The organism is uncultured Microbacterium sp. (assembly GCF_963524805.1).
Taxonomy (GTDB): Bacteria; Actinomycetota; Actinomycetes; order Actinomycetales; family Microbacteriaceae; genus Microbacterium.
Genome location: NZ_CAURGG010000002.1, coordinates 340,281 through 449,743, shown reverse-complemented (window position 1 = coordinate 449,743; position 109,463 = coordinate 340,281). Strand labels below are relative to the sequence as shown.

Here is a 109,463-nt window from a genome sequence, read left to right as displayed (position 1 = left end):
TCACTGTTGCGTTTGCCGTCGCGACCGGTGAGCTGTTGGACACGGGTGGTGCCGCGCCGGCCGGGATGGCAACCCCCACTAGTCCCACTGTCAGGGCGGCGACTGCGCCCCAGGACCACATTTTCGACGTTCGTATAGTTGATCGCATCGCACGCACCATCCCTGAATGGTCGGCGCGTGGTTCCCCCAGGAAACGCTTCTGCGCGATCCGGCTCTACGGCGGACGCTACTCCCCCACGAGCGCGCCGCACAAGCAAGGCCGCCCCGACCGAGGGACCTACTTTGCGATGTCCTTTCCATTGACGTTTCGCCCGCGATGCGCGTTGAATTCGTCCCTTCGCACCGAGGGTCATTGCCCCGCCGGCGGCCGAGTCCTACCCTGTGTGCCATGGGGAACGAGGAGCCCGATGGAACGGTCCGGGAGGACGAGTCAATAGGGTTAGCGATTTCAGGGGGCGGTCTGCGAGCGACGCTCTTCTCGCTGGGCGTCGTCTTGTACCTGTCAAACTCGGGCGCCAATAAACGGATACGGCTAATCAGCTCGGTGTCCGGTGGGTCTATTACAAACGCGATTCTCGCCCTACTCGGAGACTTCAGCAAAGCGTCGCCCGAGCGAGTCAAGACGGTGATTGGGCGCGCCGCACGAAGGATCGCGAACGAAGGAACGTTCTTCCTTCCTGGACGTGCGTTCTGGATCGGCCTCAGCGTCTCTTACTTCGTCGCCATTGCTATCCTTCTCGCCCTACCCATGTTCGATGAGATGTCCACTCGCGAGCGCTGGTCGCTTGTCCAGTCGTCCTGGTGGTTGCCGCCGGTGATCGTCGCGGCATTCGTTCTATATATGTTGGGCGTCTTCATGCTGGGCCGGAAGGGCTCGCAAATAACTGCGTACAGCAGCTTCTTGGTCGAAGTCTTCAAGGATGACAAGGCACCCCGAAAACAACGGAACGCCCGGGCGAAGGAAATTCGACAGATGCGACTCTCGAGCCTCCCAGACCATGACATCCAGCACGTCTTTTGTGCAACAGAGTTGGTTTCAGGACGGCCGTTCTACATGTCGGCGCGGAGGCTCACGTCCCCGGCGTTCGGAAGCTGCGAGGCAAACATCCCTCTCAACCAGGCGATTTACGCGTCTGCCGCCTTCCCCGGGGTCTTCCCACCACTGCGGCTCGGAACAAGGAAGTTGGGCCTGCGTGGCGGAGAGGAGCCGATCCGCCCAGGCACACTCGTGCTAGCGGACGGTGGCGTGTACAACAACCTGGGGACGGACTGGTTCGAGGACTCAACGCGACCGCTGAGCATGATTCACGACTTCGGCGAGACGGTCCCTGTTTCACAGAAGATCATTGTGAACGCGTCGGCGCCGCGGCGCATCAAGCGCATCTTCGGGTGGTGGCCCGCCAGTAACTTGCAGAGCCTTATGCGGATATTTGGCGTGATGTACGAGAACACTGTGACGCCAAGGCTCGACGCGCTGAGAACTGCTGCCGACGAGGGTCACGTCGCGGTCGTCGATATCGCGTTCTCAACGGGATCGATGGCGCGTGCAATGTGCGGCTCGCCTGATGCTGGCACCAAGGGCCGCGCCAAGGCGCTGGCGCATCGTCTAGGGGAAAGCAGTCTCTCCGGTTACCTGGACAAGATCGCTGTGGGATCGTCGGGAACACGAACCAAGCTGAGCCGTATTGGCGAGCCGGCTACGGTTCAACTGCTTATTCACGGCTATATGAGCGCTCTGGTCGTCTGTCACGCGAAGTTGGGCACACCCGCAACTGAGATACCTGACCGAGGCTGGTTCGAGGACCTCGTGCGTCCCCCGCGCGATAATGTGTTGGTCGACTCCGCAGCGCCCCCGGAAGTGCAGCCTGCCGAACAACTCCCGCTTCAATCTCCTCCAAAGGAGTCTGCCGTGCACGATGAGGATGGAGCGGCCGAACCGGGCGAGCTAGTGCAACGGGCGTAGGCGCGATAGCCGCACCTAGGCCTGTGCGCCCTGCCCTCGCCGGGTGACCGCGTTGCCACACGACCACGCTACGACGCCCTCCCGTCGCTTCCCACTCGACGACGACGACACGATCGTTCCACCCAGCGGCTACGGCAGGGATCTCCGTAGGGGGCGCATCACGCAAGTGATCCAGGCCCAGATCTCGGGCGGTCGTGTGCGTTGCCATTCGATGGGTTGCGGCCCGTACGCCTGCTGCGGCAACGTGCACGGCGCGAGGTGCGCGGTTGCCTGCCGGATGCGTTGGTCGTTCAGCGCGTCGTATGTGGTCTCGTAGCGGCGGTTCTTGGTCAACTGTCCGGGTTCCCCTTCCCCGGCCGAGAGCGTCAGCATAGATCGAATCGACGACGTTCGACGACCCTTAGCAACCGACTCCAACGGAACGGCGTCCGCCGAAGGGAAGACATAGAGCGCACCAGTTCGCCACATACCATTTAGGCGCGGGGATTCCCCAGATCCCCCAGTGTCACCCGTCTTCGGCTGGCGTCGCGGTCAGATGTTCGCGCGACACCCCTTGGATGGAAGAGCGGCCCCGGTCCTCGGATCGGGGCCGCTGTCTTCCCCAGCGGGTGGATGCATCTCCCAAGCTAGGCCCATCGGCGCGCCTTCGCTACGTGTCCGTCGGTGGCGGATTTCGAGCGTGTGAAATCTTCCTGATATCCCAGGCCTGAAGCCCGATCGGCGTTGGGTCAATCCCTAGTCTGTGATTACACCCGCCGTCGACTCCGCGCCTTGACACCCTCCCTTGCCCGGGTGAGACCTGACGCTGAGTCGGGTTCGGTGCGGTGGGTTCAGGTCCTCCGAGGCCCCGGTCCCCAAGCCTGTCTCGGAGGACCGCCACGGCAACCGCAAGGTCTTGGCTTGGGCGGACCTGGTGATTATGGTTTGGGCATGGGCACGCTGTATTACAGCGAGACGCCGATCCACATCGAGGATCGTGCTCTCGCGCATCTCAAGGTCGTGATCTCCACGAAGCTCCGCCGGGCCGAGAGCTTCACTCTTTCCTGGGTTCACCCGGCCGACCAGGAGCGTGGTCGCAGTACCATCTGGCTGCACACGACGATTCCGCTCCGTTTCGTTTTCGACGACTCCGAGCCGCCAGAACTGAATGCCCGGTGGATCGCAGACCTAGCAAGGTCTGCAAACTCGTCCGGAGGAATCATGCTCGTTGCCGAGCAGATCGAATCAGCTCCCGACGTCGACTCGCAGACCGAAGCCACCATGCACCTGGCAGGCAAGCTGACCGTCGAGGACCTCAGCGTCGACAAGCTGACAGTCGCAGGGATCGAGCTCACATCGGACCTTCCCGGCGCTACCGACCAGGCGCTTGAGGACGCCAGCTAAAGATTCCGCCCACGTGCGACTCAGGTCACCTGCGGACCCCCGACACTCGTATCGAAGTTCCGCATGAAAAGGAGCTCGCACGTGTCACACCGGTAGCCGGCCTCGAAGTCGCGGAGCACCGTCCCGCAGTGGGGACATTTGGGCTGCTCGAACAGTTCGAACTCATCCACGCTGACAAGTTACGCCCAATGCGTGTGCAAAGGACACGGTGTTGGCAGTCACGACACTGCCGCGGGCGGAGCGCCACTCCCACTCTTGGATCGTCGCTGGCCAAATGCCGCCATAGCCGACAGCACGCCAGCGACCGCGGCGACAGCTCCCGTAATCGCCCCAGTGATCGACACGACAATGCCTACGCTCGCGGAGGGGTCTGCCGGCGGCGGAGCGGTTGAGTCCATCACCAGCCTGCCCCGGTCATTGATCTGCGCCTCGAGATCCGCGATCTCATCCTGGTCGGCTTCGAGTCGGAGAGCCATGTATTTGATCTGATCGCGCTGCTCATCAATGAGGTCCTCTACCCAGGTGAGGTCGGCATCTGGGTGCACCTCCTCGTAAGCGCGTAAGAACTCGATCGCGTTTCTCGCCGTGTCCACCTCCGGTGCCCCGAGGCTCCCCTCACCGCCCGGATCCACGAGCGCGGGTGGTGCATCCGTGGGAAGTACGTTGAAGGGGTCCGACCCGGTGGGCGCTGGCGCCGACGATTGCGGTTCGTTGAGGAGGCCGGTGATGCTTACGAGGACGATCGCGGATACCGCGAAAAGCGCAAGTCCACCACCTATGAGCACGCGTCGGATCACTCGACCACGCGCGGTGTTCGATGCAGGCCCGCCCCCGCGGTTCCCCATCTCACGAGTTTGCTGCCTCCGACAGACGGTTGCAAGGTGCCCTGACCGGACGATACAAGCGCATCAGATCAACCGACAATGACCTGACAGCCTAGAGCGCGTGGACGATCTACCCTGCCGTGAGCAACCCGGTGCTCGGAGCGCTGGACCGCCGTCCGGGACGTGAAGGGCGGGTACGAGTGCACGAACCGCGGTCTGCTGTACCTCCCGAGTCAGTTCTCAGCGACGGACCCCGCGCGGGTCGTCCGGCAGGGACTCGACCCATCGCTTTAGTTCGTCTGCGGGGATGAGGATGATCGGCCGCGAGCCTGCATACCGTGCTGCCATGTAGTTGTTCCGAATCTGTGCACGTATGAACGCGACACCCAGACCCGTGGCGCGCGCGGCCTCATCGACCGTGTACGCGAGCTTCGCCGGCTCCATGAAGGCGAAGTGGTTCGCGACTTCCTCGCGGATGACACGGCGAATCATCGCCTCCGTGATCACGTAGACGGGGACTTTTTCATCTTCCATGCGCCGATGGTCTCACGCGATTTTGCAACACGATGACGAGCAATCGATATCGCCCAGATATTGCCCGGCCTCCCACAGAATGCACAAAAACCCCGGTTTTCCGGGAGTTTCAGTGTGCGCGATACTTGGATCGAACCAGTGACCTCCCTGACGCAATGTCTTGACACAGCGTGAACAGCGTCGTTCGCCGATCAGTGAGCGGTCCCTTTGCGAGACAATTGCCCACGATCCGGAGTCGAGTAGCCGTTGAGGGATCGATTACGGCACGCTGTAGCGATGGCCGTTCCTTTGGACTAAAGGGATAGTCCGGCAGCGGCCTCAGCGACGAGCGGCGCGGATCTTCCCAAGGATCCGCATCAACTGGGGGACGACGAGATAGACGGCGATCGGGACCACGATGAGGGAGAGGATGAGCGCATGCAGGACCGGGTTCCAGTCTTCGGCGAAAGGGGCGATCGCGAAGGACGCGAGTGTGACCAGCGGGAAGATGGCGATCCAGGTGATCACGGCTCTGACATGCACGGACGGCGGCTGTGGCACCGAAGAAGGGATGCGGCTGGGCGTTGCGGAGCGAGACATAGTAGGTGTCCTTTTGGTAAGAGTGGTAGCGCGGGCGGGCCGCTTTGTGCGTCGAGGTCTTGTTGGAGAAGCCGTTCGGGGACCCGGCCGTGTCAGCCGCCGCCCGCGCCGATGGCGATGACCAGGATCCCGAAGGTGAGTGCAACGCTGACGGGAGTCTGCACCATGCGTTCTCGTCGGCTTTGGGATGCGAGGTTGGCCATGACGCTGAAGGCGGAGTAACCGAAGAGTATCCAGGTGGCGATCACTACTGGTGGGAAGTCACCGCCTGGGAGGATGTTGCTGCGGCTTGCGAGCAGCAATGCGAAACCTGCGTACAGCGGGATGGCGACGAGAGCAGCGAGCCGCAACCGAGGTGGCAGTACGCGTTCCTTGCCGCCCCACGCATACCGGCCGATCGGCGCCCCGCGAAGCAGAAGAATCTGCATCGTTGTCAGGGCCATCAAGATCGTGATGGTGAGGATGAGTGCCGCAGTGGCCATCGGTCTACTTCGCTTTCATTTGGTGATCGTGGGCCGCGCGTCAGCAAGCCATTCAGTACGTCGCTGCCGCGCATGCTGTCAGGGTGAGGGCGTCGCCTAGAGCTGCCGGGCATCAGGGTGCACGGGCCCGGCCGATCCAGGTCGCACAGGACATCGCGTGTGCGACCTGGGATCGCCGCAGCCGGATTACCGGCGTCGCCAGAGCCGTCGGGCAGCGTAGGGGATGGCGCCGAAGGCTGCCGCGAGGAGCACGGCGGTGGCCAGGAGGGCGGGCGCCCGCCACCGGTCTGGGGTGGAGGTGTCGCTGAGGGTGACCCGGTCGAGGGGATATTCGAGCATTTTGCCGACCGAGACGGCCACTCCCGGACCGGTGCTGCGGGCGAGCTGCTCGATGGCGGCGTCGAACCCCCCGAACCCTCGGTGTCCGGTGAGGCTGCCAGCGACGAGTGTGTCGCTGTCGGTGTCGGTGCCGGTCACGCCGGTGAGGATCGTGAGGCCGTGGCGGGTGTGGACGGTTCCGGTGGCGGAGACCGCGTTTGTGGTGGCCGCTTGGGAGTAGGTGTACACCTCGAACAGTGCGGCGGCGTCGATCTCCCCCACACCGTCGTTGAGTTCGACGGTGTAGTTCGGGCGAGACCAGGGCAACGTCGTGTTGAGGAGAACTTCAGCATCTTCGGTGCCGAACGACCTGGCGGGCATCTGTGTGGGGGCATCGAGGGACCATCCGGGGTGGCCGACCTGGGTGCCTACGCGGGTCGCCTCGGCAGCCCCAGCCATATCTGCGATCACCTTGAGCGTTCCCGGGATCCCGGAGGTTACGCCGCCCGTGGTGGTGATCCGCCCGTCCTGCACGTATCGCTCACCGCGGACCCAGGTCACAGCTGGGCGGGATTCCTCGAGGGCGCTGATTCGGGACCAGTGCGAGGTCGCGGTGCTGCCGTCGAGGATTCCGGAGGCGGCCAGCAGTCGGGATCCCGTGCAGATGCTGAGCACCCGGGCGCCGGCGCTGTACTGCGCGGTGATGAACGCGCGGGCGGCCTGCTCTTCCGGCCCGTCGGGGAGGTTCACCCCGGGAACGACGATCAGATCCGGGGCGGGTGTGGCCCCGGATTCGACGTCCGCGAAAGTGTAGTCCGGCGCGACCGCCAAGCCGCCGTCCAGGGCCGCGGGCTGAAGTGAGTCGGAGACGGTGTAAACGCTGAAGGCGGGCGAGCTGGTCAGCACCTCGTAGGGAGCTAAAGCGTCGGCGGTGTCCGTTCCGGACTGCCCCAGCACCACGGCGACGGTGAAGGTGCCGGGAAGGGCTGGTGTGTCGCGGTGCTGCGCGTTGGCCAGAGCCGTTTGGGGCGGTGTGAGGGGCGGCGCTGAGGACGGCTGGCCGGATTGGATGATGCCGGCGGCGAGGATCGCTGCGAAGGTGACGACGGCGATGATGCCCGAGAGGGCGATCATGCCGATGCGATGGAAGATGCGGGCCATGAGGTTTCTCCAAGTGGGGTGGTGAGATGAGGGGGTGCGGTCACCGGGACGGTGCTGCATTGGTTTCGGTTCGGCGACGGGCAACGCCTGCGGCGATCGTTCGTGCGACGCGCTCGTTGCTCCGGTAGCGTCCGAACGCGATCACGATCGCCGTGAGAGCGGCGGTCGTGAACAGCCACAACCACCGCATGTCGGCACTGCGTTGGGGACGCATCTGGTCTCGATTCGTCGTCGTTTGGGTGGGACGTCTTCACGGTATGGACGGATCCGCGCAGCCGCCTAGGACACCGTCTTGACGATCTCGGCCACGTGTCCGGATTCGTCAAGACGGTGTCCTAGGTGATCCCGTGTGGGGCTCCTACCGTGAGGGCAAGTCCACGAACATGCCGTGCTCTTCACGCCGCGGCCCCAAGGAACGGAGCCTGTTGTGACTACCATTTCGACCCTCACCGCCACCTCTGCCGCAGCGGAGCATGGGCACAACTTGGCAGGAGGCCGCGCTCCCGCGCGGCGCGGACGGATCGGACTGGTCGTCCTGGGTTCGCTGGCCGCCGGGCTCGCCTCTGCCGCTCTCCTGGTCGCCGCCCCGTTCGGGCCGGCGACCCAGAGCGCCGTGACCGGGTCGGTGCTGTGCGGGTTTGCTCTCGGCTGGGCGATACTCGCGCTGCTCTCGGTACGGTTCACCGACCAGCCCCAGCGGTGGGCGTTGGTACCGGCGCTGCTGATGGGTGCCAGCGGTGTGTTCCTGGTCTTATTCGGCGCCGCACTGCCGGTGCTGAATTGGATCTGGCCGCCGGTGATGCTCGCGTGCTCGATCTGGATGATCGTCCAGGTGCACCGGACCCTCCCCGGCTCGCGCAGCCGCTGGGTGCTCTACCCCGTGAGCGTGCTGCTTGGCCTTGCCTCGGTGGGAGGCGGCTACCAGAGCATCGGTGAGGCAGCGGACGCGCAGGCGAAGCCAATGGCGGGACAGCTGATCGATGTCGGCGATCACCGCCTGCACCTGTCCTGCACGGGCTACGGCAGCCCCACCGTCGTGGTGGAAGCAGGCGGTGGCGAGATGGCAGCCGACCTTCAGCTCATCTCCGAAGCCGTCTCCAGCGACACGCGTGTGTGCGTCTATGACCGTGCCGGGCGCGGCCGGAGCGAGTCCGCGCAGACTTCCCCCCACGGCATCCAGATTGCGATCGACTTGCATGCGCTGCTGCAGCGGGCACATGTCCCCGGACCGTACGTGCTGGCGGGCCATTCGTTCGGGGGGCTCTACGTGCAGACATACGCCGCCCGCTACCCCAGTGAGGTCGCAGGTATGGTGCTGATCGACTCCACCGCACCCAACGCTTCCGCGCCGGACTACACGGCCCGCCCCTACGTCCTCGAGCGTGCCTTCGCACTGGTCTCAACCTCAGCCCAGCTCGGACTCGGCCACCTGCTCGGCGGTACCGCCCGCGACCTGCGCAGCACGATCGACGAGTACGCCGACGCCGGCGACGCGGTCAAGTCCGCAGCATCCCTCACGGACCTCGGCGACAAGCCCCTATTCGTCCTCACCGCGCGTATCGGAAACGATGCCGCATGGTTCGTCGCCCAGGATCACATGGCCACCCTGTCGACCAACAGTGTTCACCGCGTCGTGGAAGATGCCAGCCACCAATCGTTGGTCTCCGAACTGGACGGGGCCGATGCCACCGCGGAAGCGATTCTCTCTGTGGTCGCTTCCGTTCGCAGCGGGGAGCCTCTGGTTAAGTGATCTGGAAGGCGATGCGACCGTTTGCCAGGGGTGCGTCCACCGTCACGCCGATCCGAAGTGGTGCCGGTGCTCGCCGGGCGTCGTGTTGAGTCGTCGCCGGAACGCTCGGTTCATCGTCTCCGGGGTCCCGAACCCGCAGGCCCGTGCAATCTCTTCTACCCCCAGGAGCGTGGTCTCCAGAAGGCGGCACGCCGCCTCCATCCGCACCGCCTCCACATGTTCCGCCGGCGTGATTCCGACCTCGGATCTGAAGACGCGGCTGAACTGCCTATCCGACAGGTGCGTGCGCAATGCCATCGCGGGGATGGACAGATCAGCGGCGAGATTGTCGGGGATCCACTCCAGCAGGTCGCGGATAGGTTCGTCGTTCGCAGACTGGGCGGCGAGCACCGCTGAGAACTGCGCCTGCCCGCCCGACCGGCGGAGATACACGACAAGGCGCCGGGCGACGGTCGCGGCAGCTTTGCGGCCGTAGTCGTCCGCGACCAGGGCGAGCGCCAGGTCTATCCCTGCGGTGACACCGGCCGAGGTCCAGACGTTCCCGTCCTGCACGTAGATGGCGTCCGGCTCGACCGAGATATCCGGGTAGTCCCGTTCCAGGTCCGCGCACTCCGCCCAATGCGTGGTGGCACGTCGCCCGGCCAGGAGTCCCGCTGCGGCGAGAAGGAACGCGCCTGAGCAGACGGACGTGACCCGCCGTGACTGCGCGGCGAGCCGTTGAATGTTCTCGATCAGCCTCGCATCGGCGGCCGCCTCATTCATGTCTCGGCCGCCGGAGACCACGAGCGTGTCGATCCGGCCGGTGACCTGTTCGATCGGTTCGGTGGCGAACGCGAGCCCGCTCGTGGAGAGGACCGACCCACCATCCGTGCTGACCAGTTCAGTCGCATACCGGGGTATCCGCAGAAACCGTGAGGCGGTGGAAAACACCTCGAGAGGGCCGGTGATATCGAGGATCTGTGCAGAGGGGAATCCGACGATCACAATACGTGGTTCGCTCACGGTTCTTCCTCGGTGTCCGAGCTCGTCAAGAGCTTGTCCTCGGTCGGACAACGAACGAACCATAGCGTGAGGCTACGCCCCGGAATACCAATCCAGCACACGCCAGTGACCGCAACCGTCCGACCGCCCCCGAGCCGCGAACTATTGAACGCACGCTAGCAGTGCCGTTCTCGGATCGATGAGCGGTCCCTCTGCGAGTCGAATGCCGACGACCTTGCGACCGCTGTCCGCTAAGGGATCCACATCAACACTGTCGAGATGGGCGCGAAATCCAGGTCGAGCCGGCCGTGATTCGGCGCCTCTTCGACCGCGCGCAGATCCCTTCAGTCGGCATTCGTCGTGCCGGGGTCTCGGCGGATCCGTAGGCGCTTGGCCGCCTTCTTCGCCTTGGCCTTGCTTGCGTTCGGGTGATTCAGCCGCGGCTTCCTGCCGCCCCCCTTGCGCGGCTCTTCGACAGGCTCGTCGTGCGGATCATCGTGGGGACGGTCATCGCGTGGATCCACCCAGGCATCGTCGCGGTTCGGGTCTTCCTTCGGTGCCACTTCGATGCTCCATTTCAGCTCTCGAGTGCCGCGGCCGGCGCCATACGTCGCTTTCGCGTGGAATGTGTACGTGCCGTCCACCCGGAACAGGCCGCTCAGCACTACTCCGAAGCGGCCCGGGCTTTCCAAAGTGCCGGTGTCTTCCGGGCGTTGGCCGAGGATGACGTCGGAATCGATTGTCTTCACGAGATCCCCGACTGCAGTTTCAAGATCGACGAGGGTTGCCTCGTACGAGCCGCGGTGATCACCCGCGATCCAGTCTGGCGGCTGAGGCGGAGTCGACGCGAAGGTGTCGGCGAGCGACCCGTCGGGTTCCGTGATGGTGAGGACCACCTCGCCGTCCACTGGCTCGCCGTTGGCGTCGATGAGCGCGACCACGGGGTTGACGACATCGCCGATCCGGTAGTCGCCCGCGAGCGTGCGGTTGACGATCCGCGCCCCACCGGTCGCGATGACGCTCGCGAAGAAGTCCACCTCGATATCGGGGTCGAGCTTCCGGTCGAACTGCGAGTGATCCTCACGGTAGACCAGCAGGCGCCAGATCCCCACGGGATCCACCACGTTCCGCAGATCCAGCCGCCCGAATATCCATTGCCCGCTGGCATCGGTTTCGAGCAGCGGGTCGCTGACGCCGATCACTTCGCCGCTTGGTGCGGTCAGTGTAAAACCGAGCTGCGACGAGCCCTGCTCCCAGCCGACGACGACCGTTATCTCGGTTTCTTCGAGGACTGAGAACTCGATCGGGTCTGACTCTCGCTGGCCGCTGCGCAGCACGTAGTCGGGATCCTTCAGTGTCCCGCTCTCGAAGATGTCACCGAAAGCGAGCGCGAAGAACTTCCGCAGCTGGAGCCCGTTCCCAGCGTGGGTGTACAGGCCGCCGTGCTGCTGCACGAGTCGACTAAGCGTCGGTCCGTCCAGTTGAGCCGGTGAGCCGAATCCGATCGCGTGCACTGTCGTCGGCGCGAGGCCCGCGCTTACTGTCTGGATGTCCGGCTTCACATTCTGTTGGCCGTCGGTGAGCAGCAGAATCGCGGTGGGTGTCGTCTCAGCCGACAGCATTCCGCGTCCCTTCTGCAGACCTTGCCCGATGGCGGTGTTCCCGCCGGCCACGAGCGCCCCGATCTTCCCGCCCGAGTACGGCGCGCCGCCCACCAGCTGGTTCTTGGCTCCGCCGTTCACGTCGCGCATCGAGAAGTCCTCTGGCGACGTGACTGCCGTGCTGAAGGAGACCATTCCGATGCGGTTGCCGCTGTTGGATCGGACGAGCTGAACGAACAGGGAAGCCGCATCCCGCGCCTCTTGCAGCTTCGTGCGGGTGCCATGCAGCGCCGGCTGGCTCATACTGCCCGATCGGTCCATCACCAAGACCACACTGCGCTCGAGGGGAGTCGGCGGAGTTGCGATGTCGTCGAGAATCGACAGGCTCGAGCAGTACGCCAGGTTGCCGGCGGATCCGTTGCTCAGTGTGCCGAGAAACCTCCCCTGCATATCGAAGAGGCCGGAGCCGGAGCTGCCACCGCTGACGTCGAGTGACACGTAGATGTTTCGGGCCGGACCATCGGCGACCACTGACTTGACCGTCGCTTCCCAGCCTAGATTCGCGTCCGGCGAGATCTTTTTGACTGCACCGTTGGGGTGATGGATGCCGAACACCTTTTCGCCGACGGCGGGAAGTGTGTTGCGCACCTGGACGACGGGGGCCTGAATGCCGCCTTGTGGCACGGCGAGCTGAAGCAGTACGTAATCGAGCCTCTTTACGGCATCGTTCCAGCGGTAGTTTCGGTAGCCGACCACCTTGTGGAACACCGGCGCGTAGCCTGCGGGCCGGGCGCCCGTGGCGCTCGTCTCATAGTCGAAGGTCACGGAGGCGCTCTCGATCTCGGCCGTGAGGTCTTCGATGCAGTGTCCGGCCATGATCGCAAGGTCAGGTCCGATGAGCGTGACAGAGCAGGTGGACAGGCCCATGTGGCCGCCGTGCGAATGCAAGGAGACGATCATTCCCACGGAGGGCGCGACTTGCCGCCCGATGTGACCGGCCGGCATGGCTTCGACGTTCGCCCACCAAGGTGGCGTGTGAGCGAACCAGTAGGGGTCGTACTTCGGCTCGGCGTACACGCCCGCAGCGGTCAGCTTTCGCAGGAACGGGTCGGAATTCGACATGCTGCTCGGGTCCTGGGTGCCGGCCAGCGCCTCACCCACACCAATCATGTCGACCACTGCGCCGGATCCCGCGCCCCCGCCCGAAATGACACGTATGCGCACCTTCCCGCCGGGCCCGCCGGCTGCGGGAATGTCGATTGGGCGCGTCCAGAACCGGGTGTTCGAACCCGCGGTGAACACGTCCGTGTCATAGCCCAGATCCACCTCAATGCGGTCGCCGCCTGGCAGGTTCGCACTTGCGAAGTGCAGCAGCACATAGCGGGGACCACCGTTCGCCGGAGGGATCGTGATGTCGTGCGTCCATGTGCCCCCGGCACCGGGTTGGCCACTGCGTGGACCCACAGCGATGTTGGTGGGGTGGATCGTGCCGGTGTTGTGACTCATGAGCGTCTCCTCAAACCTGCGGATGAATGGAAGGAGTGCGCGAAAGCCATCGCTGATACAGCGCGCGACGGACACGCATTTGCCTGGTACTCAAGCGGGACGATTGTCAGCCATGACGGGGACGAGTAGGCGTCCACGGATTGTCGTTCGACGGAGGCTCAGCGAGACGATTGCGACCGATGGGTCCACCCTCGCTCGGTAAGGGATCCGAAGGCGGATCGGGCGAAGACGCGGGACGTTGAGTCCGTTGCTCGGCTAGCGTCGATTCATGGCTGATGCGCAAGATCTGCGATCTATTGCTCGCGACGCGTACACCTTCGGATACGCCATGATCGAGAACTACCGCACCCTGTATGAACAGGCCGTCGACGCCGAAGATCCGCGCTTCACCGGCGGGTTCGGGCAGTACCGGCACTACTCGGAGCCGTTCACTCCCGCCAATACCGACATCGTCACGCCGAACAACGACACTCCCTACTCGTGGGGGTGGTTCGATCTGCGGGCCGAGCCCTGGGTTATCGAGGTTCCGTCGATCGACCGGTTCTACATCCTCCCCTTCCATGACCTCTACACGGTGTACGCCGGCTACGTGAGTGCCGCCACCACCGGGACCGGCCCCGGCAGGCACCTGCTTGCCGGACCGTCGTGGACCGGTGGCATACCCGACGGTTTCGACGGCGTCATCACCGCTTCCACGGACTTCGTCGGATGCTTGGGCCGCACCGCATTCACCGACGGCGACGTCGACGGACTCCGCCGCATCCAGCAGTCATACACGGCCGTCCCCCTGTCGGAACATCAAGGCACCCCCGCACCTGCCGCCGAACCGCTTGCGTGGCCAGATTGGAATGAGGCCGCCGCGACCGACATCCGCTTCTACGACTACCTCGATCACCTCCTGCAGTTCGCACCGCCCCTCCCCGAAGACCAGGACATCCGCGACCGCCTCGCCTCCATCGGCATCGACGGACGCGGCACGTTCCGCACGAGCGAACTGGATAACGACACCCGGGTGGCCTTCGAGCAAGGACTCGCCGACGGCATCGCACACCTCGAGGACGTCGCTGCCCACACCGCCAGCTCTACCGGGCTGTTCGGCACCCGAGACGAGATGGCCGGGGCGTACGACAACCGCAACGTCGGTGCGAAGAAGGGCCTTTACGGGCTGCCGCCCGCGATCGCCTGGTACGGCGGCTGGCTCGTCGACTCCGCCGGCAACCACATCACCGGCGCCACCGACTACACCATCACCTTCACCGTCGACCAACTCCCCAAAGCGCGCTTCTTCTGGTCCGCGACGCTCTACACCCTCCCCGAACGGCTGCTGAGCGCGAACGAGCTTGACCGGTACTCCATCGGCGACCGCACGCCTGGCATCCACTACGACGACGACGACGGCTCACTCACCCTCTACGTCCAAAACGAAAGACCGGCCGATCCGGACCGGGCAGCCAACTGGCTCCCCTCACCAAGCGGACCATTCACCGTGATCATCCGCGCCTACGGGGGCGACGCTGCGATCGCCGAGGGCCACTACCAGCTGCCGCCCATCACTCCACTGACGCCACGAACCCAGCACGACTCCAGGATCGATTGACGCCCGCTCTGCGAGACGACTGTCAACGATCGCGGGACCAGTGTTCGTTGAGGGATCCAGTGAGAGCGCGATGGCGGCATCGCCCTATGGCGAGGGTCGGTACCGACCGGTGTTCCTCAGCCACTCGTCATAGGTGGGTGCGCCCACCTTCTCGGCGTCGCGTTCTGTCGCTTCACGCCAGTGTTGCAGCGCCTGCATGGCCAGATCCACGTAATCGCGGGCATACTCCGTCCATTGCGAGTCGAAGTCGGTTGGCTCCATGTGTTCACGCACTTCAATTAGTTCGAAAACCGCAACCCCACCCAATGCTTCCCCACACGCAGCACGAATGCTTCTTCGCAGATGCAGCAATCGGCGCGGTAGCACTGGGGCTGCTGCGTTCAGTGAGTCGTAGGTGTCACCCAGCACCCGTTCCCATTCACGTCCCGTCCAACGAGGATCACTCTTGTGGAGCGCGCCTCGTAGTGCGTGGCACGCCGCGATGGCCGAGTCAGCCAGCTCCTGGCGGCGGGTCCGCCTTGCGTCGCTCTCGGCGTTTCGCTGCCCGAGCCGCCCACTGAGGTAGGCGCCGACCCCGGCTGCTAGGACTGTTGCCACGGGGGCAATGTACGTCGAGTAGTCGGTCATGGCAGGAGTCTGGCGGACAGCGCCGACAAACCTCGGCGCCACGGTGGCAGATCGATCGCCCGCATGGGCTCCTAATCGTGCACTGCCCGGACATGGATCCATCGTGCGACTCGGCAGCCGGAGCATCGTTGCTACTACCGGGCGTCACCAGAATTCGGTACAAATGGGTCTGCCGGCCAGGACTTTGGGGCTGCAGCGTTGGAGAGCGTCCGACGAGAGGGATCCTCATGTCATCTGTCGGTCTTGCGCACCGCGATAAGACAGTGTCGCGTGTCGCGCCGCGACGCCGCGAGAATGCCGCGACGTTGCGAAAGCCCGCAACGGCTGAGAATGCACATGACCGCTCTGTCCGAGTGATCGCACTCGTCGCTGCCGTCGCCCTGCTTGCGGGATGCGCGGCCACTCCCCCCGCGCCAGCGGGCGCCGGCTCGCCGAACGTCGCCGAATCGCCTGCTGACGATCCCGCCTACACCGTTGTGGTATTCGGCGACTCCTGGGGCTACGGCGCGCACTGCGGCGACTGCACACCCTGGCCGAAGCTTTTGGAGGCGGGCTACGAGAGCGAGTATGGCGTCAACGTGGACGTGGTCGATCTTGTCGAGAATGGCGGGAACACTGATTCGCTCCTCGCGGAGTTCCGCAATGATGCGCGCTACCGTGAGGCCATCGCAGGCGCCGACGTCGTGATCATCAACCAGGGGGTCAATGACTTTGACCAGTTCGGCGACGTGTTCCAGAGCTACGCCGCGGGAACATGCGGAGGCGCAGACGGGATGGGGTGCCTCAGCGCGCTGACCGAACACTGGCGGCAGAATCTCGATGGATTCGCCACCGAAGTCGAGTGGTTGCGTGAAGGTCAGCCGACAGCGCTGCGCCTCGTGGGGGTGAGCAACGAGTTCTATACCGACCCCGGGCTCGGATTCCTCGGCAAGGATATGGGCACGAAGACCTTCGCCAGTTTCAATAGCGTGTCGTGCGAGGTCGCCGCTGCCCATGGTGGGCAGTGCGTGGACCTGCGACCGGTGCTCAACGGACCTGCCGGAGACGAGCCAGCAGATCCGAACACGCAGGAGGCAATGCAGGCGGTCGCCGACGCGATCGTTGCCGTGGGGCTTGCCGAGTTGGAACGCTAGCCCGCAGCATCCCTCGTCGTCGCTCGAATGTCTCCGAGTGGCGGGGGTTCGGAAGCTGAGAACCGGACGCGGCTGACGGCGCCTGCGGCACGATCGCCGACCACAGCGCGCCCGCTGGGATGTCTGAATCGCGATCAACTACGCTCCGGTGCGTCCCAGAGATGCCGAGCGGTTCATCCCTCGCTGCCACCCCGCAAGGCTGCTCGCTCTGGCACACGGGTCGGCGTCGCACCGGGAGAGGCGACGCCGATCATCCCGTCGGGCCGACAAGGGCGCCAGCGTGCGGCAAGACCACGACCGCTCGTCACCACCAGGAGACCGAAACCCGGCCGGCGAGAGTTCGCTCGAAAGGGCTCGCTCATCGGGCGATTGATCGGCCGCTGCAGCAAGACCCGCCCGCTGAGGGATCCGGCACTCGGAAGAGATCCGAGCGCCCGCGCGGCGAGATGCCTGGTGGGGGCCGCCGAGGTCGGCATCGGTGTCGTCTGTGGCATGGTGGCGAGTCTTCTTCTCGTCCCCTGAGCGACCCGTTTGAATGCGCCGGAAGCGCTCTACAGGGTTCGCAACGGGTGGCGTGACAGCTACTGGGAACCGCGCTACCCGAAGCGTCGCTACTGGCGCCGATCGCCCACCCGCGATGACCAGAGAGAATGTCAAGGATCGTGCACGTGTGAACGTCTGCCCTAGCGACTAGGTTTCGGCCATGGATGTCGAGGCGGATGAGATGGTTGTTGCTCTTGCGCGGGTCGAATGGTCGAGCGCCGCAGACGCCGAGCCCGCCAAGGCGTGGAACGACCTACAGCAGCTCGCGGCGAGAACCGATGACGACCCGATCGCAGCAAAGGCCATCTCGATTCTCGCCGCGGTGATCGGCATGATGCTGGACGGTTCCGATTGGGACATGCCGTACAAGCCTCTGATGCAGATCGACGATCGGCGGACACACGTTCCCACTGATTTCACTCCGATCGAGTTGCTCTTCCTCGAGAGGCTCATCCCGACGCTGCCGCCGAGCCAGTTCTCGGCACGGCTCGCAGATGTCCTGCATGTTCGAGCGACCATTAAGGACGAGCGCTACCGGTGGGCGAAGGAAGCGGTAAGTCGCTGGACCACCGCCGGATTCACGCGTGACCTCAGCCGAAGCGAACAAGAGGACTGGCAGCGCGCCGCCGACATCGCCGCGCGATTCCACATGGATGCCGAGAAGGATGCGCTGATCGACCTTGGCCTTGACACCTTTCGTGCGGGTGACTCCTCCACAGCGTTGGCGATGGCGCGCACTATGCGCGCAGCCCGGTACTTTCCGGACGCCGACGAAGTCGCCAGCCGCCTCCAATCCCTTGGAACCGAGACTCCCGACGGCCACTTTCAGAGGCAGCTGTACGAGGAGTCGATTCGATGGACGAGAGGTGACAACGAACCCGCCCGGTCCGCGCGACAGACGATGATCGGAGACTCCTGGTGGCGTGACGCAGAAACCCGCCGGTCGGACTCGCACATGGTTGCTCGGGACTTCTTCGGGAACGCATTCAGCGCCTACCGAGCAATCTCCAGCCGTCACAGATCGGAGCACGTGCTCGGCAGGCTTGCGGCGCTCCCCGCACTGATCCGAGTCGAGGGGGACGCAGCGCTGAGCGAGATGGCAGCCATCGAGGGCGATCCGATCGACCTCACCGGGATCACGGAGTCCGCGCGCCGCATCGCGCAGATCGAGAGTGTGCTGGACGCACTTGCGGCATGGCTCGCTCACGCTCCCCTAGAGAGCTTCGCAACCGCGCGCGAGGACGCTCAGAAACAGATGGCGGAGCACCCGCTCCTCCATATGTTCACGAGAACGACGGTCGATCGCGACGGGCGCACGATTCACCGGTCGGAGGGAACCGGAGAACGGATGGGCGTTCCCGATGACGAATGGTCTGAGATGATCCGGTCGTTCGAGCTGAAAAGCTCCCTGCTGGTTTCGGGTTACATCTGGCCTGCACTTCGCGAGTTCAGCACGCGTCAGCGACTCACGCTCGGAGACTTCGAGGTGATCGTATCTGCGTCGCCGTTCATCCCAGATGAAGTCCGTGGCCTGTACGCCCGTGGGCTCTTCCACGGTTACTACGAGCGGTTCGCAGAGTCGATCTTCCTTCTCGCTCCAGCGACCGAAGCCTGTGTCCGCGCCGCACTTCAACGCGGCGGAGTAGAAACCAGAACCATCCGGCAGGACGACACAGAAATCGAGCCAGGTCTGAGCGCACTCATGGAGCTCCCCGGGGCGGACGAGGTTCTTGGGATGGACCTCGCCTGGAACATTCGGGCGCTGTACTGCGGCCCGCTCGGGTCGAACCTGCGGAACCGGGTCGCGCACGGTCTGATTTCTTCGGACGAAGCGAACAGCGTCGCGATGCTCAACGCATGGTGGATGGCGTTTCGCCTCGCCTACATTCCCTATTACAACGCGCGGCAGCAAGGTGCGGACACAGCAGAACGCTCCGCTGCAAACACGGTCGAGAACGAGACTTCAGAGAGTCCGCCGCCCAACTGACTATTCGCTGCTGGGTTCCGTGCGACGCGGGAACGGGCTCACCCAATGGCCAGCCCTCCGGTAGCCGAAAAGTGCGCCGTCCTGTACACCGACGCCACGAAGCTGAACCAGCCTGAGAAACCTCTCGGCGCTATAAGTCGCCGGGTAATCACCGAATGGTCAGCCGCAACGGGCCGAGATCTCGATACCCCGGCCTAGGCCTGAACCCATCTCGCCCGATCACTGAGCGAACCTCCTGCGAGACGATCGTCGCCGACCTGCTCCCCGCCGCCCGCTAAGGGATGCTCTAACGCTCGCGTGGCGCCGGGCTCTCCTCGGCGACTCGGCGCTCCAAGCCCTCGAGCAGCAACTCCAGCCCGTAGTCGAACTCATCCCCGAATGCGTATCCGGCATCGCCAAACAGCTCGGCTCGCGAGCGCGCAATGTGCGGATACAGCTCCGCCGACGCCGCAACCTGGGAGGCGAATGCTTCCTCGGCGCCCTCGCCAGGTTCGAACGGCAGGGTCGTCTCGGTCAACGCGAAGCCATACACGTAGGCATCGATCGCCGAGAAGGCATGTGTTGCGAGCGCGGCGCTGAAGCCCTCGGCCATCAGGACGCCCAGCAGCCGGTCGTGGTGCTGTAGCAGCGCCGGCCCCGGGTTGGTGCGCACCATCATCCCGAGCGCCCAGGGGTGAGCGGTGAGAATCGAGCGCGCAGACCGTGCCCGGCGGGTGAGCCCCTCACGCCAGGTATCGCCGACCTCGGGCAGCTCGATCATCTCGAACACCCAGTCGACGAGGTCGTCGAGCAGCGCCTCCTTGTTGGGAACGTGATGGTAGAGCGACATCGCCTCAACGCCGAGCACCTTCGCGACACTGCGCATGCTGACGGCGTCGACACCTGCCCGGTCGGCCACGGCGCCGGCCCCGGCGATCACCCTTTCCCTGCTCAGTGGTGTGCGCCGCGTCATCGTCCTATCCTTGCGCACTTACACCCGTAAGGCTACGGTGGACATAGAGCCTTACAGCTGTAAGTCGCAACCCACACGAAGCAAGCCAAGGAGCATTTGATGAGAACACGTCAATCCCACACCGCACGCGAGAACCGGCCTTTTGAGAGCCCGTTGAAAGATCGGGGGATGCCGGTGCAGGCCCAGCTTGCGGCAGCCTGGACAAGCCTCATGTTCCTCGTCATCTACATCGACTACTTTCACCTCTACCAGCCCGGCGAGATCGACGAAATCCGCGGTGGCGTCATCTTCGCGTTCGATATCAGCGGGACGTTGATGAGCATCTTCTTCGCAGTCATCGCGATCCCGGCCCTCATGGTGATGCTCTCGATCACGCTGCCCGCTCGTGTGAACCGCGCTACGAACCTCGTCGTGGCGTCGCTGTACATCCCCGTCATGGTGTTCAACGCGGCGGGGGCGACCTGGGACTACGCCTTCTATTACGCCCTCACCATCGGAGTGGAGGTGCTGATCCTCGCTTTCATCCTGCGCGCCGCCGGGACCTGGTCACGCCGCATGGCGTCGGCGGCGACTACGGCGACCAGCCTCGACAGCGAGCCACGCCGCACGCCAGAGCCGGCGTGACTATTCACCCCCCGCCAGACCATCCTTCGCTCGCGCCACCACGGGCAGGGGCACCTGTCTCGGCGTTCGCTGGTTGAAACTCCAGTCAGCGATTGCTCTGCGTGACTGACTTCACAACCAAGAGGGAAGGCTGTATCTTCCGGGCTAGGAAGGCATCCTCGCGGTGCCTGCCGTTTCTCAGCGGCTGAACCTCCAGTTAGGTCGACATGACTCCTGGTGTGCCGTCTAATGACGATGCCTCGGCCGTCGGTCGTTCGACCGCGGACCCTCCGGACCAGTCCACGTGCATCGAGTTAGCACGGCGGATGGGGGCGTCGATGCTGATTTCATCGAGGCATGGCGAATGATCTGGTCTTCTCATCCGAGGAGTCGGCGATGGACGTCGACCGTGTACACCGCTGGCTCTCGGAGGAGTCATACTGGGCGCGCGGTCGAACCCGAGAAGCTCACGACGCGGCGATGGCCGGCTCCCGCAACTACGGCGTTTTCGACGGCGACGGTGGACCGCAGCTCGGCTACGCACGAGCCATCACCGACGGCGCGACGTTCGCTTGGATCGCTGATGTCTTCGTCGCACCGGAAGCCCGAGGTCGTGGAGTCGGTTCGCGCATCATGCAAGGAATCATCGACGACCTCGAACCACTCGGCCTGAAGCGGACAGCTCTCTTCACCGAAGACGCACACAGCCTCTACGAGAAGTTTGGGTTCCAGCGACTCACCGACCCTGAGTCGTGGATGCTCCGCTGGGGCCGCGGCTATGAACCGAGTCGCGAATAGATTACCGAGGATCAAGACCAAGTGGACTCGAACGGTAACTCGCCGCTCCCGCTCAGGGATCCCTCAGGGGCGCTTCGGTCCAGGTTCAGCCGTCAAGCCGTCAAGGAAGTAGTCGAGCTGGCGATGGGCAATCTCTTGCTCGGCGGCAGGATCAAGTCCGATTGCCAGTGGTCGGCAGAACCGAATGGTGGCCAGCGAGATATCTGTTGCCGTGACACCGTCGTCTATCGCTCCGTCGCGACGCGCCATATCTATCAGCCGATTGAGCATGTCCTGGGCAGCAGCTCGCTGAGAGGGCCAACCAGCACTGTCTAGCGAAGCGTGAACGACGTTCACCACTCCCAGACCGGCATCGACAGCGCCGTGCATGTAGCCGCGCAGCGCGTCAACGCCCGTCGCAGCCTCGGACAGGACAACCTCACCAGCGCGGATAGTCCGGTCGAGTACGTCGACAACCACTGCGTGCAGAAGGCTCTGCAGGTCGGGAAAGTGTCGGTAGAGCGTGCCGATACCCACGCCGGCACGTCGAGCGACGGCATCTCGTGTGGGTTCACCACCCAAGATAAGGATCTCCTCTATCGCTGCGTCCAGCAGCTTGCGCTGACTTCGTTGAGCGTCAGCTCGCTTCACGAGAACAGCACCTCTTTCGTCCACCATATACGGAGTATAATCCTCCGTATACAGATTGCGAGGATGTGCATGGGATCAGTAGATGGTGCGACCGACTCAGGGCCGATCGCTGAGGCGATTGCGAGGTCGATGAACGCAGCGTCCAGACCCGTCACGTTCGAGTCCTTCGACCACATCAAGGGGCCTTTCTTTCATGGGACGGCGGCCCTTCTCCGGCCCGGGGAGTTCCTGACTGCTGGGTTTCGGTCGAACTACAGGCCGGACATCGTGATGAACCACGTGTATTTCACAGCGCTCATCAGTGGCGCTGGACTCGCTGCTGAACTGGCAGTCGAGCTACTGGGGGGAACTGGCGTGCCTCGCGTCTACGAGGTCGTGCCGACTGGCGCGTTCGAGGATGACCCGAACGTGACCGACAAGAAGTTCCCGGGAAACCCCACGCAGTCCTACCGAACTATGGAGCCTCTCCGGATCGTGAACGAGGTCGACGACTGGGTCAGGCTCACGCCCGAGCAATTGCAGGGATGGCGCGACCGACTCATCGCAAAGCCGCCACACGACCGCGGGGAGGTCCTCAACTAGCGCTTTCTGGCTGCTCGTGACCGGCGAGCCCGCATCCGGTCTTGATCGATGCGCTGGTGAAGCGTTCGCGATAACCCGTTGGGCATTGCGGAATCTTGGACTCATCTTGGAGTCCGTCAGCAAGAGTGAGGGCATGGCAGACAAGAACCACTCGGAGCGATGACAGCGAGACAACGCCCCGCGACGCCGCGGGGATGTCAAGCCGATGCACATCGGAGGCTGGTGGAGCAGAATCGGCGCAGCTGCACCGACCGCCACTGCGCACCCGACGCACCGAGGTCCCGCCAGGACCTTCGCCTCTGACTTCGCCTCGACAGCGCACGTCAACTTAGTCAACGTAACCCGCGGCCGGGCACACCCCTCGCCCGAGAGTAAGGCACACCCATGGACTGGCTTTTCAACGGACTTCCGATCCACGTACTGCTGGTGCACTTCGTGGTGATCGTTGTTCCTCTCGCTGCCCTCTGTCTCGTTCTGTCGATGTTCTGGCCGGCCGCCCGCAGACGACTCGGCATCGTCACTCCCCTGCTGGCGCTCGCCGCCCTCATCAGCGTCCCCCTCACCACTCAAGCCGGTGAGGCACTCGAAGAACAGGTCGAGGAGACCGCGCTGACCGAAATCCACACCAAGATGGGCGAGGACCTGCTGCCATGGGCCATCGCCACGTTCGTCGTGGCCGTCCTCGTATGGGGCTGGTTCCGCTACTTCACCGGCGATGGCCGATACGCGAAACGGATCGACTCACGTCCGGTACGCCTGACCATCACGATCGTCCTCGCGCTCGCGGTCGTCGTCGTCGCGATCGGATCCGTCTACACCGTCATCGTCATCGGAGAGTCCGGTGCCAAGTCCGTTTGGGACTCCCGCATCGGCTGACCCGCCCCCGATCTGCGACTTGACCATCGGCGGGGTAGAGGCTCAGACCCATGGAGAGAGCATCTTGAGCGCCACGGCTCTTTAGAGCGACCACTCCTCCTTGTGAAACTTCAACCGGCAACAGCGTCTCACGCAGAAGCAAGCCCGAAATGCTCAAGCTCAGCCTGGTCCCGCATCCGGGAACGGGTCAGGAACCGCATCCCGGTCGGCCCCTCGACCGAGAAGCCCGCGCCGCGGCCTGCCACGACGTCGATCGTGAGGTGCGTGTACTTCCAGTATTCGAACTGCGACTCGGACATGTAGATCTCGACTAAGTCGTCGAGTCCGACGTTCATCGAGCCGAGGAGGACATCGCTCGGGCCGGTGGTGAACATGCCGATCGGGTAGCACATCGGGGCGCTGCCGTCACAGCATCCACCCGACTGATGGAACATCAAGGCGCCGTGCTTCGTGGTGAGGTCGCGGACGAGGGATGCTGCGGCATCCGTCACCGCAACCCGCTGGTGCACCTGCGTCGAAACCATGCCGATTGCTCCTCTCTCTGTTGACCGCGAGACGGGATAGGCGCCACGAGCCGTGACCTTCGCGGTCCGTCTCGCGGCTCCCATCAGGGCTCGCGCGGGCGGGCGCCCGTGGGGGAAGGGCGCCCGCCGCTTGCGGGTTTAGAAGAACCCCATCGCGCCTTCGGCGTACGAGACCAGCAGATTCTTGGTCTGCTGATAGTGGTCGAGCATCTTGAGGTGGTTCTCACGGCCGATGCCGGACTGCTTGTAGCCGCCGAACGCCGCGTGCGCGGGGTACTGGTGGTATGTGTTGGTCCAGACCCGGCCCGCCTCGATCGCGCGGCCGGCACGGTAGGCCGTGTCGCCCGAGCGGCTCCACACGCCCGCGCCGAGGCCATAAAGCGTGTCGTTGGCGATGTCGATCGCGTGGTCGAAGTCGTCGAACGACGTGACCGAGACCACCGGTCCGAAGATCTCTTCCTGGAAGATGCGCATGTCGTTCGTGCCCTCGAACACAGTGGGCTGCACGTAGAAGCCCTCGCTGAGGTCGCCGCCGAGGTCGACGCGCTCGCCGCCCGTGAGCAGCTTCGCGCCGCCCGCCTTGCCGATGTCGATGTAGCTGAGGATCTTCTCGAGCTGGTCGTTGGAGGCCTGCGCCCCCAGCATGGTGGCCGGGTCGAGCGGGTTTCCCTGCACAATCTTGCCGACACGGTCGAGGCCGTCGCCAAGAAACTGATCGTAGATCGAACGCTGGATGAGCGCCCGCGAGGGGCACGTGCACACCTCTCCGCCGTTGAGCGCGAAGAAGGTGAAGCCTTCGAGGGCCTTGTCGTAGTAAGCGTCGTCGGAGCGGGCGACATCTTCGAAGAAGATGTTGGCGCTCTTGCCGCCTAGCTCGAGCGTGACCGGGATGAGGTTCTGCGACGCGTACTGCATGATCAGGCGGCCCGTGGTCGTCTCGCCGGTGAACGCGATCTTGCGGATGCGCTTGTGCTGCGCGAGCGGTGCACCCGCCTCGATGCCGAAGCCGTTGACGATGTTGACCACACCGGCCGGCAGCAGGTCGCCGATGATCTCGAACAGGAACAGGATGCTGGCCGGGGTCTGCTCGGCCGGCTTCAGCACGACGCAGTTCCCCGCTGCCAGCGCCGGGGCGAGCTTCCACGTGGCCATCAAAATCGGGAAGTTCCACGGGATGATCTGTCCGACCACTCCGAGTGGCTCGTTGAAGTGGTACGCGACGGTGTCTTCGTCGATCTGGCTGAGCGATCCCTCCTGGGCGCGCAGAACGCCGGCGAAGTAGCGGAAGTGGTCGACGACGAGCGGAATGTCGGCGGCCAGCGTCTCCCGCACGGGCTTGCCGTTGTCCCACGTCTCGGCGACGGCGATCTTCTCGAGGTTCTGCTCGATGCGATCGGCGATCTTGTTCAGGATGTTCGCGCGCTCGGCGGGGGTGGTGCGCTTCCACGACTCGAACGCCTTCCAGGCCACATCAACTGCCCGGTCGATGTCTTCGACCGTGCCGCGGCCGACCTCTGTGAACGGCTTGCCGTTGACCGGCGAGATGTTCTCGAAGTACTCGCCCTTGATCGGCTCGACGAACTCACCGCCGATGTAGTGGCCATAGCGGGGGCGGTACTCGGCGACGGCGCCTCGCGCACCGGGGTTCGCGTAGACGCTGGATACGCCTTCTTCGACGATAGTCATCGTGTCTCCTCTGTCTTCTTCGACGGATCGGGGTCCGCGACGGCGGGGTCGCGGTGTTGGTCCGACGCTAGGTCGAGGCACGTTGCATGACGTTGCACGAGTCGCGGGAGGAGGTGCTCCAGGCGCGGGATGACGGGTTCGGCATGAGAAGGTGGGCCATCTCAGCGCCGCAGGCACCTTCTCGGCTTCAGATCAGGCGGAGGCTTCGAGGCGCTCGATGCGTGAGACCAGCGCGGCGCGCTTGGGAGAGCGCGCCGGGAGCATCTTGAGGCAGAGTCGCAGCAGCTCCTCGTCTTCGGCGCCGGCATCCGTCTCGGCGAAGGTCATCAGAACGTCGGCGCTCGCTTCGGCGATGAGCGCCTCGCGCAGGGCGGTGCGGACCGTGTCGCGCAGCTGCTCCACGCCGGGAGCCGTCGAGTCGGGGAGCACGTCACCCCGATACGCCGCAAGCGCGACACGATGGGCGCCGCGATCAAGCAGCGACAGCACCTGCTGCGCATCGGTCTCGAGCTCGGCTGCGAGCCGGTACGGACGCGACTCGGGGACGAGCGCCGGTGCGACCTTCTCGAGCACCTTGCGCAGGCGCACCATCTCGGCGCGCAGAGTCACGGTCTTCACGGCATCCGCATCGCCGTAGACGAGCTCGCCGAGCTGCTCGGCCGACACCCCCTGCCGGTGCGTAGCGAGCATGAGCAGCAGCTCGGCATGGCGCTGACCGAGCTCGGAGACCGTCTCGGACCCTTCGCGTGCGACCTCGAGCAGCGCGCGGTCGCGGCCGAGCACCCGCAGGGTGATTCGGTCGGCGGGTGTCTTCACGGGGCCGCGATTCGCCGGACGACGGCTGGCCGGCTTCTCGGCGCGTGCGCGCAGCCGGGCGACCAGAAGCTCTCCCTCGATCGCGCGCGCGGTCGCATCGACGAGCAGCTGAGCCTGGGGCGTGATCACCTCGTCGCCGCCGGTGACGTCGATGACACCGAGGATGCGGCGCGATTCGGGATCGTGCACGGGCACGGCCGTGCACGACCACGGCTGCACCAGGCGGTTGAAGTGCTCCGCACCGCGGATCTGCACCGACCGGTCCAGCGCCAGCGAGGTGCCGGGGGCGGAGGTGCCGACCGCGCCCTCGGACCAGTTCGCGCCCGCGATGAAGCCCATGTCGCCGGTGAGGTTGCGGATGTGGTGGTCACCCTCGACCCAGAGCAGGCGACCGGCTGCATCTCCGACGGCGACGACGACACCGGACTTGGCCGCCTCGCCGGGCAGCAGCAGCGCCCGAATCATATCCATCACGCTCGCGAGCGGATGGGCACGGCGGTACTCATCGAGTTCGACGCTCACGAGGTCGAGCGGCGGCAGCGCCTCGGCTCCCACCAGGTTGGCCAGGGAGCGGCGCCACGACTCCTGCACCAGCGGGCGGACATCGCGCATGCGGCGGTCGACGTCGTTGCCGGCCACCAGCTCTTCGTGCGCGCGCTCGATCAGCAGGCGGGAGGTCTGCGGCGAGACCTCGCGCCGAGGCGACCACGGCGATGACATGCAGCTCCGATCGGCGTCGGTGAGCGTGACCTCAGTGTAAAGGCGGGAACGGCGCACCTTGCGGGCCTGACAGGACACTGGACTTTCACTTCGCCCGACGTTGCAGCTCGTTCACTTCCACGGGTTCCGTTCGCAATGCCGAAGAGGAAACCGTTCGTGCGCCGTCAACGGCAGACCGATCAGGTGTTCTCATCGGCTGGGAAGCGGCGATGCTATCGTCGGCGCTACCCATCGCGGCGCGGATGCCGCGACCTCCCTCTGGAAGCAGGTCGTACCTGGGCGAATCATCTGGCACGATCACCGACGAGCAGCTCGTGGCTCAAGCCGTCGGCGAGCTGGGCAGGCGCACGCGCTTTCCGGTGGCCTTCGGCGGTCTCGAGCGAGGCGGCGCCGTGCACGTGAGCGCCGTCGTAGGGTCCCGCACGCGAAGCCTCGACGGTCTCGTCGTCGAGGCTTGCCGGGGACTCGGCGGCCGTTCCCTCGTCGAGAAGCGACCGCGGCTGGCCATGGACTACGGCTCCTCACCGAATATCACGCACGACTACGATCGCGCGGTGCTCGGCGAGGGCATCACTACGCTCTTGGCCGTTCCGGTGATGATCCGCGGCAACGCGCGCGGGCTGCTGTACGTTGGTTCCCGGTCGCAGCGCCCGATCGGAGATCCGGTCACCCGGGCCGCTTTCGACGTGGCCGGCGATCTGGCGACCGAGCTTCACGTGCGCGAGGAGGTGCAGCGGCGCCTTTCCAGCGCACCGCCCTCGTCCACGCTCGCACCCTCCGCCCGCGAGCAAGTGCGCGCGAGTTACGCCGAGCTGCGCAGCATCGCTGCCTCAATCGAAGACGTTGCGATCCGTGACCGGCTGGCGGCGGTGGAGGAAGGGCTCGCTGAACTGGCGCGGAACGGCGAGACGACCGAACGAACGGGCGTGCATCTTTCACCGCGCGAACGCGACGTCCTGGCTTGCGCGGCGCTGGGAGCCACCAACGCCGAGATCGCCACCACCCTGTCGCTCAAGGAGTTCACGGTCAAGTCGTATCTGCAGGCGGCAATGGGCAAGCTCGACGCATCCACAAGGCAGTCCGCCGTCGTGAGAGCCCGCCGCGCGGGTCTGCTGCCGTAGTCCTGAAGACCTTGCCCCGTGTGCCCACGCACTTACCCGCCCGTTCGGCCGCATCGAGCGCCATCGCGCGCAACTTCACCACGGCGGGAGCGCGCTGGTCCATCGTCGCGGCGATGAGACCCGACTACAAGCGGACTGGTGGATCCCTGAGCCGATGGTGATCAGGCTGGGGAGAACAGTGTCAGGCGCGCGATGCCGAAGCCGATTCCCTGAGTTCGTGCTGTGAGGCCCGCTTCCTTTGCTGGCGCCACGGCTGAGTTGAGGGATGCCCACGGGTCGTAGATGACGGCCTGTCCTCCGGGGCGAAGGATGCGGGCGATCTCGGAGATGCCTGCGGCGGCGTCTGGCCAGTGATGCATGCTCGCGGTGGAAACGACCACGTCGACGCTGCCGCGGAGATGAGGCGGATCGGCGACATCTGCGACGGTGAATGAAACGCGCGAAGCATCAGCTGTCTGGGCTGCGTCGGCGAGCTGCCGCGCGCGGGTGATCATCTCTTCGGAGAGATCGATCCCTTCCACGCGAATCCCGCGGAAGGCATCGGCGATCAGGATCGGCAATCGTCCGGGCCCGGTTCCCACGTCGACGATCAACGCATCGTGGCTGAGTCCGATGACGCCCAGATCTGCGACCACGCGGCGGTACAGCCGTCCGGCGATGCGGGAGGCGACGGCGTCGTAGAGCACCGGGTGCCGAGCAAGTCCGCCCATATCGGGTCCACCGTGATGGCTGATGAGACTGCGGATCCGTGGACCATGTCGCTCCTATAGTTGTATCGGACAACTAATGAGAGGCTAGGTCAGAAAGTTGCATGACGCAACCATGAGGACGCCTGACGACGAGCTGGGCCGGATCGTGCGGCGCCTCTTGCGGACGATGCACGTCCTGGACGGGCACGATTACGGCGGAGTTCGCGTGACCCTTTCCGAAGTCATGGCGCTCGGCGAGCTGGATGCCGATCAACCACTCACTCAACGCGAACTGGGCGACCGTCTCGGCTTGGACAAGAGCACGATCAGCCGACTGGTCGGTGCCATGGAGAGTCGGGGCTGGCTGGCTCGGGAGCGTGACCCGCGAAATCGCCGTTTCGCGATCGTCAGCCTGACAGAAGCAGGATCCGCCACGGCCGAGCGCGTCGCCGGACATGTCGCCGGCATGCATGTCCAATTGCTCGGCGCTTTGACCGAAGACGAGCGGCGGGGGCTGATCGCGGGCCTGTCGGGCATCGCACGCGTCATCGACCACACCAGCGGAGCCGAGGAGCAGTAGTCCCCGCCGGCAGGCGCAGTGTCAGTGGGAAACTTGAAGCATGCTCCGGACAGCCCTCTCCAACCGCGGCGTGCAAGCGGCACTGCTGGCGGCGTTGCTGTTCGGCGCAGGTACGCCGCTGGCGAAGCTCCTGCTGGGCGGCGACGTCAGTCCCTGGCTCTTGGCGGGGCTGCTGTACTGCGGCTCCGGGATCGGGTTGGGCATTCTGCGTCTGATCCGCCGCGCCGCGCGCGTCCGACTCCAAGCCAAGGAAGTCCTCCCGCTGGGAGGCGCGATCCTCAGCGGCGGCATCGTCGCTCCCGTCCTGCTCATGGTCGGGCTCTCCACCATGCCCGCCTCAGGCGCGTCGCTCCTGCTGAACGCCGAAGGCGTGTTCACCGCAATGCTGGCCTGGTTCCTGTTCCGGGAGAACGTCGATCGTCGCATCGCTCTGGGACTGATCGCGATCGTCGCCGGCGCGGTCTTGCTCAGCATCCCCACCGGCGCAGAACTGGGCAGCCGGTGGCCGGCCCTGGCAGTCCTGGGAGCGTGCTTCTGCTGGGGACTCGACAATAACCTCACCCGCAAGATCGCGCTCAACGACGCAACCTGGCTGGCTGCCGTCAAGGGACTGGTCGCCGGCCCGGTGAACTTGATCCTCGCGCTCGCCCTCGGCGCCACCCTCCCGACCATCGGCATCATCGCGGCCGCCTCGGCGATCGGATTCTTCGCCTACGGCGTGAGCCTGGCCCTCTTCATTGTCGGCATGCGTCACGTGGGAACTGCCCGTGCCGGGGCATACTTCTCGGTCGCACCGTTCTTCGGAGCGCTCCTGGCGATCGCGCTCGGTGACCCCGTGACTTGGCAGCTCATCGTCGCCGGAGCCCTGATGGCACTCGGCGTCTGGCTGCACCTCACAGAACACCACGCCCACTCACACACACACCAACCCGTCGCGCACGACCACTGGCACACTCATGACGACCAGCACCACGAGCACGATCACGCGGAGCCTGTTCCCGCCGGCACCCGGCACAAGCACGAACACGTGCACGAACAGCTGACCCACACCCACGAGCACTACCCCGACGCACACCACCGCCACACCCACTAGGAACACCTGATGCCCCCAGGACCGAAGTCTGCTGCGCTCGCCGCGTCGATTTCGTCGTGCTCACCCAAGGGCCGGCGTCGACCGAGCACCGGGGCCCGCTGACGGATTGTTGTCGAGGCGAGCGCTCCTCGCTCGCGGATCGATGCTGGTGCGCGATCCCCCATCAACGGAACACAGCCGAGCGCGAATCGAACAGCGAGGCGAGCGGCGGGTGAGCGCAGAACTCACCCCGTACTGTCCGATGTGCCCGGCCCGGCGGGCACACTCCTTCCCCCGCCACCGTGAGGATGCTTGTCCCAGGCAACCGCCGATGGTCCGCTGACGATGTCTACTCGTACCTGAGTGAGTCGACGGGGTCCGCGCGTGCCGCGCGTGCGGCGGGAAGGGTTCCGGCGAGGAACGCGATCGCCATGACGACCACGATGATGATGACAATGGCGATGGGGTCGAACGCGATCAGTGTCAGGCCGGGGAGGTCGGCTAGGAGCGACCCTGATAGCGCGGAGCTGATGGCGGAGCCGGCGAGCATCGCGATGACGACGCCGATCGCGCTCCCGAGGAAGCCGATGAAGGCAGCCTCGATGCTGAAGAGGCTGAAGACGCGCCCGTTGCCCATGCCCATGGCCTTCATCAGGCCGATCTCGCGTGTGCGCTCCTGGACCGACATGAACAGCGTGTTGACGATGCCGAAGCTCGCGGCGAGCAGCGCGATGATCGCGAAGGCGTTGAGAACGAGCACGATCCCGTCGATCACAGTCTTGAACATCCCCAGCTGGTCGGCGACGGTCGACCCCGTGTACCCCTCATCCGCCAGGCGGTCCTTGAGAGCGCTGATCTCATCGTCGGTGGCATCCGGGTCGAAGAACACGCTCGCCCGGGCGTAGCGCTGCACGTCGTCGGCGGGCACTCCGATGTTCTGCGTGTCGAAGAGCTGATCGCTCAGTGCCGTGTTCGGCACGAGGCTCGCCCCGGTCGGCGACGCCAGGCCCTCTTCGGCGATGCCGACGACGGTCGCCTCGACGAGGTGCTGGGTGCGCTCGGCATCCGTGACCGCGATGGTGACGGTCTGTCCGATTGCGCTCTCGCTGTCGCCGAGTTCCATCGGCTCCACAAACGAGACGGGCAGCACGAGCTGCGGCTCAGTCGCGCTGTCGTCGGGTTCGGTGCCCGACTCCAGCGCGATCGTCTGCCCCGCGATCAGACTCCCGACGCCGATCACGTACTTGCTTCCGTCGCCCGCCTGGATGTAATCGGGAGAGATCGAGCGCGTCGGCACGACGTCGGTGACGCCGTCGATGCCTGCCAAGGCGTCGATGTCCGTGGGAGTGAGCGCCACGACCGTCGACCCGGGAGGGCCGGGATGGCCGCTCGCGACGGCATCCGGGTCGTATTCCACCGGCCCGTCGGCGGCGACGCCGGTCGCGCTCTCCTGAGTCTTCGTGACGGTCATCACGTCGGAGGCGCCGATGGAGGTGACCGTGTCGTCGATGTAGGCATTGATCCCGGTGCCGAGGCCACTCGTGAGGGTGAGGGTGAACGCCCCGACGAAGATGGCGAGGATCGTCAGGATCGTGCGTGTCTTGGAACGGAACGTGTTGGAGACGGCAGAGCCGATCAGGTCGATGGTTCTCATGCGGCCACCGCCGCGGAGTCCTCGACCAGCAGGCCGTCGCGGATGAAGAGGCGGCGGTCGCAGCGGGCGGCGAGGTCTTCGTCGTGGGTCACCACGATGAGGGTGATTCCGTTCTCGCGGTTGAGGTCGAAGAGGATGTCTTCGACGATCGCGCCGGTGGTGGTGTCGAGGTTGCCGGTGGGCTCGTCCGCGAAGATGATGCGCGGGTTGTTCACCAGCGCCCGGGCGATGACGGTGCGCTGCTTCTGCCCACCAGAGAGATTCACGGCCTTGTTCTTGGCCTTGTCGTCGAGCTCCAGCTGCTCCAGCGCGGCGATGCCGCGGCGCTTGCGCTCCGAGCGGCCGACGCCCGCGATCTTGAGCGGAAGAATCACGTTCTCGAGCACGGACGAGTTGCCCGTGAGGAAGAACTGCTGGAACACGAAGCCGAAAGTCTTGTTCCGTGTCCGATTGAGACGCCCCCCGCGCAAGGTCGCCGTGTCGACTCCTTCGAGTTCGACCGTGCCGGATGTCGGCGCGTCGAGCAGGGCGAGCACGTGCATCAGCGTGGACTTGCCCGACCCGCTCTTTCCGACGATCGCGATGCTCTCGCCCTCGCGGATGTCGAAGGTCACGCCCTTCAGCGCATCGAAGCGGTTCTGGCCTCGGCCGTAGGACTTGTGCACGTCTCGGACCGAGATGATCGGCGTTGTCATGGGGCTCCTGGTTTGCGGTTCTGCGAGCGGACCTCCAGCCTCGTCGAACATGCAGGGCGGGGCGTCATCCCGTGGTGGACACTTCGACTACTGCGGGCGCGGTACACGGGATGCCGCGCGCGCAGGATGCCGGTCCGCCGCAGCGCCCGGCACACTGGACGAATGACGCGCGTCCAAGAGCGGAGCCTGCACCTGGGCAGCCGGCACTCGCGCGTGCTTCCGTGGATCGGCGACACCATCGCGGCGGTGTTCATCATCGGATCCGCGTTCGTGCCGTTCCCCGACACTCAGTTCCGGCCTGCCGATGTGCTCACGCTGGCGCTTGTGATCGCCCCCGCACTCATCCTTCCGCTGCGGCGGCGGTGGCCCCTCTCCGTGCTCGCGGCCTGCGTGGCGCTGTATGCCCTCGCCGCGTTCACGGGAACGCTGTGGCCGGGCATCATCCTCGCGATCGCGATCGCCATGTTCGGGGTCGGGAATCGGAAGCCTCGCCGGACGACACTGATCACCGTGCTCGCCACGATCGGCGCGGTCATCCTGATCAATCTGCTCGCCGCGCTCGGCAGCGTGCTCGACCCGCGCGTGTTCGCCGTCGCTATCACGCTTGCATTCGCGGCCGCCGCCGGCGACGGCACGCGTTCCCGGCACGAGTACATCGCAGCGATCACCGAGCGGGCCGAGCGCGCCGAGCAGACGCGGGAGTCAGAGGCGCGGAGGCGAGTATCCGAAGAGCGGCTGCGCATCGCGCGGGATCTGCACGATGCCGTGGCTCATCAGATCGCGGTGATCAGTCTGAACGCCGGTGTGGCGTCCTCCGCGATCGAGACCCGGCCGGCGGCGGCTCAGGAGGCTGTCCGCACAATCCGCACCGCGGCGCGGACGGTGCTCGGCGAGATCAGCGCGCTTCTCGACGTGCTCAGAACCGAAGACGACGCGCTGCCAGGAACCTCACCCCAACCGGGGCTCGATCGCCTGGATGATCTCGTCGAGCAGTTCGCGGACGCGGGCCTCACCGTGACTGTTCGCACCGAGGGTGACCCGTCAGCGGTCGGTGGCGTGACGAGCGTGATCGCCTACCGGGTGATTCAAGAAGCACTGACGAACGCCCACAAGCACGGCGCGGAATCCCGCGCCCACGTGCTGGTCGCCGTCGAAACCGACCTGCTGCGAATCGTCGTGACCAATCCGGTCACGACGGCTGAGGCACCCACGAATCGCAATCCATCGACAGCCGATGACCCAACCGGCTCGCACCTCGGCCTGCTCGGTCTTCGCGAGCGCGTTGCGGCCATTCGCGGGCACGTCGAAGCCGGCCTCGCGGCGGGCGGATGGCGCCTTGCCGCAACGTTGCCGAGCACCAGGGAGGGCGACCGATGACAACCGTGCTCGTCGTCGATGATCAAGCGCTGATCAGGCAGGCCGTCTCCGACATTCTGTCCCATGCCGTGGGCATCACCGTCGTGGACGAAGCGGTCGACGGTGCTGAGGCGGTCGCCGCTGCGCGCCGCCTGCGACCCGACGTCGTCGTGATGGACATCAGGATGCCGCGCCTGGACGGTATCGCGGCAACGAAGGAGATCTGCGCCGATCCCTCCCTCATCGATACGAAGGTGCTGATTCTCACCACCTTCGAAGAAGACGAGTACATCGTCGCCGCACTCCGGGCGGGCGCAAGCGGCTTCATCGGCAAAGGCTCGGAACCCGAAGAGATCGTGCATGCGGTGCGCGCGGTGAACGCGGGAGATGCGCTGCTGTCGCCGATCGCCACGCGGAGCCTCATCACCAGGTACGTGACTCCGGCCCCGGCCTCAGCAGGGGGTGCCCGGCCGATCCCCCCGGCGCTCGAACTGCTCACCGACCGGGAGCGGGAGGTGCTTCTTCTCGTCGCCCGAGGCCGATCCAATCAGGAGATCGCGAGCGACTTGCACATCTCCCCGCATACGGCGAAGACCCACGTGAACCGCGTCATGACCAAGGTCTATGCACACGACCGGGCCCAACTCGTCATCCTCGCTTATGAGAGCGGGCTCCTCGAACCTGGCTCCTGACGAACACTTTGCGCCGGGCAATCCACAGCCAGCGTCGATGATCCTCGAACATCTGCCGGGTAGGAACGGCCTTCCGGTGCAGCGCGCGCCGATAGGCGCGCTCACAGATCATCGCCACCGTGAGGCGCCGTCGGCACGCAGGAGGTCAGACTCGGGCGCGCGCGAGGACCAGTCTTCGCTCGGTCATGATGGGGGGATGCCACGGCCCGCGCTGATCGCCATCTCACACGGCACCTCCTCCCCACATGGGCAAGCGGCCGTTGCTGCGCTGGTCGACGCCGTTGCGGTCGCACTTCCCTCGGTGCACGTGAGGCTCGGTCACGTCGACGTCCAGCAGCCCGACGTCGCGGCATCCCTCGCCGCGCTGGATCCCGCTGAGCCCGCCGTCATCGTCCCGCTGCTGCTCTCGGCGGGCTACCACGTGCGCGTCGACCTGCGCGAACAGTCCGCCGGACACGCCGGTATCGCGATTTCCCCCGCCCTCGGTCCGGACCCGAGACTGGTGGAGGTCCTGGCCGCACGGCTCGCCGCAGTGGATCCCTCACCTGAGGATGCCATCGTGTTGGCGGTCGCCGGCTCGAGCGATGACCGCGCCAACGAGGACTGCCGCGCAACGGCACGGATGCTGGCGGAGCGCCTCGCCCGAGACGTGTCCGTCGGATTCCTCGCGGCCGCCGAGCCCCGCCTCGCGCAAGCCCTGGAGGCGGCACGGGCCGACGGCCGGCGCGCAGTGGTGGCGAACTATCTGCTGGCACCCGGGTATTTCCACGATCTGGCGGTGCGCTTGGCCGGTGAGAGCCCCGTGGCGCGTCCACTCCTGGATGACGACCCGCCCGCGCCGGGCCTTGTCGAGCTCGTGATCGACCGCTACCGGTCACGCGCAGGCAGTCGCGGCGCGGAGTCAACTCGGTGACGCCATATGACGCCCGGTAACGCCGCTTGACACTCCTGTTCAGCGTCGGAGGCGCCCGCGCCTAGCTTCGCAAGGTGGGCCGAGCAGCGCCCATGTCGGGGATGCCCGGCAATCGGGAGGCCATCGTGACGATCAGCGACACCGGGCAGGACAGTTCCGCAGACCGCGCGGCGCGTATCGCGGCGGAGGGCGCTCGCGCACGCGCACCCCGGACCACGTCCAAGCCGAACGGGCAGTGGAAGATCGACGGCACGGCTCCGCTCAACGGCAATGAGGAGTGGAAGCAGGTCGATGACGGCCTGAGCGTCCGTGGCCGCATCGAGGACATCTACTCCAAGGGCGGATTCGCTTCGATCGACCCGACCGACCTGCACGGACGCTTCCGGGTATGGGGGCTGTACACCCAGCGCAAGCCCGGCATCGACGGCGGCCGCACCGCAACCCTCGAGCCGCACGAGCTGGAGGACGAGTACTTCATGCTGCGGGTCCGCATCGACGGCGGGCAGCTGACCACCGAGCAGCTTCGCGTGATCGCCGGCATCTCGAGCGAGTTCGGGCGCGGCACCGCCGACCTGACCGACCGGCAGAACATCCAGCTGCACTGGATCCGCGTCGAGGACGTACCCGAGATCTGGCGTCGGCTGGAGGCGGTGGGCCTCGGTACGACCGAAGCATGCGGTGACGTGCCCCGCGTGGTGCTCGGTTCCCCGGTCGCCGGCATCTCGGTCGACGAGCTCATCGACCCGACGCCCCAGATCGATGAGATCACGAGCCGCTTCATCGGCGACGCATCGCTGGCGAACCTGCCCCGAAAATTCAAGACGGCGATCACCGGCCACCCGAGCCAGGATGTCGTCCACGAGATCAACGACGTGGCCTTCGTCGCGCTGGATCACCCCCAGCTCGGCATCGGCTACGACCTGTGGGTCGGTGGCGGCCTGTCCACGGCGCCCCGCCTGGGCGAGCGGCTGGGCGTGTTCGTGGCAGCCGAGCGGGTGGCCGACGTCTGGCACGGGGTGGCGCAGATCTTCCGCGACTACGGCTACCGGCGTCTGCGCAACAAGGCGCGCCTGAAGTTCCTGCTCGCAGAATGGGGTCCCGAGAAGTTCCGCCAGGTGCTGCAGGACGAGTACCTCGGCTACGAGCTGCCCGACGGGCCGCCCGCGCCGAAGCCGCTCGCTCACGGCGACCACGTCGGCGTGCACCGTCAGAAGGACGGTCGCTTCTACGTCGGCGCCACCCCGATCGTCGGCCGAGTCTCCGGGCCGAACCTGGCGGAGCTCGCCGATCTGGTCGAGGCGCACGGATCCACCCGCCTGCGCACGACGCCGCACCAGAAGATCGTGATCCTCGACATCCCGCAGGACCGCGTCGAGTCGCTGATCGCAGGCCTCGACCGACTCGGGCTGTCCGCACGGCCGAGTCTCATCCGGCGCGGAACGATCGCCTGCACCGGCATCGAGTTCTGCAAGCTCGCGATCGTCGAGACCAAGGCCTACGCGACCGACGCCGTGCTCGCGCTCGAACAGCGTCTCGAAGGCATCGAACTGCCGCATCCGATCTCGCTGCACGTGAACGGCTGCCCGAACTCGTGCGCCCGCATCCAGACGGCCGACATCGGCCTCAAGGGTCAGCTCGTCACGATCGACGGCGAGCAGGTGCCCGGCTACCAGGTGCACCTCGGCGGTGGCCTGGCGAACGCGAATCGCGAAGAGGCGGAGCTCGGCCGCACGGTCCGAGGCCTCAAGGTGCCTGCCGACGGAATCGCCGACTACACCGAGCGGGTCGTGCGGCGGTTCCTCGAAGACCGGGATGCCGCGACCGACGAGACCTTCGCCCAGTGGGCGCACCGCGCCGAAGGGGAGCAGCTCGTATGACCGGGTGCGAGGTCAAGGCGTGGCGCTCTCAGGACAAATCGGTGGTTGAGGCGTTCCCGGATCATACAAGCGTCACTTCATCCTGCATTCGCCACGCCTGGGAGGTATTGCGATGACCGTCTCACTCGCACCGCGCGCGCTCACGCGCCGCTCGCACGACGAGCTGCGGGAGCTGGCCGAGGCCGGCAACGTCGAGCTCGGCAGCCTCACCGATCATGAGGCGTCACCGGCGGAGGTCGTGGCGTGGGTCGCCGCGAACTTCGGGGCGGATGCCGCGGCCGTGGCCTGCTCGATGGCCGACGCCGCGCTTCCTCACCTGGTCGCCGAGCAGCTGCCCGGGGTCGATGTGCTCTTCCTCGACACCGGCTACCACTTCGCGGAGACCCGCTTCACACGGGACGAAGTCGGCCGGGCGCTGGATGTGCGGATCGTCGACGTGCTCCCGGCGCAGACCGTGGCCGAGCAGGACGCCGAATTCGGGGCCGCGCTGTACTCGCGGGATCCGGGACTGTGCTGCGCGCGCCGCAAGGTCGAGCCACTCCAGGATGCCCTGGGCGGCTACGAAGTGTGGTTCACGGGTGTGCGCCGCGAAGAGGCCCCGACCCGGGCCCTCACGCCCCTGATCGCCTGGGATGAGCGCAACGGACTGGTCAAGGTCAACCCGGTCGCCGCGTGGAGCTTCGATGACCTGCTGGACTACGCCGGCCTTCACCAGGTTCCCGTCAACCTTCTCGTGAGCAACGGCTACCCCTCGATCGGCTGCGAGCCGTGCACCGCGCGGGTCGAGCCGGGCGCGGACCCCCGCTCGGGCCGCTGGGCGGGCCTGTCGAAGACCGAATGCGGGCTGCACCTGTGACCGCGCTCGCCACTCGGCTCGACACCCTCGACGTGCTCGAGGCGGAAGCCATCCACATCATCCGCGAGGTCGTGGCGGAGTTCGAGCGCCCCGTGCTGCTGTTCTCCGGCGGCAAGGACTCGGTCGTCGTGCTGCACCTGGCTGCGAAGGCGTTCTTCCCGGGCCGCGTCCCCTTCCCGGTGCTCCACGTCGACACCGGCCACAACTTCCCCGAGGTTCTCGCCTTCCGCGACGAGACGGTCGCGCGCCTGGGCGTGCGGCTCGAGGTCGCCTCGGTGCAGGACTACATCGACGACGGCCGGCTTCAGGAGCGCTCCGACGGCACGCGGAACCCGCTGCAGACACTGCCGCTGCTCGAGGCCATCGCGGCGGGCAAGCATGACGCCGTCTTCGGAGGCGCTCGTCGCGACGAGGACAAGGCGCGCGCGAAGGAGCGGATCATCTCGCTGCGCGACGAGTTCGGGCAGTGGGATCCGCGCAACCAGCGCCCCGAACTGTGGAGCCTGTACAACGGCCGGCACACTCCCGGCCAGCACGTGCGCGCCTTCCCGATCTCGAACTGGACCGAGCTCGACGTCTGGCGGTACCTCGAGCGCGAGCAGATCCCGCTCCCGCCGCTGTACTTCGCGCACGAGCGCGACGTGTATGCGCGCGACGGAATGTGGCGCGCGGTCGGCGAGTTCTCCCCCGCCCTCCCCGGCGAGACCATCGAGCGCCGGGTCGTCCGCTACCGCACCGTCGGCGACATGAGCTGCACCGGCGCCGTCGAATCGGATGCCGCCGACCTGACGTCCGTCGTGGCCGAGATCGCGCGCTCCACCCTTACCGAGCGCGGCGCCACGCGCGCCGACGACCGCATCTCGGAGGCTGCGATGGAAGACCGCAAGAAGGACGGGTACTTCTGATGTCTGATATCGATACGCGGGCTTCGCTCGCTCCTCGATCACCGGAGACCGTCACCGGGCTCGAAGGCTCCACCCTGTTCCGCTTCGCGACCGCAGGCTCCGTCGACGACGGCAAGTCGACGCTGGTCGGACGGCTGCTGCACGACTCGAAGGCGATCCTCGCCGACCAGCTCGAACAGGTCGCGCGCACCTCTGCCGAGCGCGGCTTCGCGCACGGCGCGTTCGATTTCGCCCTGCTGACCGACGGTCTGCGTGCCGAGCGCGAGCAGGGCATCACGATCGATGTCGCGTACCGCTACTTCTCCACCGGCAACCGCAGCTTCATCCTCGCCGACTGCCCCGGCCACGTGCAGTACACGCGCAACATGGTCACCGGTGCCACGACCGCCGACGCGGTGATCGTGCTGATCGACGGGCGCAAGGGCGTGCTCGAGCAGACGCGACGCCACCTCGCGGTGATCGCGCTCCTTCGCGTTCCGCACGTGATCATCGCGGTCAACAAGATCGACCTGCTGGACTACTCGCAGGACGCCTTCGTGCGCGTGTCCGCGCAGGTCGAAGCCGTGACCGCCGAGCTGGGCATCGACGACGTCCACGTCGTCCCCGTCTCGGCGCTCCTCGGCGACAACATCGTCGACCGCTCCGCTCACACGCCCTGGTACGGCGGTCCGTCTCTGCTCGAGCTGCTCGAAGCCCTCCCGACCCAGGATGAGCTCGTGTCTCGATACGCTCCTTCGTCGCTACTCGACAACCGGGCCCTCGACGCCTTCCGCCTTCCCGTGCAGCTCGTGCTGCGCCCCCAGGGCGGGCTGTCACCCCAGGTCGCCGAGGCGGACGCGGAGGCCCTGCGGGACTTCCGCGCATCGGCCGGTCGCATCGCGTCAGGCACCGTGCGCGTCGGCGATCCGGTGCAGATCTTCCCGTCCGGCATCCGCACCACCGTGTCGGGACTTGCGGTGGGCGGCGTCAGCGTCGACCGCGCGGCCGCCCCCCAGTCGGTGTCGGTGCAGCTTGCCGATGACGTGGATGCCGCCCGCGGTGCCGTGATCGTCGCCGCGGACACCCTGCCGACGGGTCGGCGCGGAGTCGAGGCCGAGCTCTTCCAACTCGACGCGCGCCCGCTCCTGACGGGGGCGCGCGTGCTCGTGAAGCACGGCACGGCCACCGTGCAGGCCGTGATCGCGCAGATCGAGTCACGTTACGACCTCGACGCGCTCACGCATGAACCCGCCGACGCGCTCGCGGCCAACGACATCGGCCGTGCGCGCCTGCGTCTGGCCGCCGACCTTCCTCTCGAGCTGTACAGCGCGAACCGCGCGGGCGGCTCGTTCCTGGTCATCCACCCGTCCGACGGCGCCACACTGGCCGCCGGCATCGTGCGCGGCTGATTCGTCGCGCACATCCATCACCAGAACTGCCGACTGAAGGAGGCGAAACCGTGAACAGAATCCGCACCGCGACGACGATCACCACCCTGGGACTACTGGTGGGCATGATGGCCGGTTGTGCCGGCGCAGCCGCCGAGCCGGCGAGCCAGCCCTCCGATGCCGGCGGGTCGGATGCCGCCCCCTCGATCGGCGAGCTCCACCTCGGCTACTTCGCCAACGTGACCCACGCCCCGGCGCTCGTCGGGCTCGAGGAGGGCCTGTTCGCCGACGCGCTGCCCGGAGTCGACATCACCACCCAGGTGTTCAACGCCGGCCCGGCGGCGATCGAGGCGCTGACCGCCGGCGCGATCGACGCGACCTATATCGGACCGAACCCGTCGATCAACACGTTCATCCAGTCCGGCGGGGAATCCGCGCGGGTGATTGCCGGCGCCACCACCGGCGGGGCGGCGCTCGTTGTGCGCGACGGCATCGACGACGCGTCCGACCTGGAGGGCACGACACTCGCCACGCCGCAGCTCGGCAACACGCAGGACGTGGCGCTGCGCACCTACCTGGCCGACGAGGGGTTCGAGACCTCCACGACGGGCGGTGGCGACGTCACCATCACGCCGACCGAGAACGCGCAGACCCTGCAGCTGTTCCAGGACGGTCAGATCGACGGCGCCTGGCTTCCCGAGCCGTGGGTGTCGCGCCTGGTGATCGACGCCGGCGCGCACGTGCTCGTCGACGAGGCGGACCTGTGGGACGACGGCGAGTTCCCGACGACCGTGCTGCTGGTGCGTGCCGACTTCCTGGACGAGCACCCGGATGTGGTCGAGGGACTGCTGCGCGGCCACGTTGCAGCCGTCGAGTGGCTCGCCGACAACCCGGAAGACGCGGCCGATGTGATCAACGGTGCGATCGAGAAGGAGACCGGCAAGCCGCTCTCGGATGAGGTGATTCAACGCTCGCTCGAGCACGTGACCTTCTCGGCCGACCCGCACGCGGACACCTTCGAGACGCTCGTGGAGAACGGCCTGGCCGCCGGCACGCAGAAGGAAGGGTCGATCGAGGGTCTGTTCGACCTGACCCTGCTCAACGGCATCCTCACCGCCGACGACCTCGACAGCGTCTCGGCCGCAGGGCTCGGCGAGGACTGACATGGCATCGCCCGCCCGCACTCCCGGTGTCACGAAAGTGATACCGGGAGTGCGCGTACCCAATCTGCTCGGGCCGAGCTTCGACGAAAGCGCGCCGGTTCGGCCGCCCGTCGCGTCCCCGCCGCCCGCGGTGCGCATCGAGGGCGTGCAGAAGCGCTTCGGAGCCGGACCGCTCGTGCTCGACGGGATCGATCTCACGATCGCTCCCGGCGAGTTCGTGTGCCTGCTCGGCGCATCCGGATGCGGCAAGTCCACGCTGCTGAACCTCATCGCCGGTCTCGACACGGCCAGTTCCGGTCGCATCGAAGTCCCGGCCGAGGGCTCGGCGGTGATGTTCCAGGAGTCGGCGCTCATGCCCTGGTTGAGCGCGCGACGCAACGTCGAGCTCGCGCTGCGTCTGCGGGGCGTTCCCCGGCGTGAGCGCAGGGCGAAGGCGCTCGCCCTGCTCGATACGGTCAACCTCGCGGATGCCGCGGAGAAGCGACCGCATGAGCTGTCCGGCGGCATGCGCCAGAGAGTCGCCCTGGCCCGCGCGCTCGCGCAGGACCGGCCGGTGCTGCTGATGGACGAGCCGTTCGCGGCGCTCGATGCCATCACCCGCGACCTGCTGCACGAGGAACTGGAGCGGGTCTGGCGTGCGACCGGGCGCACGATCGTCTTCGTCACACACAACGTGCGCGAGGCCGCGCGGCTCGGACAGCGCGTCGTGCTGCTCTCGAGCCGACCCGGGCGAGTGGCCCAGGAGTGGCGCATCGCCCAGACGGTCGGGCGCCGCATCGAGTCCCCCGAGGTCGCCGCCCTGTCGGTGGAGATCACCGACCAGCTGCGCACCGAGATCCGCCGCAATGCCGGTCAGAACGATGCGGGTAGGAACGATGCAGGGAGAAGCAATGCCGCCTGAGGTCACCACAATCGACGCGGCAGCGGCATCCGGGCAGTCCGAAGACCGCCGCCGTCTCGAGGCCGGCCTCGACCGGCTGCAGACCGACCAGGAGCACCGGCCCAGCCGGTGGCGCGCCTTCTGGACGAGCGTCGTCCCTCCGGTGCTGTTCGTGCTGTTCCTGCTCCTGGTCTGGCAGTTGTACATCATGCTCGCCGACCCCCGGCCGGACCGTGCGCCGAGCCCTGCTGCTGTCTTCGCCGCGCTGGCCGAAGGATGGGAGAGCGGCCGCGTGCAGCTGGCCGTCTCCACCAGCCTCGAGCGCGGAATCGTCGGCTTCCTCATCGCGATCGTCGTCGGCACGCCGATCGGCCTGCTGCTGGCCGAGGTGAGCGTGCTCCGCCGCGCCATCGGACCGGTCATCTCGGGACTCCAGGTGCTGCCGTCCGTGGCCTGGGTGCCCGCCGCGATCATCTGGTTCGGACTCACCGACGCGACCGTCTACTTCGTGATCCTGATGGGGGCGATCCCGTCGATCGTGAACGGACTGATCGCCGGGGTCGAGCAGGTTCCGCCGCAGCTGCGTCGCGTCGGCCAGGTGCTCGGAGCGAATCGCTGGCAGCTGGCGACGGCAGTCATCCTTCCGGCTGCCCTCCCCGGCTACATCGCCGGTCTCAAGCAGGGCTGGGCCTTCTCGTGGCGGTCTCTGATGGCCGCAGAGATCATCGCGACCGGAGGTTCGATCGGCTTCGGCCTCGGCTCGATGCTGCAGCAGTCGCGTGAGCTGGCCGACCTCGCCGGCGTGCTCGCCACGATCCTGCTGATCCTGTTCATCGGCATCCTGATCGAACTGCTCTTCTTCGGCCCGCTCGAGCGACGCGTTCTGCGCGGCCGGGGCCTTCTGCTCTCCGGGGGTTCCCGATGACCCGATCTGTGCTGCACGGCTCCGTCACGCTCGTCGGAGCCGGGCCCGGCGACGCCGGCCTGCTCACCCTCAAGGGGCTGCGGGCCCTCGAGTGCGCCGACGTCATCGTCGCCGACCGGCTGGGCGCGCGCGGCGTGCTCGACGGGCTCGCCGCGGAAGGCATCATCCTGCGGGCCGAGGTCGTCGACGTCGGCAAACTCCCCGGCCACCACGCTGTGCCGCAGGACGCCATCAACGCCCTGCTCGTGCACCTCGCCCGCGAGGGCAAGCAGGTCGTGCGGCTCAAGGGCGGAGACCCCTACGTGTTCGGGCGTGGCGGCGAGGAGGTGGAGTTCTGCCGGGCGGCCGGCGTCGTCGTCGAGATCGTGCCCGGCATCACGAGCGCGATCTCGGTGCCCGCGATCGCCGGCATCCCCCTCACGCACCGCGGGCTGGCCACCGCATTCACGGTCGTCACCGGACATGACCAGATCGCGGAACTCAGCGGCGCACGCGATCACACCGTCGTGCTGCTGATGGGTGTGGGCACCCTCGCCCACTCGGCGATCATCCTCGCCGGCGGCGCCCGCGGTGCGGACTGCCCCGTCGCGGTGGTCGAAGACGGCTTCGGCCCGCGCCAGCGCGTGACCGTGGGCACGCTGGCCACGATCGCCGCGCAGGCCGCCGAGCGCGGCATCCGCTCCCCCGCCGTCGTTGTGGTCGGAGACGTCGTCCGCCTCAGCCCCTACGCACCCGCCGAGCTCGCCGTCAGCGCGCTCGACGTCTCCGAAGAACTCTCTGCTCGGCTCGCCGCGCAGCACACCTCCCGAAAGGCCCTCCCCCAGTGACGAACCCCCTCAACATCCGCGTCGCGATCGTCGGAGCCGGTCCCGCCGGCATCTACGCGGGCAACATCCTCGCTAACTCCGTGCGAGAAGCGGGCGGAACTGTCGCGATCGACCTCTTCGACTCCCTGCCCGCGCCGTACGGACTCATCCGCTACGGCGTCGCGCCGGACCACCCCCGCATCAAGGGCATCGTCACTTCGCTGCACGAGATGCTGGATGCCGGCAGCATCCGCTTCCTCGGAAACGTCGAGGCCGGCCGCGACATCGCGATCGACGAACTTCAGGAGCGCTACGACGCGGTGATCCTCGCGACGGGCGCGATTCGGGATGCGGCGCTCGACATCCCGGGAATCGACCTTCCCGGCTCCTACGGTGCCGCCGACTTCGTGGCCTGGTTCGACGGCCACCCCGATGTGCCGGTCGAGTGGCCGCTGGATGCCGCGGAGGTCGCTGTGATCGGCAACGGCAACGTCGCTCTCGACGTGGCGCGCGTGCTCGCGAAGCATGCCGTCGACCTGCGCTCGACCGAGGTTCCCGACAACGTGCTGGCCGGCCTCGAGGCCTCGGCCGTCACCGACGTGCACGTGTTCGGACGCCGGGGGCCGCTCGAGGTCAAGTTCACACCGATCGAGCTGCGCGAACTCGGTGAGGTGCCCGATGTCGACATCGTGCTGGCCGACGAGGACTTCGCCGAGCTCGAGCTTGCTGCCGGCTCCAGCAACCAGCTCAAAGTGATCCTGCGCACCTTCCAGGCCTGGCGCTCGCGCCCCGCGACCGGTGCGAGCCGCCGGCTGCACCTCCACTTCTGGCACGCCCCCGTCGCGGTGCTCGGCGACGAGCGCGTCGAAGCGGTCCGCTTCGAACGCACCGCGGTGGATGCCGAGGGCGTGGTCCGCGGCACCGGCGAGCTGCGTGACATCCCGGTGCAGGCCGTCTACCGAGCCGTCGGCTACTACGGCACGCCGGTTGTCGGCGCCCCGTTCGATACCGCGCGAGGCGTGATCCCCAACGTGGAGGGCCGCATCGTCGACGGTGCGGCACCCGTCGCTGGCCTCTACGCGACCGGCTGGATCAAGCGGGGGCCAGTCGGCCTGATCGGCCACACCAAATCCGACGCGATGGAGACCGTCGCCCATCTCGTGGCCGACGCGACGACGGGGCTGCTTCCCGCGCCCGCGTTGGCAGGCGACTTGGTCGAGCTGCTCGAGCAGCGTGAGGTCGCGTACACGACGTGGGATGGCTGGCTCGCCCTCGACGCGCACGAGCGCCGGCTCGGGGAATCGCACCGGCACACCCGCGAGCGCGTCAAGGTCGTCCCCCGCGACGAGCAGGTCGACATCTCGCGGGCCGCGTCGCTCGCGCTGTCGTGACCTACGTCATCGCGCTGCCCTGCGTCGACGTCAAGGACCGGGCGTGCATCGACGAGTGCCCGGTCGACTGCATCTACGAGGGTGAGCGCTCGCTCTACATCCATCCCGAGGAGTGCGTCGACTGCGGAGCGTGCGAGCCGGTCTGCCCGGTCGAGGCGATCTACTACGAAGACGACGTGCCCGACGAGTGGCAGGACTACTACACCGCGAACGTGGAATTCTTCGACGACATCGGCTCGCCCGGCGGCGCGGCGAAGGTCGCTGCCTTTCCGAAAGATCACCCCCTGATCGCGGCTCTGCCGGCTCAGGCATCCCGCCATGACTGACGCCGAAGTCGTCGATGCGCTCATTCTCGGCGGAGGGCCGGCCGGGCTCTCTGCGGCGCTGAACCTCGCCCGGGCGCGCGCGACCGTGGTGGTCGTGGACTCCGGCCGGCCGCGCAATGCGGCCACACTGCGCTCGCACGGCTTCATCACCAGGGACGGCATCTCGCCGCTCGAGCTGCGCAAGCTCGCCCGGGAGGAGGTCACCCGCTACCCCACGGTGCGGATGCTCGACCGTGCGAAGGCGACGATGCTCTCTGAGGTCATGGGCCCAGACGGCGCGCGCTTCGTCGCGACGCTGGAGGGCGGCCGGCCCGGCGGCGCCTCGACGATCGCGGCCAGTTCCGTGCTGATTGCGACCGGCATCCGCGAGACGCTTCCCGCCGTCCCGAACCTGCGCAGCTTCTACGGGATGACCCTGTTCAGCTGCGCCGCCTGCGACGCCTGGGAGCTGCAGGACCGACGGCTGGCGCTGATCGGCGAGACTCCGGACCTCCCTTCTCGCGCACGGCTCATCGCCCGGTGGACGAACGACCTGACGGTCTTCACCAACGCATCCGAGGTCATCGACACCGCCGAAGAGGCGGAGCTCGCGGCATCCGGCATCAACGTCGAACGCCGGCGCATCGAGGATCTCGAGGGAGACCGCGGGGCGATCACCGCGGTGCGCCTGTCGGACGGCACTCGCATCAGCATCGAGGGAGGGTTCGTCCGTCCCCGGTGGGAACCCGCACTGGACTTCGTGGACCGTCTCCCGGTGAACCGGGACTCGGAGGGCCACCTGCTCGTCGATCGGTCGGGGCGCACCTCTCTCGCCGGGCTGTACGGCGCAGGGGATGCCGCGGCTCCCGGTCCGCAGCAGCTCATCGTGGCCGCAGGGCAGGGCGCGCGCGCAGCCGCCGTCATCATCCACGACATGGTCGGGGTCCGCACGGCTCATTGATCGGAGAGGGGTCCCGACCGGCCCTCTTCGTCTGCACGCCCAGCCGTTAGGGTGGACACCGATCGGCCGGGGCGAAGCCGGTCCAAGGGAGCAGTCTGTTCATGTCATACACCGTGGATTTCATCAACGTCTCGACGGTGGGCGTGGAGTCCTCCCCCGTCGCCGATGCTCTTGCCGGTCTGCGGGCGAATGAGGCCCGCTACTTCAAGAACAAGTACGACCACACCTTCACGGTAGACCCGGCCGGCGATGCGGACGCGGCCAAGGTGGTCGAGTGGGTGCATCGGATCCTCAGGGAGGAGCGGGGAATCGAGATCGCCTCACCCGCGCTCGAGGCGACGGCCTTCCAGGTCGAGAACATCCGGATGGCCTACGTCTTCTATGAGAGCGGCCTGTCGATCAACGTGATGTACACGGTCGATGACGGCGGCAAGCGAGCCGTCGGCTTCAAACTGTCAGATGGGATGCCGGTTCCCGAAGAGCTCTCCGCGTTCAAGTTCGCCCGGCAGCGATCGAAGCTGGCGGGAACGATCCGCGGGTCGTACTTCGTGATCAAGAACGAGTATTGAAGTCGACGGTCCCTGATCGAAACGGATGCGAAAAAGCTCGTCGTCAGCGCGCGGGTAGGGATCGGCTAACGAGGCTCTGGTTCACGCCCGAGCGCCTTCCACGCCGCCACTCGAACTCGCTCGACGGGATCCTCGGTGAGTCCGTCGACGATTCCGACAGGATCCGACAATTGGTACCGGGCGATCACCTTCAATGACATCTCCCGTACCCGCCACGAGCCATCCCGCACCCCGTTGAGGACGATCAATCCGCGCGCGGGAGGGCCGATATGCAGGAGCCCTCGCGCACCCCAGACCCGAGACCAATAGTCGGGCCACCCCACCGTGCCGCCAAGCCAGGCGATGTCGGGAAACTGCGGATCAGAATCGCTGGCAGCTCCACTGAGAAGCTCTTCGCACCAGTGCACGACATGCTCGCGGCCGAACAGATCCACCGCACTCGCAGCGAGGACGTTGGGTCGCGCGCCACTGGCCGGCAACTGCCCCATGAAAGGAGATTATCCGCCAGGAAAGGAACTTGCCCATGACGGCACCAAGGGCAGATCTGATCTCCTCCACTCAGCGACCTCCGGCCTTCTTGCGGTTCCGCTTGACCTTCTCACTGTGTCAGGGTCGATCGTGGTCTCCATCATTTACACCATCGGAGAGTTCGCAGCGTACGGGCGCGTGAGCGCGCGAATGCTGCGGCACTACGACGCCATCGGGCTGCTCAAGCCCGCTCTGGTCGACCCGTCCACCGGATACCGGCGCTACGATTCCTCGCAGCTGTCGGACCTCCTCCGCATCGTCGACCTCCGCGGATTCGGGTGCTCGCTGGACGATGCCGCCGAGGTCCTCTCGTCAGGCGATCGGGACGCCGCTACTCGCGCGATCCTGGCCCGCCGACGCGAGGAGCTCACGAATTCGATCGCCGCAGATGCCGCGCGTGTCGCCCGGATCGATGCGCGACTCTCCCGTCCGGAAGGAGCTCTCACCGTGAGCGGAATCATTTACACCTCCCTGCCCGCCGTCACCGTCTACGCGACAAGCGAGATCGCGCCCGGGAGCGGGCCCGAGAACGTCTCGCCCGTCGTCGATCGCATCCTGCCCCCGCTCCTTCGCGCGCTGCAGGAATCGGGTGTCGACTTCAGGGAGCCAGGCGTCTTCTGGTACGAACCGGTCAACGGCAGTGACGACATGCGGGTCTGGGTTTCCTGGGTAGCCGGTGGCGATCCCGTTGAGAACCCGGCATGGGAGGTCGTCACACTCCCCGCGGTCCCGCACGCCGCCGTCTTCGACTACCGCGGCGACATGCCGGGAATCGGCGACGCCTGGCACGAGTTCATGACAAGCCTCGCTCAAGATGGGGTGACGATGGCCGGCGCAGGACGCGAGGTTTACCTGGAGTCAGAACCGCTGCCGCAGTCGCAGTGGCTCACCCAACTCCAACAGCCGATCCTCGGCATCCCCGCAACCTAGCGGAAAGTCTCGCGGCTCGCTTGGAATGTCTGCAGCAGCGCGGTTGCTTCAACAGGTGTGGACAACGACGTCATTGAGGCCCTGCACCGAAGTCAGCTCATCGACCTGACGACGACCGGTCGTCGTAGCGGGCTACCACGCCGCATTGAGATCTTCCTGCACGATCAGGATGGCGTCCTGTTCATCACCGGGATGCCGCGTCGAGACCGGACACGGGACTGGATACACAACATCACCGCAGACCCCCACGTCATCGTGCATTTGAAGAAGGACATCGAGGCCGACGTTGCTGCCACGGCGCGGGTGATCACCGATCCCCGCGAAGCACGGCCGCTCATCGAGGCCGCCGCCCGTCGATGGCGCAGAGACGATGTCGAGGACATGATCGCGCACAGTCCGCTCATCGTGCTGACTGCGGCTGCGGCGCCCGCCGCCTGACGGCATCCCGAGTCACTGGCCCCGCGCGGAGCGCGCAATGTGAACGATGTGCTCGCACAAGAGCCCCGTGCGCGTGTCGCCGTTCTCCGATGCGGTTCACGCGATAGCTAGCGTGGAGCTTTCACCCGCCATAGCATGCAGGCATGCGCATGCAGCGGCTTCTGGCGGTGGTGTTGCTCGGCGCAATCGCAGCCTCGGCCGGTTGCACCGCGACGGCGCAGGACACCTCGGAGCGCTCCGCGCCGGCCGCCACCAGCGGAGTGTGTCCGGAGGGGACGAGCGAGGCCGACGGGCTGTGTGTCGCGGAAGGGGCCGAGGCCGAAGATGCCGCCGATCTGGTGCGGTCGCTGTTCGAGTCGGCCTCGCTGGGGGCCGTCATCATTGGAGTGTGGCGCGCAGGCGAACCGGTGCTGGTCGGTGCGCTCGGCGAGACCCTGACCGGTGTGCCTGCGACAGTCGACATGCACCATCGCACCGGCAACATCGGGCACTCGATGGTCGAGACGGTGCTGCTGCAGCAGGTTGAGAAGGGCACGCTCGCACTCGAGGACCCGCTGTCCAACTATTTTCCCGATCTGCCCTCAGCCGACCAGATCACACTCGACATGCTCGCGCACAGCACCTCCGGATATGCGCAGTACACCGCCGTGCCGGAATTCCAGAGCACGTTCTATGAGGATCCGTTCGCCAGGCTGGCCATCGACGACGTGATCGCGTACGGCACCGACGGCGGTCCCCAGTATCCCCCCGGCACGGACTGGAACTTCTCGGACACCAATATCCTCATCCTCGCTCGGGTGCTCGAAAAGGCGACGGGAAAGCCGATGGCGGACCTGGTTCAGGACGGCGTCTTCGATCACCTCGGCATGGAGAACTCCACATCCCCCGCGACCGCGGACCTTCCGGACCCGGTGCTCCACGCGTACACCGGCGAGCGGGACGTATGGGAGGAGGCCACCTTCTGGAACCCGTCGTGGACCTCATTCGCCGGCGGGTGGGGTTCCACCCAGGATGATCTGCGTGCCCTCATCGAGGCTGTCGGCACCGGGCAACTCGTGTCCGAGGAGAGCCACAAGATGCAACTGGCACCCTCGAGCGTCGGTCTCGGCACGAACACGGCCGACCGCTATTACGGCATGGGCATCTCGATCGTCAACGACTGGCTCCTCACGGCCCCCGGGTTGCAGGGCTATCACGCCTCGATCGGCTACTTGCCCGATCAGAAGCTCACAGTGGTCATCTACTTCACGACCACGCCCGAGTTCGACCCCACGACCCGCAGCACCCTGATCTTCGAGCCGCTCAGCGCGATCCTCGCACCTGAGAACGCGGTCGACCTCGGCTGACCGGCGCCGTTCCTTGACGGAATCGGACTTCCGCTCGCCCGCTCGGCAATTCGTGACGCGAAGACACGTCACGTGGCGAGCGCGCCGATGCAGCATGGTGGAGTGGTGAAGATGATCCACATCTCCGGCGGCGTGCTCCGCATGGGGTCCTCGGAGTTCTATGCCGAGGAGGGTCCCGTGCATGAACGGGTCGTCGAGCCGTTCATGCTCGACGCTCATCCCGTGACGAATGCTCAGTTCGCCGAGTTCATCCAGGCAACCCGCTATGTCACGGTCGCCGAGCAGGAACTGGATCCGACGGACTTCCCCGGCGCAGACCCGCGCGACCTCGTACCCGGCGCCCTCGTGTTCACGGGCACGGTCGGCCCCGTGGATCTGAACGACTGGCGGCAGTGGTGGCGCTGGCAACCCGGCGCCCGCTGGAACGAGCCGTCCGGGCGGGGGTCAACAGTGGACGACATCTCAGAGCATCCGGTGGTCCAGGTGAGTTTTCACGACGCCAGCGCGTATGCGGCCTGGGCCGGCAAGCGTCTTCCCACCGAGGCCGAGTGGGAGTGGGCGGCCCGCGGAAGGCTCACTGGCGCCCGGTTCGCCTGGGGCGACGAGCAGAATCCCCACGGGGAAATCCTGGCGAACACGTGGCAGGGTGCCTTCCCCTACCGCAACGCGGGAGCCGCGGGCTGGAGAGGCACGTCCCCGGTCGGCTCGTTTCCTCCGAATGGGTACGGGCTGGTGGACATGATCGGCAACGTCTGGGAGTGGACGAGCGACTTCTACGCACCACGTCACAGTCTGCCGGGTCAGGTACCGCTGGACGCCGGCACCCGGACGAACCTGCTTGCTGCCCGCAGCGCAGAGCCGGGCTCGCGCACCCCACGTCGCGTGCTGAAGGGCGGCTCTCACCTGTGCGCGCCGGAATACTGCCTCCGTTACCGTCCCGCCGCCCGGAGCGCGCAGGCCGAGGACACGGCCATGACGCACATCGGTTTCCGATGCGCGCGCGACGCAACAGGCGCCGCACTGTGACCACGGTGGTGTTGCGGTGCGCGTGACGACTCACACGCTTGTCTTGATCACTGCCTCGCCATGGCGATCCGCATGCGTTCCTCCGGATCGATCAGGTGATCGTGGTCGTCCTCGCCCGTGTCGATTTGCACCCAGTGGATCTTGCCCGTGAATCGGCTGCTCTGCCGCGTGTAGTCCGGGCTGACCGCAGTGCCGGATTCGTAGCCCACGTCCGTGGTCTCGTCCGCCGAGAAGACCATGGGCTGAGTCGCCCCGACACGTCCACTGCCGATCGCGTTGCCGTCGTAATAGAGCGTGACGTCGCCCCCCTTTGCAAGGCCCCCGCCGTCGTAGGCGAACTCCATCCTCACCTGATGAGGACCGGGCTCGATGACCGCGTCGGCGACGGTGTCGAACGAGTGGATGCCGAGCACGTTGTAGACGAAGTGAGCGCGTCCTGCCGAGAAGTACACGCTCCAGCCGCCGAACCGGCCGCCCTGAGCGATGATCACGCCTTCAGCGCCTTTCTCCGGAACATCGATTTCGGCGGTGACGGAGAACGACTTGTTCTTGATGCTGACGACACTGCTTTCCGAGAGGCGGCCCATCCCACCGAACAGCAGCTGCGAGTCACCGTGGATGAGGGTGGGTCGGCCGGCCATCTCCGGATTGAGTCGCTCACCTGTGCGATCGTCGATCGGCAGCACGTTGTATTTCACCGCTTCGATGAGCCAGAGCCTCTGCAGCTCGTGCAACTTCTCTGGTTGGGCAGCGGCCAGGTCTTTCGCCTGGCTGTAGTCGGTGCGTCCGTCGTAGAGCTCCCAGACATCGTCATCGAGGGCGGGCACAGTGCCGCCGACCATCTGCCATGGCGTGCGGTGCTTGGTGACTGCACTCAGCCCCTGGAAGTACACGCCTCGGTTGCCGAACATCTCGAAGTACTGCAGGTCGTGGCGCTCCGGCGCGTCGGGCTGGTCGAAGGTGTAGAGCAAGCTGGTGCCTTCGATCGGCGACTGTTGCACGCCATTGACCATGGTTGGCTGCGGCAGCCCGGCGGCCTCGAGGATCGTAGGCGCGACGTCGATGCAGTGCGTGAACTGCGTGCGCAGTCCGCCTTTTTCCTCGATGCCCTTCGGCCAGTGCACGATCGAGCCGTTTCGGGTTCCGCCCCAGTGCGAGGCGACCTGCTTGGTCCATTGGAACGGAGAGTTCATCGCCCACGCCCAGCCCACGGCATAGTGGTTGTACGAACTGGGCGAGCCGAGCTCGTCCAGCTTCGAGGCGAGGAACTCGGGTGTTTCCAGAGCCGCCATGCCGTTGAAGTTCGCCATCTCGTTGAAGGCGCCGTTCAGTGTGCCCTCAGCCGAAGCGCCGTTGTCTCCGATGATGTAGAAGATCAGGGTGTTCTCGAGCACGCCGAGATCATCGATGGCGTCGATCACCCGGCCGACATGGAAGTCGGTGTGCTCCAGAAAGCCTGCGTACACCTCCATCTGACGCTCCAGTACGGGCTTCAGTTCGGCGGGCATATCGTCCCATGACGGGATGACCTCGTGTCGGGCGGTCAGTTCTGTATCAGGCGGGATGACCCCGAGCTCCTTCTGCCGGTCGAAGGTGCGCTCGCGTTGTACGTCCCAGCCGTCGGCGAACTTGCCCTTGTATTTGTCCGCCCATTCCTTGGGCACGTGGTGAGGGGCGTGTGTCGCGCCCGGTGCGAAGTAGACGAAGAACGGCTTCTCCGGCATCGGCGCCTTCTGCGTGCGGATCCAGCCGACCGCCCGATCGGCGAGATCCTCGGTGAGGTGGTACCCCTCCTCCGCCGTGGCCGGGGGCTCCACAGGGGTGGTTCCCTCGTACAGGGCGGGTTCGTACTGGTTGTTCTCACCTCCGATGAAGCCGTAGAACGTTTCGAAGCCGCCGCCGCCTGACGGCCACGCGTCGAAGGGACCCATCGGTGAGGACTGCCAGACCGGCACCTCGTGACACTTCCCGAACTGGGCGGTCGAGTACCCGTTCAGTTTGAGGGTCATCGCCAGCGGCGCCTTGGTGTTGGGCCGTAGTGAGCTGTTCCCCGGGGCAGAGGTCGCCGTCTCAGTGATGCTGCCCATTCCTACCGAGTGGTGGTTGCGACCTGTGAGCATCGCCTGGCGCGTCGGGGCGCAACAGCGCCGTGGTGTGGAAGCGGTTGTACTTGAGGCCACCGGCGGCAAGCCGCTCGGCGTTCGGCGTCTGACAAGGACCGCCGAAGGCACTCGATGCGCCGAAGCCGACATCATCCAACAGCACGATCAGAACGTTCGGCGCACCCTCGGGCGGAAGCAGCGGGCTGATGGGCGGATAGGCCGTCGCCGGGTCTTTCGCGTCATATGTCGTCAGCCCCGGCTGCTGGATGTCGGGAATCGGGAGCATGCCTCGTGCGTGGCGATCTATGGTCATGACAGCTCCTTCGGACGGTATCGGGTGTCTCTAGTGGCACGGTAGCCACCGGCCGACGTGCGCGCGTCACCCCCAGCGCGTGAGAAGTGGGACGCCTCGCGCAGGGGAGCCGTGGGCGACATTCGGCCGGTGCCGGGCCGACTGTCGGCCGACAAGAACGTCGAGTCGACGGCCAGCACGGCCTTGCCGACATGGGACGGCGGTGGGAGCCTGGCCTGGTGCGCGTGCTGTGTGCGACGACGGGCAACGACGGACACTTCGGGCCGCTGTTGCCGTTCGCGCGAGCGTTTGCAGCGGCGGGACATGAGGTCCGGGTGGCTGCTCCTGCGTCGTACGCCGGCGCGGTGGAGCGGGCGGGATTCGTGCACGAACCGTTCGCCGATGGACCCCGCGAGTTGGTCCGAGTCGTGATGGGCAAATTGCCGACCATGGCGTTCGCGGAGGCCGACGACGTCGTCATCCGTGAAGTGTTCGCTCGAATCGACGCGCAGGCGGCGCTCCCCTCCGTCACGGCGACCGTCCTGCGTTGGCATCCAGATCTGATCCTCCGCGAGACCGCTGAGCTCGCCTCACTCGTCGCGGCCGAGCGGGCAGACGTGCCGCACGTGCACGTCTGCATCGGCATGCACGAGATGCTGCCCCTCTTCGCGGGAGCGATCGGCGATCCACTGGAGGAACTCGGTCAGCTGGCCGGCCTTGTCGAGGGCCGGGCGAGCTCCGCCCTTGCGGCCGAGCCCGTTCTCAGCCTTGTGCCCGAGATCCTGGACTTCGCTGCTGGGCAGGAGCCGTCGGGAAGCGGTCACTTCCTCCGGTTCCACGAGCCTCGGCCGGCCGCCAGCGCTCAACGCCTCCCCGACTGGGGCGACCCGCAGGCCCCGCTGGTCTATGTCACGTTCGGTTCGGTCACCGGATCCCTCCCCCCGTTCACCGGCGTGTTCCGGCGCGCACTGGATGCCTTGGCCGACGTCGAGGCGCGCGTGCTGCTGACGGTGGGGCGGAAGATCGACCCGGCCGGGTTCGGACCGTTACCGTTCAACGCCCACGTGGAGCAGTGGTGGCCCCAGGATGCCGTGCTCAGCCAGGCCGCGGCGATGCTCGGGCACGGTGGCTTCGGGACGACCATGGGCGCCCTCGCCGCTGGAGTCGCCCAGGTGGTTGTGCCACTCTTCACCTCTGATCAGGTCGTCAATGGCGCCCACGTCGCGGCGGCGGATGCCGGACTCACTGTCGAGCCGGGCCCATCGTCGGTGGAGCGCGCCGCAGCAGAGCTACCTCGCCTGCTCGCGGATCCGACCTACACGGCGTCGGCCCGCCGCATGGCCGCAGCGATCGCCGACCTGCCGTCGACCGCCGAAGCCGTCCCGATACTGTCCAGCTTGGTCGGCTGACATCCGCCCAACTCAGCGACTGTCGATCGCTCGGTGCGTTACGTCCGGGAACGGGATGGTCGGCGGGCAAGGACGAGTCCTCCCCGCGTGCCAGCCGGTGCAGGCTTTGACGCGTCGAGGCTCAGCGTCCTCCCGTATCGCTTCTGAAGTGCGGCGATCGACACGTGCTCGGCCGTCCAGCCGTGTTCGGTCAGGACGGTGGCGGGATCCGGCGGGTCCGCCCGAGCAAGCACTTCGGTCATCGGCAGGCCGCTCATCCGGCTAAAGGTCTCGAGCCGCTCGCGGGCCTGCGGCGAGTTCTCGATCGCCGTGGCTCGTTCGATGACCGCATGCGATCCGGGGGCGGACAGTGCGGTCAGGTCGTCCAGGAGCGCCGACTGATCCGCCGCACTCAGGTACGGCAGCAGTCCTTCCAGAACCCAGGTCGTCGGCGCGTCCGGCCGGAATCCATTCGCGACGATCCGCGATGCCCACGGAGCGGTCACATCGGCCGCGATCGGAATTCGGGTGCAGGATGCAACCTCCCCTTCCATCACGCTGCTCACGAAATCGATGATCTCGGGAGTGTCGAGTTCGAAGACCGCGGTGCCGACCGGCCAGTCCAGCCGCCAGGCGCGGGTATCGAGCCCGCTGCCGAGGATGACCACCTGACGCAGGCCCGCTGCGGCGACTTGGTCGTCAATGAACCGGGTGCGAAGACCCACGTACAGGGACCCGATCAGCAGCGACTGCTCAAGCGGCTCGACACTCAGCGGGTCGTCCGGCCATCGTTCCGGGAAGGCGAACTGAACGCCTGCACGCTCGACGAGAGCCGCCGCCCACGGGTCACGGACCAGGGCATCAGGCCTGCTCGACTCCAGCGCGCGGCCAGCAGCCACCGCAACCGCCGTCGACGCGACACCATCCATTGCGACCTCCACGACTCAGTGTGCCGCGCCGCCCTCGTCCGCATCGGTGTGTTCGCCGACCGCGGAGCCCACTCCTCCCCCAGTGGCGCCAGCTGGCACGAGCCGCCTCGCAAAACCCGTCGACGGAGCATGTCGGTCGGCGTACTGTGACCCTCAAGAGTCGGGAGTGGCAGTGAAGATGCGACGCGGTCAGCACGTGATCAGCGAAGACGAGCAGATCGGGCGATATGCCTATGCACTCGGCAATGTCCCCGCGAGCATCGCCGACAGGGCCTACGCCGCAGCCTTCGCTCAGCTTTCGATGGCGCAGCGGCAAGGGATCCTGGACCAGCTGCGCGCACAATTGCTGATCGAAAGGCAGATGACCGCGTCGGACGATCCCGAGGCGTTCGCCGTGCTGATGCGCGATCTGTATGCGCGCGAGGCCCTGGTCCGCGTCGGCGGTATCGGTGCCTTCGCGGCGGAGTTCGCAGCGAGCGCTCCGATCGTGGCGTATTTCACGAGCGGCGCCGGGTCGGTGACGGTGGACCACCAGCCGCTGTGGGTGCAGCAGCTCGCGGGCCACGAGACCGCCCCCATCGACGCAGGACAAAGGGACCACCACCCGCCGAACTTCCTCGCGTGGTGATACCGAGTAGTGCGCGATCGATGGCGTGCAGGTTGTGCGGTGAGGCCGAGGTGGTCGTCCTCACGGCAGCGGTCTCTCTTGCGAAAATCGGCTAGCTGACAGCAGGTTCGATGGCAGCTCCAGTGCCGGAACGGTCAGCCAGACGAGGGCGCCAAGGAGTTTGGGGGCGTCTTCCCACAGAGGCTGGCCGTGAACAGTCTGATCGATGACCACGGAGACACCGAGGAGAAGGAGGCCCAGAATGAACGCTCGGCCCCCTGACGACAGGTTCTGCACGCGGAATCGCGACAGGCGGTCCTCCGGTCGCATCATGACAGACGGCCGGAAAGCGTTCACCAGAAGCAGGACCCCGATGCCGCCGTAGATGAGGTAGAAGCCCTGCTCCGGCAAGCCGAGCGCAGGTCCGACCCCGTCGTGGATCAGCAGAGCGTCGTCGAGCGCGAAAAGGATGTTCAGAATGGCGAACCCGAGCAGCCACCGACGCCGTGGGCGCCACAGAACGGCGGCCAACACAGCCATGGAGGCCGCTGAGGCCCACATCATCATGTTCAGCAGCGCAAGCCCTCCGGCCAGCAGCGGCAGTACGGCGCCGGCCTCGGCGGACAGTGCCATGAGGTCGCGGCTGTAGAGGCCGAAGGGCTGCCGATTCAACGCGGCCAGGAGACTTGTGCCGGTCACCAACAGCAGACCGAGCAGCAGAGCCGCCGGGACAAGCATGCTGCCGGTGCCCGGCCGTCGAGTAGATGAACGGTGGCTCCGCGCGTCCCATATTGTCGCCATGTCATCTCTCCTTCCGTCATTTCCGCTGCGAGTACTGGATGCTGACCCGGCACGTCGCTCCAAAGGCACGCTAAGCACGATGCCCGAGACAGACGACCCCTTGTAAATCGAGCTGAAGGGGCGTACGGAGGGCAGCGAAAGTTCTTCCCGCTCTGGACCGCGACGTAGCGATTGCAGGTGGTCCCGGACACAACCGCGTGGCGCTACCCCGTGGCGAACTCCAGCAATCCCTCGGCCTCCAGGCGTCTGAGCGACGCGTGAATGTCTGTGGAGGTGGGCCACGAGATCCCGACCAGGCGTTCCGAGTACACGTCCACAACACAACCAACGGTTGCGAGCGTCTCCGTCGGTGATCGCCACGCGTCGCCGCCCTTCGCAAACCACAGCCGCGCGCTGTCGTAGCCCCCGCGCTCCACGACCTCGGTCACAGCGAGCGCCCCTTCGCCCGAGGCGATCGCTCGGACGGTGTCGCCAAATGCGACACCGGAGAAGAGCACAGGGCATCCACACACCGAGAACGTGTCGTCCGAGAGCCTCGATGCGGGCAGCGCTTCCCACGTCGTCGGAGCTTCAGGGAAGTCCCGGGCTGGAGGGACGGTGAACCAGACGGTGGCTTCGGCAGCTTTCGCCTCCGCAGCCGGCACAAGGCGCGTCCCGTTCCAGACACACGCCAACGAGGGATGCTCGCGAAACTCGGTCACGCCGGAACGCTAACAGCACGACAGAGATCACGAGCTCCAATGGTTATCAGCCCGACTTGTCGTTCGTTTCCTCGGCGACGGCGGTCAGCTCGAGGATTCGCGCCTCGAGCGCACGGAGGAGTGGGTCGCGTCTGGCCGTCTTCAGCAGCTCGCTGATGTAGGACTGCGCAAGTCCTGTCGCTACAAGGCCGGCGTAGCCGCTGTCTTCGATTTCGATGACGAGGTGACTGACTGCGTCGATGTCATCGGCGACCATCGCGCGAAGAAGTCGTGTCGCGAGAAGATCTGGTCCGTCCATGTCGGTTCGCTCCCTTCGGTGTGGAATTCTAGGAATCGATCTCGCATCGCTCAAGGGTGGCTCGCCCCCGAGAAGCGGGGGGGGTGCCACATCGGGATCGCGCTTGAGAAAGCGATCGCACGCTGGCGCATCTGGGGATCGTGATGAGGGAGTCGTCGCAAGTCCGCCTCTTGAAACGCTCTTCCCGCGGGTGGCCCTGAGTTTTACACTCGCGGCATGACAGTCCAGCTCTTCGCCGGCATCCCGGTCACGGACCTTGACGCGGCCATCGATTGGTACCGTCGGCTGCTCGGACAAGACGTTTCGTTCCGTCCCGAGGAGTCTGAAGCCGTGTGGCAACTGGATGACGCCGCCTTCCTCTACGTGAAGGCGGGCCGCGATGTCGCCGGCGGTGCGCTGGTCGCGATCACCGCCGACGACCTCGACACCTTCCTAGAAGATGCCGCAGGCGAAGGCATCACCCCCGCCGACATCGAGCGTTATGACGAGGGCACCCGGAAGGCCGTCTTCTTCGACCCGGACGGCAATGAGCTGGGAGTCATCTCGCTGCCGGATACAGCGACTTCCCGTGGCGCGTGATGGCGTCACCACAAACGCTGAGCGAGAGCGATCGCCAGATCGTCGCGTGGTGGGCGGCGGACTGTGCCGAACGGGTTCTCGGGATATTCGAGTCTGAGTCGCCGACCGACTCGCGGCCGCGTGATGCGATCGCCCGCAGCCGGGCATTCGCGCGTGGCGAGCTCGACGCCGAGGGTGAGATCCTTCGCCGCTTCATCGCGGGGCGCGCTGCGCGAGAAGTTACGACACCGGCGGCCATTGCGGCGGCGCGCGCAGCCGCGCAAGCCGCCGGCGTGGCGCACATGGGCGCCCACGCCCTCGGTGCCGCCGCATACGCTGCAAAGGCGGCGGGCTTGTCGAGACCTGATCAGGTCGACGCAGCCCGCGACGAGCTCCGCTGGCAGCTCAACCGGCTGACGCCGGAGGCAAAGGCAGCGCTGCGACGACTGCCGCTCCTCGGTGACGACACGACCGGTCCGCTCGGACCCGGTCTTCTCAGTCGAGGCGTCCTCGCCGCCAACATCCGCGAAATCCAAGCGGGTCTGAAGTGATCGAGCCTCGCCGCGCAATCGCCGGATGGGTCTGAGCGGATAACGTCAAAGGATGCCTCCAATGGGTCAGGACTCCGCATGGCGGCCCGTCTTCGCCGCACTTTCCAACCCGGTCACGCGGCAGGTCTACGCCTCCATCGTGTTGGGCCAGACGGAGAATGGGCCCGCTGTCAGTTCCTCACGCCATCGCCACGCGGTTCTTTCCCTGCTGGAGTGCGGCCTCATTGAAGAACAAGGCGGCAGGTACGTCGCGAGCGAGACTTTCACCGAAGTTCTTCGAACCGCACCTCGAGCTGTCCGGCGGCTCGGAGTGGATCGATTTCTGACGGCCGAGGGCCGGATAGATCGCTACCCCGCAAAGCCCGGCGATCGTGCTGCTCTCCTCCGACACGTCATCGCCGGCTCACTCCAGCCCGGCGAGGTCGTCACAGAAGCCGAGCTCAACAACCGTCTCGCGCAATTTGCCGACGATGTGGCGACGCTGCGGCGCTACCTCGTCGACCACCAGTTGGTCGAACGTCGCGCTGACGGCACCCAATACACTCTCCCGTAGTTCCTTTCTCCAGTGGCCGTTCGCCGAGATCGGCGGCCTAGGCGCGATTGGTTATCAGGAGGTCGAGCAGGCCTCGGATCTCCTGTTGGGGGCCGCAGGCGATGATCCAGTCGTCGCGGGCCGCTTTGGTGCCGCAGCCGTCGACGCGCTGGCGGAGCTGGCGCAGGAGCGAGCGCGACGTGAAGGGCGGACCGATCTTCGGTGTGCGCTCGATGAGGTCGAGCTGGACGAGGAATGCTGTGCGCAGGTCCGGCGCGCGGAAGGCGCCGACGGGAATGGCGTTGACCGCCTGCTGGATGAACTCCACGTCCTCGCCGTCGATGAGACCGTCACCATCGGTGTCAGGATCGAGCGGATCGGTGCCGTAGCGCACCTCGACCCCGTCGAGCAGCTTGTCGTCGTCGGAATCAGCATCAAGCGGGTTCGTGTGGTGGACGTTCACTTCGTCGCCGTCCCGCAGGCCGTCGTCGTCGGAATCAGCATCCAGTGGGTTCGTGTGGTGAACGTTGACCTCGTCACCATCCGACAGGCCGTCATCGTCGGTATCGGCATCCAATGGGTCCGTCTGGTGAACGGTGACCTCATTGCCATCGGAGAGGCCATCATCATCGGTATCGGCATCCAACGGGTCCGTCTGGTGAACGGTGACCTCATTGCCATCGGAGAGGCCATCATCATCGGTATCGGCATCCAACGGGTCGGTGTGGTGGACGGTGACCTCTTTGCCCTCGGAGAGGCCGTCATCATCGGTATCCGCATCAAGTGGGTCCGTGTGGTGAACGTCGCGCTCCTCGCAGTCGGACAGGCCGTCGGCATCGGTGTCGCTGGCCACCGCCGAGACCTTGAAGGAGGCGTTGAGGTTGCCGGATTCGCCCGACGGCGATGCGCCGTTGGCCCCCGAAGCCGCGCCCACGGAACGGCTCACGCCGGCATAGGCATCGTCATCGTCATCACCGTCGTCGTCGAATACCCCGGGAACGCCGTCGCTGCTGTCGCCGTCGTCATCGTCGTCCCAGCCCTCGACGGCCACGTTGATCACATCGTCGGGTTGAACGCACATGGTCACCGGCGCGGGCAGGTTGCCGGCGGCGACGACGTAATCCTCGTCCACGTCGGCGATGCGCGGCGACTGGCTGATGGCGGTGCGCTGCAGGTTGCCGGTCCACATGATCAAGCGAAGATTGGACTCGGCGTCGCTGAAATCGTCCTCGTCCTCCGTGATTTCGATCTTCGTCGCCGAAACGGTCACCTCGATCGGGCCCGAGGGCGTCGTCCCTGAGGGCGGTGCGCACGGGGTGCCGGCGGGGTTGGGGTTGGCGCCGTTGGCCACCCACAGCCCGAAAGCCGTACTGGGGCCGGAGTCGCCGTACTCGTCGTCGAGCAGGTGCAGCAGCCGGCACCACTCGTGGGTCGTCTGCTGCACCGCGAGCGCCCGAGCGGCCGGGTAACCGGTGCGGCCGGGGCGATCCTTATTGAGGTCGCCGTGACTGATCGTGATGCCGTCGAGGCAGTTGTCGTCGGTGGTGAGATCGTTGATTCCCGTTACCAGCGCCCGCAGAGGTGTACCGGTGTTCGTCGTGATCGACGGGACGAGCCCATTGGGGCTGGCCGACCACCCTGCAGGCAGCGCCTCACCCTCACCGACCACGATGTCGTCGACCAGCACAGAGAAGTCACTCGGCGCCCGCCATCCCGCCACGCCCGAGTCGTAGAGGTCCGTGCGACCCAGCTCTACCCAGTTGGAGTGGGAGTAGAAGTCTTGTGCGGCGTGCAGCAGCTGGCCGAACTCGTCGGCCGCGTCGAGGGGTGCCGGATCGGCGGGATTGAACTCGGCCAGTACTCCCCCGGCGCCGGCCGTGCTGTCGTCGAAGTACTGCGGGTTGATGTTATCGGCCGCAGTCTCACGGAATCGGCAATTGTCGAAGTGATCGGTTGCCTCGGTCAGTCCCGTTGTGTCGACGAAGGCGTGCTCGTCATTCATCTCGTCAAGGGCACCGTTGTTGAGGAAACTCAACCCCGTCGAGGTGATTCCCTCGTGGCCGTCGCCATCCGCAGCGCACGAATTGATCAAGACCTCGGACGAACAGAAGGCAGCAGCCGGGGCCGCCGTCCCGACTGTGACCACCGCCATTGTCACCGTGGACACCGTCAGTAACGCTGCAAGTCGCAGCACCGCGCGCATGCGGACCATGAGATCGCCTCTCCTGTCCCGCCAGAACCGGAGCGCGGAACCCCCACTGCTGAACGTAGTGCTGGCAGCGCCCAGCGGGAAGGGACGCGTCTTCCGTGGGGCGGCGTCAGTCGCCCGGCGGACGGGTCGACTGGTTCGCCGGTTGAGCGAGTTGCTCGAGCAATTCGGCGGCGCGAGCAGCTCCACCGAGTGACCGCAGTTGTGCGCCGACGCGGGATGCGGCATCCCGATATGACGTGTCTGTCGCGACTCTGTCGAGCCCGGCCGCGACCTGAGCCGCCGTTGGCGTGCCGGTCTTGAGATTGACGGCCGCTCCGGCCCATGCGACACGGGAGGCGATCTCGGGCTTGTCGAGGTCCCCTCCAGCGATCACGAGGGGGATGTCGTGCGCGAGCATGGCGAGCGTCCCACCCCATCCTCCGTTCGTCACGGCGACATCCACCCACGGAAGGAGTTCCGCGTAAGGCAGAAATCCTGCGACCCGCGTATTCGCGGGAACGGGAAAGGGCAGCTCATCGTCTCCGGTGACACCCGTCGCTACGATCACGAGCAGGTCGTCGCGGTCGGACAGTGCCTCGAGCGTGGGCACGATGAGGTCGGCGGGATCGATGTTCTGGGTCCCCTGCGTGACGTGTACGACTCGTCGACCTTCGAGTTCGCTCCACCATGCCGGCAGCGTCTGCGACGCCGGCGGAGGCATCCGGAGCTCGCCGACGAAGTGCAGGAAGCCGGGCCGGTCGGTGCGCTGAAAGTCCAGCATCGAGCATCCGCTCGCAACGATGAGCTGTCGGGAGAAGGTGACCTGCTCCATGGTCAACCCTCGCGGGCGGAGTCCGATCGCTTCCTCGGATCTCGCGATGGCCTTCACCAGAGATCGGGCGATGAGCGGCCCCGCCGCGCGAAGTGCGGCATCCCTCGCCCTGGTGAAGGGGTTCGTCCCGGGCCACAGGCCCAGTCCGGCAGGAGGGCCCTGCGTCCCGGCGAGATTCAGCGGGGTGATCGAGATCGTCGCCCAGGGGCCGCCGTTCTGCTCGGCGTACAGCGCCGCGCCGATCGAGACGTCGTCGCCGGCGATCGCATCCCACGGTTCCCGGACCCACTCGTCCCGCAGATCCTGCACCTGCGCGGGAGAGGTGTTGATGAAGACATCTTCGACGTTGATGAGCAGCTGGCTCAGACCCTTCCTGCCGCGGAGCCGCGGGAACGTCGCGGCGAGGTCATTCTCATCGAAGTCGGGAGCGCGATGCCACGGCACGAGCCGGGCGCCCGTCGACTCGACGGCCGTGCGGAACGCCTCGCCCGAGTAGATGCGAACGTCGTGCCCGCGAGCGACGAGCGCATTCGCCACGGCGCGGATGGGGGTGATGTGCCCCGTGAACGGCATTGCCGAGAGCAGGAAGCGGGCCATGGAACTCAGGATGCCGTGCGCAACCACACCCCCGCGACCTCACTACCCAATAGAAGCCGGGCAACTTCGGATGGTCATGGCAAGACTTTCTGATCATCTTGCCGAGCCGATGACATAGTTCACCTATGAATGATTCCTTCTCGACCGAACACAGCACGAGTGAGATGACGCCCGAAGTGCTGGCGGAGTTCAGTGATGCGTGGGCCCGCCGCGACCTGGAAGCGCTGATGAGCCACGTCACCGACGACTGCGTCTACAGCGCGTCTGTGGGTCCTGAGCCCGGCCGGACCTGGTCGGGGAAGGAGCAGGTCCGGGAGGGCTTCGCGATCATGCTCGCGCATGACGCGGGACAGGAGCGGCACGAGGACGAGGGGCCTATCATCCTCGGATCCCGCGGTGCGGGCACCTGGTCCTTCACCGGACCCGGACCGGACGGAACACCTCAAGTCACGCGCGGATGCGACATCTTCGAGTTCCGCGGCGGGAAGATCGCCCGCAAGGATGCGTTCCGGAAGGTCTACGAACCTGACGTGCATGAGTAGGTCCTCCTCGGCTGCCGGCTGTCGAAGAAGGCCCCGTGACTGACGTCTCCCGCACGCGATCCTGGTTGCTCGTCGCCCCCTCGCTCATCGTCCTGGGCTGGGGCGGCAACCACTTCCTGCCGTTGATGCAGCACTACCGGCAGGTGGAGGGCTTCTCCCAGGTGCAGGTCGACATCCTGCTCGGAACCTACGTCCTCGGTCTCGTTCCCGGGTTCGCCCTGTCGGGAGCCTGGTCGGACCGGTACGGACGGCGACCGGTGCTGATCGCGGGCCTGGTTCTCGGCATCCTCGGCAGTGTCGTCCTCGCGAGTTCCAGCTCGAGTTTCGCCGGGCTCTGCCTCGGTCGATTCATCTGCGGCCTCAGCGTCGCGGCCGGAATGGTGGTCGGCACATCCTGGATCAAGGAGCTTTCGATCGCGGAGGGACGTTCCTCGGCGGGTGCCCGTCGCGCGGCGGGCATGCTCACGATCGGCTTCGGGGGCGGAGCTGCGATCGGCGGCGCCCTCGCCCAATTCGGTCCGTGGCCCGCGGTGCTGCCGTACCTCGTACAGATCGTCGCGTGCGTGGTCGCCCTGATCGTGCTGCTGCGGGCATCCGAGACCCGACCGTTCGACCCCGACGCGAAGAAGCTGCTCGGGGATCTGCGCATTCCGCGACCGGCCCGGCCGACTTTCCTCCGGGTCATCCTCCCGCTCGCGCCGTGGGTGTTCGCTGCGCCTGCTCTGTCGTTCGCCGTGGGTCCGAGCTTGGTGAGCGATCGCATTTCCGGCTATGCCGTCGGCTTCGCCACCCTCGTGATGATCATCACTCTCGGTGTCGGCTGGGTGACGCAATTCTTCTCCGGCCACCTCGCGAAGTATCTGCGCGGCCGCATGGGGTTGGTGGGCGGATCCCTCATCACCGTCGGTGCCCTTCTGCTGATTCCAGCCGCCTACGCGCACCAGGTGTGGATCGTGCTTGTCGCCGCGCCCGTCTTCGGCGCGGGCTACGGGCTCGCGATGGTCTCCGGACTCGCCGCCACGCAAGCCCTGGCGACACCCAAGGATCTCGCGGGAATCACGGCGGTGTACTACTCGCTGACATATGTGGGATTCGTTCTCCCGGCGGCCCTTGCGGCTCTGACCTCGTTCGCGCCGATGTGGATCCTCTTGGGGGCGACTGCTGTCGCGTGTGCGCTGTGCACGGCGATTGCAGCCCGCGGTATGCGGCGCAGCATCGTCGACGCGGAGCCCCGCAGGCCGCAGCTGAACCGCCAGAAATAGCAGGTCACATCCGCAGCGATTGGTCGTAGTGTGGGCGCGTGTCGATCAGGACGGTCGTTCGGAGCGCAGCGGGTGCAGCCCTGCTCGTGAACGCCGTTCCGCATGGCGTGAGCGGCGTTCAGGGTCGCCCGTTCCCCAGCCCCTTCGGCAATCCTCCGGGAGTCGGGATGTCTTCTCCACCGGTCAATGTCGCGTGGAGCGCGGCAAACGCAATCGCGGGCGCACTGCTTCTGCGTGGGGGCGTTCGCTCCCCGGCCGAAGCCACCGGAGCGGCCGTGGGTGCCGTCACGATGGCGATCGTGATCTCCTATCACTTCAGCGATGTGCTGGCGGGAGGCAAAGGTCTCTTAGGTATCCGCCAGGAGCGTCGAGCGAAGGGTGGCTCTCGCGCCCCGCGGAGTCTTGTGAAGGCAACGGAACCGATCGCGAACGCACTGGCCGGGCGACGTGGGTTCCCGCTCTGGGCCCTCATCCACCACCGCGGACGCAAGAGCGGGACGCAGTATCAGACGCCGGTCGCAATCATCCCCACCATCGATCCGAACCTCGTTCTGATCGGCCTGCCCTGGGGGCCGAAGACCAATTGGGCACGCAACACTGTGGCGGCTGGGATCGCGGACCTCACCTGGAAGGGCGCCCGGCAGTCGGTGACTTCGCCCCGCATCATCGATCCCGCCGCAGCCGCAGCCCTCGCCCGGCCATTGTTCCGGCCGATCGTCAATCGGATGCCGGCGGCCCTGATTCTCCGACGCTCTCCTCCGTCGCAGTCCGCAGAGCGCTGAGCGCTGAGCGCAGAGCGCTGAGGGAGACGTTCCCGACGCGGTCCGATGCGGCGACACCCCCGCCCCGATGCGGCCCCGCGGCGTCGCCCCTCACGTGGTGCAGTATTGCTCTGTGTCTCAGGCGACGTTGCAGACTGATCGAATCCGACTGATCCCCTTGGGTGATGAGCATCTGGAACTCGAGGTGGAGCTGGACTCCGACCCGGAGGTGATGCGCTACTTGAGCGGCGACGGTCGCACCCGTGCCCAAGTCGAGAAGGCTCACGGACTGCGGCTCGCGACAGCAGAGCCCGTGGCGGGGCTCGGCTTCTGGGTCGGGTTCGTCGAAGACGAGTTCGTCGGCTGGTGGCTGCTGCAGCCCGCCGGCTGGGGAGAGGAAACCCTCCTTCTGGGGCAGGTTGAGCTGGGATACCGGCTGCTGCGGCGACACTGGGGCAAGGGGCTGGCCAGCGAGGGTGCCCGGGAGATGGTGCGGCACTCCTTCCAAGACCTCGACATGGACCGCGTTTTCGCCCTCACCATGACCGTGAACGAACGGTCGCGGGCAACCATGTCCTCCGCCGGACTTCAGTACGTCCGAACCTTTTACGAAGACGACGACGATCGGGACGGCAGCGACCTCGGCGCCGTCGAATACGCCATCACGAGAGACCAATGGGAGTCAGTACAGGCCGACACCGATGGAGTGACTCCCTCAGTGTGACCGAGCCCGCGCTGAGCGCGGCGACCACTCCTACCTTTCCGATGCTGGCCTTCGGGCGGTCGGACGATAGGTCAGCCCGAGGGTTCGCCCGTCGAAGGTGCGGGTCTCCAGGAGTTCACCGATCGCCGGCTTCCAGCGAGAGGATACATTGTGACCTCTGCGATCAACCAGCCTGGCGCGCGCCGCAGCCCGGTGGTGATTCTGGCGTTCGTCGTCTATCTCGTACTGCTGGCGTGGATCGTGCTGTGGAAGCTCGAAGCGCCGTGGATCGGCGAGGCCGCAGCACTGTCGCGACCACTCAAGTTGGTGCCGTTCCTGTCGAGCGGCGACGCGGGCGCCAGCGCCCCCGCCGAAGTGGTGATCAACCTGGTGATCTTCGCCCCGTACGGACTCTTCATGGGGGCCCTTGCACCGACGTGGGCCTGGTGGAAGCCGGCCGGGATCTTCCTCGGCACGAGCATCATCCTCGAGACCACTCAACATCTGATCTCGACAGGGAGCTTCGACACCACCGACCTCATCGTGAACACCGCGGGCGGCCTCGTCGGATACGGAATCTTCGCCGGTGTACGCCGCCGCCTCGGGGCCCGCGCCCCGGTCACCGTGGCGCGGACCTGCGTGATCATCACCGCCCTCGCTCTTGTTGCCGTGATCGCGTTCGTGGCGTCCCCTTTGCACTACGGTCCGCAGCGCGACGTGATCGTGCAGCACCGAAACTCACAGGGGTAGATCGCTAGTCTCGGTGAGTGCGCAGCGACTGGATCGAGCATCGGCGATCGGCCGACGGCGAACGAGTGGGGTGGATGGAGCCTGTCGGTGAGGGCTTCGTTGTCATCGACTTGCTGGGCCGACGGCGGACGGGGGTCGTGGACTGGTCGACCGCAGAGGAGACTCTCGATGAGCTCGGTCTGGGCTACCTTGCGGAGCCGTACGAGCTGCAACAGAACGACGGAACGTGGCTGCGGATCCGCATCGCAGAAGTGTCACCGAAGTCGGTCCGAGTCAAGAGGGAGGATTGGGGCGACATGAGATCGCCGCAGATCTACTTCTCCCTCCCTTTCCCCGTGCCCGATGACCGCCTGCGCCGTGTGGACGGCTGACTTCTGATCGCGGCTCGCCGCCCGGAGGACCGGTCCGCGGCAGGCCGGTCACGCTGGCGAGCTGTGGAGGATGACTCGATCGAACAGGGCGAGCTCGCTCGCATCGGGGATCTCGAGTCTTCGACGGGATTCGTTCAGCACTTCGCTCGTTATGGGAGCCGCTCCGTATGGCGCCGCAGAGTTACGAGCCTCAAGCCGTCGCGACAGTTCCTCCAGGGGGATATCGAAGTAGTGGAACTCGGTGGTAGCACCGAGGACGACAGCGATCCTGCGAATCTCATCGCGCTCTTCTCGCCTCCAGGTTCCGTCCTCGAGGATGACGTTCTGCCGGTGTTCGAGCAGCTCCTTCCACAGCTGGTCGAGCCGGCGCTGGAGGTTGACGCGTATCGGATCGAAGAAGTCGACGCCGAGATCTGCCATCCACTCGTCGGTGCTGAAACGAATCGCGCCGGTCTCCCGTGCTCGCCGGCGCGCCGTAGTGGTCTTTCCGGAACCAGGCAGCCCGCACAAGAGCGCGAGCAGCGGCCGGTGGATCATGCTCTTGGTCGCGGTCATCTGCCCTCCGGGGTGGCGAAGAACGAGGAAAGCCCTCGAAAGCATGCCTTGCGCTTCGCACACGATTCTTGACCATCGGGGATGATGCTTACGTGCAGGCGCGTCGCGAGCCCCGTTGGAATCACAACATCCATTTCCATCGGGTGGTGATGGATGCGATTCCTGCCGGCGCCACTTCTGCCCTGGACGTGGGAACCGGCGACGGCCTGCTCGCAGCCGATCTGCGTGACGCGATCGACGACGTCACCGCCGTCGACATCGATGCCGGCGTACTGGCGAGAGCGGCGGCGGAGTACAGCGGGATCATCTGGATCTGCGGGGACGTGATGAGCATGGAGCTGGGTCGCACATTCGATGTCGTTGCGTCGGTCGCCACCCTCCACCACCTGCCCGACCTGTCTGCGGCAATCACACGCCTGGCGGATCTCACCGCACCGGGGGGCGTCCTGGTGGTGGTCGGCTTGGCTCGATCCACATCCCTCCGTGATCATCTCACCGGCGTCGTGGGCGCAGTCCAGCACCAGTGGTACGCGCGCACGAGGACTGTCTGGGCGCACTCGGCACCGACCGTGTGGCCCCCACCGCACTCTTATCGCGAGGTCCGCGAAAGCGCCGGAAAGGTTCTCCCCGGAGCTCGTTGGCAGCAGTTCCCGATGTGGAGGTACGCGCTGACCTGGAACAAGCCCGGCTGAGTGGATCCCCCGGGATGAGTTCCCGCGTGTCGATGTGAACATGACATGGCCGAAGAGGCGCAAGATGTGACGTGAAGGCGAGGTGCCACGCATGGATGCCGGTGGGGAGCACGTCGGTCCGGTTTCGCCGCGGCGGTTTCGGTGAACGGGCGCTCATGGGCCCGCGGCGGTGCCATTCTCGCCCTCTCGGTGGGGATGCTGAGTGGCTGTTCGTCCTCCGAGGATGCGCCCGACCCCGCTCTGGTTGCCACCGTCGGCGATCTGGTCAGCTCCAGCCGTTCCGCCGAGCTCGGCCTGACGCTGGACGAGGATGACCGCATCCTGCCCGGCACCCTCGCCACGCTGCTCTCGGACATGGCGCAGGAGATGGCCGCTTCGATCACAACGCTGGAGCTGACAGTCCCCTCCGACGAGGCCGACGAACGCTACCGCGCAGCGGCCCTCGTTTCCGCCCGCACCGCCCTCGAGTCGCTGACCCTGGCACAGCAGGGCGACACCTCCACCGCGCTGGATCAGCTGCATGTTCAGGGGACCGAATTGGCGAAGCTGGAGGATGCCGGGTGAAGAAGATCTTCGCCGTCGCGCTCGGTATCCTCACCGCGATCGGCGGATTCGTCGACATCGGCGATCTGGTCACGAACGCCGTCGTCGGGTCGAAGTTCGGCCTGGGGTTGGCGTGGGTTGTGCTGCTCGGTGTCGCCGGCATCTGCCTCTACGCCGATATGGCGGGCCGGGTCGCAGCGGTCAGCGGCCGCGCAACCTTCGAGATCATCCGTGAACGCCTCGGCCCTCGCGCCGGGCTGGCCAACCTCTCGGCGTCTTTCCTGATCAATCTGCTGACGCTGACGGCTGAGATCGGCGGTGTGGCTCTCGCGCTCCAGCTCGCCGCCGGAGTCGGCCCGGGCATGTGGATCCCGGTGGCCATCTTCGCTGTGTGGATCGTGATCTGGCGCACGAAGTTCTCGATCATGGAGAACGTCGCGGGCCTGCTCGGCCTGACCCTGCTCGTCTTCGTCGTCGCGCTGTTCCTGCTCAAGCCCGACTGGGGGCAACTGGTATCGCCCGCCGTGCAGCCTTGGGTGGCGGCATCCAGCAGTCCCCTCTCCTATTGGTTCTTCGCCGTCGCCCTGTTCGGCGCTGCGATGACCCCCTACGAGGTCTTCTTCTTCTCCTCCGGTGCCGTCGAGGAGAAATGGAAGAAGAGCGATCTGGCCACCGAGCGGGCGAACGTGTTCATCGGGTTCCCGCTCGGGGGCCTGCTGTCGCTGGCGATCGCCGGCTGCGCCGCTGTCGTCCTGCTTCCTCAGGCGATCGAAGTGACCACGCTGTCTCAGGTGGTGCTTCCCGTCGCCCAGGCGGGAGGACAGCTGGCGCTCGCATTCGTGATCGTCGGCATCCTCGCAGCCACCTTCGGAGCGGCGCTGGAGACCACCCTGTCTTCTGGGTACACGCTGGCCCAGTTCTTCGGGTGGAGCTGGGGCAAATTCCGCCGGCCCGTCCAAGCTGCCCGGTTCCACATCGCCATGATCGTCTGCCTGCTGATCGGCGGCGGCATCCTCGCCACCGGCGTGGATCCGATCCAGGTCACAGAGCTTTCCGTCGTCTTCTCGGCGGTCGCTCTGCCCCTGACCTACTTTCCGATCCTCCTCGTCGCCAACGACCCGGGTTACATGGGCGACGAGGTGAACGGGCGGCTCCGCAACGGTCTCGGTGTGGCCTTCCTCGTCATCATCATCGTCGCGGCGGTTGCGGCCATTCCGCTGCTCATCGCATCTGGAATGGGGTCCGCATGAGCCGTGCGAGAGAGCCGCAGCATCCGCTGGAGTGGTATCGCGACCCCGGTGGGCGCGGCGTCGATGCCCGTCTTCACCTCCTGGACCGGCAGATGATCGACGTCGACGGCGTTCCGGTCAGCACGGTGGATGACGTCGAGCTGACCGGAGTCGAGTTCGGTCAGGCGATCGACCATGATGCGCCACCGCGCGTCTCAGCGCTGCTGGTCGGGGCCGCCGTGATCACGCGCCTCTTCGGCGGGAGCATCCCTCGTTCTCGGTGGGACCGGATCCCGTGGGACGACGTCACGCGGCTGGGGATCGTCATCGAACTGGGCACCCACGGTGACGATCTGGACGCGACCTGGCTGGAGCGGTGGTTCCGCGACCGCATCATCGCCAAGATTCCCGGGGGTCGCCATGCTCCTGAGTGACTTGCTCGACCTGCCGGTGACTGCGCCTGACGGCTCACGGCTGGGGTTCATCGTCGACGTACGATTCCGCCGTACGGCCCGACGCGGTCGCCGAGAGGGCGACCTCGAGCTGATCGCCCTTCTGGTGAGCCCGCATACCCGCCAGTCGACGTACGGATACGAGCGGGGCAGGGTCACAGGGCCGGCGGCGATCGCGAAGATCATCCGCTGGTTCCATCGGGGCTCGCGAATCGTCCCCTGGGACTGCGTCGCCCGAGTCGATCGGGATGCCGTGGTGCTCGGTGTCCAGCCGCCCACGATTCCCCTCGACACCCGGATGCCGATACCCGACGCTGCGGAGTGAACGCGGTCGACTCGCTAGGCTCGGCGGATGACCGACGAACGCCGTCGTCCGCTGCGTCGCCGGTGGCCGGTTCTGATCGCTGCTCTCGTGGCGGTATCGCTGTACGGGACGGTGGTGCTGCTCTACGCGGGAGGCCTGCGGCAGTCGAGCATCGGGTGCGAGACGGTCATCGCGGGCGATGATCCGGTCACCGTGGAGCTTCAGCCCGCGGCGGTGAACGCAGCCAACCAGCGGCTGGAATTCCAGATGACGCTGGTTCCCTCGAAGAGTCTTCTCTCCTCCGACGGATACTGCTCGAGGTGATGTGACGCTGCCATCGGTCGTGATCACGGCGACTCGCTCCGCAAGCACCGTCGCATTCGGGATCGTGCTGCTCGGGCTGATGGCGGTGACCCCGATACTCGTGCTGTTCGTAGCCATCAGCGCCTACACCGGCCGCCGGAAAGTGGAACCCACCCTCACGAGCTGGATCGGCGCGATGCTCTTCGCCGTCATTCCCCTGCGAGCCTTCCTGCCCGGCGCACCGCCGGTCGGATCGTGGATCGACTATCTCGTGGTGCTGTGGGTGATCGTCGGGCTCATCGCCGGGCTGACCATCTACATCCTCGCGTGGAACCGCTGGGGTCGCCGCGCGACCGCACGAGAGCTCGACCTAGCGTGGGAGAAACCCCTCGACGAGCCGCCTGAGCGAATCCCTTCGAAGGCGAGCTAGCTTCAGTCCTGGCCGGGGCGGGTGACTTCGGTCCTCAGGGCCCCTTGCGCGGCGGCGGATCCGCTGCGGCCCCCTCCATAACCGCGGAGCACGAACGCGAATCCGACCGCGAGAACCGCGCCGGCAAGCGGCCCTGCCACGTAGACCCAGTAGTCAGTGAAGTCCAGCGACACGAGATCCGGACCGAACGTCCGCGCGGGGTTCATCGACGTGCCCGAGATCGGACTCCCCCACAGGCCTGCCAGTGCGATGTAGCTTCCCACGCCGATCGCGCCGATGATGCCGATGTTCTGCGCTCCCGAAGCGGTGCCCAGGATCACGCTCACCAGGCCCAGCGTGAGTACGGTCTCCATCCAGAACGCCTGCAGCGAGCTGTAGCCCTCGGCAGGGTAGTTCGACCCGTACGAGGCGGAGACGCCGATGACCGCATGCAGGAACCATGCCGCTAGCGTGGCGCCGGCAAGCTGCACCAGGATGTAGCCGGGCACTCGCTGCCAGGGAAAATCACCCCGGAGCGAGAAGGCCAACGTGACGGCGGGGTTCAGGTGTGCGCCTGACACCTTTCCCATGAAGAGGATGATCCCCATCACCATGAGCCCGGGGGCGACCACGGCGGCCTGCCTGCTGATCGTCTCGGGAAAGGCCTGGCTCATCATTCCGCCGCCTGCGGCAACGAGAACGAGGAAGAACGTGCCGAACAGCTCGGAGGCGAGTCGGCGCCACTCCTGCCGCGGGTTCTGAAAATCGGCCATCGGATCCACGACCTCGACCTCGAACCACCGCTCGAACCGGCCGCGCGCCGTCGATCGTGCATCCTGCGCCATCGTCACTCCCTGCGAGTGGAGTACAAGCGCCCAGCCGGACGTCCGCTCGGCGCGAGCCTAGACCCGACTCATTCGGCTCAGCAAGTCCGTCCGGCTGTGGCCGAAGGCGACTCGTCTGACGGCACAGACCGCATCAGTTGGTGCCGTAGATCGGGACCTTCAGACCGAGGAACCCTCCCTTGGTGAGGATCGCGACGACGTCGCTGTCGTCCTCGAGGTCGTTGACCGCGGTCACAGCCCCGCGACCGACCATGTCCATCGTGCACACTTGTTCGCTCGGCGGCGTCACGTACGTGACGGTCACCTCCGCGGGGCCGGTTGCCGCGACATCCTGGATCTCGGGGATGCACGTCGAGGAGCCCCACGTCAGAATCACGAACTGACCCTTGGTGGTCGCCCAGCCCGCGCTCGGCTCGTAGTCCGTCTCACCGGACGGGTCCAGGCCCGCAACCCCGTCGAGCTCGACCACGCCGAAGTACTCGTCACCGGTGACCTCGATCTGCAGGGCCTTTTCGGGGTCGACGTCCTTCGGGACGTCGACGAGGGTCACTCGCGGGACCAGGTCCGACGTGCACGGTTCGTCCGCCGCCGGCGCGGCGAGCTCGACGTGCAGAGTGTCATCGGTGTACTGCGCCTCATCCGCGACCCGGGGAACACAGGTGGAACTGCCGAGGGTCACGAGGCCGACCATCCGGCCGCTGTCGAGCCAGGCGGCACCCAAGTCCGGATCCGGTTCGATCGTCGCCTGCGACGACGGCGACGCCGAGGTGGCGCCACCCGCCGAGCTCGCGCAACCCGCGAGCGCCATGCCCGTGACCACGAGCGCCCCGACACCGGCAGAGAGAATTCGCTTGCGTTCAGCCATGGAGTCCTTCTTTCGCGAGGTGGGATGCCGCCGCCCGGCGCACCCGTACGCACCATCGTGGCGCATTCGCGCGCATTTCTGCCGATTAGGCTGGAGGCGCGCTCGTAACCCCGTGGTCACATTGCGCTCGAACAAGGCGGTCACCATGAGAGCTCGTACCGACATCGTCGCGTGAGCGACATCCCGAGGCTCGTCGCATGGCGACGGGAGCTTCTCCAGGTTCACGAACGACTCCGTCTCGCACTTCTGGCGGCGCTCGAGGCCGCGCGCGATGGCGCGGACGCGGCGGACGCCTCGCGCGATCTCCTGCTCTACTGCCACGGCTTCTGCCTCGCCCTCGACAGCCATCACCGAGGCGAGGACGCGCTGCTGTTTCCCGCCCTGGTGGAGCAGTATCCGGAAGCAGCACGCGTCGTCAGCATGCTCCGGCAAGACCACGACATGATCGCCTCCCTTCTGACCGGACTCGACAGGGCTGTGCGGTCCGGCGACTCATCCAGGTTGCTTGCGGGTCATCTGGAGGGTCTCGCCGCGATCATGGAATCGCACTTCCGGTTCGAGGAACGCGAACTGGAACCGCTGCTCGACAAGCTCGAGCTGGACGCTGAGGCGGCCGCCGTCTTCGGCCCGCTCTGACAGCACCACACGACGACGTCCTGAAGGTCGGCGTGAGCGATCCGGTCTCCGGCTGCTTTCGGGATTCGTCGGGGCTAGCCTGGTGCTCGTGGCGACGTCGGCCTCGAGCGCGCGCGCGTGGATCGGAACGATCACGTTCCTCGTTCTCGCACCGGGAATCGTCGCGGGTTTCATGCCCTGGGTCATCAGCGGCTGGCAATTGCACGATTGGGGCGGCCCTGCGTGGGTGATTGTGCCCATCGCATGGCTCACGATAGCCACCGGTGCCGCCTTCCTCTTATACGCCTTCGCATTGTTCGCCGTGCACCGCGGAACACCGGCCCCTGTCGCTCCCACCCAGACGCTCGTGGTGATCGGCGTGTACCGCTTCGTGCGCAATCCGATGTACCTTGCGGTGCTTGCGATCATCCTGGGACAGCCGGTTCTGTTCGGCAGCGTGTGGCTGCTGCTCTACGCGGGCTTCGTCCTCGCCGCGGTCGTCGCGTTCGTGAAGGGCTATGAGGAGCCCACTCTCACCCGCACCTACGGCGACGAGTACGTCGACTACCGGCGCAACGTCCCGGGATGGTGGCCGCGGCTGACACCCTGGCGGAGGTGAGCAGCACCGGTCGAGTACCCGCCGAGTGGCAGTGACCCTGCGGAGCACCCGCTGCGCGCCGACGTCGTGACCTAGGGTCGGGTCCATGGACGCGTGGATGCCTTGGCTGATGACCGGCGCGGCGGTGGTCTTGCTCGCCGCGATCGCCACCGTCTCGCTCGCCGCCTTGCGGGTCCCCGGCAAGTGGGCTGTCGTTTCGGCGTTGGCTCGGGCGGCGCTTCAGCTTGCGGCGCTGAGCCTGGTCCTGGCCGGGATCATCACCACGCCCGCCTGGGTGGCGGTCGGTCTCGGCGTGATGTTCCTCGCTGCGGTGTGGACTGCCGCTCGGCGTTCCGGGACGCGGTTGCGCGAGGTCGGCCCGCTGTTCCTCTCGATGCTCATCGGACCCGTCGTGGTCATGACGGTGGCGTTCGCCACCGGCGCGATCGAGTTCGCCCCCCGCTACGCGCTCGCGCTGGGCGGCATCATCATCGGAAACACCATGACCATCACGATCCTGACGCAGCGGATCTACCGCACCTCCATCCGTGACCACTGGGATCAGGTCGAGGGGTGGCTCGCTCTCGGGGCGACGCCGTGGGAATCCACCCGAGAACTGGCACGGGGGGCGGTGCAGACCGCCTTGCTTCCGTCCCTGGATCAGACCCGCACCACCGGCCTGGTCGTGCTGCCCGGAGCTTTCGTCGGTGCGATCTTCGCCGGCGCCTCGCCGTTCGACGCCGGCCGTTTCCAGATCGTCGTCCTCGCCGGCGCACTCGCGTCCGGCGCGTTGAGCGGCGTCATCCTGCTGCGGCTGACCGGCCGCGTCGCACGACAGCCGCTGGGCGCGGGATAGTCGTCCTAGGCAGCATCCCGCCAGCGTACGCACTCACTCCTGCGCTTGTGCAGAGAGGAGGCTTCGATCGAGCTCCGCAAGCAGATGAGCGACGTCGTCGTAGACGGCCGCGGCACCGGCTTCCAGGAGCTCTTCTGCGCTGTATCCCCCGGTCCGGACTCCGATGCTCGCCACGCGCGCCCGTGCCGCAGCCTCGATATCCCACACCGAGTCGCCGATCATCACTGCCCGCCGGGCGGGCACGGATGCTCGCTCGAGCGCGATCTGGATCAGACCGGGGTCGGGCTTCGCGGCGTCGACGTCCTCGCCCGACGTCACCGCATCGATCGCCTCGTCCACGTGGAGCACATCGAGCAGATCCTCGAGCTCATCCTGGGGTGCCGATGTCGCGAGGACCACGACGTGCCCTCTTCTCGACAGCTCCTGAAGCAGTTCGCGTGCCCCCTTGATCACCCGAAGACGATCGGTCATGTGGCTGTACAGCAGGGCGTGCTCTCTCTGCACCGCCTCCGCCACCTCGGCTGCTTCCTCGCCGAGCAGCCGTTTGATCAGCTTGCCGGAATCCATGCCGATCGCGCGATGAATCCGCCACATCTCAACGGGGTGCCCCGTCGCCACGAACGCTCGGTCCCACGCGTCGATGTGCAGATAGTTCGAGTCCACCAAGGTGCCATCGATGTCCAGAAGAACAGCGACGCGGTCGTCATCACTCATCGTCATGTGCACAGGCAAACGGCATCCTCACCGGAAGTCGACGGGCTGGCAGTTCGGCCCGTCTTCATGTATCGCCCGAGCGGCGCGCACACTCCTCTCTGCACACGGCACGGCCAAAGGAGGTGATGCGTCGTGAGCGGGTATATCGAGATCGTGGGGTTCGTCGCCTCGCTCATGTCGTTCGTCCTCTGGTGGCCGCAGGCAGCTCTCGTGTGGAGATGCCGTCGGCGTTGCGAGGAGCTCAGGGGCGTGTCCACGTCTTCTCAGCTGCTCTTGCTGATGAACGCATGCCTCTGGGGCGCGTACGCAGTCGGCACCGGATCGCTGTGGGTGGGCGCGCCGGGGCTCGTCAACGGCCCCCTGGCCATCGTGACCATCGTTCTGCTGAGGCACGCGCGCAGAGAATTGCGGCCGCTGTCGGCGGATGGGGTGGATGTCCGCGAGAGCCGCTGACCAGAGGGGCGGCGCCGGCGAAGGAGCCGCCCGCTCCGGATGCGGTGCCTTCGGCTACCCGGCCCGAAAGCCGGGCAGCCCGGCGGTCACCGGTACAACTCGCCGTAGTAGGAGCCGAGGCGACCCTGGGAGGCGTCGTCGAACGCGGTGTCCTCATCGAACCCCGGGGAGTTCTTGATCTGGTCCTTCGTGAGGTCGACATAGACCTTGCGGTCCACGTCGTCGACGCGGTCGATGGTCCCCGCGGGGAGGATCACTTTTCTGCCCAGGATCCAGGGACCGGTGTCGACCACGAGGCGGCTCGTGCCGACTTCATCGGTGGCCTCATCGATCTTGCCGATGTCGCCATCGCGTGCATTCACCTCGTAGCCGACCAGATTGCGCGTGCCCTGTGTCGGACGCGCGGTCTGCCGGTAACTCCACGCATCCCATGTCTCCGACACACTCTCACGCGGGACAGAGGCGACGGTGACGTCCGGGGAATCGTCGCGGTTGTGCCTGCTGGCGGCGACGCCGACAGCGGCGGCAGCACCGGCTGCGGCGAGGCCGACGCCGGCTGCGACCTTGCCGGAGATGCCTGCGGTGCCGCTGTCACCACGAGACGCGGCGGCGCTCTCTATCCCCGGCTCCCCTTCGGTGCGGCTCCCGACTGTCCCGCGCCACGCACCGCTGGCATACCCTTCCGATTCGATGAACGCCTTGAATCGATCGAGGTCGCCTTCGGCCCGGTTCTCGACGACGTTGAGCTTGTCGCCGACTTTCTCGACGAGACCTTCCGGCTCGTATTCGAGAACAAGATGCACTTGAGTCTGGCCACCGCCGACGTCTTCGAACGTGACCGAGCCGGCGTTGGTGGCCCCCTCGGTCGCGGCCCAGGCGACCTTCGCGTCCGGCACCTGCTCGACGATTCTCGCCTTCCACTTCCGGCGCACGCCGGCGATCTCGGCGACCCACTCCAAGTGCTCGTCATCGAGCTGCGTGACGGACTTGATGCCGCTCATGAACTGCGGGAATTCCTCGAACTGCGTCCACTGGTTGTAGGCAACGCTCAGCGGCACGTTGACGAGGATCCTCTTCTCGACCTTCGTACTCATGGTTTCTTCCTCCGCATCGGGGTGTGCTTCGGGCGCGTGTGCAGGCCCGCGGATACCGAATCAAAACGTTCGGCTGTCCGGGTACCCCCTTGCAATTGCGGCCGACCGATGGCAGGCGTGGCAGATGGGGACCACGAGATCTAGCGGTCGAGTTGGCAGGCTCGCCACGCCGCCGCCGTCAGGAGGACGAAGACGCCGACGTACGGCACGACCAGAAGCAGCTGCAGAGGGGTGGCCGCCGCGCCGGCGGAGATAGCCCACAACGCCGGCGAGGCGAGCGGCATCCAGCCCCCGACCCCGGCGAGGACGGAGATCTGCGCCACGACGACGAGCGAGATCGCAATGCTCACGCCGGCGAGGACGGACCGTCCGAGAGTTGAAGCCCACGCCACCGGGACAGCGATCGCGGCGGTCATCACCCCGAGGAGCACCTGGCGCCCGAGCGCGGCCCAGTCCTGGAGCATGACCGGGCCCAGCCCCGCAACAAGTCCGACGACCAGGAGCATGCCGGCTAGGGCGAGGCTTGCTGCCACCGCCCAGCCCGCGTAGACGATCAGCTTCGCCAGCGCGATCGTGGACCTGCGGACGGGCAGTGCGAACAGCCCGGTGATGGTGCCATCGCCGAATTCACGGCCGAACATCCACGAGAGCACGACGCCGAAACCGAGCAGCCCACCCGCGGAGGTGATCTGCGCCGCCGCGAGGAGGAACCCGCTCCAATCTCCTGTCGCGGCCGGGCCGAGTTTCGCCAGCAGCTGCGCGTCACCGGAGGATGCAGCCAGCAGCATCGCCCCGCTGAGGATGCCGACGCCGACGACGATCGCGACGAATCCCACCCTGCCCACGGTCGAGGCGTTCAGCTTGACCGTCTCGGCCCAGATCGCCGGCCTCACTTCCGGCCCATCGCGTCGTCCAGGCGAACGACCTCGAAGAACGCCCGCTCGATCTCATGGGTTGCGGGATCGAGATCGGAGATGAGTCGACCGGCGTTGATCACGGCGATGCGGTCGGCGATCCGGGCGACCTCGTCGAGGTGGTGGCTGCTCACCAGGATCGCCGCGCCGTCCCCCGCTCGCCTCAGCAGGCTTTCCCGGAGCCGAATGACCCCTGCCGGATCCAGCGCATTCGTCGGCTCGTCGAGGACGATGATGTCCGGGTCGTGCTGCAGCGCGGCCGCCAATCCCACCCGCTGCCGGTTCCCCAGCGACAACGCGCGAACCCGCCGATCGATGTAGGGCTCCAACGCGAATTCCGCCACGGTCGCCGCGACCGCAGCGTCGATGTGGGCAACCCTGCGCATCCGCGCGCTCAGCTGCAGATTGCGGCGCACCGACAGCTCGGCGTACGCGAGCGGATATTCCACCAGGTGTCCTACGCGCGCCCACGCCGAGGACGGCGATCTGTCCATCGCTTCGCCGGCGAGCATCACCCGGCCGGCGTGGGGACGCAGCATCCCGAGCAGCAGTCTCATGAGAGTCGACTTGCCGGCGCCGTTGAGGCCGACCAGCGCGGTGATCTGCCCAGGATGCAGGTCCAGATCGATGTCGAAGACCCCGGACCCATCGCGGAACGTGCGCGTCACGGCCTGCGCTGACAGCACCGAAGCGATCATGCTCGGCCGCCCTCGATCACGCGGAGCGCGTCATGGATAGCGGAACCGAGTTCGGAATCGTCACCATCCGCCCACTCCAGCAGCGCTGCGTTCAGGGCGCCCATCATCGCGGCGGCCGCGATCCGCGCGTCAGAAGTCGGGACCCCTCGCGACTGCAGGGCCGCCGCGATTGCATCGGCACTGCTCGCGCTGTTGCGCGCGAGCGCTCCCCGCAGCGACGGCGTGCGGGATACGACGCGCAGGCGATCGCGCACCTCGACCGCCGCCGGCGCCGGAACCGCCTGCCATGCTTCTCGCACACCGGCGATCACGGCCGCCATCGGCGACAGAGTGGCGGGTTGGCGGACCACCGCCTCGGCAATCAGCGGATCGTAGGGATCGTCCACCAGCACCGCGTCCTTCGACGGGAAGTGGCGGAAGAACGTCATCTCGGTCACACCGGCACGTGCGGCGATCGCCGCTGCGGTGGTCGCGTCATAGCCCCGCTCGTCGAAGAGTTCGAGGGCGGCGCGCAACAGCGCGGAATGAGTACGAGCCGCTCTGTCCATGCAGCTTATGTTAGTGACTAACACTTTCGCTGGCAAGGGAGCATCGCCGAGCATGGCGCCCGACCTCGGCCTGCCGCCTCACTGCAACGTGGCCGCGGTGGACACCAGAAGTCCGCCGAGCATGAAGCTGACGATGATGGCGACGAGCAGTCCGGGTGAGAGAGCGGGAATGAACCGGCGCGCGCCAGTCGGGACGGTGGCGGCGTGGTGCGCGTGCGTGAGGGCGTGGCCTCTTCCGCGTTTGAGCAGCGCCCGGTTGACCGGGTAGGCGGCGAAGAACGCCACGGTCAGCGCGATCATCATCCCGACCCAGAACACGACGTTCACCAGGCCCGCCTCCATCGCCCCGGGGATCAGCGCCATGACGGCGTTGTCGACGACCTCCATCGTTGCGATCGACAGGGTGTCCGCCGCCAGAACCAGGCTCAGCGCGGCGCCCAAAGCCATGCCCGCTCGGAGCAGCGGAAGAGTCGAGAGGGAGTAGCCGAACACGAAGGCGAGTCCGATCGCGATCACGACCGTCCAGCCGGTCGACAGCCCAAGGGCCGTGCCGATGATCAAGCCCACGATCTCGCCGATCGCGCACCCGGTCAAGCAGTGGAGCGTTGCGCTTGCCGCCATGCGCCTCTGTTCCCGGACGGTTGCCGGAGTGGCGTCGTGCGCTGACGCGTCTGCATCGTGGTGGTGCTCATCGGCATGGTCCATGGTCATCGCCGAAGCTCCTGCATGATCACGATCCTCACCGATGGATCATGACGATGGCAATCCCGACCCACCCAGGACTCCGGCCGTGATCGCTCAGTGTCCGGAGCACCCGATACCGTCACGTGCGTGACAGTATTCGATGCGCTCGCTGGGCTGGATCCGGCACAGCTCGAGGCCGTCGAGCATGGCGATGGACCGCTTGTGGTCGCCGCGGGTGCCGGCACCGGGAAGACCCGTGTGCTCACCGCACGCGTCGCGAGGCTGCTGGAGGCGGGGGTCGCACCCGAGCGGATCCTGCTCTTGACGTTCACGCGGCGCGCGGCATCCGCGATGCTGTCTCGAGCTGCGGTGATGTGCGGCGACGCGCGCGCCGCACAGCGCATCGCCGGGGGCACATTCCATGCCGTCGCGCACCGCATCGTCGCGGAGCACGCACAGCACCTGGGGCTGGAGGACGTCACGGTCATCGATCCCGACGACGTCATCGACCTGATCGACCTGCTGCGCGCGGAGCATGGACTCGACGGAACGGAAGTGCGGCTGCCCACGACGCGGACCATCGCCGATATCGCCTCCCGCGCGATCAACACCGCGACCCCCGCCCGGGCCGTCATCGAAGCTCAGTTCCCGTGGGCGCTCGAGCAGGCCGACGCGATCGCCGGCCTGTTGCGCCATTACCGCGACCGCAAGCGCGAGCGCGGCCTGCTCGATCTGGATGACCTCCTGATCGCCTGGCGCGCGCTGGTCACTGATCCGGATATCGGAGCACGGCTGCGGGCGCGATGGGACTGGGTGCTCGTGGACGAGTACCAGGACGTCAACCAGCTTCAGGTCGACATCGTTCGCGGGCTCAGCTCCGACGGCCGCGGGCTCACGGTCGTCGGTGACGACGCCCAGGCGATCTACGCGTTCCGGGGTGCGAGCGCCGGGCACCTGCTCGACCTCGTCGAGGCGTACCCCGACGCCACTCTCGTGCGCCTCGAAACCAACTTCCGATCCACGCAGCCGATCCTCGACCTCGCGAACGAGGTGCGCCCGGGGCAACTGAGACTTCGCCTCGTCGCGCACCGTCCGCAGCCGGGCGCCCGGCCGACGCTGGTCACCTGCCGCAACGCCGACGACGAGGCCCGCACGATCGCAGACCGCATCCTCGCCGCGCACGTCGATGGCACTCCGCTGCGTTCGCAGGCCGTGCTCATGCGCACGGGATCGCACAGTGCGCAGCTCGAGGTCGAGCTCAAGGTACGAGGGATCCCGTTCCACAAGTTCGGCGGGATCGGCTATCTGGAGACCTCGCATGTGCGCGACCTGCTGGCGAGCTTTCGAGTGGTGCTCAATCCGGCGGACGAGGTGTCGTGGTACCGCCTGCTCACCCGGCACCGAGCGATCGGCAAAGCGAGTGCGCGCGGACTCGCCGGGATCCTCGCGGACGGAGGCCCGGATCGCACGGCCGACGCTGTCGCGGCCGCTCCGGCGAAGGCTCGCACCGGGCTTGCGGCGACGCTTTCGCTCCTCGGCTCCGTGGACTCCACGACCGCCGTGCCGGAGCTGGTCGAGGCATGCCGCGGCGCGGTGGACCCGCTGCTGCGCGCGCACTACCCCGACTGGCACCGTCGGGTGACCGAAGTGGACGGCATCGCTCAGGCCGCCGCGCAGCAACGCGATCTGCGCACATTCGTGAGCGAGCAGGCGATCGACCCGGTCAACGTCGCGGGCGACTGGGCGAAGCCGCCACATCTCGACGAGGACTGGCTGACACTGTCCACGATCCACTCCGCCAAGGGCCTGGAATGGGACACCGTGCACCTCCTGCGCACGAATGACGGCGCGATGCCCTCCGACATGGCGCTCACCTCGCCGGCCGGCCTCGCGGAGGAGGAGCGCCTCTTCTACGTCGCCCTCACCCGCGCCCGGGATGCCCTCGACGTGTACGTGCCGTCGCAACTGCCCACGCATCCCACTGCGTTCCTGGCCCGGCACGTCGCCGCCAAACCCAGCAGGTTCTTGAGGGAGTCCGCTCGCGGTCTCATGGAGTCGGTCAGCACCGTCGCCGTCACCGCCGAGCCCGCCGCCCACCGGGCCGTCGCTGCGCCCCGCGTGCGCATGGACGCGTTCGACGAGCTCTTCGCCTGAGCTCAGGCAACTCCGTGCCGGTAGCTCCGGCATCGCAGGATCAGGCAAATGTGTGGTGGGCCTGGCGGCATCGTCATATCGTGCAACTGAGGACGCAAAGCGCGTCGCGCCACGAGAACAAGATGAGGAACAGAATGTCTACTTCATGGGACGCCTGGAACTTCCGGGATTCAGCGGCTCGTGCCGCGGAATCGGGCACCATCGTGGGCTACCGCGTACACGCCACCGACGGCGACATCGGCGAGGTCGACGACGCCAGCAACGCCGTCGACGAAAGCAGCATCGTGGTCGACACCGGAGGATGGATCTTCGGCCGGAAGGTGATCCTTCCCGCCGGCACGATTCATCGCGTGGACGACGGGGAGAGGAAGGTGTACATCGATCTCACCAAGGAGCAGATCAAGAACTCCCCCGAGATCGATGAAGCCGCCCTTGACGGCTCAGCGCACCGCGACGGTCTCGGCACCTACTACGGCGAGTTCTACCGCTGATCGCAGAGCACCCGCGTGCGTACGCTTCATATTGCCTTGGACCGCCGGGAGCGTGCTGGACAAGATCTGGCCGCCCGGAGAGACGGAACCGACGCCGGTCGATCCGGTGCGCGTGAGGTTCGACGGTACTGGCGATCATCGCGTGAGCGGCCGAGAATTGTCGGGTGAGCTCGAATGATCCCGTGCAGTCGGAAGCGCTCGCGCTGGTCGGTCGTCTGGCGGCCTCGCTGCCGTCCCTGACGGGCGCCGAGCTGGACGAGCTCGCCGATTCGGTCGAAGCACTCACGGATGCGATCGGGCTGCAGCGGGACTGGTCGGATGCCGAGCCTCGGGAAAACTCGCGCGGTGAGGACACGGCGACGCTTCCCGCTCTCGCGGGCGCCGATCTCACGCGGCGAAGAGAGCCGGATGACACCGGTGACGAGCGCGACGATTTGCTTGCGTGGCTCGCCTACCAGCGCCACGAGTTCCTCCGGAAGTTGCGCGACCTGTCGGCGAAGCAGGCGCTGCAGTGGTCGGTCCCGCCGGTGGAACTTTCCGTTCTGGGCCTCGTTCGGCACATGCGCCAGATGGAGGCCGGCTACCTCGGGTGTGGCCTGAGCGGCGAGGGCGAGCGAAACTTCTACGGGGAAGACGACTTCGGCGGGGGAACGCTGGACAGCGTGAACGATGACATCCGAGGGTGGATGGCGGAGATGCGACGATCGGATGCCGCCATCGCGGCGTGCGCGTCGCTCGACACTCGAGGGCGGGGGCATGGCCGGACACTCCGGTGGTCCCTGCTCAAGATGGTCCACGAGTACACCCTGCATGCCGGCCAGGCTCACATGATCAGATTCGCCGCCCTCGGCGAGATGCAGCGCTGACCACCCGCTCGCGCCGCAGAATGCCGAGCCGGAAGCCCGCGCTCGTCGACTACACCGCCAGGGTGCCGACGGTCTCGCCGAACAACTCGCCGGTCCTTGCGAACCCGACTTTGAGATAGAACTGCTCTGGTCCGTCGTCGGATGGGTCCCAGAGCACGGTGATCTTGTCGTAGCCGCGCCTCCGCGCCTCTTCGCAGATCTTCTCGACCGCGAATCGCCCGACACCGCGCCCTTTCGCCTGCTCAGCGACGTTCAGCCTCCAGATGCCGCCACGGAACTCAGGGATGTCGTTGTCCGGATCCCAATTGGCCATGACGAAGCCGACCACTTCCTCATCGTCCACGATGAGTCGCGGCCAGGCGGTGGGAGTCACATACGCCTCGGCGATCGAAACGACGACAGGTGCGACGTAGGCCTTCTCCCCCATCTGGGGCGGAATGCTGATCGCCGCCGCGAGGTTGTCGGCGTCTAGCTCGACGAGTCGAAGATTGCTCATGACCGCACGGTAGTGGCCGGCGCGGACATCGGGGATTCACAGACGGATCAAAGGCACAGCGCCCCACGGGCGAAGACCCGAACGGTCAGCGCACGCGTCAGTGGGCTTGGTCGAGGTAGGTGAGGACGGCCAGGACCCGACGGTGGCTGGTGTCGTCATCGCTGTCGAGGTCGCACACCGTCGCGATCCCCGAAGCGGCGAAGCTCGTCGACCTGATCCGCGAAGCCGCGGACGCCACCACCGGCAGCAACTGAGGCACATGCGCCGTGTCACTCGGTGCGACGCGGAACGGAAGGAGGAGTGATGTTCGAGGGATTCGTGGATCGATTCGTGGATGCCGAGCGGGGCAAGCTCTTCGCGCGAATCGGCGGAACCGGCTCGCCGGTTCTGCTCTTGCACGGGTATCCGCAGAGCCACGTCATGTGGCATGCGGTCGTCGATGCGCTGATCGCTGAGCACACCGTCGTCGTCGCCGACCTTCCCGGGTACGGCTCCTCCTTCCGCCCCACGCCCACGGCCGACCACTCCGCGCACTCCAAGAGAGCGCTGAGCAGCGACCTTGTGCAGATGATGGACGCTCTCGGTTTCGACGAGTTCGCGGTTGCGGGGCATGACCGCGGAGGCCGGGTCGCCTACCGGATGGCGCTGGACAACCCGGAGCGGATCACTGCGGTAGCCGCGTTCGATGTCGTGCCCACCGGCGAGGTATGGACACGCGCAGACGCGGCACTCGCGCTCATCTACTGGCACTGGTCATTCCTCGCCCAGCCGGCACCGCTGCCCGAAGCGCTCATCAACGCCAACCCCGACGCGTTCTTCGACCTCCACGTCCGCGCACTGGGACTGGGCCGCAAACAGGGGAACTATCCATCGGAACTGATGGCGACCTACCGTGCCCTCCTCGATGACCCGACGGTCGTGGAGGGCATCTGCGAGGACTACCGCGCCGGGGCGGGCATCGACCGCACGCACGACGACGCCGACAAGGCCGCCGGAAAGCACATCACCTGTCCCACCCTCGTCCTGTGGAGCGCGAGCGGTGCGCTTCCGAAGCTGTACGGAGACGTCCTCGAGGTCTGGCACCCCTGGGCTCAGGAGGTGCGCGGACGAGGACTGGACGCCAGCCACTTCCTCGTCGAAGACCAACCTGACCTGGTGGCTGAAGAACTTCTGAGCCTTCTCGACGGGTCCCACCGGCCCCCCTCCTCACCCCAACGAAAGGAACGAACATGACCGATTCGACGACCCCCGCCGCCGCTCGCATCTCCGAGGACACCGACGAGCTGCGGGGCGTGCTCAAGCGCACCGAGATCCAGCACACGTCCTCCTCCATCCCCGGTCGAGACATCGTCCAGGTCCTCACCGAGATCCCCGTCGACGTCTCATCGGGGTGGCACCATCACCCGGGAGAAGAGGTCGGCTTCATCGTCGCAGGCAGGGTGCGCATGGAGCGTGAGGACGGCACCACTCAGATCCTCAACGCGGGCGACGGCTTCCTCATCCCGCCGGGGGTGCCCCACAACGCCACCGACCTCGGCCCCGACACGGGACGCATGCTCTCCACATACATCGTCGAGATCGGAAAACCGGTCTCCACCCTCGAGACGAAGTGACCGTGATCGACGGGCTGGTCACGCAGGAGTGCACGGGAACGGTCCGCGACGTCCTCGAGCGCCTGCGTCGCCAGCTCGTCGAGCGTCGCATCACGCTCTTCGCCGTGATCGACCATGCCCAAGGGGCGCGGGATGCCGGACTTCAACTGAACGATGAGGTCGTCGTGCTCTTCGGGAATCCCATCGTCGGGACGAGCTTGATGCAGGAGAACCCGCTCGTCGGCATCGATCTTCCCCTTCGCATCCTCCTCTGGGACGAGCGCGGCGTGACAACCGCGGCCTTCATCTCCCCGGAAGAACTCGCTCACCGCTTTTCGCTTGACCAGAGCACGCTGCCGATGAAGCCACTCTCGACGCTGATGACGGAGCTCGTGGAGTCCATCAGCGCGTGACAGGAACACGCCACGTCCGCGGTGCCAAGGTGACCTGATGCGCTGCGGCATCCGCAGTCGTATCCTCAAGAAATGGGCGTCATCGAGTTCGAGCTGACCCGCAGGATCGAGGGCGAGATCCAGGACGTCTTCGCTCGCCTGGCCGACATCGATGCTTACAGCGAGTGGATGCCGAACACCGGGAGCATGCTTCGTCGCACCCGTCAGACCTCCTCGGGCGCGCCGGCCCTGGGCACGACCTACCTTGACGAGACCTCTTACGGTCCCACTCCAGGTGAGATCGTCGATTTCCAGCCGCCCGGCACCCTGGTGTACCACTGGTGGAGCAAATCGAAGGCCGGCAAGCTCAAGCTGGAAGGCTGGCCCGCCTACAGGCTCGAGGTGAGCGACGGCAGCGCCACCGTGGTCCATCATCACGCCTCGTTGCGCACGTACGGGATGTACCGGTTGGCCGGCCCCGTACTTCGCAGGATCGCGAAGAAGGAACGGACCGCCACCCTCGATGCCCTCGCGGCGTCCTTCGGATAGCGCGCCACCGGGCCGGCCGCGTGGTCGGCCTATCGGTTTCGCGTGTACCTCGACCGCAGGATGATGCCGGCGACGATGAGACCGATACCCAGGGCGAGGAGAGTCCAGAACTGGACGGCGAGCCCCACCAGATAGCCGCAATCGCGGTCGGATCCACAGTCCGCATCGTCGAACCAGACGACGAACGCGATGAAGACGAGGGCACCGCCGGCCATCATCACCCACGGCCAGAGCTTTCGCATGGCGCTGAACTTAGCAGCGCAGTGTGCAGCCCCGGTCGAGCGGATCAGCTTTCGCGGTTACGCAACTGCGGACAGTCCCGCCGCGACGGCGAACCCGAGTACCGCGGCGAGGCCCGCGATGTTGCCCGCCTTCCTGGTCGCTTCCGGGATCATGGCACTGACCAGCATGACAAGGAGTGCGCCGGCCGCGAAGCCGTCGATGCCGCCCGTGAAGCGATCGCCGACGAGGGCGGAGAGCACGTACCCGCCGACCGTGGACAGAGCACACACGGCAGCGACGAGGGTCCATCCCAAGATGATCGTCCGGGACTTGGTACCTGCTGCCCGCATATCCGTGGCGGACCCGATGGACTCGGGGAGGTTCGATACGAAGATCGCCACGAGCAAGGCGATGCTCACCCCCTCGCCGGCAGCAAGACCGATGCCCAGGACTGCCTGTTCGGGTACGCCGTCCAGGAACGCGCCCAAGAGCAGGGGCATTCCTGCAGCCTTCGCGCCGGACCTGCCGCCCAGGCGTTCCACGCCCCGGTCGCCGAAGAAGAATGCAAGAGCGCCCGCGGCCAGCCCCAGTGCGACGGGCAGGCCTCCGGCTGCAGCGAGCCCTTCCTGAACGAGCTCGAAGGAAACGCTGGAGATGAGCGCTCCCGCGCCGAAGCCCAGAACGACTCCGATCAGGCGGGTGTTCCATCGTCTGACGACTCCCAGGGCGGCACCGATGACGAGGGAGGATGCGGCGAGCGCGCCCCACACCAGAGCCGACAACATGTCACGAAGATACCGACGAGGACGGAAACCGCCTATAAGGACGCGTGCTCGTCCGGGAACTTTCCTCGAACGGTCCCATCGATGGCATCTGCGAGCGCGGCGATCACCGGCCACGCGCCTTCGGAGCTGTTGCCGAGGACGGTGACCGTCGTCCGGCTCTCGGGGATATGGGTCGTTCGGAACGACGCGCCGGCGTCGTACCCCTCGAGAACGAGCGAGGAGTTCCGGCTGCCCAGCCAAAAGCCCATCCCGTACCGCTTCCGTTCTGAGGGCACGTCGAACCGGGGGCGGATCATCTCCGCCACCGTCTGATCCGAGACGATCCGGCCCTCCAGCAGCGCCGTCCAGAATCGATGCAGGTCGTCGGCGGTGAAGTACATGCCACCGTCGCCGTTGCCCTGCACAGGGAGGTGGAGCACGTTGGTGCGGTTGCTGTCTTCGTCCAGGTAGCCGAGCGCGGCATCCGCCGGCAGGTCATCGGAGCGGAGGAAGGCGGAATCGACGAGCCCCGCGCGATCGCAGACCTCGGTTCGGACAAGCTCGTGAAAGCCCTGGCCGCTCGCCCGTTCCGCGATCAACGCGAGCACCACGTACCCGCCGTTGCAGTACGAGAACCGCTCCCCCGGCGGGAACTTCTGGGGGAAGCCGTCGAGGGCGGGCAGGAACGCCTCGGTTTCGGCGAGCTCGTGCAGCGGAGTGGAGAAGATGTAGTCGTCGATTCCCCCATCGCCGTCTTCGTCGATGTAATCGCCCATACCCGAGGTGTGAGTCAGCAGGTGTTCGATCGTCACTGCGCCATCTATCAGGGGCAGGTCCTGGCCGAGAATCGGTCGCACGAGATCCGTCAGGCCGAGGACGCCCATCTCGACCAGACGCATGATCGCGAGCGCGGTGAAACCCTTGCTGCCGCTGGCCGCCGCGATGCGTGTGCTCGGGAGAATCGGAACCTCAAGGGCACGATTCGCGAACCCGTGGCAGCGCTCGAGCGTGCGCGTTTCGCCGACATCGATGGTGAGCACACCCGTGAACGACTCCGCCAGGACCGCCGCGTCCAGCGTCTCGGAAGCGAGGGAGATCATGCGAGGGGCCGGGTCATTCCGGGTCTTCCCCGTTCGCGGCGGCTTCGATCCAGTCGACAGCCTCCGCCGCGAGGAAGAAGCCCGCGGGGCTGCTGCGTTCGATCCACGGTTGCGCGGTGTTCACCGGTGCACCGGTCCAGGCGATATCGGCGACGATCCGGGGCGGAAGTGCCTCGCCGTTGTGGTCGATGAGCCACGCGCGGGTGGACGGCTGGACCAGCGGCCACCAATCGTCGATCTTCACGACGAACGCCCTGTCGGCCGAGACACTCCGGGGCGGACCCGGGTGTGGCGCGGCACAGCACGAAGCTGGTTGACGTGACGAAGGCGAGACGGCGTTTGCATCACGCACCCCCTTGGATAGACCGTGGAGCAGACGCCGGGGTCTGGGGCGACATTCAGATGCTACGCCGCCTCCTCGTTCATGGGCTGCGGTGACGTGCCGCAGCAACGCCGCGGCACCTGTCGACGGACCCGCTGGCCCGTCGACAGGTGCAGCGTCGGTTCACCTCAGCTGAGGCTGCTGTGCGAACTCCGCCGCGATGCGCTCGCAGAAGTCCTCGAGGTCCTCCGGCGAACGACTGGTGGTCAGCGACCCGTCCGTGACGACGGACTCGTCGACCACCTCAGCGCCGGCATTGCGCAGGTCCGTCCGAAGACTCGGGTACGACGTCAGCCGCCTGCCGCGCACTCGATCGGCCTCCACCAGAGTCCACGGGCCGTGGCAGATCGCCGCCACCGGCTTTCCGGAGTCGACGAAGTCGCGCACGAACGCCACCGCGGTGGAGTCCATCCGCAGCTTGTCCGGGTTGACGGTGCCGCCGGGGAGCACCAGAGCATCGAAGTCGTCCGGGGTGACGTCGGCCACGCGCCGGTCCACCGAGAACGTCCCCGCGTCCTCGAGGTCGTTGTTGCGAGCCGCGATCTCGCCGCCCTCGATGGACAGCAGCACCGTTTCGGCGCCTTCGGCATCGAGAGCACTGCGGGGCTGCTCGAGCTCGACTCGTTCCACACCGTCGGCCGCCAGGATGGCGATCCTGCGTCCGTTCAATCCGCCGGCCATCTCAGGACCATCCCCTTGCAACTGATCTCACAGTCTTCCCTTTCATTCGTGAGTAATTGATGACGGGATGCCGCGGGGGCGGCATCCGGATTCGAGTGCGTGCCTGGGTCGGAGGGGCGCCCTCGGATCTTCCTCGGGCGAGCATGCGCGGCGGGCGATCGCCCCACACAGGGGCTTCACATGCGCGGGTCACCGGGGGAGAATGCGCCCCGGCAGGACTCGTGTCAGACGACGGGCAGAGCGCAGACCGCCGCGAGCACCACCCACGCGAGGTAGGCGAGGAGGCAGAATCTGTCCGGCCAGCCGATCCGCAGCTGGGGAGAGCCGCCGTGCCCGCCGGCAGGGGCGGCCGCGACCAGGAACCACGCCAGGCCGGCCCACGGAACGACGGAGGCGATCGCCGGCAACCAGCCGAGCGTGGACGCCACCCCGACCCCGGCCAGCAGCGCGGCGAGCGGGAAGCCGGCGAGAAGCACGGCGCCCAGAAGCGTGTGCGCTTTTCCGACGGGGGTGGCCTGAGCACGCGTGGTCATGATCGGATCTGCATCGATGAACGCAGCACCGAGGCCGCCCAGTCCGACGACGGCAAGGCCGATGGTCCACACGCCGCCGAACGGCCATAAGGCCACGCAGGTCGCCACCAGCCCGATGGCCATCGTGACGAAGGCGACGCGCATGACCCACCCGTATCGCCCGAGGGAGTACTCGCTGATCATCCGCCAGGACGGGTCGTATTCGGGTTCGAGCAGGTGCAGGATCGCGATCAACCCCACCGTGGTCCCGCCGGCGACGATCGCCGTCACACCGGCGATGGCAGCGATGGTCACGAGCGAACAGTCATCAGGACGAAGCCCCCGCCGATCACATCGGCGGGGGCTCGCTTTGGTATTTCAACGATCGTGGCTGCTCATCATGTTGTCCTTCCCTAGGGAACAGATTCGAATCTAACCAGCGACCGCCGCGTTGACAATGCCTCCCTCGAACGGCGCCGCGCTAACGAGCCGTCGCTTCGTCGTCAAGCCCGTGCGCGGTGCGGGCTCCTGCCCGACGATGGAGACATGGACAGGCTGCACTATGCGGGACATTCGATACTCACGGGCAGTGAGATCGCCCGAGCGATTCTGGATTGTGCGCAAGCACTCGCTGAGGCTGACACGTCGGCGACGATCGATGTCCCGATCCTCAACGACGACGGCTCGCTCGGCCGGTCGGAGATCCTGATCGGACCCGCGAGTCAGTTGATCTCCGATTCCGAGCACTCTGATTTCGAAGAGCTCGTCGACGAAGAATTCGTGGCACGGCTGCGCGATCAAGCGGCGCGCGTACGAGCGCATGGCGCTGAAGCCGTCGTAGCCGAGGTCCCCGACACCACTGCCGCGGACAGCCACGACTACGACTACTGAGGAGACCGCCGACCGTTACCGTTCAGCGATCGGTCGGAGTGGCGGCTCCGTCGGCGAAGGACGGCGACAGGGCTTGACGAGACACTTGCATTTTGCAAGTGTTAGCGCATGAGCCTTTTCATCACCTGTCCCGTCGAGAGCGTCGAGCGCGCGACCGCCTTCTACACCGCGCTCGGGTGGAACCTGAATGCCGCAATGTCGGATCACAACGTGTCGTGCTTCGCGATCGCCGCCGACCAGTACGTCATGCTCGGCAGTCGTGAGATGTACGCGAGCGTCGGGGGTACCGAAGAACTGATCGGCGGTCAGAACACGCCGTCGAAAGTCACCGTGTCGTTCGACCTCGGCAGCCGCGAGGCAGTCGACGAGCTCGTCGAGCGCGCCGCTGCCGCGGGTGGACGCATCGGTGACACCGACGATTACCCCTTCATGTACCAGCGCCAGTTCGACGACCCTGACGGCTACCACTATTCGCCGTTCTGGATGAAGCCGGATACCGATCCCACCGCGTGACCGACCTCGCCGCAGCCCTGGAGATCGTGGGAGCGCGATGGGCGCTGCTGATCGTGGAGCGGCTGCTGGACGGGCCGCAGCGCTACGGCGATCTGCAGCGCGACCTCGGAGTACCGACGAACATGCTCGCCACACGCCTGCGGGAACTGGAGGCGGCCGGTGTGCTTTCCCGCCTGCCTCTGCGTCACAACACCCGGGCATACGTGCTGACCGAGCGTGGGCTCGCCTTGCGGGAGGCCATTCTCGCGCTCGGAGCGTGGGGCGCCGGCCAGGTTTAGGGACGGCATGACCTGCGCCATGGCCTGGGTTCGTCGAGCATGAGGTGGGTCGACGTCGCCTCCGCCCCCAGTGTGGCGACGCCGACCCGTGTGCTGGAACGAGCAGCGCGGAGTGGCAGCGAGGAGCGCACCCCTCCGCACGTATAGGACGCAACGGGGAGGAACTCATTACGCGAAATGCGCAAGTCGGCGTGCCGGATGCTGCCGGGTCGACGATCTGGACGGCCCCCCGAGACCAGCATTGGGGACCGAATCCCGGGAGACCTGAAACCCGCGCCGACCCGAGCCGCGCAACGCGTGGCGCGACAGCCCCTGGGGATGCAGGCGCCGACGCGGCAACGGGTCTGATCGAACCGTATCGACGCCGGCCCGCTTCGTCTGTCGGCTCTTCGGTGGACATCGCCCAGTCGTGGCCGAAGACCTCGCGGCCGTCCAGGGTCGTTCAGCGCGCCGTGCCGAGCCGCCAGCGCACCGTCCCTCGGGCGACCACATCGCCGCTGGCATCGACGCAGTCAGCGGTCACGTCGAACTCCACGTCGCCCGAGACCGCCGGCGGCGTGACGTCGCACACCGCGCGGATGGGGCCGCGGGCTTTCTTCAGGTACCGCATGGAGATCTCGGTGACGATGCCTCGAATGCCGTCGGGAAGGGCGGTCAGCAGTGCAAGTCCGCTGGCCTGCTCGGCGAGGTTCACCAGCGCGACGGCGTGGACGGAGCCGAGGTGCTGACGGTTGCCGCGACGGTCGGGGATCTCCACCTCGGCATGACCGGGCGACAGGGCGCGGATGTGCGGCCGCACCGATCCCGAGTAGGGCACGCGCCGACCGAAGATCCAGGAGAACACGCGGGTGCCGCCGGGCAACCTGTGCAGGCGCCACAGACGCAGCAGCCGCTGTCCGGGGGATCGCATGTCAAGAATGCTCGCGCGTCGCGCTCGCGGTGTCCAATCCGCGGGAGCGTCGGTCGGCCGTGCTGAGTACTCTCTTTCCCATGACGATCAGACTCTGCGTCCTGCTGTGGGCGGCAGACGGTCAGGAAGACGCCCTCACCGGCTATGAAGACCAGGTGCTGAGTCTGATCCCCCGGCACGGCGGCGAAGTGCGAAGCAGAGTCCGTCGCGTCGGCGGCGGAGACGGACCGCTCGAGGTGCAGCTGATCGACCTGCCGGATGACGCCCGCATGCAGGCGTACCTGCAGGACCCGGAACGCCTCGCCCTCGCCGACGTGCATCGACGAGCGATCGCGAGGACGGATGTTCTGACCGTCGAGACGATCGTCTGAAGCCGCACCTCTCGGAATCCGGGGAATCTCTTGCAAAGATGTCGTTCCCGGGACTCGCCGTTCGTGGAGTAGGTATGCGACCCGATCGGGTCGACGAGCGCGGAGCCGCCAAGCGGCTTCCGTCCTGATGAGAGGAAAAGACCAGTGCCGAAGTATCTGATCGCATTCAACGACGAGTGGGTGCCCGAGCACACCGCCGACGAGCTGCAGCGCAAGAGCGAAGCCTCGCATGCCCTGCTGGAGGAGATGACGGATGCCGGAGTCTTCCTCTTCGCGGAAGGCGGCATCGACGCCTCCACCGCGATCTGCAGCGTGGTGAGCAAGGACGGCACGGCGGTGTTCACCGACGGGCCGTTCGTCGAGTCCAAGGAACACCTCGGCGGCTTCACGGTGATCGAGGTCGCCGACGATGACGCCGCGCGGTATTGGGCCGGCCGGATGGCCGTCTCCTTGGACTGGCCTCAGGAGGTGCACCGGTTCCCGTCGGACCTCGCGGAGATCGTCGAGCGCTTCGCCGCGGAGTGACCGACGCCGACTCCGCCGTCGCGACGGCCATCGCCCGCGTCCACCGTGACGAGTGGGCGCGGGTGGTGGCCGGTCTGGCTCGTCGCTTCGGCGATCTCGATCTCGCCGAAGACGCGGCATCCGATGCATTCGTCGCAGCGGTGGAGCGCTGGCCGCGCGACGGCGTCCCCCCCAACCCGGGCGCCTGGCTCACCACGACCGCCGCCCGCAAGGCGATCGACAGGCTGCGGCGCGAGTCTCGTCGCGATGACAAACACCAGGCGGCATGGATGCCGGTCGACGACGCTCCGCCGGACCCGGTCGGACCGGTCGACGACGACCGCCTCCGCCTGATCTTCACGTGCTGCCACCCGGTTCTGAGCATGGAGTCGAGGGTCGCGCTGACGCTGCGGTTGCTCGGCGGACTGACCGTCGCCGAGATCGCCCGGGCCTTCCTCGTTCCCGAGACCACCATGGCTCAGCGGATCACCCGGGCCAAGGCGAAGATCCGGGCTGCCCGCATCCCCTACCGGTCGCCCTCGCAGAGCGATGTCCGCGAGCGGCTCGATGGCGTCCTGGCCGTGATCTCCCTCATCTTCAACGAGGGATATCTGGCCAGCGCCGGCGATGATCCGGTACGAGCCGACCTGACCGAAGAGGCGATCCGTCTCGGCCGTCTGTTGCGCACCCTCCTTCCCGACCAGGGTGAGGTGGCCGGTCTCCTCGCTCTGATGGTGCTCACCGACGCCCGGCGCGGGGCGCGTGTGTCGCGCGGCGGCGAACTGGTGACCCTCGACGAGCAGGACCGCGGCGCATGGAACCGCGACCTGGTGCTCGAGGGTCACGCGCTCGTGCGCGAACGGATTGCCGCCGTTGCCGGTGGCGGGCAGCAGCCGGGGCGTTTTCAGCTGCTGGCCGCCATCAACGCGGTGCACACCGCTGCTCCCTCCGCACGCGACACCGACTGGTCGCAGATCGTCACCCTGTACGACCGCCTGGTGCGGATCGACCCCTCTCCCATCGTGCGGCTCAACCGCGCGATCGCCGTCGCCGAGGTGGACGGTCCCGATGTGGCGCTCGCCGAGGTCGACCGCCTCGGCGAGACCTTGGACGGCTACCACGCGTTCCACGCCGCACTCGCCGACCTTCTGCGGCGGGTCGGCCGCAGCGCCGAGTCGCGCGCGGCCTACGACCGTGCGATCCAGCTCACCGCCAATCCGGCTGAACGGGCGTATCTGTCACGCCGTCGGGACCAGCTCGGCGGTGCCGTCTGAGCTTCTCGGGCTCGAGTCCGGCTTCGCCTGAGGACTAGATCGGCGCGGCGAGGCTCGCCATCGTCTCGCCGATCAGCCGGCCGGCACCGGGGTTGGGCGGGCCGGCTTCCTGCTCCCATCGCGACAGCTGCAGCGACGTCTCGACGACCAGGCGCGCGCGGTCGAAGCGGCGTGCCGCCAGCTGAGCCGCGAGCTGGGGGAACGGGATGCCGGTCGCGGCGAGCTCGCCCAGCACAACGGCATCCTCGATCGCGAGGCCGGCGCCGTAGGCGACATGCGGTGTGGTGGTGTGAGCCGCGTCGCCGAGCAGGAGGACATGCCCCGCGTGCCAGGGCGGCGGCACGATCAGCCAGTTCAGCGCCCGGAAGTCCACCTGCGAGACATCGGTCAACTGCGCCGCGACGGCCGGAGCGTGGCCGCCGAATCGGCTCAACCTCTGGTGGAACATCTCCAGCAGCTCGTCGCGCGGAGGGCGCTCGGGGCCGAGGGTGCTGTCGAGCATCCAGAGATACAGCCCGCCGTCGGGAAGCGGCACCAGTCCCAGGCGAATCGGTCCGCCGATCATCATCGTGTACCGTTCCAGCCCGGTGGGGGCTGATGCCGCAGCCCGCCAGATGACCTGGCCGGCGAATACCGGCTGCGGCGCGTCCGGCAGCACGAGCGACCGCATCGCCGAATTCGCCCCATCGGCCGCGACGACGTAGTCGAATCGGTCCTTGAGCCCGTTCGTCAGTGTCACCGACACGTCATCCGCGGCCTCATCGAGATCGGCAACCGTCACACCGAGGTGCACGGGCACGCGGGCGCGCGCGACGGCGCCGACCATGACCTCGTGGAGAGACTCACGCGCCATGCCGAGAAACGGCGGGTCGGTCGGGTCATTGACGTTCATCTGCGGCAGCTCGGCGAACACAGTGCCGTCCGGGGCGCTCATGTCGATGACATGGTGCGGCCTGCCGACCCGCAGCAGATCGTCGAAGAGACCCAGCTGCTTGGTCGCCCGCAGCGGCGCACTCTGCAGCGCGATGCCGATGCCCCCGGGGCGCCAGTCCGCCGATGATTCCACAATCTCGGCATCCACACCCGCCTGTGCCAAGGCGATCGCGCTCGCCATGCCTGCCGGCCCACCGCCGACGATCAACACCCGTGTCATGCGACGACGGTAGCCGATCCACGATCCAGGCCTCCGCGCATCAGACGGGTCGTCGCACCACGGTGTAACGCTCGTGCTCCTCGGCAGGAACGAAGGCGCGTGCATCGAACATCGATCGAGGCCCGCAGAAGGCTTCGGCATCCCTCCCGTCAGCACTTCGCTTCGGATAACCCTCCACGTATCGTGCACCGAGGGCCGCGCCGTCAGCAACGACACGGTCCAGCAGCGCCGATGAGACACCGTGCCGACGGTAGGGCGGGGCGATGACGAAGCAGGAAACGCCGACGATCGCCTCCGGCGGGGGGCCGGACGGGTCGATCCCGTCGTACTTCGCATACGTCGACCGCCGCGACGCGTTCACCCAGCCTGCGGGCCGCCCGTCCACGTAGGCGAGGTACCCGACCGTCGCACGGGACCGCAGGCGCTCGATCATCTCAGCGCGCACGTCGCGCCAGGGGCGCTCCGGCACGTCACCGGTGTGCGGGTGCAGGCAGTAGCACGAGCCCCAGTCGGGATTGTCGGCGAAGGCGTCCCGGTCGAACAGCTGCAGCCAGTCATCGATGCGGTCCTCGGTCACGGGGTGAACCTCGATGGGGCCGATCGAGGGAAGGCGGCCGACCGGGCCGTCCTCTCGCACGGACGCCTCCGCGAAGTTGCGTGCCCACAGCCGGATCTCGTCATCGGGGTATGGCGAATCGTGGGTGTCGCGGACATGGGCGAGCAACTGCCCGACGAGCGACTCGACCTCGTCGCCCTCGAATCGCGCGTCTTCTTCGAAGCATTCGACCCACATGCCCGTCCTCCTCAGCGGGAACTGCCGGACCCCGTCGTCACGATCGGTCGCGAAGACATCGATCGCCGGCTCGATCCAGCCTACGAGTGGCCCCGGACGCTCGCCGAGAGATCCTGAGCGACCCGAGGGGGCGAACGGCTCGGAAGAGCACGAGACTTCGATGAGTCGCACGTGCACCGAGGAGCGTGGGTGACCTCGCGATCTCCTGGAACCCGTAGGCGGCGTGCATTCGCATCGACGCCGCATTGTCGTCGTCGGTGAAGTAGTAGACGACGTCCGACCGCTCCCACACCCAGTCGATCCGCGCCCGGGTCAGGGCCGACCCGATCCCACGGCGACGGTGGTCCGGGTGCACGCTCACGCCGCCCAGGAAGTGCCCGGCGGGTGCTGCGCCTGCAGGTTCCGTCTGGAGATGCGTCTTCGCAGCTGCGACGACCACGCCCTCGACAAGCGCCACCAGGACGCATCGGTGCTCGCTCGCGTGGGCCAGGGCCTCGGGCCACTCCGACCGCCGGCACGCGGTGTGCACCGCGTTGATCGAGTCGAGATCACGCGCGACTGCCCGTCGGATCAGCACGCGGCCGAGTGTAGCCGCGCGGTCGCCCGCCCGGGCTGGCGGGGCACGGCGGATCATTCAGAGGTGTCGGTCCAGGACGCGATGTCGAGACCGTGGTTGTCGGGCGACGCGAGCGACCAGAACGCCGGCGCGTAGGAATCGTCCGCAAGTCTTCCTCCGGCGGCGAGAGCGGCATCGACACGCGCCTGGGCCTGGTCCGCCGGGACGAAGACGTCGAAGTGGGTCCGACCTCGTGCGGGAACGTCGCCGGCGATCGGGTTGAAGGCCAGCTGCGGTCCGCAGCGGAGCGGGTCGACGGCATCCGTCTCCCCCAGCGGCTCGTAGCCCAGCGCGGCCAGGAAGAACGGCCGGGCGTCGGTCTCGGAGTGCTGAGCGACGTAGATGCCGATCGACTGCGCGTGAGCCGGGTCCGCGGTGAGACCCCGTTCGGCAGCGGCCTCCGAGACGGTGGCGGCGAAATCCACGGCGCGCGAAGGAATGCCCTCTGCGCCGCGATCCGGGATGCGAACCACGACTGCCTCGGGTCGCAGGTCGATGTCGGGAAGGATCTCGCACCGCTCGGCGGCGGCGAGCACCGGGTCGACGAGTTGAGCCGCATGCGCGAGCGACGTCGCGAGGAAGACGGCTTGCGGCCCCGAGCCGGTGACCCGCCAGTCGGAAACGCCCGACGCGCGGTGGAATGCCGCCGGCGAGATCCGCTCCGATGCACCCGTCGCTTCATCCATGTCGCACTCCTTCGTCCGCACGCAGAATCTCACGCCGCGCCGATCCATGCCAGGGGTCGCTTTGCTTGGTTATCGCTGTGAACTTGCGGCCAAGTTCCTGCGGCCGAACGGAGGAACGAAGCAGATGCCGCACACTGAGGGCATGTGGTGGACATTCCTGAAAGCGGTCAAAGACCGGCAGCATCGCGTCGCTCCGACGACGTGGGTCGCCGCTATCGCCGCGGTCGTCTACACGGTCGCGCCGATCGACATGATTCCCGAGCTTCTGCTCGGTCCCCTGGGCTTCGTCGACGACATCGGCGTATGGAGCATCTTCGCTGTGCTCTTCGCGCGCGAACAGCGCCGTTGGCTGGACGGTCTGGGAACCAAATAGCCTCAGGCGCGGTCGTGGACGGTGATCCGGTAGCCGTCGATGTCGGCGAACGTGAAGGTGCGGCCGAACGGCCCGTCGATCGGGTCCGAGACGATCGTGTGACCATCGGCTGCGAGCACATCGTGCATGTCCTGAACATCCGTCGCGTGAAGCCAGATCGCCGTGCCGATGCCCGGATGAGCGGCTGACGCAAGGTCGGTGCCCGCAATGATGTCCCTCAGTGCGAAGGCGATCGGCGTGGTCTGGAAGACCACAGCGTGGGGCGGGCCGGCCGGCGATGGCACCAGGCCGAGGTACTGCTCGTAGAAGTTCTTCGACGCATCGAGGTCCTGGACCTGGAGCGAGATGAAGTCGGGTCCGGTGACCGGCATGCTGCTCTCATCTGTCGTGTCAGTTTTCTGACACGACAGACTCTATGTCAGAATACTGACATGAGTCAAGCCGACGGAATCGTCCTGCAGACGTCGCTGGGGTACCTGCTCAAGGAAGCCTCGAGCGCCCTGCGGACCGCCATGGAGTCGGTGCTGCGCCCCCTCGGCATGACCATCACGCACTACTCCTGTCTCGAGCTCCTCGCGCAGCGCCCAGGTCTGTCCAACTCCGACCTTGCGCGGGGAGCCTTCGTGACCCGGCAGTCGATGAACGTGCTTCTGCAGGCATTGGAACGCGACGGCTTCGTCACCCGATCGACGCAGGCAGCCGTCGGCAAGGCGCTGCCCACTCAGCTCACGCCGCTGGGCAGGCAGAGGCTCGACGAGGCGTCGGCTGCGGTTCGATCCGTCGAGGTCAGGATGCTGAGTGCGCTGTCTCCGGACGAGCAGTCCCAGGCGCTGACGATTCTGCGGAGCATGATCCACTCGCTGCGTGGCTGAGGCGATGTCCGACCGCCGTCGCGCCGCTCTGCCGAGATTCGGCCGCGTGCCCTTCAGGGCGTGCCCTTCAGCTCCTGGGCGAGCATCACGATGATGCCGCTCGGGCCGCGCACGTAGGTGAGCTTGTAGAGGTCTTCGTACGTGGCGACCCCGCGGAGGGGAAAGCACCCGTGACGTGCGGCGATGGCGAGCGCTTCGTCGATATCGTCCACGGAGAACGCGACACGGTGCATGCCGATCTCATGGGGAAGAGTCGGCTCCGTCTCGATCGCATCGGGATGGATGTACTCGAACAGTTCCAGGCGACCCACACCGTCGGGCGTCTGCAGCATCGCAATCCTGGCATGGTTGCCGTCCAGCCCGACAGCGGTGTCAGCCCACTCGCCACTGACTTCGTCTCGTCCCATGACCGTGAGACCCAGGTCTGTGAAGAAGGCGATTGCGGCATCGAGGTCTCGGACGGCGATGGCCACGTTCTCCAGTTTGATCGGCATGGGTTCACGGTACGCGCCTGCCGTGACAGCGTCCCGGACGCGACGCTCAGTCGGCGGGTGGGCGGCGAAGCCGCTTGGTCTCGGTCCTGTGCTGCTTCGCCTTCAGCCGCCGTTCCTTGGCGCCGCGCGTCGGCTTCGTCGGGCGGCGCGGCGGAGAAGGCGGTCGCAGCGCATCGGACACGAGCGCGGCAAGTCGGGCGCGGGCGGCTTCGCGATTGCGCAGCTGCGCGCGATGTTCGGATGCCGCGATGGTGAGGACTCCCGCGACCAGTCTGCCGCCGAGGCGCTGCAGAACCCGCTCGCGCTGGACCGGTGACAGCGCAGCCGACGCGGCGGCATCCCACATCAGCTCGACGCGGGAGTCCGCCGTGTTCACGCCCTGCCCGCCGGGGCCCGACGAACGGGAGAACCGCCACGACAGCTCCGACTCCGGGATCGTCACGCCCGGCGTCACCGGCAGACCGGAGGATGGGGATGCGGGCATGAGTCCATCATCCTCCGACGGCTCGCGCAGCCGGTGGGCGCGTCACCCGCTGAACGCGTCGACGAAGCGGTCGCGGAACCGGTCCATGCGCCAGACCGGGGCGGCAGGGCTCGGGTGCACGCCGTCCTCCCAGCCCCAGGATTCGATCGCCGCGAAGACGGCCGGGTCCTTCGCGATGATGCTGACCGGCACGTCGTGCGCGGCATCCACCCCGCTCACGATCCGCGCCGGCTGGTGATCGCCGAGGACGATCAGCACCAGATCGTCCTCGCCGTACGTCTCGAGGTACGAGAAGATCGCCCCGAGGGAGTACTCGATCGATCGGCCGTACAGTTCGCGGGCGCGCTGCGCGTCGGTCCACCCCGTGACGGGCGATTCACCGCGTGCCGCCTGCGGGGCGAACGCCGACCCGTCGCCGAGTTCTGCCCATGGCACCATCCGCGGCAACGGCGTCCACGGCGTGTGCGACGAGACCAGGTCGATCTCGGTCATCAGCGGCCTCGTCCCGCCCCGCTCGGCGCGGTCGTGGAAGACCTGCCAGGTGTACTGGTCCGGCATCCGGGCGTAGCCGAACGACGGGCCGCGGTATCCCATATTGGTGGAGTCGAGGCTGGTGTCGAAGCCGTAGAACGCTTCTCCGGCCGGCCAGGCCCGCTCGTTCGACGGGACCACGGCCATCGTCCGCCACCCTGCTGCTTCGAAGGCGCTGGTCAGTGTCGTTCGCTGCCGTGCGAGCAGCCGGGCGTAGATGGCCGGCGAATCGACCCACAGACCGCTCTGCAGCGTCGCGTGCGCCAGCCAGCTGACACCGCCGAACGTCGGCGAGGTAAGGAAGGCACTCTGGGAGGCGTATCCCCGCCGCGTCAGCGAGGCCTGTCCGTCGGCGAGCACGCGTTCGATGCCGTCGGTGAAGGGCGCCGGCTCGACCGCCACGCGCCCGTAACTTTCGACGAAGGCGATGATCACGTCCTTGCCCTCGAGCGCCGAGAGGAGCCGCGCCGGATCGACCCGATCGAGCGGATCACTCTGCAATGCCCGCTCGAAAGCCTGCTGCTCGCGCAGGCCCGACGCGACACGCTCGGTCGTCGCCACCAGCGTGTCGCCCGACCCGGATGCCGCCACCGGCGCCCCCGGAGCCAGCTGGGCGCCCGTCAGGGACGAGACCACCCACGCGCCCGCCAGGATCGCGAGCGTCGCACGGCCCCGGGATCCGGCGGCGCGGGCGGCGGCTCCCACCCGCAGCGCCGCGAAGGCGATTCCGGCGGTCGCGGCGATGACGAGGGCGATGACGAGCAGCAGCACCGCACCCGAGGTCACCGGTCCGAGCGCGGTGCGCATCACCCCGAATGCGTCGATGAGTGCACCGCGGTCTTCGACGGGGTTGAACGGCCGGTCGATCGTCGCTCGAAAACCGAGATCGAGCAGGGCGAGCAGGAGGGCGGCGACGACGATCACGGCGAAGGCGCCTGCTGCGACGGCGCGCACGACCGGCCGCACCGCGACCAGCAGCGCGATCAGCACGATCAGCGATTCCACCGGGATGCCGAACGCGGCACTCACTTCTCCCTCGCGCAGTGCCGCCGGCAGCTGTGGCGCGACCAGAAGCGTCGCGCCGGCCAGCAGCGTCACCAGGACGCCGCCGCGCGCCCCCCGGTCGCCGAAACCGCTGTCAGTCCGCCCCATCACGCCCTGCGCCGACCCGGTGCTCGCGCGCGCCGGCCCCGGCGCCTCGCTCGCCGCGAAAGCGCTTCGAGAGCGCGTACCGAAGCAGCACCACGTCGCCGATGCGATGTGTATCGGCCAGCTCTGCTCGTCGGGACGCCGTCCATGGGAAAGCGCCCGGCTCGACGAACCGCGGCGCGCGGGACTCGCCGACGAAGAACGGCGCGATGACGAGCTGCAGCTCGTCGGCGATGTCCTCGCGCAGAAACTGGGTGTGCAGACGGCCGCCCCCCTCGACGAGCAGACTTCGCACGTTCCGCCGCTCCAGATCGTGCACGAGGTCGCGCATGGTGACCTCGGTGCCGAGGCCGACGACCGTTGCCCGCGTGCCGAGAGCGCCCGCGATGCGCGGCGCCTCTGCCCGCGGGCAGTACACGAGTTTATCGAGGTCACCGGTCGTGAAGAACGACGAGTGCAGCGGCAGGTCGCCGGTCGCCGTCACGGTGACCTTGATGGGCGAGGCGTTGCGGCCGTCGGCGACTCGCCGCAGCCGCCGGTCGGCGCTGCGCACGAGCAGGCGAGGGTCATCGCGTCTGACCGTCGAGGCGCCGACCATGATGGCGTCGCTCTCCGCGCGCAGCTGGTCCACGCGGTCGAAGTCCGCGGCATTGGACATCGCCAGCCGCTGCGGTGCCTCGGTGTCGAGGTACCCGTCTATCGACATCGCGCAGCTGAGCGTCACGTAGGGCCGTGTCATGGGCCACCTCCCGGCTGAAGCGTCGCGGGCCACGCGAGCAGGTCGGCGTGCTGCACGGTGACCTGCAGCCGACCGGCGTCGCACTGGGCAGCGCGCACAAGCGCGTACTCCCCCGCCGGCTCCCGCAGCGACGGCTCCTGGTCGACGGCGGCGCCGAGCCACCCATCGATCCACTCCGAGATCAGCGATGCCCGATCCGCCCCCAGCCTCCACGGCGACTCGGCGAACTGCACCGACCAGCCGGCCGCCCGGAACAGGTCGGCGGCCACCGTGACGGCATCCGGCCCGAGCAGTCTGCGGCCGTCGGCCGTGCGGCGCTGGTGGTCGTTGAAAGCGGCTTCGAAGAGGCCGTCGCGCGGATCAGCCGGATCGATCCGCACGCTGCCTGTCACGGACAGCGAGAAGAGGGCCGGCACGCCGGCCTGGACGCACGCGGTGACGATGGCCTCGACCTCCGCGGCCGAGAGCACATCCAGCAGAGCGGATGCCGTCACGAGCGACGCCCCGGCGATGCCTTCCGCATCGAGGCGACCCAGCTCACCGACCCGCGTGCGCACGGTGACCGAACTCCCGGACGCGTCGCGGGCCGATGCGGCGACCGCGTGCTGGAGGAGGTCCTCGTTCCAGTCGTGCAGCACCCACGTCTGCGGAGCCGGTAGGAGGGGCGCGCACCAGCGCATCATGGATCCCGTGCCGCTGCCGAGGTCGTGGACCGTCACCGGTCCGCGCAGCATCCGTCCGGCCTGAACGGCGAGCGCGCGAGAGCGCGCGTGGACATCCGCGGGCTCGCGCAGACTCAGCCAGTCGACCGACACCGGGATGACGGCGCTCACGACAGCTCCCTGAGCACGTCGCGGATGTCGCGGGCCGTGTCGCTCCACGAGCGACGGTCGGGCGCTGCCCGCCGTGCGGCATCACGCATGGCGCGACGCATCCCGGACCCGTCCAGCCAGCGCCGCAGCGCGTCGCCCAGTGCCGCCGGATCCTCGGGTCGCACGAGGACGACCGCGTCCTCCGGCTGTGCGACCTCGCGGATTCCGCCCACGTCGCTTGCTATCACCGGGATGCCGCGGCGAAGCGCCTCGCCGACGGCGATGCCATAGCTTTCCGTTCGCGACGGTGCGACGAGCACGTCGGTGCGCGCATAGGTGTCGTGCAGTTCCTCCGTCTCGAGCACGCCGGCCCAGGTGATCCTGTGCGTGAGGCCGGTGTCGGCCGCCTTCGCGCTCACCCGCGCGGCGAAGCCGGGTTCGATCGCCGTCGACCCGACGAAGGTGCAGGTCCACGGTCGATCGGGATCGAGGCTGCCCAGAGCCTCGATCAGCGTGTCCTGACCCTTGTGCGAAGCGACCACGCCGACGCACAGGAGCGACGAGCCCTCGGCGCTGCCTCGTGCGAGGGGGGCGGCATCCGAACCCGGCGTGGCCACCGTGATCCGCTCGGGCGCGACGAGTCGCCGGGTCACGATCTCATCCCGCAGCCACGCGCTCGTCGCGACCACGTGCAGCGCACGAGGCAGAACGCGGCGTTCCCCGTCGACCATGTCGTTCTCCGGATCAGCGAATGCCGTCACGAGCATATGCACGAGCGCGACCAGCCGCAGCCGCTCGGCAGCCGCGGAGAACTGCGCGGACTCGCGGACCGCCACGAGCCCGTCGACGACAGCGAGAGCGCCGTCGGGGATGCCCTCGAACGGATTCGCAGGGGGGCGCGCCTCGGCGATGCGGACATCCTCGCCGAGTGACCGCAGCTCAGCGATCACCCGCAAGTCGTACACGTTGCCGCCGCTGACGCGCTCGTGCTCATCGAACCCCGCGGGCACGACGAACCACAGCGCCGGTCCTGTCACAGCGGCACCTCGTACGAGGCCCAGGCGATGTGCGACTCGCGCAGCGTGACCTGGATGCCGGACAGAGCCGTTCCGCCCAGACCGCTCTCGCGCACCGCGTCGACGAGACGCTCGGCGATCACGCTGCACAGGCGCTCCGTGGTCGTGTTGACCCCGGTGAATTCGGGCTCGTCGTCCAGGTTGCGGTACGACAGCGCAGCGACGATGCCCCGCAGGGCGTCGGAGGCTCGCCCGATGTCGACGACCACCCCGTCGGCATCCAGCGCCGGCGATCGAAAGGTCGCGTCGACCACGTACGTCGCGCCGTGCAGCCGCTGCGCCGGGCCGAAGGTCTCGCCCGACAGGCTGTGGGCGATCATCATGTGGTCACGGACGGTCACCGAGTAGGTCATGCGCTCTCGCTCCAGTCGATCGTGTGGCACAGGCCCGGCAGAGCGCCGGCCGCGATGTCGGCCATGACGGCAGGCAGGTCGCGCCACGGCGAGGTACCGGTCAGCAGGTGGTCGAAGGCATCGTCCTGCAGCAGCTGCATGGCGAGCGCCAGGCGGTCCCCCGTCGATCGGCTCGCCCGACGGCGCGGCGCCACTGCGCCGACCTGACTGGAGCGGATCGTCAGCCGGCGGGAATGGAAGTCGCCGCCCAGGCGCAGCTCGACCGGGCGGTCGCCGAACCAGCTGGCCTCGATGATCTCGCCCTCTGTCGCGGCGGTCTCAATCGCCAGCTGCAGGCCGGCCGCTGAACCGCTGGTGTCGATCACGAGGTCGCGATCCTGCGGGGCGTCACCGGGGTGGAAGTACGCGACGCCCAGGCTGTCGCACACCTGCCTCTTGGCGCGGTCCACGTCGACGACCGCGATGTCTGCTCCGGGGATGCCGCCCGCCAGTCGCGCGACGGCGGCGCCGATCATCCCCGCGCCGATCACCGTGATGCGGTCGCCCACCAGGGGTGCGGCATCCCACAGGATGTTGACGGCGGTTTCGACGGCTCCCGCCAGCACCGCCCGTCGCGCGGGAACGCCGACGGGAACGACGGCCACCGCCGACGCCGGCACGACGAAGGCCGACTGGTGCGGGAACAGCGTGAAGACGGTGCGCCCCTCGAGTTCGAGGGGACCCTGCTCCACCACCCCGACGTTCAGGTAGCCGTAGGCGACGGGTGCGGGAAAGTCACCTCGCTGGAAGGGCGCGCGCATGCGCTCTCGCTCGCCCGCCGGCACTTCGCCGCGGAAGACGAGCGACTCGGTCCCCCGGCTGATGCCGGTGTAGAGCGTCCGCACGCGCACTTCTCCCGCCGCAGGATCGGGAATCGCCTCGCTGCGGAGGGCACCCCGGCCGGGCGCTTCGAGCCAGAACGCGGTCGCGATCATCGGCACACGCACCGGGTCCACGCCGTCAAGGGCCTCGCGGCACAGGCCGGGCCGGTGGTATCCATGACGGAAGGAGGAAGGAGCTCTTCATGCCGAAGGTCCATCTTGCTCCGCTCTCCTCGATCGCGGCGGGGCTGTGCGGTCTCTTCGCGGTCGACCGCGTCTCGCCACTGTCGGCCGCCGGGTGGGCTGCCGGTGTCCTCTACCTTGTCGTGTCGAACGGGCTCCTCGCCAGGGGGTTGCGGCGCAGCGGCATGGAAAACTTCGGATGGGGGAACGCCGCCACCGCCGCGCGGTCGACGCTCGTAGGCCTGGTCACGGCCCTGGTGACGACGTCGTTGAGCGCGCTCGTCTCGATGCCGCTGCTGATCGCGCTCACGACGATCGCGCTCGCGCTCGATGCGGTCGACGGCTGGCTCGCCCGCCGGACGGACAGTGTGAGCGCGCTCGGCGCCCGCTTCGACATGGAGGTGGATGCGTTCCTGCTGCTCGTGCTGAGCGCCTACGTCGCGACGATGCTCGGGTGGTGGGTGCTGACGATCGGCGCGCTGCGCTACGTGTTCGTGATCGCCGGGTGGGCGATGCCGTGGATGCGGCGCACTCTTCCGCCGCGCTACTGGCGCAAGGTCGTCACCGCGGTCGCCGGTGCCTCGCTGACCCTCGTGGCCACCGGCCTTCCCCCGATGTGGGCGAGCACATGCCTGACCGTGCTCGCCCTCGCCCTGCTGCTGGAGTCCTTCGGCCGGGATGTGATCTGGCTGATCGGCCGACGCGGCGACCTGACGGTCCGCGCGCGGACGGACCCGGAGAGAACGGAAGTCACATCATGACAGAGACGATTCCGCGCAGCATGTGGGTGCTGCGCATCCTCAGCGCCGCCCTACTGCTGATCACGGGCGGCATCCACCTCTATCTGGTCTTCAACGGGGTGGGCGGCATCCTCGGCGTGATGTTCGTGCTCAACGCCGTCGCCGGGCTCGTGCTGGCGATCGCGATGATCGTCCTGCGCGGCCCGCTTTTTCGCGCGGCCGCCGTCCTGAGCCTGCTGTTTCTGATCGCGACGCTGATGGCGCTCG

The 109,463-nt window shown here is 67.0% G+C and carries 124 protein-coding genes and 2 pseudogenes (2 of these 126 cut by a window edge); 71 read left to right on the top strand and 55 right to left on the bottom strand.

What is annotated here, in order from left to right; translation table 11 throughout:
- Window positions 1–79: the start of a hypothetical protein gene (locus RWQ91_RS06660; RefSeq protein ID WP_314503879.1), read on the bottom strand. 455 nt of this gene lie to the left of the window's left edge; the window shows 79 of its 534 coding nt (coding positions 1–79); its start codon is at window positions 77–79; its stop codon lies beyond the left edge, outside the window.
- 309 nt (window positions 80–388) lie between these two features.
- Between RWQ91_RS06660 and RWQ91_RS06655 the strand changes: the two genes are divergently transcribed.
- Window positions 389–1,963: a patatin-like phospholipase family protein gene (locus RWQ91_RS06655; protein ID WP_314503876.1), complete on the top strand. Its 1,575-nt coding sequence runs from the start codon at window positions 389–391 to the stop codon at window positions 1,961–1,963.
- 930 nt (window positions 1,964–2,893) lie between these two features.
- Window positions 2,894–3,190, top strand: a pseudogene (locus RWQ91_RS06650) (hypothetical protein); the annotation flags it as partial.
- Window positions 3,191–3,564: 374 nt separating this feature from the next.
- Here the strand turns inward: RWQ91_RS06650 and RWQ91_RS06645 are convergent.
- The 5 genes from RWQ91_RS06645 to RWQ91_RS06625 all read right to left on the bottom strand — a co-directional run bounded on the left by RWQ91_RS06645 (window position 3,565) and on the right by RWQ91_RS06625 (window position 7,244).
- The gene (locus tag RWQ91_RS06645; RefSeq protein WP_314503873.1) at window positions 3,565–4,143 is read right to left on the bottom strand and encodes a hypothetical protein; all 579 of its coding nucleotides are present in this window, start codon (window positions 4,141–4,143) and stop codon (window positions 3,565–3,567) included.
- Between the two features lie 267 nt (window positions 4,144–4,410).
- Window positions 4,411–4,704: a helix-turn-helix domain-containing protein gene (locus tag RWQ91_RS06640; protein ID WP_314503870.1), complete on the bottom strand. Its 294-nt coding sequence runs from the start codon at window positions 4,702–4,704 to the stop codon at window positions 4,411–4,413.
- 318 nt (window positions 4,705–5,022) lie between these two features.
- Entirely contained in the window at window positions 5,023–5,226 is a 204-nt protein-coding gene (locus tag RWQ91_RS06635) for a hypothetical protein (RefSeq protein ID WP_314503867.1), read from the bottom strand.
- Window positions 5,227–5,375: 149 nt separating this feature from the next.
- Entirely contained in the window at window positions 5,376–5,765 is a 390-nt protein-coding gene (locus RWQ91_RS06630) for a hypothetical protein (RefSeq protein WP_314503865.1), read from the bottom strand.
- Window positions 5,766–5,951: 186 nt separating this feature from the next.
- The gene (locus RWQ91_RS06625; protein WP_314503864.1) at window positions 5,952–7,244 is read right to left on the bottom strand and encodes a DJ-1/PfpI family protein; all 1,293 of its coding nucleotides are present in this window, start codon (window positions 7,242–7,244) and stop codon (window positions 5,952–5,954) included.
- Window positions 7,245–7,632: 388 nt separating this feature from the next.
- Between RWQ91_RS06625 and RWQ91_RS06620 the strand changes: the two genes are divergently transcribed.
- Window positions 7,633–8,994, top strand: coding sequence for an alpha/beta hydrolase (locus RWQ91_RS06620; protein ID WP_314503861.1), 1,362 nt, complete (start codon window positions 7,633–7,635; stop codon window positions 8,992–8,994).
- Window positions 8,995–9,036: 42 nt separating this feature from the next.
- On the opposite strand, the gene RWQ91_RS06615 is transcribed toward RWQ91_RS06620, so the two are convergent.
- Window positions 9,037–9,996 (bottom strand): helix-turn-helix domain-containing protein, encoded by a 960-nt coding sequence (locus RWQ91_RS06615; protein WP_314503859.1) that lies wholly within the window; start codon window positions 9,994–9,996, stop codon window positions 9,037–9,039.
- Window positions 9,997–10,319: 323 nt separating this feature from the next.
- Window positions 10,320–13,082 (bottom strand): vWA domain-containing protein, encoded by a 2,763-nt coding sequence (locus tag RWQ91_RS06610; RefSeq protein ID WP_314503857.1) that lies wholly within the window; start codon window positions 13,080–13,082, stop codon window positions 10,320–10,322.
- Window positions 13,083–13,350: 268 nt separating this feature from the next.
- Here RWQ91_RS06610 and RWQ91_RS06605 point away from each other — a divergent pair, with 268 nt between their 5' ends.
- Window positions 13,351–14,679: a DUF1254 domain-containing protein gene (locus RWQ91_RS06605; protein ID WP_314503855.1), complete on the top strand. Its 1,329-nt coding sequence runs from the start codon at window positions 13,351–13,353 to the stop codon at window positions 14,677–14,679.
- An 84-nt stretch (window positions 14,680–14,763) separates the two neighbouring features.
- Here the strand turns inward: RWQ91_RS06605 and RWQ91_RS06600 are convergent, their stop codons facing one another.
- Window positions 14,764–15,306 (bottom strand): hypothetical protein, encoded by a 543-nt coding sequence (locus RWQ91_RS06600; protein WP_314503852.1) that lies wholly within the window; start codon window positions 15,304–15,306, stop codon window positions 14,764–14,766.
- A gap of 353 nt (window positions 15,307–15,659) precedes the next feature.
- On the opposite strand from RWQ91_RS06600, the gene RWQ91_RS06595 reads away from it, so the two are divergent.
- Both RWQ91_RS06595 and RWQ91_RS06590 read left to right on the top strand, forming a co-directional pair.
- Window positions 15,660–16,439, top strand: a complete 780-nt coding sequence (locus RWQ91_RS06595; protein WP_314503850.1) for an SGNH/GDSL hydrolase family protein — start codon at window positions 15,660–15,662, stop codon at window positions 16,437–16,439.
- Between the two features lie 703 nt (window positions 16,440–17,142).
- Window positions 17,143–18,969 carry a DUF4209 domain-containing protein gene (locus RWQ91_RS06590; RefSeq protein WP_314503848.1) on the top strand — a complete coding sequence of 609 codons (1,827 nt, stop codon included), beginning with the start codon at window positions 17,143–17,145 and terminating at the stop codon, window positions 18,967–18,969.
- A 286-nt stretch (window positions 18,970–19,255) separates the two neighbouring features.
- Here the strand turns inward: RWQ91_RS06590 and RWQ91_RS06585 are convergent, their stop codons facing one another.
- Window positions 19,256–19,921, bottom strand: coding sequence for a TetR/AcrR family transcriptional regulator (locus RWQ91_RS06585; protein ID WP_314503846.1), 666 nt, complete (start codon window positions 19,919–19,921; stop codon window positions 19,256–19,258).
- A gap of 168 nt (window positions 19,922–20,089) precedes the next feature.
- Here RWQ91_RS06585 and RWQ91_RS06580 point away from each other — a divergent pair, with 168 nt between their 5' ends.
- Both RWQ91_RS06580 and RWQ91_RS06575 read left to right on the top strand, forming a co-directional pair.
- Entirely contained in the window at window positions 20,090–20,545 is a 456-nt protein-coding gene (locus tag RWQ91_RS06580) for a DUF6326 family protein (protein ID WP_314503844.1), read from the top strand.
- 336 nt (window positions 20,546–20,881) lie between these two features.
- On the top strand, window positions 20,882–21,322 hold the full coding sequence (locus RWQ91_RS06575; protein WP_314503841.1) for a GNAT family N-acetyltransferase: 441 nt from the start codon (window positions 20,882–20,884) through the stop codon (window positions 21,320–21,322).
- A 63-nt stretch (window positions 21,323–21,385) separates the two neighbouring features.
- On the opposite strand, the gene RWQ91_RS06570 is transcribed toward RWQ91_RS06575, so the two are convergent.
- Window positions 21,386–21,979, bottom strand: coding sequence for a TetR/AcrR family transcriptional regulator (locus RWQ91_RS06570; protein WP_314503839.1), 594 nt, complete (start codon window positions 21,977–21,979; stop codon window positions 21,386–21,388).
- A 102-nt stretch (window positions 21,980–22,081) separates the two neighbouring features.
- Between RWQ91_RS06570 and arr the strand changes: the two genes are divergently transcribed.
- Together arr and RWQ91_RS06560 are read left to right on the top strand one after the other, a co-directional pair.
- Entirely contained in the window at window positions 22,082–22,534 is a 453-nt protein-coding gene (arr, locus tag RWQ91_RS06565) for an NAD(+)--rifampin ADP-ribosyltransferase (protein WP_314504356.1), read from the top strand.
- A 384-nt stretch (window positions 22,535–22,918) separates the two neighbouring features.
- The gene (locus RWQ91_RS06560) at window positions 22,919–23,410 is read left to right on the top strand and encodes a DUF2231 domain-containing protein (protein ID WP_314503836.1); all 492 of its coding nucleotides are present in this window, start codon (window positions 22,919–22,921) and stop codon (window positions 23,408–23,410) included.
- A gap of 128 nt (window positions 23,411–23,538) precedes the next feature.
- Here RWQ91_RS06560 and RWQ91_RS06555 read toward each other — a convergent pair whose 3' ends face one another.
- From RWQ91_RS06555 to RWQ91_RS06545, 3 genes are all read right to left on the bottom strand, one after another.
- On the bottom strand, window positions 23,539–23,934 hold the full coding sequence (locus RWQ91_RS06555; RefSeq protein WP_314503835.1) for a DUF779 domain-containing protein: 396 nt from the start codon (window positions 23,932–23,934) through the stop codon (window positions 23,539–23,541).
- A gap of 138 nt (window positions 23,935–24,072) precedes the next feature.
- Window positions 24,073–25,620 (bottom strand): aldehyde dehydrogenase family protein, encoded by a 1,548-nt coding sequence (locus RWQ91_RS06550; protein WP_314503832.1) that lies wholly within the window; start codon window positions 25,618–25,620, stop codon window positions 24,073–24,075.
- A gap of 192 nt (window positions 25,621–25,812) precedes the next feature.
- Window positions 25,813–27,156, bottom strand: coding sequence for a GAF domain-containing protein (locus tag RWQ91_RS06545; RefSeq protein WP_314503830.1), 1,344 nt, complete (start codon window positions 27,154–27,156; stop codon window positions 25,813–25,815).
- 506 nt (window positions 27,157–27,662) lie between these two features.
- On the opposite strand from RWQ91_RS06545, the gene RWQ91_RS06540 reads away from it, so the two are divergent.
- The gene (locus RWQ91_RS06540) at window positions 27,663–28,277 is read left to right on the top strand and encodes a LuxR C-terminal-related transcriptional regulator (protein ID WP_314503829.1); all 615 of its coding nucleotides are present in this window, start codon (window positions 27,663–27,665) and stop codon (window positions 28,275–28,277) included.
- A gap of 161 nt (window positions 28,278–28,438) precedes the next feature.
- On the opposite strand, the gene RWQ91_RS06535 is transcribed toward RWQ91_RS06540, so the two are convergent.
- The gene (locus RWQ91_RS06535) at window positions 28,439–28,963 is read right to left on the bottom strand and encodes a class I SAM-dependent methyltransferase (protein ID WP_314503826.1); all 525 of its coding nucleotides are present in this window, start codon (window positions 28,961–28,963) and stop codon (window positions 28,439–28,441) included.
- A gap of 136 nt (window positions 28,964–29,099) precedes the next feature.
- Here RWQ91_RS06535 and RWQ91_RS06530 point away from each other — a divergent pair, with 136 nt between their 5' ends.
- Window positions 29,100–29,546, top strand: coding sequence for a MarR family transcriptional regulator (locus tag RWQ91_RS06530; protein ID WP_314503824.1), 447 nt, complete (start codon window positions 29,100–29,102; stop codon window positions 29,544–29,546).
- A 40-nt stretch (window positions 29,547–29,586) separates the two neighbouring features.
- Window positions 29,587–30,639 (top strand): DMT family transporter, encoded by a 1,053-nt coding sequence (locus RWQ91_RS06525; protein ID WP_314503821.1) that lies wholly within the window; start codon window positions 29,587–29,589, stop codon window positions 30,637–30,639.
- Window positions 30,640–30,967: 328 nt separating this feature from the next.
- Here the strand turns inward: RWQ91_RS06525 and RWQ91_RS06520 are convergent, their stop codons facing one another.
- Together RWQ91_RS06520 and RWQ91_RS06515 are read right to left on the bottom strand one after the other, a co-directional pair.
- Complete coding sequence (locus tag RWQ91_RS06520) at window positions 30,968–32,272, bottom strand: ABC transporter permease (RefSeq protein ID WP_314503818.1); 1,305 nt, start codon at window positions 32,270–32,272, stop codon at window positions 30,968–30,970.
- A complete protein-coding gene (locus RWQ91_RS06515; RefSeq protein ID WP_314503815.1) occupies window positions 32,269–32,967 on the bottom strand; it encodes an ABC transporter ATP-binding protein in 699 nt (232 codons plus the stop codon). The genes RWQ91_RS06520 and RWQ91_RS06515 overlap by 4 nt, the downstream gene beginning before the upstream one ends.
- Window positions 32,968–33,129: 162 nt before the next feature.
- Between RWQ91_RS06515 and RWQ91_RS06510 the strand changes: the two genes are divergently transcribed.
- The 15 genes from RWQ91_RS06510 (at window position 33,130) to RWQ91_RS06440 (ending at window position 47,933) form a co-directional block, all read left to right on the top strand.
- Window positions 33,130–34,344, top strand: a complete 1,215-nt coding sequence (locus tag RWQ91_RS06510) for a histidine kinase (protein WP_314503811.1) — start codon at window positions 33,130–33,132, stop codon at window positions 34,342–34,344.
- The gene (locus RWQ91_RS06505) at window positions 34,341–35,015 is read left to right on the top strand and encodes a response regulator transcription factor (protein WP_314503809.1); all 675 of its coding nucleotides are present in this window, start codon (window positions 34,341–34,343) and stop codon (window positions 35,013–35,015) included. The genes RWQ91_RS06510 and RWQ91_RS06505 overlap by 4 nt, the downstream gene beginning before the upstream one ends.
- 196 nt (window positions 35,016–35,211) lie before the next feature.
- Window positions 35,212–35,928 (top strand): CbiX/SirB N-terminal domain-containing protein, encoded by a 717-nt coding sequence (locus tag RWQ91_RS06500; protein WP_314503807.1) that lies wholly within the window; start codon window positions 35,212–35,214, stop codon window positions 35,926–35,928.
- A gap of 101 nt (window positions 35,929–36,029) precedes the next feature.
- Window positions 36,030–37,805 (top strand): nitrite/sulfite reductase, encoded by a 1,776-nt coding sequence (locus RWQ91_RS06495; RefSeq protein ID WP_399546070.1) that lies wholly within the window; start codon window positions 36,030–36,032, stop codon window positions 37,803–37,805.
- A 112-nt stretch (window positions 37,806–37,917) separates the two neighbouring features.
- On the top strand, window positions 37,918–38,661 hold the full coding sequence (locus RWQ91_RS06490; RefSeq protein ID WP_314503802.1) for a phosphoadenylyl-sulfate reductase: 744 nt from the start codon (window positions 37,918–37,920) through the stop codon (window positions 38,659–38,661).
- Window positions 38,643–39,566 (top strand): sulfate adenylyltransferase subunit CysD, encoded by a 924-nt coding sequence (cysD, locus tag RWQ91_RS06485; protein WP_314503798.1) that lies wholly within the window; start codon window positions 38,643–38,645, stop codon window positions 39,564–39,566. The genes RWQ91_RS06490 and cysD overlap by 19 nt, the downstream gene beginning before the upstream one ends.
- Window positions 39,566–40,954: a GTP-binding protein gene (locus tag RWQ91_RS06480; RefSeq protein ID WP_314503795.1), complete on the top strand. Its 1,389-nt coding sequence runs from the start codon at window positions 39,566–39,568 to the stop codon at window positions 40,952–40,954. Before cysD ends, RWQ91_RS06480 begins: the two co-directional genes overlap by 1 nt.
- A 50-nt stretch (window positions 40,955–41,004) precedes the next feature.
- Window positions 41,005–42,096 (top strand): ABC transporter substrate-binding protein, encoded by a 1,092-nt coding sequence (locus RWQ91_RS06475; protein WP_314503792.1) that lies wholly within the window; start codon window positions 41,005–41,007, stop codon window positions 42,094–42,096.
- Window position 42,097: 1 nt separating this feature from the next.
- Window positions 42,098–42,997 (top strand): ABC transporter ATP-binding protein, encoded by a 900-nt coding sequence (locus RWQ91_RS06470; protein WP_314503787.1) that lies wholly within the window; start codon window positions 42,098–42,100, stop codon window positions 42,995–42,997.
- Window positions 42,987–43,901 carry an ABC transporter permease gene (locus RWQ91_RS06465; protein ID WP_314503784.1) on the top strand — a complete coding sequence of 305 codons (915 nt, stop codon included), beginning with the start codon at window positions 42,987–42,989 and terminating at the stop codon, window positions 43,899–43,901. The genes RWQ91_RS06470 and RWQ91_RS06465 overlap by 11 nt, the downstream gene beginning before the upstream one ends.
- Window positions 43,898–44,728, top strand: coding sequence for a uroporphyrinogen-III C-methyltransferase (gene cobA, locus RWQ91_RS06460; protein ID WP_314503783.1), 831 nt, complete (start codon window positions 43,898–43,900; stop codon window positions 44,726–44,728). Before RWQ91_RS06465 ends, cobA begins: the two co-directional genes overlap by 4 nt.
- The gene (locus RWQ91_RS06455) at window positions 44,725–46,098 is read left to right on the top strand and encodes an FAD-dependent oxidoreductase (RefSeq protein WP_314503781.1); all 1,374 of its coding nucleotides are present in this window, start codon (window positions 44,725–44,727) and stop codon (window positions 46,096–46,098) included. The genes cobA and RWQ91_RS06455 overlap by 4 nt, the downstream gene beginning before the upstream one ends.
- The gene (fdxA, locus tag RWQ91_RS06450) at window positions 46,095–46,424 is read left to right on the top strand and encodes a ferredoxin (protein WP_314503778.1); all 330 of its coding nucleotides are present in this window, start codon (window positions 46,095–46,097) and stop codon (window positions 46,422–46,424) included. The genes RWQ91_RS06455 and fdxA overlap by 4 nt, the downstream gene beginning before the upstream one ends.
- The gene (locus tag RWQ91_RS06445) at window positions 46,417–47,364 is read left to right on the top strand and encodes an NAD(P)/FAD-dependent oxidoreductase (RefSeq protein ID WP_314503775.1); all 948 of its coding nucleotides are present in this window, start codon (window positions 46,417–46,419) and stop codon (window positions 47,362–47,364) included. Before fdxA ends, RWQ91_RS06445 begins: the two co-directional genes overlap by 8 nt.
- A 101-nt stretch (window positions 47,365–47,465) precedes the next feature.
- A complete protein-coding gene (locus RWQ91_RS06440) occupies window positions 47,466–47,933 on the top strand; it encodes a phage tail protein (protein WP_314503773.1) in 468 nt (155 codons plus the stop codon).
- Window positions 47,934–47,998: 65 nt separating this feature from the next.
- On the opposite strand, the gene RWQ91_RS06435 is transcribed toward RWQ91_RS06440, so the two are convergent.
- Window positions 47,999–48,421: a HEAT repeat domain-containing protein gene (locus RWQ91_RS06435; protein WP_314503769.1), complete on the bottom strand. Its 423-nt coding sequence runs from the start codon at window positions 48,419–48,421 to the stop codon at window positions 47,999–48,001.
- A 130-nt stretch (window positions 48,422–48,551) separates the two neighbouring features.
- Here RWQ91_RS06435 and RWQ91_RS06430 point away from each other — a divergent pair, with 130 nt between their 5' ends.
- The 4 genes from RWQ91_RS06430 (at window position 48,552) to RWQ91_RS06415 (ending at window position 52,201) form a co-directional block, all read left to right on the top strand.
- Window positions 48,552–49,391 carry a MerR family transcriptional regulator gene (locus RWQ91_RS06430; RefSeq protein WP_314503767.1) on the top strand — a complete coding sequence of 280 codons (840 nt, stop codon included), beginning with the start codon at window positions 48,552–48,554 and terminating at the stop codon, window positions 49,389–49,391.
- A gap of 57 nt (window positions 49,392–49,448) precedes the next feature.
- Window positions 49,449–49,829 carry a nitroreductase family deazaflavin-dependent oxidoreductase gene (locus tag RWQ91_RS06425; protein ID WP_314503765.1) on the top strand — a complete coding sequence of 127 codons (381 nt, stop codon included), beginning with the start codon at window positions 49,449–49,451 and terminating at the stop codon, window positions 49,827–49,829.
- A 143-nt stretch (window positions 49,830–49,972) separates the two neighbouring features.
- A complete protein-coding gene (locus RWQ91_RS06420; protein WP_314503763.1) occupies window positions 49,973–51,175 on the top strand; it encodes a serine hydrolase domain-containing protein in 1,203 nt (400 codons plus the stop codon).
- A 111-nt stretch (window positions 51,176–51,286) separates the two neighbouring features.
- Window positions 51,287–52,201 (top strand): formylglycine-generating enzyme family protein, encoded by a 915-nt coding sequence (locus RWQ91_RS06415; protein ID WP_314504354.1) that lies wholly within the window; start codon window positions 51,287–51,289, stop codon window positions 52,199–52,201.
- Window positions 52,202–52,248: 47 nt separating this feature from the next.
- On the opposite strand, the pseudogene RWQ91_RS06410 reads toward RWQ91_RS06415, so the two are convergent.
- Window positions 52,249–54,616, bottom strand: a pseudogene (locus tag RWQ91_RS06410) (arylsulfatase).
- Window positions 54,617–54,807: 191 nt separating this feature from the next.
- Between RWQ91_RS06410 and RWQ91_RS06405 the strand changes: the two are divergent.
- Window positions 54,808–56,004 carry a glycosyltransferase gene (locus tag RWQ91_RS06405; protein ID WP_399545991.1) on the top strand — a complete coding sequence of 399 codons (1,197 nt, stop codon included), beginning with the start codon at window positions 54,808–54,810 and terminating at the stop codon, window positions 56,002–56,004.
- Between the two features lie 38 nt (window positions 56,005–56,042).
- On the opposite strand, the gene RWQ91_RS06400 is transcribed toward RWQ91_RS06405, so the two are convergent.
- Window positions 56,043–56,912: an SAM-dependent methyltransferase gene (locus tag RWQ91_RS06400; protein ID WP_314503755.1), complete on the bottom strand. Its 870-nt coding sequence runs from the start codon at window positions 56,910–56,912 to the stop codon at window positions 56,043–56,045.
- Between the two features lie 166 nt (window positions 56,913–57,078).
- On the opposite strand from RWQ91_RS06400, the gene RWQ91_RS06395 reads away from it, so the two are divergent.
- Window positions 57,079–57,540 (top strand): hypothetical protein, encoded by a 462-nt coding sequence (locus tag RWQ91_RS06395; protein ID WP_314503754.1) that lies wholly within the window; start codon window positions 57,079–57,081, stop codon window positions 57,538–57,540.
- 60 nt (window positions 57,541–57,600) lie between these two features.
- Here the strand turns inward: RWQ91_RS06395 and RWQ91_RS06390 are convergent, their stop codons facing one another.
- From RWQ91_RS06390 to RWQ91_RS06380, 3 genes are all read right to left on the bottom strand, one after another.
- The gene (locus RWQ91_RS06390; protein WP_314503752.1) at window positions 57,601–58,320 is read right to left on the bottom strand and encodes a hypothetical protein; all 720 of its coding nucleotides are present in this window, start codon (window positions 58,318–58,320) and stop codon (window positions 57,601–57,603) included.
- A 203-nt stretch (window positions 58,321–58,523) separates the two neighbouring features.
- A complete protein-coding gene (locus tag RWQ91_RS06385; RefSeq protein WP_314503750.1) occupies window positions 58,524–59,021 on the bottom strand; it encodes a DUF4265 domain-containing protein in 498 nt (165 codons plus the stop codon).
- 46 nt (window positions 59,022–59,067) lie between these two features.
- Window positions 59,068–59,277 (bottom strand): hypothetical protein, encoded by a 210-nt coding sequence (locus RWQ91_RS06380; RefSeq protein ID WP_314503747.1) that lies wholly within the window; start codon window positions 59,275–59,277, stop codon window positions 59,068–59,070.
- Between the two features lie 258 nt (window positions 59,278–59,535).
- Here RWQ91_RS06380 and RWQ91_RS06375 point away from each other — a divergent pair, with 258 nt between their 5' ends.
- The 3 genes from RWQ91_RS06375 (at window position 59,536) to RWQ91_RS06365 (ending at window position 60,981) form a co-directional block, all read left to right on the top strand.
- Window positions 59,536–59,898, top strand: coding sequence for a VOC family protein (locus RWQ91_RS06375; protein WP_314503744.1), 363 nt, complete (start codon window positions 59,536–59,538; stop codon window positions 59,896–59,898).
- Complete coding sequence (locus RWQ91_RS06370) at window positions 59,898–60,428, top strand: putative immunity protein (protein ID WP_314504350.1); 531 nt, start codon at window positions 59,898–59,900, stop codon at window positions 60,426–60,428. Before RWQ91_RS06375 ends, RWQ91_RS06370 begins: the two co-directional genes overlap by 1 nt.
- A 61-nt stretch (window positions 60,429–60,489) precedes the next feature.
- The gene (locus RWQ91_RS06365) at window positions 60,490–60,981 is read left to right on the top strand and encodes a DUF2087 domain-containing protein (RefSeq protein ID WP_314503742.1); all 492 of its coding nucleotides are present in this window, start codon (window positions 60,490–60,492) and stop codon (window positions 60,979–60,981) included.
- Between the two features lie 37 nt (window positions 60,982–61,018).
- On the opposite strand, the gene RWQ91_RS06360 is transcribed toward RWQ91_RS06365, so the two are convergent.
- On the bottom strand, window positions 61,019–63,172 hold the full coding sequence (locus RWQ91_RS06360) for a hypothetical protein (protein WP_314503740.1): 2,154 nt from the start codon (window positions 63,170–63,172) through the stop codon (window positions 61,019–61,021).
- Between the two features lie 106 nt (window positions 63,173–63,278).
- The gene (locus tag RWQ91_RS06355; RefSeq protein ID WP_314503738.1) at window positions 63,279–64,580 is read right to left on the bottom strand and encodes a nucleotide disphospho-sugar-binding domain-containing protein; all 1,302 of its coding nucleotides are present in this window, start codon (window positions 64,578–64,580) and stop codon (window positions 63,279–63,281) included.
- 125 nt (window positions 64,581–64,705) lie between these two features.
- Between RWQ91_RS06355 and RWQ91_RS06350 the strand changes: the two genes are divergently transcribed.
- The 6 genes from RWQ91_RS06350 (at window position 64,706) to RWQ91_RS06325 (ending at window position 68,969) form a co-directional block, all read left to right on the top strand.
- Window positions 64,706–65,122: a nuclear transport factor 2 family protein gene (locus tag RWQ91_RS06350; RefSeq protein ID WP_314503735.1), complete on the top strand. Its 417-nt coding sequence runs from the start codon at window positions 64,706–64,708 to the stop codon at window positions 65,120–65,122.
- Between the two features lie 35 nt (window positions 65,123–65,157).
- Window positions 65,158–66,384, top strand: a complete 1,227-nt coding sequence (locus RWQ91_RS06345; RefSeq protein ID WP_314503732.1) for an MFS transporter — start codon at window positions 65,158–65,160, stop codon at window positions 66,382–66,384.
- A gap of 38 nt (window positions 66,385–66,422) precedes the next feature.
- The gene (locus RWQ91_RS06340) at window positions 66,423–67,166 is read left to right on the top strand and encodes a nitroreductase family deazaflavin-dependent oxidoreductase (protein ID WP_314503730.1); all 744 of its coding nucleotides are present in this window, start codon (window positions 66,423–66,425) and stop codon (window positions 67,164–67,166) included.
- 112 nt (window positions 67,167–67,278) lie between these two features.
- Complete coding sequence (locus RWQ91_RS06335) at window positions 67,279–67,869, top strand: GNAT family N-acetyltransferase (RefSeq protein ID WP_314503727.1); 591 nt, start codon at window positions 67,279–67,281, stop codon at window positions 67,867–67,869.
- A gap of 150 nt (window positions 67,870–68,019) precedes the next feature.
- Window positions 68,020–68,598 (top strand): VanZ family protein, encoded by a 579-nt coding sequence (locus tag RWQ91_RS06330; RefSeq protein WP_314503724.1) that lies wholly within the window; start codon window positions 68,020–68,022, stop codon window positions 68,596–68,598.
- 17 nt (window positions 68,599–68,615) lie between these two features.
- Window positions 68,616–68,969 (top strand): hypothetical protein, encoded by a 354-nt coding sequence (locus RWQ91_RS06325; RefSeq protein ID WP_314503721.1) that lies wholly within the window; start codon window positions 68,616–68,618, stop codon window positions 68,967–68,969.
- A gap of 48 nt (window positions 68,970–69,017) precedes the next feature.
- On the opposite strand, the gene RWQ91_RS06320 is transcribed toward RWQ91_RS06325, so the two are convergent.
- Window positions 69,018–69,524: an ATP-binding protein gene (locus RWQ91_RS06320; RefSeq protein WP_314503718.1), complete on the bottom strand. Its 507-nt coding sequence runs from the start codon at window positions 69,522–69,524 to the stop codon at window positions 69,018–69,020.
- 149 nt (window positions 69,525–69,673) lie between these two features.
- Here RWQ91_RS06320 and RWQ91_RS06315 point away from each other — a divergent pair, with 149 nt between their 5' ends.
- The 7 genes from RWQ91_RS06315 (at window position 69,674) to RWQ91_RS06285 (ending at window position 73,477) form a co-directional block, all read left to right on the top strand.
- Window positions 69,674–70,216 (top strand): class I SAM-dependent methyltransferase, encoded by a 543-nt coding sequence (locus RWQ91_RS06315; RefSeq protein ID WP_314504348.1) that lies wholly within the window; start codon window positions 69,674–69,676, stop codon window positions 70,214–70,216.
- A gap of 141 nt (window positions 70,217–70,357) precedes the next feature.
- Window positions 70,358–70,780 (top strand): hypothetical protein, encoded by a 423-nt coding sequence (locus RWQ91_RS06310; RefSeq protein WP_314503715.1) that lies wholly within the window; start codon window positions 70,358–70,360, stop codon window positions 70,778–70,780.
- The gene (locus RWQ91_RS06305) at window positions 70,777–72,009 is read left to right on the top strand and encodes a divalent metal cation transporter (RefSeq protein WP_314503713.1); all 1,233 of its coding nucleotides are present in this window, start codon (window positions 70,777–70,779) and stop codon (window positions 72,007–72,009) included. Before RWQ91_RS06310 ends, RWQ91_RS06305 begins: the two co-directional genes overlap by 4 nt.
- Window positions 72,006–72,422 carry a hypothetical protein gene (locus RWQ91_RS06300; RefSeq protein ID WP_314503711.1) on the top strand — a complete coding sequence of 139 codons (417 nt, stop codon included), beginning with the start codon at window positions 72,006–72,008 and terminating at the stop codon, window positions 72,420–72,422. Before RWQ91_RS06305 ends, RWQ91_RS06300 begins: the two co-directional genes overlap by 4 nt.
- Window positions 72,409–72,765: a PRC-barrel domain containing protein gene (locus tag RWQ91_RS06295; RefSeq protein WP_314503709.1), complete on the top strand. Its 357-nt coding sequence runs from the start codon at window positions 72,409–72,411 to the stop codon at window positions 72,763–72,765. The genes RWQ91_RS06300 and RWQ91_RS06295 overlap by 14 nt, the downstream gene beginning before the upstream one ends.
- 27 nt (window positions 72,766–72,792) lie before the next feature.
- Window positions 72,793–73,068 (top strand): hypothetical protein, encoded by a 276-nt coding sequence (locus RWQ91_RS06290; RefSeq protein ID WP_314503707.1) that lies wholly within the window; start codon window positions 72,793–72,795, stop codon window positions 73,066–73,068.
- Window positions 73,069–73,087: 19 nt separating this feature from the next.
- Entirely contained in the window at window positions 73,088–73,477 is a 390-nt protein-coding gene (locus RWQ91_RS06285; RefSeq protein WP_314503705.1) for a DUF4436 family protein, read from the top strand.
- A gap of 2 nt (window positions 73,478–73,479) precedes the next feature.
- Here RWQ91_RS06285 and RWQ91_RS06280 read toward each other — a convergent pair whose 3' ends face one another.
- Window positions 73,480–74,301: an aquaporin gene (locus tag RWQ91_RS06280; protein WP_314503703.1), complete on the bottom strand. Its 822-nt coding sequence runs from the start codon at window positions 74,299–74,301 to the stop codon at window positions 73,480–73,482.
- A gap of 133 nt (window positions 74,302–74,434) precedes the next feature.
- On the bottom strand, window positions 74,435–75,166 hold the full coding sequence (locus RWQ91_RS06275; RefSeq protein ID WP_314503700.1) for a hypothetical protein: 732 nt from the start codon (window positions 75,164–75,166) through the stop codon (window positions 74,435–74,437).
- Window positions 75,167–75,337: 171 nt separating this feature from the next.
- On the opposite strand from RWQ91_RS06275, the gene RWQ91_RS06270 reads away from it, so the two are divergent.
- The 3 genes from RWQ91_RS06270 to RWQ91_RS06260 all read left to right on the top strand — a co-directional run bounded on the left by RWQ91_RS06270 (window position 75,338) and on the right by RWQ91_RS06260 (window position 77,235).
- Window positions 75,338–75,802, top strand: coding sequence for a hemerythrin domain-containing protein (locus tag RWQ91_RS06270; protein WP_314503699.1), 465 nt, complete (start codon window positions 75,338–75,340; stop codon window positions 75,800–75,802).
- Window positions 75,803–75,890: 88 nt separating this feature from the next.
- Entirely contained in the window at window positions 75,891–76,400 is a 510-nt protein-coding gene (locus RWQ91_RS06265; protein ID WP_314503696.1) for an isoprenylcysteine carboxylmethyltransferase family protein, read from the top strand.
- Between the two features lie 85 nt (window positions 76,401–76,485).
- A complete protein-coding gene (locus tag RWQ91_RS06260) occupies window positions 76,486–77,235 on the top strand; it encodes an ABC transporter permease (RefSeq protein ID WP_314503693.1) in 750 nt (249 codons plus the stop codon).
- Between the two features lie 33 nt (window positions 77,236–77,268).
- Here the strand turns inward: RWQ91_RS06260 and RWQ91_RS06255 are convergent, their stop codons facing one another.
- Window positions 77,269–77,955, bottom strand: coding sequence for an HAD family hydrolase (locus tag RWQ91_RS06255; protein WP_314503690.1), 687 nt, complete (start codon window positions 77,953–77,955; stop codon window positions 77,269–77,271).
- A 243-nt stretch (window positions 77,956–78,198) separates the two neighbouring features.
- On the opposite strand from RWQ91_RS06255, the gene RWQ91_RS06250 reads away from it, so the two are divergent.
- Window positions 78,199–78,402 carry a hypothetical protein gene (locus RWQ91_RS06250; protein WP_314503688.1) on the top strand — a complete coding sequence of 68 codons (204 nt, stop codon included), beginning with the start codon at window positions 78,199–78,201 and terminating at the stop codon, window positions 78,400–78,402.
- A gap of 86 nt (window positions 78,403–78,488) precedes the next feature.
- On the opposite strand, the gene RWQ91_RS06245 is transcribed toward RWQ91_RS06250, so the two are convergent.
- From RWQ91_RS06245 to RWQ91_RS06225, 5 genes are all read right to left on the bottom strand, one after another.
- Window positions 78,489–79,496: an SRPBCC family protein gene (locus RWQ91_RS06245; protein WP_314503685.1), complete on the bottom strand. Its 1,008-nt coding sequence runs from the start codon at window positions 79,494–79,496 to the stop codon at window positions 78,489–78,491.
- Between the two features lie 140 nt (window positions 79,497–79,636).
- Window positions 79,637–80,389 carry an ABC transporter permease gene (locus RWQ91_RS06240; RefSeq protein ID WP_314503683.1) on the bottom strand — a complete coding sequence of 251 codons (753 nt, stop codon included), beginning with the start codon at window positions 80,387–80,389 and terminating at the stop codon, window positions 79,637–79,639.
- Window positions 80,386–81,108, bottom strand: a complete 723-nt coding sequence (locus tag RWQ91_RS06235; protein WP_314503682.1) for an ABC transporter ATP-binding protein — start codon at window positions 81,106–81,108, stop codon at window positions 80,386–80,388. Before RWQ91_RS06235 ends, RWQ91_RS06240 begins: the two co-directional genes overlap by 4 nt.
- The gene (locus RWQ91_RS06230; protein WP_314503680.1) at window positions 81,105–81,623 is read right to left on the bottom strand and encodes a TetR family transcriptional regulator; all 519 of its coding nucleotides are present in this window, start codon (window positions 81,621–81,623) and stop codon (window positions 81,105–81,107) included. The genes RWQ91_RS06235 and RWQ91_RS06230 overlap by 4 nt, the downstream gene beginning before the upstream one ends.
- A 111-nt stretch (window positions 81,624–81,734) precedes the next feature.
- Entirely contained in the window at window positions 81,735–82,277 is a 543-nt protein-coding gene (locus tag RWQ91_RS06225) for a DUF4396 domain-containing protein (protein WP_314503677.1), read from the bottom strand.
- Window positions 82,278–82,487: 210 nt separating this feature from the next.
- On the opposite strand from RWQ91_RS06225, the gene RWQ91_RS06220 reads away from it, so the two are divergent.
- The 3 genes from RWQ91_RS06220 to RWQ91_RS06210 all read left to right on the top strand — a co-directional run bounded on the left by RWQ91_RS06220 (window position 82,488) and on the right by RWQ91_RS06210 (window position 85,851).
- On the top strand, window positions 82,488–84,494 hold the full coding sequence (locus tag RWQ91_RS06220) for an ATP-dependent helicase (protein ID WP_314503674.1): 2,007 nt from the start codon (window positions 82,488–82,490) through the stop codon (window positions 84,492–84,494).
- 134 nt (window positions 84,495–84,628) lie between these two features.
- Window positions 84,629–84,985: a PRC-barrel domain-containing protein gene (locus RWQ91_RS06215; RefSeq protein ID WP_314503670.1), complete on the top strand. Its 357-nt coding sequence runs from the start codon at window positions 84,629–84,631 to the stop codon at window positions 84,983–84,985.
- 164 nt (window positions 84,986–85,149) lie between these two features.
- Window positions 85,150–85,851 carry a DUF664 domain-containing protein gene (locus tag RWQ91_RS06210; RefSeq protein ID WP_314503666.1) on the top strand — a complete coding sequence of 234 codons (702 nt, stop codon included), beginning with the start codon at window positions 85,150–85,152 and terminating at the stop codon, window positions 85,849–85,851.
- A gap of 49 nt (window positions 85,852–85,900) precedes the next feature.
- Here RWQ91_RS06210 and RWQ91_RS06205 read toward each other — a convergent pair whose 3' ends face one another.
- On the bottom strand, window positions 85,901–86,347 hold the full coding sequence (locus tag RWQ91_RS06205) for a GNAT family N-acetyltransferase (protein ID WP_314503662.1): 447 nt from the start codon (window positions 86,345–86,347) through the stop codon (window positions 85,901–85,903).
- 303 nt (window positions 86,348–86,650) lie between these two features.
- Here RWQ91_RS06205 and RWQ91_RS06200 point away from each other — a divergent pair, with 303 nt between their 5' ends.
- The 4 genes from RWQ91_RS06200 (at window position 86,651) to RWQ91_RS06185 (ending at window position 88,880) form a co-directional block, all read left to right on the top strand.
- Window positions 86,651–87,580, top strand: a complete 930-nt coding sequence (locus RWQ91_RS06200) for an alpha/beta hydrolase (protein ID WP_314503660.1) — start codon at window positions 86,651–86,653, stop codon at window positions 87,578–87,580.
- Window positions 87,577–87,960 (top strand): cupin domain-containing protein, encoded by a 384-nt coding sequence (locus RWQ91_RS06195; RefSeq protein WP_314503657.1) that lies wholly within the window; start codon window positions 87,577–87,579, stop codon window positions 87,958–87,960. The genes RWQ91_RS06200 and RWQ91_RS06195 overlap by 4 nt, the downstream gene beginning before the upstream one ends.
- Entirely contained in the window at window positions 87,957–88,352 is a 396-nt protein-coding gene (locus RWQ91_RS06190) for a DUF302 domain-containing protein (protein WP_314503656.1), read from the top strand. Before RWQ91_RS06195 ends, RWQ91_RS06190 begins: the two co-directional genes overlap by 4 nt.
- Window positions 88,353–88,424: 72 nt before the next feature.
- Window positions 88,425–88,880: an SRPBCC family protein gene (locus tag RWQ91_RS06185; RefSeq protein WP_314503654.1), complete on the top strand. Its 456-nt coding sequence runs from the start codon at window positions 88,425–88,427 to the stop codon at window positions 88,878–88,880.
- Between the two features lie 29 nt (window positions 88,881–88,909).
- On the opposite strand, the gene RWQ91_RS06180 is transcribed toward RWQ91_RS06185, so the two are convergent.
- From RWQ91_RS06180 to RWQ91_RS06155, 6 genes are all read right to left on the bottom strand, one after another.
- The gene (locus RWQ91_RS06180; RefSeq protein WP_314503652.1) at window positions 88,910–89,122 is read right to left on the bottom strand and encodes a hypothetical protein; all 213 of its coding nucleotides are present in this window, start codon (window positions 89,120–89,122) and stop codon (window positions 88,910–88,912) included.
- A 57-nt stretch (window positions 89,123–89,179) separates the two neighbouring features.
- Complete coding sequence (locus tag RWQ91_RS06175) at window positions 89,180–89,887, bottom strand: hypothetical protein (protein ID WP_314503647.1); 708 nt, start codon at window positions 89,885–89,887, stop codon at window positions 89,180–89,182.
- Between the two features lie 32 nt (window positions 89,888–89,919).
- Window positions 89,920–90,966 (bottom strand): serine hydrolase domain-containing protein, encoded by a 1,047-nt coding sequence (locus RWQ91_RS06170; RefSeq protein ID WP_314503644.1) that lies wholly within the window; start codon window positions 90,964–90,966, stop codon window positions 89,920–89,922.
- 13 nt (window positions 90,967–90,979) lie between these two features.
- Window positions 90,980–91,210, bottom strand: a complete 231-nt coding sequence (locus tag RWQ91_RS06165; protein WP_314503643.1) for a hypothetical protein — start codon at window positions 91,208–91,210, stop codon at window positions 90,980–90,982.
- Window positions 91,211–91,471: 261 nt separating this feature from the next.
- Window positions 91,472–92,029: a type 1 glutamine amidotransferase domain-containing protein gene (locus RWQ91_RS06160; RefSeq protein ID WP_314503641.1), complete on the bottom strand. Its 558-nt coding sequence runs from the start codon at window positions 92,027–92,029 to the stop codon at window positions 91,472–91,474.
- A gap of 224 nt (window positions 92,030–92,253) precedes the next feature.
- Window positions 92,254–92,856 (bottom strand): DUF998 domain-containing protein, encoded by a 603-nt coding sequence (locus RWQ91_RS06155; protein WP_314503639.1) that lies wholly within the window; start codon window positions 92,854–92,856, stop codon window positions 92,254–92,256.
- Between the two features lie 231 nt (window positions 92,857–93,087).
- On the opposite strand from RWQ91_RS06155, the gene RWQ91_RS06150 reads away from it, so the two are divergent.
- The 3 genes from RWQ91_RS06150 (at window position 93,088) to RWQ91_RS06140 (ending at window position 94,223) form a co-directional block, all read left to right on the top strand.
- Window positions 93,088–93,432, top strand: a complete 345-nt coding sequence (locus RWQ91_RS06150; protein ID WP_314503637.1) for a hypothetical protein — start codon at window positions 93,088–93,090, stop codon at window positions 93,430–93,432.
- Between the two features lie 108 nt (window positions 93,433–93,540).
- Window positions 93,541–93,945 (top strand): VOC family protein, encoded by a 405-nt coding sequence (locus RWQ91_RS06145; protein ID WP_314503635.1) that lies wholly within the window; start codon window positions 93,541–93,543, stop codon window positions 93,943–93,945.
- Window positions 93,942–94,223 carry a helix-turn-helix domain-containing protein gene (locus RWQ91_RS06140; RefSeq protein WP_314503634.1) on the top strand — a complete coding sequence of 94 codons (282 nt, stop codon included), beginning with the start codon at window positions 93,942–93,944 and terminating at the stop codon, window positions 94,221–94,223. Before RWQ91_RS06145 ends, RWQ91_RS06140 begins: the two co-directional genes overlap by 4 nt.
- 442 nt (window positions 94,224–94,665) lie before the next feature.
- Here the strand turns inward: RWQ91_RS06140 and RWQ91_RS06135 are convergent, their stop codons facing one another.
- Window positions 94,666–95,133 carry a hotdog fold domain-containing protein gene (locus tag RWQ91_RS06135; protein WP_314503632.1) on the bottom strand — a complete coding sequence of 156 codons (468 nt, stop codon included), beginning with the start codon at window positions 95,131–95,133 and terminating at the stop codon, window positions 94,666–94,668.
- 80 nt (window positions 95,134–95,213) lie between these two features.
- Here RWQ91_RS06135 and RWQ91_RS06130 point away from each other — a divergent pair, with 80 nt between their 5' ends.
- From RWQ91_RS06130 to RWQ91_RS06120, 3 genes are all read left to right on the top strand, one after another.
- Window positions 95,214–95,504: a hypothetical protein gene (locus RWQ91_RS06130; RefSeq protein WP_314503631.1), complete on the top strand. Its 291-nt coding sequence runs from the start codon at window positions 95,214–95,216 to the stop codon at window positions 95,502–95,504.
- Window positions 95,505–95,648: 144 nt separating this feature from the next.
- Window positions 95,649–96,029, top strand: coding sequence for a YciI family protein (locus RWQ91_RS06125; protein ID WP_314503630.1), 381 nt, complete (start codon window positions 95,649–95,651; stop codon window positions 96,027–96,029).
- Window positions 96,026–97,282: a sigma-70 family RNA polymerase sigma factor gene (locus RWQ91_RS06120; protein WP_314503627.1), complete on the top strand. Its 1,257-nt coding sequence runs from the start codon at window positions 96,026–96,028 to the stop codon at window positions 97,280–97,282. Before RWQ91_RS06125 ends, RWQ91_RS06120 begins: the two co-directional genes overlap by 4 nt.
- Window positions 97,283–97,316: 34 nt before the next feature.
- Here RWQ91_RS06120 and RWQ91_RS06115 read toward each other — a convergent pair whose 3' ends face one another.
- Genes RWQ91_RS06115 through RWQ91_RS06105 form a run of 4 tightly spaced genes read right to left on the bottom strand, consistent with a single transcriptional unit; the run spans window position 97,317 to window position 100,530 of the window.
- Complete coding sequence (locus RWQ91_RS06115) at window positions 97,317–98,435, bottom strand: FAD-dependent monooxygenase (protein WP_314503625.1); 1,119 nt, start codon at window positions 98,433–98,435, stop codon at window positions 97,317–97,319.
- Window positions 98,436–98,475: 40 nt separating this feature from the next.
- Complete coding sequence (locus tag RWQ91_RS06110; RefSeq protein WP_314503623.1) at window positions 98,476–99,228, bottom strand: GNAT family N-acetyltransferase; 753 nt, start codon at window positions 99,226–99,228, stop codon at window positions 98,476–98,478.
- Window positions 99,229–99,265: 37 nt separating this feature from the next.
- Window positions 99,266–99,862, bottom strand: coding sequence for a GNAT family N-acetyltransferase (locus RWQ91_RS17185; RefSeq protein WP_399545974.1), 597 nt, complete (start codon window positions 99,860–99,862; stop codon window positions 99,266–99,268).
- Window positions 99,859–100,530, bottom strand: a complete 672-nt coding sequence (locus RWQ91_RS06105; protein ID WP_314503621.1) for a VOC family protein — start codon at window positions 100,528–100,530, stop codon at window positions 99,859–99,861. The genes RWQ91_RS17185 and RWQ91_RS06105 overlap by 4 nt, the downstream gene beginning before the upstream one ends.
- Before the next feature lie 124 nt (window positions 100,531–100,654).
- Between RWQ91_RS06105 and RWQ91_RS06100 the strand changes: the two genes are divergently transcribed.
- Window positions 100,655–100,903 (top strand): YkvA family protein, encoded by a 249-nt coding sequence (locus tag RWQ91_RS06100; protein ID WP_314503618.1) that lies wholly within the window; start codon window positions 100,655–100,657, stop codon window positions 100,901–100,903.
- Window positions 100,904–100,905: 2 nt separating this feature from the next.
- Here the strand turns inward: RWQ91_RS06100 and RWQ91_RS06095 are convergent, their stop codons facing one another.
- On the bottom strand, window positions 100,906–101,274 hold the full coding sequence (locus RWQ91_RS06095) for a VOC family protein (RefSeq protein WP_314503615.1): 369 nt from the start codon (window positions 101,272–101,274) through the stop codon (window positions 100,906–100,908).
- Between the two features lie 60 nt (window positions 101,275–101,334).
- Between RWQ91_RS06095 and RWQ91_RS06090 the strand changes: the two genes are divergently transcribed.
- Complete coding sequence (locus RWQ91_RS06090) at window positions 101,335–101,775, top strand: MarR family transcriptional regulator (protein WP_314503614.1); 441 nt, start codon at window positions 101,335–101,337, stop codon at window positions 101,773–101,775.
- Window positions 101,776–101,828: 53 nt separating this feature from the next.
- On the opposite strand, the gene RWQ91_RS06085 is transcribed toward RWQ91_RS06090, so the two are convergent.
- From RWQ91_RS06085 to RWQ91_RS06050, 8 genes are read right to left on the bottom strand one after another with little or no spacing between them, the layout of a single operon-like run.
- Window positions 101,829–102,269 carry a VOC family protein gene (locus tag RWQ91_RS06085; protein ID WP_314503612.1) on the bottom strand — a complete coding sequence of 147 codons (441 nt, stop codon included), beginning with the start codon at window positions 102,267–102,269 and terminating at the stop codon, window positions 101,829–101,831.
- Window positions 102,270–102,315: 46 nt separating this feature from the next.
- Window positions 102,316–102,753 carry an alternative ribosome rescue aminoacyl-tRNA hydrolase ArfB gene (gene arfB / locus RWQ91_RS06080; protein ID WP_314503609.1) on the bottom strand — a complete coding sequence of 146 codons (438 nt, stop codon included), beginning with the start codon at window positions 102,751–102,753 and terminating at the stop codon, window positions 102,316–102,318.
- A gap of 42 nt (window positions 102,754–102,795) precedes the next feature.
- A complete protein-coding gene (locus RWQ91_RS06075; protein ID WP_314503607.1) occupies window positions 102,796–104,436 on the bottom strand; it encodes a CDP-alcohol phosphatidyltransferase in 1,641 nt (546 codons plus the stop codon).
- Window positions 104,423–105,172: a dihydrofolate reductase family protein gene (locus tag RWQ91_RS06070; protein WP_314503604.1), complete on the bottom strand. Its 750-nt coding sequence runs from the start codon at window positions 105,170–105,172 to the stop codon at window positions 104,423–104,425. The genes RWQ91_RS06075 and RWQ91_RS06070 overlap by 14 nt, the downstream gene beginning before the upstream one ends.
- Entirely contained in the window at window positions 105,169–106,005 is an 837-nt protein-coding gene (locus tag RWQ91_RS06065) for an SAM-dependent methyltransferase (protein WP_314503603.1), read from the bottom strand. Before RWQ91_RS06065 ends, RWQ91_RS06070 begins: the two co-directional genes overlap by 4 nt.
- Window positions 106,002–107,021 (bottom strand): glycosyltransferase family 4 protein, encoded by a 1,020-nt coding sequence (locus RWQ91_RS06060; protein WP_314503600.1) that lies wholly within the window; start codon window positions 107,019–107,021, stop codon window positions 106,002–106,004. The genes RWQ91_RS06065 and RWQ91_RS06060 overlap by 4 nt, the downstream gene beginning before the upstream one ends.
- Window positions 107,018–107,413 carry a 6-carboxytetrahydropterin synthase gene (locus tag RWQ91_RS06055; protein WP_314503598.1) on the bottom strand — a complete coding sequence of 132 codons (396 nt, stop codon included), beginning with the start codon at window positions 107,411–107,413 and terminating at the stop codon, window positions 107,018–107,020. The genes RWQ91_RS06060 and RWQ91_RS06055 overlap by 4 nt, the downstream gene beginning before the upstream one ends.
- Complete coding sequence (locus tag RWQ91_RS06050; protein ID WP_314503595.1) at window positions 107,410–108,387, bottom strand: zinc-binding alcohol dehydrogenase; 978 nt, start codon at window positions 108,385–108,387, stop codon at window positions 107,410–107,412. Before RWQ91_RS06050 ends, RWQ91_RS06055 begins: the two co-directional genes overlap by 4 nt.
- 89 nt (window positions 108,388–108,476) lie before the next feature.
- Here RWQ91_RS06050 and RWQ91_RS06045 point away from each other — a divergent pair, with 89 nt between their 5' ends.
- On the top strand, window positions 108,477–109,217 hold the full coding sequence (locus tag RWQ91_RS06045) for a CDP-alcohol phosphatidyltransferase family protein (RefSeq protein ID WP_314503592.1): 741 nt from the start codon (window positions 108,477–108,479) through the stop codon (window positions 109,215–109,217).
- On the top strand, window positions 109,214–109,463 hold the 5' portion of the coding sequence (locus RWQ91_RS06040) for a hypothetical protein (RefSeq protein ID WP_314503589.1). The gene runs 143 nt beyond the window's last position; only the first 250 of its 393 coding nucleotides appear in the window; it begins with the start codon at window positions 109,214–109,216; the stop codon falls past the right edge of the window. The genes RWQ91_RS06045 and RWQ91_RS06040 overlap by 4 nt, the downstream gene beginning before the upstream one ends.

Coding starts and splice junctions, on each gene's coding strand:
- RWQ91_RS06655 (WP_314503876.1), top strand. CDS start 389: ATGGGGAACGAGGAGCCCGATGGAACGGTCCGGGAGGACGAGTCAATA.
- RWQ91_RS06640 (WP_314503870.1), bottom strand. CDS start 4,704: ATGGAAGATGAAAAAGTCCCCGTCTACGTGATCACGGAGGCGATGATT.
- RWQ91_RS06630 (WP_314503865.1), bottom strand. CDS start 5,765: ATGGCCACTGCGGCACTCATCCTCACCATCACGATCTTGATGGCCCTG.
- RWQ91_RS06625 (WP_314503864.1), bottom strand. CDS start 7,244: ATGGCCCGCATCTTCCATCGCATCGGCATGATCGCCCTCTCGGGCATC.
- RWQ91_RS06610 (WP_314503857.1), bottom strand. CDS start 13,082: ATGAGTCACAACACCGGCACGATCCACCCCACCAACATCGCTGTGGGT.
- RWQ91_RS06605 (WP_314503855.1), top strand. CDS start 13,351: ATGGCTGATGCGCAAGATCTGCGATCTATTGCTCGCGACGCGTACACC.
- RWQ91_RS06600 (WP_314503852.1), bottom strand. CDS start 15,306: ATGACCGACTACTCGACGTACATTGCCCCCGTGGCAACAGTCCTAGCA.
- RWQ91_RS06590 (WP_314503848.1), top strand. CDS start 17,143: ATGGATGTCGAGGCGGATGAGATGGTTGTTGCTCTTGCGCGGGTCGAA.
- RWQ91_RS06585 (WP_314503846.1), bottom strand. CDS start 19,921: ATGACGCGGCGCACACCACTGAGCAGGGAAAGGGTGATCGCCGGGGCC.
- RWQ91_RS06580 (WP_314503844.1), top strand. CDS start 20,090: ATGCCGGTGCAGGCCCAGCTTGCGGCAGCCTGGACAAGCCTCATGTTC.
- RWQ91_RS06575 (WP_314503841.1), top strand. CDS start 20,882: ATGGCGAATGATCTGGTCTTCTCATCCGAGGAGTCGGCGATGGACGTC.
- RWQ91_RS06570 (WP_314503839.1), bottom strand. CDS start 21,979: ATGGTGGACGAAAGAGGTGCTGTTCTCGTGAAGCGAGCTGACGCTCAA.
- arr (WP_314504356.1), top strand. CDS start 22,082: ATGAACGCAGCGTCCAGACCCGTCACGTTCGAGTCCTTCGACCACATC.
- RWQ91_RS06560 (WP_314503836.1), top strand. CDS start 22,919: ATGGACTGGCTTTTCAACGGACTTCCGATCCACGTACTGCTGGTGCAC.
- RWQ91_RS06555 (WP_314503835.1), bottom strand. CDS start 23,934: ATGGTTTCGACGCAGGTGCACCAGCGGGTTGCGGTGACGGATGCCGCA.
- RWQ91_RS06550 (WP_314503832.1), bottom strand. CDS start 25,620: ATGACTATCGTCGAAGAAGGCGTATCCAGCGTCTACGCGAACCCCGGT.
- RWQ91_RS06545 (WP_314503830.1), bottom strand. CDS start 27,156: ATGTCATCGCCGTGGTCGCCTCGGCGCGAGGTCTCGCCGCAGACCTCC.
- RWQ91_RS06540 (WP_314503829.1), top strand. CDS start 27,663: ATGGACTACGGCTCCTCACCGAATATCACGCACGACTACGATCGCGCG.
- RWQ91_RS06530 (WP_314503824.1), top strand. CDS start 29,100: ATGAGGACGCCTGACGACGAGCTGGGCCGGATCGTGCGGCGCCTCTTG.
- RWQ91_RS06525 (WP_314503821.1), top strand. CDS start 29,587: ATGCTCCGGACAGCCCTCTCCAACCGCGGCGTGCAAGCGGCACTGCTG.
- RWQ91_RS06520 (WP_314503818.1), bottom strand. CDS start 32,272: ATGAGAACCATCGACCTGATCGGCTCTGCCGTCTCCAACACGTTCCGT.
- RWQ91_RS06515 (WP_314503815.1), bottom strand. CDS start 32,967: ATGACAACGCCGATCATCTCGGTCCGAGACGTGCACAAGTCCTACGGC.
- RWQ91_RS06510 (WP_314503811.1), top strand. CDS start 33,130: ATGACGCGCGTCCAAGAGCGGAGCCTGCACCTGGGCAGCCGGCACTCG.
- RWQ91_RS06505 (WP_314503809.1), top strand. CDS start 34,341: ATGACAACCGTGCTCGTCGTCGATGATCAAGCGCTGATCAGGCAGGCC.
- RWQ91_RS06500 (WP_314503807.1), top strand. CDS start 35,212: ATGCCACGGCCCGCGCTGATCGCCATCTCACACGGCACCTCCTCCCCA.
- RWQ91_RS06495 (WP_399546070.1), top strand. CDS start 36,030: ATGCCCGGCAATCGGGAGGCCATCGTGACGATCAGCGACACCGGGCAG.
- RWQ91_RS06490 (WP_314503802.1), top strand. CDS start 37,918: ATGACCGTCTCACTCGCACCGCGCGCGCTCACGCGCCGCTCGCACGAC.
- cysD (WP_314503798.1), top strand. CDS start 38,643: ATGCGGGCTGCACCTGTGACCGCGCTCGCCACTCGGCTCGACACCCTC.
- RWQ91_RS06480 (WP_314503795.1), top strand. CDS start 39,566: ATGTCTGATATCGATACGCGGGCTTCGCTCGCTCCTCGATCACCGGAG.
- RWQ91_RS06470 (WP_314503787.1), top strand. CDS start 42,098: ATGGCATCGCCCGCCCGCACTCCCGGTGTCACGAAAGTGATACCGGGA.
- RWQ91_RS06465 (WP_314503784.1), top strand. CDS start 42,987: ATGCCGCCTGAGGTCACCACAATCGACGCGGCAGCGGCATCCGGGCAG.
- cobA (WP_314503783.1), top strand. CDS start 43,898: ATGACCCGATCTGTGCTGCACGGCTCCGTCACGCTCGTCGGAGCCGGG.
- RWQ91_RS06445 (WP_314503775.1), top strand. CDS start 46,417: ATGACTGACGCCGAAGTCGTCGATGCGCTCATTCTCGGCGGAGGGCCG.
- RWQ91_RS06440 (WP_314503773.1), top strand. CDS start 47,466: ATGTCATACACCGTGGATTTCATCAACGTCTCGACGGTGGGCGTGGAG.
- RWQ91_RS06435 (WP_314503769.1), bottom strand. CDS start 48,421: ATGGGGCAGTTGCCGGCCAGTGGCGCGCGACCCAACGTCCTCGCTGCG.
- RWQ91_RS06420 (WP_314503763.1), top strand. CDS start 49,973: ATGCGCATGCAGCGGCTTCTGGCGGTGGTGTTGCTCGGCGCAATCGCA.
- RWQ91_RS06415 (WP_314504354.1), top strand. CDS start 51,287: ATGATCCACATCTCCGGCGGCGTGCTCCGCATGGGGTCCTCGGAGTTC.
- RWQ91_RS06405 (WP_399545991.1), top strand. CDS start 54,808: ATGGGACGGCGGTGGGAGCCTGGCCTGGTGCGCGTGCTGTGTGCGACG.
- RWQ91_RS06400 (WP_314503755.1), bottom strand. CDS start 56,912: ATGGATGGTGTCGCGTCGACGGCGGTTGCGGTGGCTGCTGGCCGCGCG.
- RWQ91_RS06390 (WP_314503752.1), bottom strand. CDS start 58,320: ATGGCGACAATATGGGACGCGCGGAGCCACCGTTCATCTACTCGACGG.
- RWQ91_RS06380 (WP_314503747.1), bottom strand. CDS start 59,277: ATGGTCGCCGATGACATCGACGCAGTCAGTCACCTCGTCATCGAAATC.
- RWQ91_RS06375 (WP_314503744.1), top strand. CDS start 59,536: ATGACAGTCCAGCTCTTCGCCGGCATCCCGGTCACGGACCTTGACGCG.
- RWQ91_RS06370 (WP_314504350.1), top strand. CDS start 59,898: ATGGCGTCACCACAAACGCTGAGCGAGAGCGATCGCCAGATCGTCGCG.
- RWQ91_RS06365 (WP_314503742.1), top strand. CDS start 60,490: ATGGGTCAGGACTCCGCATGGCGGCCCGTCTTCGCCGCACTTTCCAAC.
- RWQ91_RS06360 (WP_314503740.1), bottom strand. CDS start 63,172: ATGGTCCGCATGCGCGCGGTGCTGCGACTTGCAGCGTTACTGACGGTG.
- RWQ91_RS06355 (WP_314503738.1), bottom strand. CDS start 64,580: ATGGCCCGCTTCCTGCTCTCGGCAATGCCGTTCACGGGGCACATCACC.
- RWQ91_RS06350 (WP_314503735.1), top strand. CDS start 64,706: ATGAATGATTCCTTCTCGACCGAACACAGCACGAGTGAGATGACGCCC.
- RWQ91_RS06320 (WP_314503718.1), bottom strand. CDS start 69,524: ATGACCGCGACCAAGAGCATGATCCACCGGCCGCTGCTCGCGCTCTTG.
- RWQ91_RS06315 (WP_314504348.1), top strand. CDS start 69,674: ATGGATGCGATTCCTGCCGGCGCCACTTCTGCCCTGGACGTGGGAACC.
- RWQ91_RS06300 (WP_314503711.1), top strand. CDS start 72,006: ATGAGCCGTGCGAGAGAGCCGCAGCATCCGCTGGAGTGGTATCGCGAC.
- RWQ91_RS06295 (WP_314503709.1), top strand. CDS start 72,409: ATGCTCCTGAGTGACTTGCTCGACCTGCCGGTGACTGCGCCTGACGGC.
- RWQ91_RS06290 (WP_314503707.1), top strand. CDS start 72,793: ATGACCGACGAACGCCGTCGTCCGCTGCGTCGCCGGTGGCCGGTTCTG.
- RWQ91_RS06280 (WP_314503703.1), bottom strand. CDS start 74,301: ATGGCGCAGGATGCACGATCGACGGCGCGCGGCCGGTTCGAGCGGTGG.
- RWQ91_RS06275 (WP_314503700.1), bottom strand. CDS start 75,166: ATGGCTGAACGCAAGCGAATTCTCTCTGCCGGTGTCGGGGCGCTCGTG.
- RWQ91_RS06260 (WP_314503693.1), top strand. CDS start 76,486: ATGGACGCGTGGATGCCTTGGCTGATGACCGGCGCGGCGGTGGTCTTG.
- RWQ91_RS06255 (WP_314503690.1), bottom strand. CDS start 77,955: ATGACGATGAGTGATGACGACCGCGTCGCTGTTCTTCTGGACATCGAT.
- RWQ91_RS06245 (WP_314503685.1), bottom strand. CDS start 79,496: ATGAGTACGAAGGTCGAGAAGAGGATCCTCGTCAACGTGCCGCTGAGC.
- RWQ91_RS06235 (WP_314503682.1), bottom strand. CDS start 81,108: ATGATCGCTTCGGTGCTGTCAGCGCAGGCCGTGACGCGCACGTTCCGC.
- RWQ91_RS06225 (WP_314503677.1), bottom strand. CDS start 82,277: ATGGCGGCAAGCGCAACGCTCCACTGCTTGACCGGGTGCGCGATCGGC.
- RWQ91_RS06215 (WP_314503670.1), top strand. CDS start 84,629: ATGTCTACTTCATGGGACGCCTGGAACTTCCGGGATTCAGCGGCTCGT.
- RWQ91_RS06205 (WP_314503662.1), bottom strand. CDS start 86,347: ATGAGCAATCTTCGACTCGTCGAGCTAGACGCCGACAACCTCGCGGCG.
- RWQ91_RS06200 (WP_314503660.1), top strand. CDS start 86,651: ATGTTCGAGGGATTCGTGGATCGATTCGTGGATGCCGAGCGGGGCAAG.
- RWQ91_RS06195 (WP_314503657.1), top strand. CDS start 87,577: ATGACCGATTCGACGACCCCCGCCGCCGCTCGCATCTCCGAGGACACC.
- RWQ91_RS06185 (WP_314503654.1), top strand. CDS start 88,425: ATGGGCGTCATCGAGTTCGAGCTGACCCGCAGGATCGAGGGCGAGATC.
- RWQ91_RS06180 (WP_314503652.1), bottom strand. CDS start 89,122: ATGCGAAAGCTCTGGCCGTGGGTGATGATGGCCGGCGGTGCCCTCGTC.
- RWQ91_RS06175 (WP_314503647.1), bottom strand. CDS start 89,887: ATGTTGTCGGCTCTGGTGTGGGGCGCGCTCGCCGCATCCTCCCTCGTC.
- RWQ91_RS06170 (WP_314503644.1), bottom strand. CDS start 90,966: ATGATCTCCCTCGCTTCCGAGACGCTGGACGCGGCGGTCCTGGCGGAG.
- RWQ91_RS06160 (WP_314503641.1), bottom strand. CDS start 92,029: ATGGCCGGCGGATTGAACGGACGCAGGATCGCCATCCTGGCGGCCGAC.
- RWQ91_RS06150 (WP_314503637.1), top strand. CDS start 93,088: ATGGACAGGCTGCACTATGCGGGACATTCGATACTCACGGGCAGTGAG.
- RWQ91_RS06145 (WP_314503635.1), top strand. CDS start 93,541: ATGAGCCTTTTCATCACCTGTCCCGTCGAGAGCGTCGAGCGCGCGACC.
- RWQ91_RS06135 (WP_314503632.1), bottom strand. CDS start 95,133: ATGCGATCCCCCGGACAGCGGCTGCTGCGTCTGTGGCGCCTGCACAGG.
- RWQ91_RS06130 (WP_314503631.1), top strand. CDS start 95,214: ATGACGATCAGACTCTGCGTCCTGCTGTGGGCGGCAGACGGTCAGGAA.
- RWQ91_RS06115 (WP_314503625.1), bottom strand. CDS start 98,435: ATGACACGGGTGTTGATCGTCGGCGGTGGGCCGGCAGGCATGGCGAGC.
- RWQ91_RS06110 (WP_314503623.1), bottom strand. CDS start 99,228: ATGTGGGTCGAATGCTTCGAAGAAGACGCGCGATTCGAGGGCGACGAG.
- RWQ91_RS17185 (WP_399545974.1), bottom strand. CDS start 99,862: ATGATCCGCCGTGCCCCGCCAGCCCGGGCGGGCGACCGCGCGGCTACA.
- RWQ91_RS06105 (WP_314503621.1), bottom strand. CDS start 100,530: ATGGATGAAGCGACGGGTGCATCGGAGCGGATCTCGCCGGCGGCATTC.
- RWQ91_RS06100 (WP_314503618.1), top strand. CDS start 100,655: ATGCCGCACACTGAGGGCATGTGGTGGACATTCCTGAAAGCGGTCAAA.
- RWQ91_RS06095 (WP_314503615.1), bottom strand. CDS start 101,274: ATGCCGGTCACCGGACCCGACTTCATCTCGCTCCAGGTCCAGGACCTC.
- RWQ91_RS06090 (WP_314503614.1), top strand. CDS start 101,335: ATGAGTCAAGCCGACGGAATCGTCCTGCAGACGTCGCTGGGGTACCTG.
- RWQ91_RS06085 (WP_314503612.1), bottom strand. CDS start 102,269: ATGCCGATCAAACTGGAGAACGTGGCCATCGCCGTCCGAGACCTCGAT.
- arfB (WP_314503609.1), bottom strand. CDS start 102,753: ATGCCCGCATCCCCATCCTCCGGTCTGCCGGTGACGCCGGGCGTGACG.
- RWQ91_RS06075 (WP_314503607.1), bottom strand. CDS start 104,436: ATGGGGCGGACTGACAGCGGTTTCGGCGACCGGGGGGCGCGCGGCGGC.
- RWQ91_RS06070 (WP_314503604.1), bottom strand. CDS start 105,172: ATGACACGGCCCTACGTGACGCTCAGCTGCGCGATGTCGATAGACGGG.
- RWQ91_RS06055 (WP_314503598.1), bottom strand. CDS start 107,413: ATGACCTACTCGGTGACCGTCCGTGACCACATGATGATCGCCCACAGC.
- RWQ91_RS06050 (WP_314503595.1), bottom strand. CDS start 108,387: ATGATCGCGACCGCGTTCTGGCTCGAAGCGCCCGGCCGGGGTGCCCTC.
- RWQ91_RS06045 (WP_314503592.1), top strand. CDS start 108,477: ATGCCGAAGGTCCATCTTGCTCCGCTCTCCTCGATCGCGGCGGGGCTG.